The organism is Pseudoalteromonas sp. PB2-1 (assembly GCF_045040605.1).
Lineage (GTDB): Bacteria > Pseudomonadota > Gammaproteobacteria > Enterobacterales > Alteromonadaceae > Pseudoalteromonas > Pseudoalteromonas arabiensis.
In genome coordinates, this window is sequence record NZ_CP090667.1 from 1,599,730 (window position 1) to 1,715,072 (window position 115,343).

A 115,343-nucleotide genomic window follows, 5' to 3' on the forward strand; every position below is an offset into this window, starting at 1 on the left:
AAATCATCAACAATATCAACATGCAAACGATGTTTTTGTAGCTCGACTAAATGCGAACTACTTAACCCAGTTGCGCAAAGTGCTAATTCAGCCTGGTTCATGTTAGTAGTTGCTCTAAAATCGCTTCGTAGATATCTGCAAGTTGAATTAAATCATCTGTACTGACACACTCATCTACTTTATGAATCGTTTCGTTACGCGGGCCAAGCTCAATGACTTTGGCACCTGTTTGGGCGATAAAGCGGCCGTCAGATGTTCCACCTGTGGTTTCAAGCGCTGTGTCGCGCCCAGTTACCTGCTTAATAGCGCTTACTGTTGCATCAACCAGTGGACCATGATCGGTTAAAAACGGTAGTCCATTTACTATCCAATTGAGTTCGCAATTAAGGTCATGCTTTTCAACAATATCAACTACTCGTTGCTGAAGTTGCTGATGGGTAACTTCAGTGCTAAAGCGGAAGTTAAATTGAATTTCAAGCTCACCAGGGATCACATTACCAGCACCTGTGCCGCCATTAATATTTGAAACCTGAAAGCTTGTTGCAGGGAAAAACTCATTCCCCTGATCCCACTCGGTTTGACTCAACTCAGTTAAAGCAGGGGCAGCTAGGTGAATTGGGTTTTGCGCTAGGTGCGGGTAAGCAACATGGCCTTGCACACCTTTAACGGTTAAAAAGCCAGTTAAAGAACCACGACGACCATTTTTAACCACATCACCCAGCTCATCTCGTGACGATGGCTCGCCAACAAGGCACATATCAATTTTTTCTCCACGTGCTTCTAGGGTGTCGATCACACGCGTCGTGCCGTTGATAAATGGGCCTTCTTCATCAGAGGTAATTAAAAACGAAATTGAGCCTTTATGGTCTGGGTGCTTAGCCACAAAGCGTTCAGTAGCAATAACCATAGCGGCTAAAGAGCCTTTCATGTCGGCGGCACCACGACCATGTAGTATGCCGTCTTTTACCAGTGCTGAAAAAGGCGGGTGCTGCCAATTTTTTGCAGGGCCTGTGGGGACAACATCTGTGTGACCTGCAAAACAAAAGTGTGGTGATTCTTTACCTTTACGTGCCCATGTATTTAATGTGTCAGTGAAAAACAGCGACTCAATATTAAAGCCCAGCTTTTCAAGGCGCTCGTTCATTAACGCTTGGCAACCGGCATCTTCAGGCGTCACTGATTCACGCTGAATAAGTGCTTGAGCAAGTTCAATAACAGGGTGAGTCATTAGGCAAAAATCTCATCATATTGAGCTGCTTTAAAACCTAAATGGTATTGGCCGTTATGAACCAGTACAGGTCGCTTGATCATCGCAGGTTGTTCCACAAGCAATGCTAACGCAGATTCTTTATCTAAATTTTGTTTTTGTTCATCAGATAATTGACGGTATGTTGTACCACGTTTATTTACTAAATCCTGCCAATCAATATGCTGTGCAAATTCATTAATAAGCTCAGCAGTGATACCGTCTTTACGGTAGTCATGGAAAGTGAACTCCTGATTGTTATCAGATAAATATTTTTTCGCTTTTTTAATTGTATCGCAATTGCTGATACCGTACATGATAGTCATAAAATCTACTTTTTTGTCACAGTGAGTAATGTATCTACCCCAGCACTAACCTGAGATAGAGAGTAATATAAAGGGCCAAGCTGCTGGCTGTTAAGTACGCATAAGGTGGCAATCATAGGTGATGAAAGCTCACGTAAATCGAAATAAGCGAGCCGTTGACCTTGGCTTATCTTGCTGTCATTAAGCTTGGCAATTCTTGTGTGGTTGATATGTTCGCTCAACGATGAAAAATGTAAATTGATTAATATTTTCAGCCCATTTTTTGCCTGTAATATATATTCTTTTCCGGCATTTTTTACTTGCAGTAGGGTGCCATCAAAGGGAGCGACTATATTATGGCTGGTTAATTCAACGCTGATACTTGGCCCTAGAGTCGAAAATCTAAAAAAAGCCTCAGGGTGTTCGCTTATAGGTTTAACTCGGCCCGTGAATGGGCTTTTTATAGCCATCACTTGGTTTTTACGCAAGGCGCGTTGACTCTGATAGGTTACTTCTTTATTCATAAGACTATTTAGTATTTCCTAACACATGATAACCATCTTTTTTCAGTGCCGAAATTGCTTTTTCAATGCTGTGCTTTTTAACTAAAACATAATCTGTATCATAAGTTGAAAGAGCGAAAATAGAGATAGATGCTTTAGCAAGTACGCCAGAAATATTAGCCATTATACCTGTTAGAGAAAAGCCCAGCGGGCCAATGACTTCCAGTGCTTGCCAGTCGGTTTCAGCATCTAGGCTATCAATTGTAAAGCTGCTAGGGCAGACAATAGATAATTCATCAGCGGTCTTTGCAATAAAAAATATGCTTTCTTTAAGCAATGCAGGAGGGATAGTGGCATCGACATCAAGGCTATGAATGGTGAGCTCTGTACTATGAAGTTGCAGCGTTTGCTTTGACATCTGTGATCCTATCTATGAAGCCGATAATTAATAGTATACCCAAATCACTTAAAAATACGAGCTATCAACAAGAGATTAAATGTAATTAGGAAGCACGGGATTACGCCATTTAGATTTCCATTAATCTTGTCCACAGAATCTGTGGATAAATATGGGAATAGGTCAGTATAAAGAAGGTAATAGGCTAATTTATAACGATTTTATAAATCAGCCTAATTTTTGATGGGTTAGTTTTCTATGCTTTCAACTTGCTTAGCTTGAATCGCAGTAAGAGCAATGGTGTAAACGATATCGTCTACTAATGCACCACGGCTCAAGTCATTTACCGGCTTACGCATACCTTGCAGCATTGGGCCAATACTAATTAAATCGGCACTACGTTGAACGGCTTTATAAGTTGTATTACCGGTATTTAAATCAGGGAATACAAACACTGTTGCTTTACCTGCAACTGGGCTGTCAGGTGCTTTTTTGATTGCTACGTTTTCCATGATAGCGGCGTCGTATTGAAGTGGGCCGTCAATCACTAAGTCAGGGCGTTTTTGCTGGGCAAGTTTCGTGGCTTCACGCACTTTTTCCACATCCGCACCTGAGCCCGAAGTACCCGTACTATAGCTGATCATCGCTACGCGAGGCTCTATACCAAATGCGGCGGCTGAATCAGCTGATTGAATTGCAATATCGGCCAGTTGCTCTGCTGTTGGGTCTGGATTGATAGCACAGTCACCATAAACTAAAACTTGGTCAGGTAACAGCATAAAGAAGACTGACGATACTAACGACGAGCCCGGTGCCGTTTTAATTAACTGTAGCGGTGGGCGAATCGTATTTGCTGTAGTGTTAACAGCACCTGATACCAACCCATCTACTTTACCTTGTTCTAGCATCATGGTGCCGAGTACAACGTTATCAAGCAGTTGTTCTTGGGCAACCACTTCAGTTAAGCCTTTGTTTTTACGGATTTCGACCATAGGCGCGACGTAATCGTTGATGACATCACTAGGCTCAACAATGGTTACATTATCGTTAAGCTCAACACCTTGTTGTTCAGCAATACGTAAAATTTCTTCTTTGTCACCAAGTAGAATTGTTTTTGCAATACCACGTTGACCACAAATTGCCGCAGCTTTAATCGTGCGCGGCTCATTTCCTTCGGGTAATACTACAGTTTTATTCGCTTGACGGGCTTTATCGGTTAGTAAATAACGGAACGCGGGTGGTGACATTTTACGAGTACGGCCAACACTTTGTGCAAGGCTATCTAACCAGTCTGAATCAATGTGACTGGCGTTGTGATCTTTTACTTTATCGATACGTTGATCATCATCACAGGGTACTTCCATATTGAAATTATGCAGTAATAATGATGTGCGCCACGTATCTTCTTTTGTTGCAAGAATAGGCAGGCCCGTATCCATAGCTTGTTCGCATAATTTCATGATGCGATCTTCAGGCTTAAAGCCACCGGTTAATAAAATAGCCCCAATTTTTGTACCATTCATAGCAGATAAACAAGCGGCAACTAGAACATCAGAACGATCCCCTGGAGTTACTAGCAAGGCTCCTGGGGTAAAGTGACTTAAAATATTGGATACTGTACGGGCGCAGAAAGTCACGCGGCGCAAACGACGGTGAGCCATGTCGCCTTCGTTAATAACTTCGGCCTTTAAGTATTCACACAAATCACGGACACGCGGTGCAACGAGATCGAAATCCCATGGGATTGACCCTAATAACTTAAATGGGTGCTTTCTGAAAATAGGCAGTGATGCTAAACGGTTTAATTCGTTTTCAAGTTGTTCAGGCTCATGGGCTTCAACAAGGTCAGCACGGGCTCGACCTTCGTCATCGAGAGGTGCATTCACTTTATTGAAAATACAACCTAACACACGAGGGTGATTAACACCGCCATAATTACCTGCAGCAATTTCTAAACGGTCTTCAATTTGGTCATTGCTATCGTTACTTGGTGTTAGAACAAAAACAATATCAGCACCGAGTGTTTGCGCGATCTCACGGTTTACACGTCCCGCATAAGGCTGGCGACGTGTTGGCACCATACCTTCGATAATAGCAATTTCGTCTTCTTTGATGGTGTTTTCAAAGCGCTCTACGATTTCTTCTAGTAAGTCGTCGCCTTTACCGTCACCAATCATTTGTTCAGCATAGCCAAGATCGAATGGTGTAGGTGGATTAATTGGCGAGCCATGGGTGACAATTTGCGTTGATTTCTCGGGGCCTGTATCGCCAGAGCGCGGCTGCGCAATAGGTTTGAAAAAGTTTACTTTAAGTGCTTTTTGCTCAAGCGCACGCACTAAACCAACAGAAACAGATGTTAAACCAACCCCAGTTGAAATAGGGATCAACATAATTCTACGTGCCATTACTTAAGCCTCCTTCGCAATACGGGCCGCATCATTGGCAATTACCCATTCTTCGTTAGTAGGGATCACAAACGCTTTAGCATGCGCTTGTCCTTTTGAGATTAAGCCTTCTTTACCAAAGCGCGCAGCTAAGTTCGCAGTTTCATCACACTCAAGACCTAAAAAGCCTAAATGAGTGATTACTTTGTCGCGAATGATATCTGAGTTTTCACCGATGCCACCAGTAAAAATAAGCGCATCAAGGCGTTGTAGAGGCACCAAGAATGCAGCAATTTGTTTTGCTAAGCGGTAGCAGAAAATATCGAGGGCAAGATTTGCCTGTGGATGGCCTTCAACAGCGGCTTCTTCGATAGTGCGACAGTCATTTGATAATTCACTAATGCCTAACAAGCCACTTTGCTTATTAAGTAAGTCATCAATTTCTTGCACTGAATAATTAAGTTGCTGAGTTAAGAAGGTGAATAAGCCAGGGTCGATGCTACCGCTTCGGGTACCCATCACTAAGCCTTCAAGCGGTGTAAGGCCCATACTGGTATCAACGCTTTTACCATCTTTAATCGCACACACTGAACAACCATTACCTAAATGCGCACTGATCACATTGGTTTGCTCGCGTTCTTTGCCAAGTAATTTTGCTGCTTCGCCGGCAACATAATAATGGCTTGTACCATGAAAACCATAGCGCCTTACGCCATGCTCTTTATAAAGCGCGTAAGGTAGGGCGTATAAGTAAGCAATATTTGGCATGGTTTGATGAAACGCCGTATCAAATACGGCAATTTGCGGCAGCGATGAAAAGGCTTGCATTGCAGTACGAATACCTAATAAATTAGCTGGATTATGAAGTGGCGCGAGGGTCGCTGTTTTTTCAATCTCTGTTAATACGTTATCATCAATTAATACTGACTCAGTAAAATGTTCACCGCCATGCACAACCCGATGCCCCACGGCAACTAAGTTATCTTCAAGGCCCAAGCTTTTGACTAAGTTAACAAGTTTATTTATTGCAGCATCATGGGCTTGACCCTTTGCCAATTCAACATGTTGTTTTTCACCTTTATATTTATATTTGATTGAAGGCGTGTCAGAACCAAGGCGTTCAGCTAAACCTGAAATAACTTCGTCAGAAGTGGTGGCATCTAAAATGGCAAATTTTAAACTTGAACTACCACAGTTCAGTACTAAAACATGTTGTGGTGAGCAAAGGGGCGTTGGCATAGCTAGGTCCTAAAAGTACGATATCAGTCAGTGTGTATTAAGGCTTGATAATTAGAATTCTTTGCCAGTATAGTAAATAAGTATTTTGTTGCTACACTTAACAAAGCTAGGCTGTAATTATACTAAAGTCTGGTTGACTTAAGCCGATAACATTTTATCTCATTTAGACTTTAAACGTTAGTCCGATTAACATTAATTTGGTATAAAAACGAGGACAGGTTTTGCAGGGATTGTATCCGGGAGTGTGTTACACTCGGTTGTGAAACAAGATGAAAACCCTAGGAGTGATGATGCAAAAGAGTGTCATGTCACAAGTGCAAACAGGTCGTCAATACGCTAAAAAATGGCCAATGCGACAAGAGCTCGCCCCCATGTTTGCTGAATTTAGAGTGATCAAAGCCACAGATCTGGCAATTACAGTGATGCCAATTTTGGCTATGCTGACTGTTTTTATGCAAGTTAACTATTTAGGTAGTGATTATTTCCCGCAAGCAATTACTATCGCGCTATTCTTTTTGTCACTACCGTTTCAAGGTTTATTGTGGCTAGGCCGCCGTGCAGAAACCCGATTAGAGCCAGCGATGCTAAGTTGGTACACCGAGCTGCACAGTAAAATGAAAGCACATGGTTATCAGTCACAATTAACGACTGAAAAACCACGCTATTCAGATTTAGCTCAACTATTAAAAGATATGTTCGAAAAAATGGATAAAGCCTTCACAAAAGAACATTTCTAATCGCGAATATACTGGCTCACATAAAAAGATAACGTTATTTTTTGTGGGCCTTGTTGCTCTATTTGCTGCCAATGCTCTGGGCGAAATTTCCAGGCAAACGGCGTCATCATAATTAAATGTTTAATCTCTTCGACAGACAACAGCACCTGTTGCTCTAATAATGTTGTCGATTCTTTGCTGAAGCCAGCTGGTGGTTCTATCTCTGTATGTGGTTTTACATCAGCATAAATAAATGCTTTTAATTCTTTAAGGTGCCAAGGGCCAGGGCTTGCAACAATTAAGCTTGCTTGCGGTTTGGCAAGGCGGGCAAGTTCTTGTGCAAATAAAGGGGCAAACACACTAACCAGCACGTCTGCTTTGGCATCTGCAAAAGGGGCTTGGCTAATCGACGCGACACTAAAATGCGCACTTTCATACCACTTAGCGGCGTATTTTACCGCAGGTTTCGAAATATCAACACCATACACTTCGGCACTCGATTGCGCTGCAATTGCTTGGGTATAGAAGCCTTCACCACAGCCTAAATCAATCACTGAATTTGGTGTCAGTGATGCCACGAGTTCAGCTAAAGCTTGCTGTAAAAAACCATAATGCCCCGCATTTAAAAACTCGCGTCGCGCTTGCACCATTTCAAGGTTATCGCCCGGTTGTTTCGACTTTTTATTTTGTACGGGCAGTAAATTGACATAACCCTCTTTGGCGATATCAAAGCTGTGGTTATTGTTACAGCGGTAAGTTTTATCCTTGAGTGTAAGCTCAAGTTTGCAAAGCGGGCAGTGATAGTGAAGACTCATGAGTCTAAATAGTCCTTATCATAAAAGGTTTTAACCCAATGAGGGCGATAGGTAATCATTAAGGTAATAGCCATGCCATTGAGCATTGCTTCAGGAAACCAAATTATCGCACATAGAATGAGGTAGTTTTCTGAAATCTCAATAAAACTGTAATCACCAAGCAAGTAATAAAGCACACCACTGGTGAGTATTTTAATACAGGCGATAACAGCAGCGGTTAAAAACGCGCATAAAAAGATATAAATAAAAAAATGTCTTGGTAAGTAGGTATAACAAAGCACAAAACACAAATAGCTCAACGTAATTGGTAAAAAAGCAGTAAACAGTAAATGCACGGGCAATAAAGCCATAGGCAACTGAGCAACTAGTACCAACAGTAAACTTGCAAGGGCACTTGCAAAAATGGCTAATCGCCAACCTAAAATCAGGGTCACAGCAGTAACCCCTAAAATATGCAATTCAAGGCCTGGCAATATCCCCGCTTTAATGCGCCACAGTACTGCAAGTACCAAAGCACAGGCGAGCACACCAACTTGTCTTATTGGCGTTGCCAATAATTGCGATGCGCTTTGTTTATCAAAACTTAGCCAAAGTATTAAAGCCACACAGCTCCATAAAGGGAGCTGCCATTGCATAGTGTCTATCATGCGTTAAATGTTGACCATATTGGCGCATGATCAGAAGGTTTTTCGATACCACGTAATTCGTAATCGATACCAGACTCAACACAACGCTCAGCAAGGGCTGGAGTTGCTAAAATTACATCGATACGTAGGCCTCGGTTGTCATCAAAACCTTTTGAGCGGTAATCAAACCACGAGTATTGTTCAACTTTTTCAGGGTAAAGTTCACGGAAGGTATCTTTAAAGCCCCAGTTTAATAATGTACTTAACCATTCACGCTCTTCTGGTTGAAAAGAGCACTTACCAGTCTTTAACCAGCGTTTGCGGTTTGGTTCACCAATACCAATGTCGAGATCAGTAGGTGAAATATTAATGTCGCCCATCACAATAACATCTTCCTCAGGCGTGTGATTGACTTCTAAGTGGGTCATTAAATCTTTATAGAACTGACGTTTGTAAGGGAATTTAATTTCGTGAGCAATATTATCGCCCTGTGGAAAGTAACCATTCATAACAGTTAAGTCACGGCCATTCTGTTGGGTTACAGTCACGCTGATCATACGACGTTGCGACTCGTCTGTATCAGTTGCAAAGCCTTTCATTACCGATTTAGGTTCTTGTTTACATAACATTGCCACGCCGTAATGGGCTTTTTGACCGTGAAAATAAACGTGATAACCCATTTTTTGCACGTCTTCGAGTGGGAAAGCTTCATCATGAACTTTGATTTCTTGTAAGCCAATGATATCTGGTTGATGTTTATCTATCACCGCTTGTAGTTGATGTAAGCGAGCGCGAAGTCCATTTATGTTGAACGAGATAACCTTCATCATGCACCTTAGTTTATTTTTCTTTAAAGGAAGTAACGTAATTCTACCATCAAATGTGGCGCTATTCATGAGCAAAGAAAGAAAAATGCACTGTTTAAATGTTGATCAATTGAGGGTTTAGTTAAACGCATTGTTAACTCGATATTAATTAAAATATTAAATAATATATTTAATTGATTTGTTCTTTTTTGTTTATATAATGCGCGCAGATTAACCGTTCAAATTATGTACACTTAAAAGGTAAACCATGAAAAAACAATTAGTGATGCTTTCACTTGCATGTATCTCATTTGGCTCATTGGCAAGCAATCCACAATATTTCTCAGCTGATAATCGTATTGAATCTAAGTTATGTAGTCTGAGTGCAAACGAAGGGTTTACCGCTGCACGTAAAGAAGCGACAAAGCATGGTATTGCGATGTCGCGTTTTTCTAAAAGTATTGAGTGTAATGGTGTCGACATTCGTGACATTGCTAAAAAAGCAGAGTCACAAAAAGCGACTTCGAAAGTATCAGTTGAAGTTTTTGCTAAAAATGAGCAAAAAGAAACGCAACTTTGCATCACAGCACTTAAGCAAGGTTTGACACCTGTACGTGAAAAAATTGGTAACTTAAATACCTTAAAATGTAACGGTGAAGCAGTAACAGAGTTCGTTAAGCGTTACCAAAACGCGGCTATTTAATCGGTATGTTAAACTTATTTGTAAAAAGCGCTCTTTGGAGCGCTTTTTTTATGAAAAAATTACAGTAAGTATGAAAAGCTTGCTAAATCATAGTCTTAACCACAACTTAACTGCTTTCTAAGTGCTTGATTTTAGGCTGTAAGGTGTTTTGGCATTCAACTTGTATTAGTCCAAGCGAATCTAATCGACTACAAGGAAATGTCTTATGAACAAGTTAACTCTAGCATCAACAATTTTAGCGGCTCTTAGTCTTTCAGCATGCTCTGCAAGCAACTCTTTAGCAAAAATAGACAGCGATTTTGGCAGTTTAGATAATGATAACGATGGTTACATCTCTAAAACAGAAGCAGATGATGATGCAATTTGGGCACATTTTTCAAATATCGATACTAATATGGATGAACAAATCAGCCGAAGTGAGTTTAATGCTTACATGCAGCTTAATACGGGTAAAGTTGCGGAAGATAGCGAAGTCTCTGAGTCGGCGTTTAAAGCTGAAATAGCTCAATTTGATCCTATCGAAAATGATTTTAAATCCTTAGATAACGATAAAAATGGTTATATCTCGGTTGAAGAGGCTGATGATGACGATATTGCCAACCATTTTGGGTATATGGATACTAATAAGGACAAGCGCGTAAGCCGTAATGAGTTTATTAGCTACATCACTGAACATGGTAGTGATGTTGCTGAAGATGACGCATTAGACATGGTTAAAAAAAGCTCGTAATTTAGCTCAAATATAAACATTGTTTGGAGCCAGTGTATTACACTGGCTTTTTTTGTAATAATTTTTCCAACCTAGCAAGACTTCTGTCATAATAGAGCGTTAGTGATTTAAATGACCTATAGTAACCCATGGCCGCAAAACGTATTAATGATGAACAGTTAGTCGAAATCATAGAAGCCGCGATTTTTGTAGCAGGTAAACCTTTATCTAAACGTCATTTAAAAGAGACAGTATTGGCTGATTTAAGCGTTTCTATGGCACGCATTAATAATGCAATTGAAAACATTCAAACCCATTATCAAACACGCGGCATAAAATTGGTTGAAGTTGGCAGCGGTTATCGATTTCAGGCCTGCGCAAGCTTAGCACCATGGCTTGCAAATCTTTGGCAAGAGCGCGCACCTAAATACTCAAGAGCACTATTAGAAACATTATCTTTGATTGCCTACAGGCAACCCATTACGCGTGGTGAAATCGAACAAGTACGAGGGGTTACTGTCGGCTCAGGGATTATTAAAACCTTATTAGAAAGAGAGTGGATAAGGGTTGTAGGCCACAAAGAGGTACCAGGACGTCCGGCTTTGTATGCTACAACATCCGCTTTCTTAGACTATTTTTCATTAGCTGGTTTAGATGAATTACCACCCTTACCTGAATTACAGGAAAGTAAAATTAACCAGCTTTTGAGCGATCCTTCTGTGAGAGAACTATCTGAATGAGTAATGTAGAAACTGAAAAGTTACAAAAAGTATTGGCCCGTGCTGGTGTGGGCTCACGTCGTGAGATGGAAAAATACATTGATGCAAATCGAGTAAGTGTCAATGGCAAAGTGGCTCGTTTGGGCGATCGTGTTGAAGCAACTGATGTAATTCGTGTTGATGGACATGTAGTAAAAGTTGAAGATAAAGCTGACCGGATTTGTCGTGTGCTTATGTATAACAAGCCAGAAGGCGAGTTATGTACTCGCAAAGATCCTGAAGGTCGCCGTACTGTGTTCGATCGTCTCCCTAAAGTAGATGGTGAGCGTTGGATTGCTGTAGGTCGACTGGATATTAATACCGCTGGATTAATGTTGTTTACCAATGATGGTGAGCTTGCTAATCGCCTTATGCATCCCAGCTATGAAGTAGAGCGCGAATATTCTGCACGGGTATTTGGTGAAGTAACGAATGAGACCTTACGTAACTTAACCAAAGGGGTTGAACTGGATGATGGACCTGCGAAATTTTTAAATATTAAACCATTAGGTGGTGAAGGAATAAATCGTTGGTTTAATGTTACCTTAACCGAGGGACGCAACCGCGAAGTTCGTCGTTTATGGCAATCACAAGATGTGGAAGTATCTCGTCTTATTCGTATTCGTTACGGTAAGTTAGAGCTAGATAAACGCTTGCCTCAAGGTGGGTGGGCAGAGCTTGATTTGGATACAGTTAACTATTTGCGTAAAACTGTTCAATTGGGTCGTGAAACGCAAACAAAATTATCAGTTATACCTGAAAAGCGTAAAGAAAAACGGGCCAAGATAAACCAAATTCGTAAAGCTGTTAAAAAGCATAATCAACGCGTTAAGCAGCCTAAGCGTCGTTAGATACTAGAAAATAAAAAACCTTACTCGAGAGTAAGGTTTTTTATTGGTTAATCATTCGTCAACAGCACAAAAGTTATTTTTGTTGCGCATCTAAAGATTGACCATTGATATCTTTTGAGTCATCACTCATTAGATAAAGGTAAGTAGGCATAAGATCCTCAGGGGTTGCTAACTTATCTTTATCTTCTCCTGGATAGGCTGATGCACGCATAGACGTACGCGTCGCGCCTGGGTTAATGCAGTTAATGCGGATATTTGTTTTTTCTACTTCACAAGCCCATGTTTGCATCATGCCTTCTACTGCAAACTTTGAAATAGCATATGCACCCCAAAATTCGCGACCTTGGCGACCTACACCTGAAGAGGTAAAAATAACCGATGCGCTAGGTGATTTTCTTAAAATAGGGAACATGTACTTAGTGATAAGTGCCTGTGCGGTAACATTAACCTTCATGATGTTTTCAAATGTTGACACGCAGAAGTGCTCAAGCGGACCAAGCGAACCTAGAATACCTGCATTGTTTACTAAGCCATCAAGTTTGCCGAATTGCTGTTCGATTGTTGCAGCAAGGTCACGATAGTTTTGTTTTGTAGCACCTTTAAGATCCATTGGAACAATCGCTGGCTGAGGGCCGCCTGCATTAACGATTTCATCGTAAACAGCTTCTAGTTTGCTGGTTGTTTTACCAAGCAAAATGATCGTAGCACCATGTTTTGCATAGGTTAAGGCTGCTACGCGACCAATGCCATCACCAGCACCAGTAATTAAAATAACTTTGTCTTTTAGCGCGTTTTCTGCGGCTTTGTAATTGTGCATAAAAGTACCATCGGTTAAATTTTTCCATATTTTACCATAGCAAAAAGCCAAGTTATCGAATTTATTGCAAATTAAGGTGGCGAAAATTAAAACTTTACGTTAACTTTAACTGGTCTAATGTCTTATTAATAACCTAATTACATTAAATTAACTTAACTAAAGGTATCTTTTTAGCTACTTTTAAATATGAACACACAATAACAATAAGATTTTCGCGGAGCGATATTATGAAAAAAATGCTACTTTCACTGGCCGTTGCAACAGCCATTACAGGTTGCGGTGGAGGAGAAACATTAGAAGATGTAAAAAATGACAATCCCCCCATTGTGCCAACCGCGACAGTTAAGTTTGACCCTGCTAATGGTGTTATCTCTGTACCCAACGATTTACTCATGAGTGGCACACTTGATGGCACGCTTAATATTCCTGGTGAACTTGATGAGAATAATGTGAGCGTAGAGCGTGCTGCCTATGCCGATCCACAGTTAGCATTAGGTGCACTAGATGGTTGGTCTACACAAACTCCGTTTAAAATCGATCTTACTTTTCCTGCGGGTGTTAGCTTAGATGCTACATCTGCTGCCTCACCTGGCGCAGTGCGCATTTTTGAAGTCGTTATGGGAGCCAGCCAAACGGATGAAGCATGCTCACAAGTACCTGCAGGTATTGCCTGTAAATTAGTGTCAGAGCTCACATTTGGTGTCGATTTTATTACCCAAGGCTCTGGTGATGCTGTGGCTGTTATACCATTGAAACCGTTTAAAGCAGGTAGTAGCTACATCAATGTTTTAACAACCTCGCTAATGGACTCAGAAGGTCGCTCAATTGAGCCATCATCTACTTATGCGTTGGTTAGTGAAGAAACAACCCTTATTACAGACGCACAAAAATCGTTACAAGCGGTCATCAATAGTTATGAAAACGCTGTAACATCAGGTGGTGCAATTTCTAAAGATGAAATCATTTTTAGTGCGGCTATGACCATGCAGTCGGCAGGTCAAGTACTTGGTACAGTCAAACAATTACTAGCAGCAAGTTTAACGCAAGCGGCTTTACCAAGACCAACGGTACAAATTCCTGAGCAACCAGTGATTACTGTTGAACAAGTATTTGCATCACAAGGGGTAACAGGTTTATCACCTGCTTTTGCTGGGGTTCAGTATCAAAAAGGCAGTGTAATGCTACCTATGTACCTTGCAACACCAACAGGCACTGAGGTAAGTGATTTAGCTGCGACATACTGGCAAGGTATGTGTGACAGCGGTGTAGCGGTACTTGGCTACGCCTCTTCAGCAGGTGCATCGTTCCCGACAGATCCAATTAGTGAAAATGATGCATTATGTATGGCGCTCAGTGGCGGTAAGTTACGTGACCTAGGCCTTGACCAAACTAAGCACTTAACTAAATACAATACAATCCCTAAAACGCAAAGCATTGCGAATGTACCGGTGCAAATTACTAAGCCTATTTTACCCGTCATTAACTTTGTTCGAAGCCAAATTGGTCTAGATGCTTTGGTAATGCCTGAAGGTGGCTGGCCGGTAGTGATTCTTCAGCACGGTATTACGTCTAAGAAAGAAGATATGTTAGCAATCACTGCTCAGCTTTCTATCCAAGGTTTTGCAACGGCTGCTATCGACCACCCAATGCATGGTGAGCGTGGTGTTGATGTAAATGGAGATGGTGTTGACGACTTCAACGCATCAACGGGTTCCGTACTCAGTTACATGAATTTGCAGTCTTTACTTGTAGCACGTGACAGCTTACGTCAATCAGTTGCTGATTTATTGGGTTTACGCTTAGGTTTAAACTTTTCTGGTGCGACTGATTTAAACACTCAAGATGTGTCATTCGTAGGACATTCACTAGGTTCAGTTGTTGCGCCTGCTTTTGTTGCAGTGACGAATAATCCTCTTGATCCTCAGGTTGACCCACTTTTCAATGTGAAGAGTGTTGCACTTGCCAGTGGCGGTGGTGGTATTGCAAGTTTCTTAATTGATTCGGCAACGTTTGGCCCATTCGTGCAAGGTTCGGTGTTACTTGCTGCTGGCATTAGTGAGTCTGCAGAATTTAGCTCGTACTTACAAAATGAAGCTGTGTCTAACTGTGGCACGCTAGCAGCAGATCAAACCGCTTATGTCAGTTGTGGTTACAAAGAGTACATTGGCTCGTTAACAATGGCAGGGGAAACAGCAAAACTAGCAAATATTCAAGGGGTAGTAACACAGTTTGCTTTTGCGGCACAGACAGCCCTTGATAGTGGTGATCCTTCTAATTACGCAGCATCAGTTGCGGCACTTGGCACGCCAACATATATGAGTGTCGTTGTTGGTGATGGCGCTAACAATAAGCCTGACCAAGTTATTCCACCTATGGTAGCTTCTAACCCTATCGCAGGCAGTTTACCACTTGCTAACTTGATGGGCTTAGCAACAGTGGCTCAATCTCAGGGGCCAACAGCGGAGCCTATGAGCTATGTTGTGAAATTTACTAAGGGTCATCACAGTTCGGTATTAACGCCTGTGGCTACGCCTGATTCAGGCGCTACTGCACAGGAAAGTGCAGCTGCAACGTCTGAAATGCAATTGCAAATAGCCACTTTCTTAGCGAGCCGTGGTCAGTACTTGCAAGTCACTAATACCGATGTAGTCACTGACTAAAAACTAAATTAACCAATTAAGTAAAAAGCCACATCATGTGGCTTTTTTTTATGAAAAAGCATGTTAAATTGTGGCGAACTAACATTAAGTGGAGAATTTGTTTGGAATTTTTATACGAATATGGGCTGTTTTTCGCCAAAACCATCACCTTTGTTATTGCCATAGCAATCATTGTCGCAATTGCAGTTGGCGCAGCAGCAAAGCCAAAATCGAAAAAGGGCGAAATACAAATAGATGACTTGAGTGAGCAGCTTGAAGATCTAAAACAGAGCTTTATTGAGAACACTCTTTCAAAAAAGGAGCTCAAAGCGCATTTAAAACAGCAAAAAGCGAAGAGCAAAAAAACCTCAAGTGATGAGAAAAAAGCTCGGCTGTATGTCATCGACTTCAATGGCAGTGTTGATGCCCATGAGGTAGACAGCTTACGTGAAGAAATTACAGCAATTCTTACTATTGCTGACAAAGAAAAAGATAAAGTACTCGTTCGCTTAGAAAGCGGTGGTGGGGTTGTTCATGGTTATGGCTTGGCTGCGTCGCAATTACAACGCCTTCGTAATGCAGGAATTCACCTAACGATAGCCATAGATAAAGTTGCTGCCAGTGGTGGTTATATGATGGCATGTGTGGCGAATGAAATTGTTGCAGCTCCTTTTGCTATTGTTGGCTCTATTGGAGTGATAGCCCAAATACCTAACTTTAATAAAATACTGAAAAAGAATGATGTTGAGTTCGAACAAATTACTGCGGGTGAATATAAGCGCACACTAACATTATTTGGCGAAAACACAGACAAAGGGCGCGAAAAGTTTAAAGAGGAAATAGAGCAAACTCATGGCTTATTCAAAACTTTTGTTAGCGAGCAACGACCTTCACTTGACATAGATACAGTTGCAACAGGCGAACATTGGTTTGCTACTCAAGCCTTTGATAAAGGGCTTGTTGATAGAATAGATACCAGTGATGATATCCTCTTAAGTCAGGCGAGTGAGCGTCAGATTTACAAAGTGAAATACACAATCAAAAAGAACTTAAGTGATAAGCTGGCGATCGGTTTGAGTACAAGTATCAGTAAGGCTGGAGTTAATTTAGTATCGCGTTTTAAAGGAATGAACCCTTAACGAAAAACGATAAAAAACCCGCATTAATATGCGGGTTTTTCAATGGTGAATCTAGTTTATAGACTTATGATAATCTTCTAAGTCTTTAGCCGCATCAGGGTCATTAAATACATCTTCGTCTAATTGCCCTTCAGACTTTGCAACAACACATGTCACCATACAGTCACCTGTCACGTTAACCGCGGTGCGTGTCATATCAAGTAAACGGTCCACACCAATAATGATTGCAATCCCTTCAACAGGAAGTCCAACTTGGTTTAATACCATGGCTAACATAATCAAACCAACGCCTGGTACACCTGCAGTGCCCACTGACGCAAGTGTTGCCGTTAGAATAACCATTAAGTAATCAGAAATAGATAAGTCGACAGCGAAAACTTGAGAGATGAACACAGTCGCAACACCTTGCATGATAGCCGTACCATCCATGTTGATGGTTGCACCTAATGGGATTGTGAAAGATGCAACTGAGTTATGTGCGCCTAGTTTTTTATTCGCTGTCTCTAAAGTGATAGGCATTGTCGCACTTGAACTTGAGGTACTGAAAGCAAATAAACATGCATTTTTCATTTTCTTCAAGAAAGTTACAGGGCTAAGGCCCGTTAATACTTTGAGAAGGATACTGTAGTTAACTAAGCCATGGATAAATAAGGCTAACACAACAATACTAAAGTAAAGAGCGAGGCTTTTAATTAGTTTCAAATCAATAGTGGTGAATAGTTTCGCCATTAAGAAGAAAACACCATACGGTGCAATATTCATTAATAAAGTCACTAGTTTCAAGATAACGGTATTTAAGTCTTCAAATACGCTCGCGACACGTTTTCCTGCTTTCCCACTAAGAGCCATTGCAATACCAAATAATAATGCAAATACAATAACTTGGAGCATGTTGCCACTGGCCATCGCATCAATAGGGTTAGTCGGAAACATGCCAATGATCACTTGAGCCAGTGTTGGCGCTTCTTTTGCACTGTAATTAGCATCCGATGGTAGGTTAATACCTTCACCTGGGTTAAATATCAATGCCAGTGTAATTGCGACAGTAATAGCGATAGCAGTGGTAAATAAATACAGCAAGATTGATTTTCCACCTAAGCGGCCAAGCTTTTTAGGGTCACTTAAGCTACATGTACCACATACAAGTGAGACAAATACTAAAGGCACAACGAGCATCTTTAAACTAGCAATGAATATTTGCCCACCAACGTGAAAAATACCATCGACAAAAAATGCTTTAATAGGCAAAGAGAATAACCCTAATGGGATAAGGAAATCGTCTTCACCCGCTAAAATTGCCTGAAAAATAAAACCTACTACTACACCTAGCACCATACCAATCATGATGCGAGATGTGAGACTCAATGAACGGACTTTTGACATACACCTAATCTATATTTTTATAAATTTTGCCATAGCCTACCAGCATGTAAATTTTTATACAGAAAAAATCGCTAAATATTGAAATTAATTCGTCCTGAATTGAATAAAAAATTATGATATTCGTTCAGGTTTTAGGTTAATATTAGGTAAACAACAAATTAAGTATAGAAATAGCTAACTAGGGAGAGGTCGATGCCTTTAATGCGATGGCTGAGTATTATAGTTTTTAGCTCATTATTAGCCGCTTGTGGCGGTGGTGGTTCACTAGAAAAAGACGGCGGGTCTTTAGATGGTTCAGAAACGGTAGAGCCAGGGGTTGTAGAAAACGTAACCTTGAGCTTATCAATCCGTGATGTTAACGGTTTGGAATTCACAGCCGACAACCCTGTTAGTAAAGAAAACAAAGGGACTGTAACGGCAACCTTACTTGACTCAGGTACACCTCTAAATGGTCAACTAATTTCATTTACAACGAATTTTACAGGCAGAATAACGCCTGTTCTTGGTACAGCTCTAACAAACAGTAGTGGTGAAGCGTCTGTTACATTGAGCAGTGGTGATTCAAAAGGGGCTGGACAAGTGCTTGCCAGCTATATGGATGACAATGGTGAAACAATCACGCAAGTTGCTGGTTTTATATCAAATGGTGATGATGCATCAACTGAATTGGCTCAGTATTCAGTCTCGGTTTCATTGCTAACCGGCTGTAACCCTTCATGGGATGAAAATAGAAACAACGTTAGGTTAGACCCAACTTCACAAGCATCTGGTTGTACTGTCTCTAATTCTATTTCTTCTGCTGAGCTAGGTGATTTATTCGTTGCAGTCACGGACGAGCAAAGTGGTGATGGCGTTGCGAACGCACTTGTTGATGTAACGACTGATCTAGGTTCAGTTCTTCCTTCATCTGGCAGAGCATTAACAGATAACTTTGGTATTGCACTGCTTAAATTACAACCGGGTAATACTGGCGGAGCAGGAACTATTTCAGTGTCGTCTTTGGATGAATCAGCGAATATTAACTTTGCTGTTGGTATTGCTGATCTTACTTTGGATGTAGATAACGGCTTAAACTTTGATGGCAATGGTAACGTAATACCGTTAAAAGCAGGGGGGAGTACTGTTATAGAAGTAACTCTTCGTGATGAAGAAGGAAACTTATACACCACACCAACAGATGTAGAGTTTAGTTCTACGTGCGTTGCGAGCAACGACTCAACGATAGATGCTTCAGTAAAATCATCTGGGGGTATTGCTAGTTCTACTTATAGAGCAAATGGTTGTTCAATTGATGATGTGGTAAATATCACCGTTGAAACAGGCGGTAAAAACTTTACGGCCTCAACGACGATTCCTGTTGAGGTATCTGCTGTGCAATCGATTCAATTTATTGATGTATCTGAACCCGTCATTGCACTTCCTCCGGGTGAAGGCGGTTTACCAACTCAATCTGTGGTGCGTTTTCGCTTACTTGATGCCGATGGCATTGTATCACCGCAGCAGCGTATTGATTTTAAATTAACTGACTCAGTTGGCTTAGCAAAGCTTACACAGCGCAGTGCTAACACAGATAATAATGGTGTAGTACAAACTACGATTACATCGGGTATTGTGCCAGGGCCGCTTGTTGTTAAAGCATGTTTTGTATCAAAAGAGGATGTTGCCGCTTTACCAGAAGGCGATGATTTATCATGTTGGACTGATGAAGTAGAACTTTGTAGCACAGAGCCTAGTAACGAAATCTGCCCTGATGGAACGCTTCATTTAGTTCCACTGGCTGAGCAAATTAATGCTGTTTCATCACAACTCGCATTGTACTCAGGGGTGACTGATCAAAATAGCTTTGACCTTAGCCCGACTGTATTTAACCCTAACGCACTTAACTATAATGGTATAACAATTCCATTAACCGTGTATTTTGGTGACCAATTTAATCAGTTTAATAGTGACGGAGTTGAAGCAACGGTACTCACAGAGTCAGGTGTTATCGGTCCGCAAAATCGTGAAGCTGTTTGTCGCACCAATAATGCTTTGTGTGAAATTACATGGCGCTCGCAAGGTGAAAGACCTTTTTATGATTATAAATGGGGCAATCGCATTGGTGAAATCGACGGCAACTCTGCAACGAGAGAGGGTTTTAACCCGAAAACAAACGAAATTAACTGCGACCCTTACTTTGGTAATGCAGCGCCATGTATCGGTACTTTATTGCGAGCTAAAAATGATCCTGAAGGGGTTGTGCGCGGAGGCCGAACAAGTATTCTTGCTGTCGCAAAAGGGCAAGAAAACTTTGAGGACGAAGAAACGACAGCTGATGTAACTCGTCGTAATGGTTTGTTTGATATTGGTGAATATTACGCTTTATATGATTTACCAGAAGCTTTCAACGACCATAACGAAAACAACAGCTTCGATAAGGCCAATTGTAGCGATGCTAATCGTGAAGACTATGACGCTGATTCAGACCCATGTTCAGAGAAAAACTCGCGCGGTGGGCATAACGAAACATGGCGCGATCTTAACAACAATGGTGTTTACGACAATGCGGACGGTAAGTACAATGGTTTGCTATGTAGCGAAGCTGCATTTAACGCAGGGCAGTGTACGCGCGAGTTAATAGAGGTTCGCCGACAAATCGAACTTGTCATGTCAGGTGATGAACCGTATGTACGTTTTGCAGTTTTAAAATCGGATGATGTTGTGTCACCGCCTTTTGAAGTTTTAGTCCCTGCTGACTGTTCAGATTCTTTGGCTGGTCAGTTTGAAGTCTCTGATGCACCACAGTGGTGTGATGTTGCAGAGCTTGATTTATCTGTTGCTGCGCGTCCGAATCCAGACTTTGATGCGAACGACCCTAATGAAACTGACCCTGAAACGCTCGATATTGGCTTAGCTGGTATTAATATTCGTATCTATTATAGTGATGAATTTGGCAATCCGTTACCTGCAGGCACACGCGTTTCGATTTCTGCTAATAATGGTGACTTTTCTATTATTCAGCATCAAGAGTCGATTCCTAGCACTAATCGCGATACAACTATGTATTCGGATGTCAGAATTGCGCGAGAAACGGATGGTAACCAAGATCAAGATGGCGTTCTAACGATAACGTTTGAGTTTGAAAACCAGCTTGGTGGAAGCAAAACTGTCAGTAAATCAATTGCAATTTTTGATGACAGATAATCTTTCGTTTTAAGATAATTTTTAAAAAATGCCAGCCATAAGGTTGGCATTTTTGTTGCTGTTCTATATATTCCCCATAAAAATACCGCAAAATGCTAATTTGTCTAAAATAGCAACAAAAATTGTTTAATTATTCAGTCAATATCGAAAAGTTTCGATTAAAAGCTTGTAACAATTGGTGTTTGTAGATATACCTATAAATATTCGTGCTCTAATGTTAATAAATCATACTTATTTAGATAATGTGATGGATATACATTTATAGGAGCAAAAAACTTTAAAATTCTTGGTCAGAAATAGGCAGCTATGGGAAAATCACTTGTAATTGTAGAGTCTCCAGCAAAGGCTAAAACAATTAATAAATACTTAGGTAATGATTTTATCGTTAAGTCCAGTGTTGGGCATGTACGTGATCTACCGACTTCAGGTTCAGGCAAAGCAAAAACGGCAGCAACAAAAACACCTGCTGAAGTTCGCAAAATGTCACCAGAAGACAAAGCTGCCTATAAAAAGCAACGCGATTATAAGAACTTGGTTGCCCGCATGGGAATCGACCCTGAAAAGGGCTGGGAACCACACTACGAAGTGCTACCAGGCAAAGAAAAGGTCGTTCAAGAATTAAAAAAACTGGCAGAGAACGCTGATCAAATTTATCTCGCAACCGATTTGGATAGAGAGGGGGAAGCCATTGCGTGGCACCTCGAGCAAATTATTGGTGGTGAGCCAGAAAAATACAAGCGTGTTGTTTTTAACGAAATTACCAAGAATGCAATTCAACAAGCTTTCGAAACACCAGGTGAACTTAACACTGACATGGTGTATGCACAACAAGCTCGCCGTTTCTTAGACCGTGTTGTTGGTTTTATGGTTTCGCCACTACTTTGGGCGAAAGTAGCCCGAGGGTTATCAGCTGGTCGCGTGCAATCTGTTGCAGTTCGATTACTGGTTGAACGTGAACGCGAAATCAAAGCCTTCGTACCTGAAGAGTTCTGGGATATTCATGCTGATGTCAAAAATACCGAATCAGCATTACGATTAGAAGTTACAAAACACGCTGATAAAGCATTTAAGCCCGTTAATGAAGAGCAGGCGATGTCTGCTGTTAGTGAACTTGAAAAAGCTGACTACAAAGTCATTAGCGTTGAAGAAAAGCCAAGTAAGAGTAAACCGAGCGCACCGTTTATTACTTCAACCATGCAACAGGCTGCCAGTACACGCTTAGGTTATGGTGTTAAGAAGACCATGATGTTGGCACAGCGTCTGTATGAAGCGGGTCATATTACCTATATGCGTACCGATTCAACTAACTTGTCAAAAGATGCGGTTGAAATGTGTCGTGATTACGTTTCAGAGCAATTCGGTGATAAATACTTACCAAAGGCACCTATCAGCTATAGCTCAAAGGGCAATGCACAAGAAGCGCACGAAGCAATTCGTCCTTCAAGTGTAACGGTGCTGTCTGGACATTTAGATGGTGTTGAAGCAGACGCTAAAAAGCTGTACGAGTTAATCTGGCGTCAATTTGTGGCATGTCAAATGGTGCCTGCAGAGTACGATTTAACAACTCTGACAGTGGCTGCTGGTGATTATCAATTGAAAGCGAAAGGTCGTGTACTTCGCTTTGACGGTTGGACAAAAGTTCAGCCTGCTGTGCGCAAGAAAAATGAAGAAGATCAATCCTTACCTGCGGTGAAAGAGGGTGAAGTTCTTACTCTTGTTGAGCTTGATCCTAAACAGCATTTCACTAAACCACCAGCTCGCTTTAGCGAAGCAAGTTTAGTTAAAGAACTTGAAAAGCGTGGTATTGGTCGCCCATCAACATACGCATCCATTATCTCAACGATTCAAGACCGTGGTTACGTACGTGTTGAAAACCGTCGTTTCTTTGCCGAGAAAATGGGAGAGATTGTTACTGACCGCTTAGTAGAGAACTTTGAAGATCTCATGAATTTCGACTTCACCGCTAAAATGGAGGGTCGATTAGATGATATTGCTGAAGGCGAACGTGTTTGGACACAGGTGCTTGATAAATTCTACGCAGACTTTTCTAAGCAGTTAGAAATAGCCTCTGGAGATGAAGAGCAAGGCGGAATGCGCCAAAACCAGATGGTTGAAACAGATATTGATTGCCCAACATGTGGCCGTAAGATGGGTATTCGTACCGCATCAACGGGTGTGTTTTTAGGCTGTACAGGTTACAACCTACCACCGAAAGAACGTTGTACAACAACCATGAATTTGGTGCCAGGTGATGAAGCGATTGCTGCTGATGTAGAAGATGTTGAAACAGAAACATTAATGCAAATGAAGCGTTGCCCTATTTGTGAAACGGCGATGGATTCATACTTAATTGATGAAACTCGCAAGTTGCATGTGTGTGGTAACAACCCTGCATGTAAGGGTTATATTGTTGAGCAAGGCACTTTCAAAATTAAAGGTTACGACGGCCCCATTATCGAATGTGATAAATGTGGTGCAGACATGCAGTTAAAGTCAGGTCGTTTTGGTAAATACTTCGGCTGTAGTAATGAAGAGTGTAAGAATACACGTAAGTTACTTAAAAATGGCGAAGCCGCACCACCAAAAGAAGATCCGGTTCATTTACCTGAGCTTGAGTGTGAAAAGTCAGAAGCTTATTTTGTCCTAAGGGACGGAGCATCCGGTATTTTCTTAGCTGCAAATACTTTTCCGAAATCACGGGAAACACGTGCGCCAAAAGTTGAAGAGCTTAAGCGTTTTAAAGATCGTATTTCAGAGAAGTTTTATTACCTTGCTGAAGCACCGACGCAAGACCCTGATGGTAACCTTGCTGTAGTACGTTACAGTCGTAAAAACAAAGAGCAGTATGTTATGAGTGAAGTCGACGGTAAAGCCACAGGCTGGACAGCACACTACCAAAATGGCAAATGGGTAGAAGAGAGCAAAAAGAAAGCTCCCGCGAAGAAAAAAGCGGCCAGCAAAGCTAAAAAGTAACGTGTCTTTTTATATTAATTCGCTTAATTAAGTGAATTAATATTAGTAAAATAAAAAACCGGAGTGCACCTCTTTGTGTCAGCTCCGGTTTTTTTAATCTGAATTATAAACGCTAGATTTGTACGTCGTTTACTTTTTTGTAGCCTTCAGCTTCAAGCTCATCATTCACGCATTTTAAAACGTAAGGTTTAAGCTCGTCATTGCTGATGTCATCATCTTTAGCCCAGTTTAAACACATTTCAGTGTATTCTTTGATCATTTCAGCTGATGCTTCAGGTGCTTCGTTAGCGATTGCATTTGATGCAGACATAGTCAATACCGGCGCCAAAATCAGTGCTAGCAATGCTTTTTTCATTTAATTATTCCTAATCAACAAAATTAATTATTACTGGCTTATCACACAGTAATGGTGCGCAATGTGTAAACCACTTTGCTTGAATGAAGTTATAAACTAAATTTCTAAAAAAGATAACGAAATTTTTTTATCGTAAAGATAAACAAGAAACAACCAATATTTTTGGCTGCAATACTAGCTATACGCCCCTAATTCCACGTATTATCTTCCTAATTTTAAAAGGAAAGTGAATCTAGTTATGTCTGAGCAAGTGACAAATTCAAAAGTAAAGAAAGTACCGACCAAGGTAGAGCAAGTTGTTGAGAGTTTTATTTTTCGGTCGCGTTGGTTATTAGCGCCGTTCTTTATTGGCTTATTAGTCGCTGTTGTTTTGTTACTACTGAAGTTCTTTAAATATTTGTACAGCATGGCCTTAAATACGTTTACTGCCTCAAATCAAGAGTTGCTAGTTGGTATTTTAACCTTAGTAGACACTGCTTTATTAGCAGGGTTGCTACTTATTATCATCTTCAGTGGTTATGAAAACTTTGTTTCAAAGTTGAATATCGAAAACCATGAAGACCGCCCTGTGTGGATGGGAAAAGTTGGTTTCTCTGGCCTGAAAATGAAATTGATCAGTGCTATCGTGGCCATATCCGCTGTTGAGCTCTTAAAGGTGTTTATCAGCTCGAATAATCACTCCACTGATGAACTACTTTGGAAAGTATTAATTCACGTCACATTTGTGGTCTCTGGGGTGTTATTTGCTTTAACGGATTATATTAACAGTAAGACGATGAATCATTGATAGCGCTACAATCATGAAAAAGCCCTGCAATTGCAGGGCTTGGCTTTAACAACTGATGTTTAATTCAGGGTTGCATAAAAGCAACCGAACCCGGGCAGAGTGACTTTATTATTGTTTAATTCAGCTGTGTGATGAGAGAGCTCAGTATGCTGTGAAGATATAGTATCTGCGATAACAAGCTCGCTACTTTGTGCACCTAAGTTGAATGCACAAAGCATTTTAACGCCGTCCAAAGCACGATAGAAAGCAAGTACAGGTTCTTCTGTATTAATAAATTCAATATCACCTTCTAATAGTACGTTTTTATCTTTACGCCATGCCATAAATTCACGGTAAGCGTTTAAAATCGAATCTTTATCTTGGTCTTGTGTACTTACCGCTGCGACCTTATGGGCATCGCCCACTGGCAACCATGGTTTTGTTGTAGAAAAGCCTGCTTGTTCTGCATCACTTGCATCCCATGGCATAGGCGTACGACAGCCATCGCGACCTTTAAAGTTTGGCCAGAATGTAATGCCATATGGGTCTTGTAAGTCTTCAAACGCGACTTCGGCTTCACCCAAACCTAGCTCTTCACCTTGATACATACATACGCTACCACGTAACGAAGCAAGTAGGGCAGTTAACATTTTACATTGCTGTGGCTCAATTTTTTCACCTTGACTCCAGCGACTAGCGACACGCTCTACGTCATGGTTGCTAAATGCCCAACAAGGCCAGCCTTCTGTCATGCGTTGCTCTAACGTGTTGACGGTTGTGCGAATATATTCTGCGCTGTAGTCATTAGTTAGTAGCTCAAAACTATAGCCCATATGCAGCTTGTCACCGCCTGATGTGTATTCAGCCATGGTTGCTAATGAGTCTTCAGATGAAATCTCACCTAATGCAACAGTACCTGGGTATTTATTCAAAAGGGCACGAATGTCTTGCATAAAGCTCAGGTTTTCGGGTTGCGTATTGTTGTAATAGTGATACTGAAACGCATACGGGTTGTCTTCGCTAAAACCACGGCCTTGACGTTTTTCAGGTGGCTTTGCAGGGTTATCACGTAATTGAGCGTCATGATAACAGAAGTTTATGGCATCTAAACGGAAGCCATCAACGCCTTTTTTCAGCCAAAACTCAACATTGTCTAATACCGCTTTGCGTACTTCAGGATTATGGAAGTTTAGATCTGGTTGCTCAGCAAAAAAGTTATGCAAGTAATATTGGCCACGGCGAGGCTCCCACTGCCATGCAGGACCACCAAAGATTGATAACCAGTTATTTGGTTGTGTACCATCAGGCTTTGCATCCGCCCAAACATACCAATCAGATTTGTCGTTAGTCTTATCTTCACGGCTATCAAGAAACCATTGATGTTGATCTGATGTATGGCTTAATACTTGATCAATAATAATTTTAATATCACGTTGGTGTGCTTGTGCAATTAACTCATCAAAGTCATCGAGGTTACCAAAGATAGGGTCTATGTCACGGTAGTCACTGATGTCGTAACCAAAATCTTTCATTGGTGATTTAAAAAAAGGTGAGACCCAAATTGCATCCACGCCAAGGCTCTTAATGTAATCGATACGATCAATGATGCCTTTGATATCGCCAATGCCATCGCCATTAGTGTCTTGGAAGCTACGCGGATAAACTTGGTAAATAACCGCACCTTTATACCACTGCTTTTGAGTCATGTTTTTCTCCATCGTGACATTCAGTGTCTGTAAACTGAGAGGTAACCTCACAAGGATTACCAGAATGTCAAAAGCATACGTGAAGGGGGGTAGGCTGTAAAAACTCTGCATACGTATGCACGTTAAATTAACGTTTTAACTCAGCATAATTTATTAACGCTAGTCGTGTGTGTTGAATTAATTTTTAATGTGAAATTCTTTACCAATTTTTTACTGTCCTAAAAAACACAACTAAAAATCCACTGTGGTGCATAAAATAGCTGGCTTGTCACAAAGTGGTGCAACAAGTTTTTTGGTATGACCAATTAACATTCGCTGTGTTGAATTAGAAGTAATAATTTTTCTATCCTCTTTGATCACTAGTAAGTATTAGCTTTTACAGTCAGGTCCCAGTTTGGGTGCTTAAAGTAAGACAATTTTGTTTCATTCACATTTCCTTACTTGGCTTTGAAAATAAATAAATAATAATCAGTAACTTAACTATTTCACCTGTAAAATATTTGTTAAATTTAAATTGCATGAACTAGGCTGAATACGTATGCATAAATTTGTTAAGAAAATAAGCTGAGCGTTAATATTCATCTCGACAACAAAATCAGTCAGCGAATAACAGCTTTTCTGAAACAGATAACTGCATCACGTTGGCATTACAATTTGGGTAATGGGAAAACATTATGTCTATGTTCAAACCAAGTATATTAACTCTGGCTCTTACAGCCGCAGGTTTAAATAGTTTTGTAGCGTATGCTGCTGAAGAAGACCAAAAAGCAAAAAATGATAACGTTGAGGTTATCGAAGTAAAAGGTTTTCGTGGCAGTGTTGTAGAGTCTATTAATACGAAACGCTTCACACCTGAAGTCGTTGAGTCAATCTCAGCAGAAGATATCGGTAAATTACCTGATTCATCAATCGCTGAATCGATCGCGCGTCTTCCTGGTTTAACAGCCCAGCGTCTAGATGGACGTGCAAGTCGGGTTAGTGTTCGTGGTTTTAGCGAAAACGAAAGTGCCACAACTTTCAATGGTCGTGAACAGGTGTCAATTGGTGACAACCGTGGCGTTGAATTTGACCTTTACCCATCAGAAATCATGAGCGGTGTAACTGTATATAAAACACCGAGTGCAGGTATTGAAGCCGAAGGTATTGCTGGCGTAATTGACATGCAAACTGTAAAACCTTTAAGCAAAGGTGAGCAAGTTATCATGTTCAATGGTCAATATGAGCAAACAGGCTTTGATAAATTAAACCCAGACGGCGACGATAAAGGGTTTCGTGGCACAATTTCTTATATCGATCAGTTTGCTGATGACACCATCGGCGTTGCATTTGCCTACAATACGATGAGCTCTCCAAATCAAGAGAAGCGTTGGAACTCATGGGGCTACCCAGAATTTACCGGCGAAGATGGTAATACCTATTCTATCTTAGGTGGCGCTAAGCCGTTTGTACGCTCATCGACACTTGAACGTGATACAGCCATGTTCGTGTTAGAAGCAGCACCGAATGACCGTTTAAATATGACATTCGATGCTTTGTATGTGGATTTTTCAGATGAAAAAATCCTACGTGGTATCGAAGTTCCATTTGCATGGGGTCAAGGTTCAATCGACCCTAGTTCAGCCGTTGTTGATGCAGACTCAGGTTTTATAACCAGTGCTGTTACACAAGGTCAACGTGTTGTAGTGCGTAATGACTATGAAGAGCGTAATGCAGAGCTAACTCAATTTGGTTTTAACACTAAGTACGATATCAGTGATGACTGGTCAGTAGAGTTTGACGCTAGTCGCTCTGAAGTTGAACGTCAAATCTGGAGTATCGAAAGCTACTCAGGTACAGGTCGTGGCGATGCAAATGGCATTGCAGATGATATTGGTTATGTATTTGACGGTGGTAACACAGGGGCACAATTCAGCCATAACCTTGATTACAGTGATTATGATTTAATTCAACTAGGTGGTCCATTATCCTGGGGTGCAAGTGCTGCTCTGAATGATAAATATGGTTTAACTGGTACTGAATACGAGAATACCGCACAAGATGGCTTTATCAATGCGCCAGAAATCAATGATGAACTAAGCACATTGAAGCTTGCTGCAAGCAAAGTCCTTGATAACGCTTATATCAGCCGCGTGTCATTCGGTGTGTCATATCGTGACCGTGAGAAGAGTAAACTGTCTGAAGGTTACTTCATGACGTTAAAAGACTTCTCACTTTCAAACCCTGGTATGTTATCAATCCCAGAGCAATACCGCTTAGGTACGGCGAGCCTTGATTTCATTGGTATGGGCAATATGGTTGCTTATGATACCAATGCTTTAGTGAATGATGGCTACTACAGCTTACTTCAAGAAAGCTTAACTGATTCAAAGCACAAGACACAATCGTGGACAGTACAAGAAGAAGTGACAGCGTTCTTTGCTCAAGCAGACATTAATGCAGAGCTAGGTTCAATCCCAGTAACAGGTAACATTGGTGTTCGCTATGTTAAAACTGAACAGTCTTCACAAGGCTTCGCTGCTAACACAGTTGACGGTCTAGTCGTTGTATCTCCAACAGATGTAAGTCACGATTACAGCCATTTCTTACCAAGCTTAAACTTATCATTTGCAATCGATGAAGAGCAAACCGTACGTTTCGGCGCAGCGAAAACAATTTCTCGTGCCCGCTTAGACGAAATGAACTCATCAGTTAATGCATCTTATAATCAACAACCAGATGAAAACGGTAATTACTGGAGTGTATCAGGTGGTAACCCTGAGCTGGAGCCTAAAGAAGCAACTGGCTTTGACTTAAGCTACGAAAACTACTTCCATGAAGAAGGTTATTTTGCCGCTGCATTTTTCTATAAAGATATTACGCAGTGGATCTTTGATGGTACTTACGAAATTGATATGAGCGGTGTTGCTGACCCATCAACAGGTGAGATTCCAGCAACTTCAACGGGTACCGGCTCTGGTAAAGTAAATGGTGGCTCTGGTGACCTTTGGGGTTATGAGCTTTCATTAACACTGCCGTTCACCATGTTTAGTGATTCACTTGATGGCTTTGGTTTAATCGCAAGTCACACAGGTGTTGAGCAAGATATTACAGACCAAAACGGTAATGAGTATGAGCTACCTGGTTTATCTGACCAAATCGATAGCTTAACAGTGTACTTTGAGCGTAACGGTTTCCAAGCGCGTACTAGCATGCGTAAGCGCAGCGATTTTAAAGGTGATGTATACGGTTTAGGTTTTGCGACTACACAAGTTGATATTAAAGGCGAAACAATTTGGGATGCGCAAATTGGTTACGACTTTAGTGAAGGCGGCGTAGAGAGCCTTGACGGTTTATCTGTAACATTCCAAGTTCAGAACATCACTGAAGAGCCGTTTACATCACTACAAGGTGATAACTCACTACAAGTGCGTGATTACCAAGACTACGGTCGTACATTCCTGTTAGGCTTCAGCTACAAGCTGTAATAAGCTAATGTAGTGATAGAAATTGCCCTTGTGATTTGTTTTACAAGGGCTTTTTTGTATCAGTGAGCTACACTCAATAAATTGAAATTGGTGTTAGGTGTACTATGGGTTCAAAAAAGATAACGAAGGTTGTAATTGCCGGTGGTGGTACTGCAGGATGGATCACTGCCGCATTACTCAATAAAGTACTGGGTAAAGTGCTCGAAATTACACTTGTTGAGTCAGCTGAAATTGGCACCGTTGGGGTAGGTGAAGCAAGTATTCCGCCTATTTTACATCTTAATGGTGCACTTGGCATTTCAGAAAAAGAATTTATAGAGGCCACTGGCGCAACGATTAAGCTCGGTATCGAGTTTGAGAATTGGCGCAGCCAAGGTCACGGCTATATGCACGCCTTTGGTGAGATAGGTAAAGATTTTCCGTTTTGTGAGTTTTATCATTTTTGGTTAAAAGCACATCACGCTAATAATGTACCTGATTTTTGGGATTTTTCACTTAATTATCAAGCTGCCAAAGCTCATAAATTTGCCCACCTTAAACATATTCCTAACACCCAGTTAGCGGGCTTACACTATGCTTACCATTTTGATGCCACTCGATATGGCGAATTCTTAAAAGAATTAGCGCAATCACAGGGCGTTAAACGCATTGAAGGCAAAATTGAATCGGTTAATCAATGCCATGAAAGCGGACTTATTCGCTCTTTGCAGCTTAAAAATGGCGAGCAAATAGATGGCGATTTATTTATTGATTGCACAGGCCTTCGCGCTTTATTGATAGAACAGACACTAAATACTGGTTTTGAAGATTGGTCGCACTGGTTGCCTTGCGATAGTGCTGTTGCAGTACAAAGTGAATCAGCAACGGATGCAATTCCTTATACACGCTCGATTGCAAAAGACTCAGGCTGGCAATGGCAAATTCCATTACAGCATCGTGTAGGCAACGGCCTTGTATATTCTTCTCGTTTCTTATCAGACGAAGCGGCAAAACAACAGCTGTTGGACAACTTACCTGCAAAACAACTCACAGAGCCGCGATTTATTAAATTTAAAACAGGGCGGCGCTTAAAACAGTGGCATAAAAATGTGGTATCGATTGGCTTATCGAGCGGTTTTTTAGAGCCATTAGAATCGACCAGTATTCATTTAATTCAAAGTGCAGCGATTCGTTTGATTAAGTTTTTTCCTCATCAAGGTATTAAGCAATGCCTTGTGGATGAATTTAATCAACAAAGTAAAACAGAATTTGAGCGAATTCGTGACTTTATCATTCTTCATTACAAACTAACTGAGCGTGATGACACTGCATTTTGGCGTTTTTGTAAAAATATGGATATTCCAAGCAGTCTTAAAAAGAAAATTGAGCTATTTAAAACCAGCGGCAAGCTCGTAAGAGAAGACGATGAATTATTTGCCGAAGTGGCATGGCAGCAAGTGATGATAGGGCAAGGACTCATTGCAGAGGATCATCACCCATTGGCTGATGCATTATCCGATGAGCAATTAAATGAGCTATTTAGTAGTTTAAAAACCTTGATTAATAGTGCCGTTGAGCAACTGCCGAGCCACCGTCAATTTTTAGAAAAAGTACAAAATTAATTATGAAAAAAACACAGACATTTTTAGCGTTAACCACCGCATTCACGCTTTTCAACTCGACTGCAAGTTATGCAATTACCGCATCACCAGAAAATTGGTGGGTAGGGATGCAAAACAACTCACTGCAAGTCATGCTTTACGATAACAATATTGCTAACAAAACCTGGCAAATGATGCCTTATAAAGGCGTTGAGTTTAAAGGGGTGACAACAACAAATAACCCTAACTACGCTTTTTTAGATTTAAACATCAGCGATAATACAAAGCCGGGAAAACTGACTTTTAAAGCTGAAGATGGCACAACGTTTACTTACCCATTAAATGCTCGAGATAAGCAAAGTGCCAACCGCGATGGCTTTACAAACAAAGATACGCTGTATTTAATCAATCCTGATCGCTTTGTAAATGGTGACCCAAGTAACGACAGCGTTGCAGGTATGCAGGAGGCTGCAAATCCGAGCTTCAAAGGAGGTCGTCATGGCGGTGATATTCAAGGTGTTATTAATAGCCTAGATTATCTTGAGGACTTAGGTGTAACGCAACTTTGGTTAACACCTGTGCTTGAAAATGACATGCCAAGTTATTCTTATCATGGTTATGCCATTACTGACTTCTACAAGGTTGATCCGCGTATGGGCAGTAATGCACTTTACAAAACCTTATCCGCAGAAGCGAAAGAGCATGGCATCGGCTTAGTGATGGACATGGTACTTAACCACTTTGGTTCATCGCATCAGTGGATGGTTGATATGCCAACAGCAGATTGGGTTAACTTTGATGGCAAGTTTGAAAACGGTAAAAATGCCACAAGCCACGCCAGACAAACAATTCAAGACCCTCATGCCAGCCAATACGATAAACGTCAATTTAATGATGGGTGGTTTGTTGAGTCGATGCCTGATTTAAATCAGCGCCAGCCGTTACTCTCAACTTATTTGATTCAAAATGCCATTTGGTGGATTGAATACGCCAACTTAAGCGGCATTCGTGTTGATACCTATTCATACTCAGATAAAGCGTTTTTAGCCGATTGGACTAAAGCGATTATGACCGAGTATCCAAACTTTAATATTGTTGGCGAAGAGTGGACAACCAACCCAGCAATTGCTTCTTATTGGCAGCGCGGCAAAGTCAATCAAGATGGCTATACCTCTGATTTACCAAGTGTGATGGATTTTTCATTACAAGAAGCACTGATCCAAGCACTTAATGAAGAGGAAAGTTGGAATACAGGTTGGATAAAAGTGTATCAATCGCTAGCGAATGACTTTTTATATGCAGATACCGATAACATTTTAGTGTTTGCAGATAACCATGACATGAGTCGTGTTTACACTGAGCTTGGGCAAGACTTAGCAAAAACGAAATTGGCCATGACGCTACTGTTAACAACTCGCGGTATTCCACAAATTTATTACGGCACTGAGCTGTTGCTTGATAACACGCCAAGTAATGATCACGGTGATATTCGTATTGACTTCCCAGGTGGCTTTAAAGGTCAAAAAGCAAATGCTTTCACAGGCAAAGGGCTTTCAGCTGATCAGCAAGAGATGTTAGCTAGCATGAAAAAACTGCTTAAGCTGCGCCAAGAAAAGCCAGCGCTAAGCGAGGGCCGTTTAATGCATTTTTCGCCAAAGCAAGGCGTTTACAGCTATGTGAGAGAGCATAATGGCCAAACTGTATTGGTTGTTCTGAACAAAAACCAACAAGCCATTGATTGGGACTTAAGCTACATGCAAGAAGTGCTAAAAGGCACTAACAAAGGGCGCGATTTAATCAGCGAAAAGCGCGTTGATCTTGCTACGCCAATCCGCTTAAAAGCGATGCAAGCACGCTTAATCGAGCTTGAATAATTGCAACTAATAGGCTGAATACGTATGCATTTACTGTCCGTATGCAGCCCTTAACATTAGTATGAACTGATATTTACAGAAAAATGAAGTAATGATGACAACATATAAAATAACCGCGTTAGTCGTGGCATCGGTACTAGGTTTAACTGCCTGTGGTCGCGATGCACCAGCAGAGCAGAACACACAAAAAACGCAATCTGAATCTAGCCAAGCCGCTATCTCCAAGCCTGTGGTATACCAAGTATTCACTCGATTATTTGGTAATACAAACACCACCAATAAACCTTGGGGCACATTAGAAGAAAATGGGGTAGGCAAATTCGCTGATTTTAATGATGCAGCATTACAAGGCATTAAAGAGCTAGGTACAACGCATGTTTGGTATACAGGTGTGCCGCGTCATGCTTTAGTAACTGATTATACAGAATACGGTTTGTCGCAAGATGACCCTGATGTTGTAAAAGGGCGTGCAGGCTCACCGTATGCGGTGAAAGATTATTACGATGTTAATCCTGATTTAGCAATTAATCCTGAGCGCCGCTTAGAGGAGTTTGTAGAGCTAATCAATCGTACTCATGAGCACGGTATGAAAGTTGTTATTGATATTGTGCCAAACCACGTAGCGCGTAACTATGAGTCAGTCGCCAAGCCTGAAGGCGTAAAGGATTTTGGTGCTGATGATGACACGACAAAAACGTATGCGCGCGATAACAACTTTTACTATGTAACAGGGCAGTCATTTCAAGTTCCTACCAGCGATAGCTACCAAGTGTTAGGTGGCAACCCGCATCCACTTGCTGATAATCAATTTGCCGAAAGCCCAGCAAAATGGACGGGTAATGGGGCACGTGCCGCTAAACCAGACATCAATGATTGGTACGAAACCGTTAAAATCAATTACGGTGTGAAACCAGATGGCAGCTACGATTTCCCAACACTACCTGCTGATTACGCTGATAAAGATTACCGCGCCCACTACGCATTTTGGCAAGATAAAGAGCTGCCAAATAGCTGGTATAAATTCCGTGATATCGCGCTTTATTGGTTAGATAAAGGTGTCGATGGTTTCCGTTATGATATGGCCGAGATGGTGCCTGTTGAGTTTTGGAGCTTTTTAAATTCATCAATCAAGATGCAAAAAAGTGATGCCTTTATTCTAGCCGAAGTTTATAACCCAACGCTTTACCGGCCATATATCCAGCAAGGTAAGATGGATTATCTGTACGACAAAGTCGGTTTTTACGACACGGTTAAAGCTGTGATGCAAGGTAAGCAACCAGCGGATACTATTTTCGATATTCAAAGCCAAGTGGCTGATATTGAAGAGCACATGCTGCACTTTTTAGAAAACCATGATGAGCAACGTATTGCTAGCCCAGATTTCGCGGGCAGCAGTGAAAAAGGTAAGCCAGCAATGGTGGTGTCTACCTTAATGTCGCGCTCGCCAACCTTACTTTATTTTGGTCAAGCTGTCGGTGAAGATGGCTCTGAAAATGGTGGCTTTGGTGACCCAACGCGTACCAGTATCTTCGATTATATGGGTGTACCTGCGCATCAAGCGTGGATGAATAATGGTAAATTCGATGGAGGTGCACTTTCAAAAGAGCAAGCTAACCTTCGCGCTTACTACACTAAGTTAATGTCATTAAACTCACTTCCTGCCATTGTCGGCGGTGACATGCAAGCGGTTGAATTGACCGGCTCAGAACAAGTCATTGCCTTTACGCGCAAGCTAGGTCAACAGCTGGTGCTTGTGGTAAGTAACTTTTCAGAAAACCCACAAAATGTTGAGCTTACTCTTAACCAAGCGTTGTTACCTAAGCTTAACCACAGTGGTTTAACATTAACTGATAACCTAGAGAATCATGCTGACATTGTGATTTCTGAGGCAACAACAAATGCGCCAATTCAATTACAACTGAATGGCTTGAGCAGTGCAGTATTTACCTTAAAGGCTGACAATGAATAATAACAAACCAACGCTAAGCTTTTGGCAAATATGGAATATGTGCTTTGGGTTCCTTGGCATCCAATTTGGCTTTGCATTACAAAATGGTAATGTGAGCCGTATTTTTCAAACCCTAGGTGCGAATGTTGATGACATTCCAATCCTTTGGGTTGCTGCGCCACTAACAGGCCTTATTGTGCAGCCGATCATCGGTTATTGGAGCGATAAAACATGGAATAAGTTAGGTCGCCGCCGTCCATTCTTTTTCTATGGGGCTATTTTAACGACGTTATCGTTATTCATTATGCCTAACTCACCAAGCCTCTGGATTGCAGCGGGTATGTTATGGATCATGGATGCGTCAATTAACGTGACTATGGAGCCTTTCCGTGCCCTTGTGAGCGATAACCTGCCAAAAAAACAACGTGCAACAGGGTATGCGATGCAAAGCTTCTTCATTGGTGTTGGCGCGGTTGTAGCCTCTGCACTCCCTTGGATGATGACTAACTGGTTCGATATTGCCAATACAGCACCTGCAGGGCAAATTCCTGACTCTGTGAAATTTTCGTTTTACTTTGGTGCCGTTGTGTTACTCGTCGCCGTTTTTTGGACCGTATTTACCACCAAAGAATATTCACCTCAAGAGCTTGAAAGCTTTCATGAACAAGAGCAGAGCGATGACTCAAACGATCTTCAAAGTGATGTAAACTTTAACAAAGGCGCTGCAATTTTTACGGTTCTTGGCCTTGTCGTTCTGGGTATTGTTACAGGCCTATCGCTTGAAAAAGAGCTTTATTTGCTTGCTGGTGGTTTGATTAGCTTTGGTGTTATTCAATTTATTGCTGGTGCTTTAAAAGCTAAAAACGCAACCAGTGGTGGCTTTTATCAAGTTGTGAATGATGTATTCACAATGCCTGAGGCAATGAAGCAATTGGCTTGGGTGCAATTTTTTAGCTGGTTCTCATTGTTTGCAATGTGGATTTATACCACCTCAGCGGTAACCAGTTTCCACTACGGCAGCAGTGATACAAGCTCACTTGCTTACAATAACGGTGCGGACTGGGTTGGCGTATTATTTGCCGCTTACAATGGTTTTGCTGCCATTGCTGCAATTTGTATCCCGATCATCGTAAAAAAAGTGGGGCTTAAAATGGCCCATGCTATCAATCTTGTGTTAGGTGCATTAGGGCTGGTCAGCTTTATTATTATCAAAGATCCGAGTTTACTTATCTGGCCGATGATTGGTGTCGGTTTCGCTTGGGCATCAATTCTCTCTTTACCGTACGCAATGTTAAGTACCTCAGTACCGAGTAAGAAAATGGGTGTGTACATGGGTATCTTTAACTTCTTTATTGTTATCCCGCAGCTTTTGGCGGCAAGCGTATTAGGCCTAATTTTACGCCACTTTTTTGATAATCAACCGATTTATGCGTTAGTGCTAGGTGCAGTGTCATTCGTACTAGCAGCAATTGCTGTACTGCGCGTTAAGCAACAATACTAAGGACACACAATGAAAAAAATTAATCTCATTACAGCAAGTTTGTTAGCGTTAGGTTTAACAGCTTGTAGTTCAGAGCAATCAGTTAATACAGCAGTAAAGCAGGTTTCTGCGCCTGGTGCGCCAGGTGTTGAGCCTTTTTGGGCTTACTCAGGTAAAACAGGTATTGGTACATCGTATGAGCAATACCAAGACGGCCATTACAGCGACTCTGCCGCTACAGGCAAAGTATCAAAAGTTTGGTTTTCAATCGCGAAAGGCATGATCACAGAAACCATGTTTGGTTTAATTCACCAAGCACAAATCAAAGATATGCAGTTTGTTGTAGTCGGTAAAGACTTTACCGTAACAGAAAGTGATGATCTGGATGTAAGCATTGATTATTTATACAAAGACGACGCGGGTCGCCCATTATCGCTTGCTTATAAAGTAGTCAGTAAAGATAAACAAGGCCGTTTCACCCTAGAAAAACATATCTTCACTGATCCTAACGGTCAAACATTGTTTGTTCGTAGCGTATTTAATACAGATCTTGATGGTGTGAAAGCCTACGTTAATGTAAACCCTTATATTGATAACAATGGCTTAGATGACTTTGCAAAAGTGACCGACAAGGGTCTGGTTGCTTGGCAGGATGATAACTTTTTATCTTTACAAGCAGCTCAACCATTTAAGCAAGCAAGCGTTGGCTTTACGGGTGTAAGTGATGGCTTAAAAGAGTTAAAAGCATCGCAATCATTATCAACGACTTACCAAAATACGGGTGATAAGTCGGGCAATGTAAGCTTACTTGCAGAGCTTGGCGAAGTATCAAAGAACACCACTTTTGATTTAGCTTTAAGTTTTGGTAACTCTGAAGCTGCAAGTTTAAAAGAAGGTCAAGCAAGTTTAAACCAAGGCTACCAAAAAGTGCTTGCTGCCTATAACGGTGAGGGTGCTGCAATTGGTTGGGAAGACTACTTATCAAGCCTTGCGCCTTTGAGCACATTATCTAATAGCACCGCTGATAATGGTAAGTTGCTCTACACCAGTGCCATGGTGTTAAAAGCGCAAGAAGATAAAACCCATGCCGGTGCTTTAATTGCGTCACTTTCTAACCCTTGGGGTGAAACAGTATCAGCTAAAACAGGTTCTACCGGTTATAAAGCGGTTTGGGTTCGTGACTTCTATCAAGTAGCAATGGCATTTATGGCCATGGGTGATACACGTACCGCCAAGACAGCGTTTGAATATCTAGAAAAAGTACAAGTAACAGATAATACACCAGGTAATGGTGGTGACACTGGGTGGTTCTTACAAAAGACGCACGTTGATGGTGAGCTTGAGTGGGTAGGTGTACAGCTTGACCAAACAGCAATGCCAATTATGCTTGCATGGAAACTACATCAAGCAGGCGTACTTAACGATCAAGAGCTGACAGATTGGTATGGCAAAATGTTAAAGCCAGCTGCTGATTTCTTGGTTGATGGTGGCCTTGCGAAAATTCTTTGGAACGACACGCAAGTTATACCACCCGCAACACAACAAGAGCGTTGGGAAGAACAAAATGGCTTCTCACCTTCAACAACTGCTGCGGTTGTTGCAGGCTTAGTGACAGCTGCTGATATTGCTAAAAAAGCAGGCGACACCAAAAATGCAGAGCGTTACCTAGCAACGGCTAAAACCTACAACAGTGAAATTGAAAGCACGATGTTTACGACTCAAGGTAACCTTAAGTCTGAAAACAGCGATGGCGAATATTTCATTCGTATTGGTCAAGACAAAGATCCAAACTCATCAACTACACTTAACGCTAATAATGGTCGTGAAGGCTTTGATAAAAAGCAAATCCTTGATGGTGGTTTCTTAGAGCTTGTACGTTATGGTGTTCGTGATGCACTTGCGCCAAGTATTGTAAAAACATTACCAGAGTATGATGACGAAACCTTAGTTGATAACCTGCAAGTACGTTACACCTTTAACTTTGCTGATGGCTCAGGTTCATACCCAGGCTACCGTCGCTATGGTAACGATGGTTACGGTGAAGATGAAGTGACAGGTAACAACTATGCTGAAGGTGGTAACAACACCCCTGGTCAACGAGGGCGTGTATGGCCGTTTTTCACAGGTGAGCGTGGTCACTATGAAATCGCCGCGGCAAACGCAACTAATAGCCTTGATGCAATAAAACAACAAGCAATTAAAGACACCTATGTAAAAGGCATGGAAGCATTTGCTAATGAAGGGATGATGTTACCTGAACAAGTTTGGGATGGTGTAGGTAACAATAAAGCAGGCTATCAGCTAGGTGAGGGTACAAACTCAGCCACACCGCTTGCTTGGACTCATGCTGAATACATCAAGTTACTTCGCTCAGTGAGCGACAAACAAGTATGGGATCACTACCCAGTTATTGAAGATGCGTTAAAGTAGTTTTGCTAACGCAGTAACACAAAAGCCACGGCACTCGCCGTGGCTTTTGTTTTTTAACATTGTTAACCTCTAAGGGGGAGTATGAAGCATTTTATTGTTGTATGTTAAAGCTGAAATATTCCACTTGGCTCTAAAATAGGTAAAAATAATTTGGATTACATAAGGTTAAAAGGATAATGACTGTACTCGATTTACTCGTTTTTGCTTTGAGCTTTATTTTCATTGTGGGAATGTTCTTAATCATCCTGCCAATGCTTTTTTTATTAAATCTAAAAAGTTGCCTATGGTAGAGGAAATTCTCGATGACGGTAAAACTTTTTATCTAATGAATAGTTTTACTGCTGGCGTAGGAATATTACATTATGCAACCGTCTTCTTTTGGGGCTGGCATGCAAAGCGTTATGGCCTCTATGAAAAAAGAGAAAAGGTGCCTAAGAAAGTGCGGTGCTGGTTTGTCGCTTATTACATTTTTTTATGATTGTTTTTATTGCGTTTGTGCTACTTTGTTTTGTGATGCATTTTGGCTTTGGAGATAAATAAGGTTTTGGGTTGAGGCTCGTTTGGAGAAGCACCTAACTCAAAAAATATATGGAGCTACTATAAATAAATGGAATTATTAGAACTCACATTTGTCATCCTCACACTGTTTTGGGTTGGTGGGATTTTCATTATAATATTCCCTATGTTATTTTTTCTGAAAGGTAAACGAATTTCAGAAGTCGAGGCTATATTAGAAGATGGGGTTCGATTTTATTCATTAAATATCTTTATGACAGGTTGGGGAGCATTGCATTATGCAACGATATTTTTTTCTGACTGGCATGCTAAACGTTATAAAATGTTAGATAAAAGAAATTTAGTCCCTAAACACTTAAAAGTCTGGTTTATAGTTTACTATGCCATATTCATGGCCTTATTTGCTGCATTTATGTCTAGTGCATTCATCTTTTATTTTTATTTAGAAAAAGATTAAATTTAGAGTGTTTAATTTTATTATAAAACAACTAAATTTAGATATTTATGTGCTAGCTTAACTTATGGGTATTCTACTTATAACCAACTTAGCGCATTAACTCCTAAAATTAACTATGCTCGAACTTTTAAGGGATTAAATAAATGATTAGAACAGCATTGTTATTACCTACATTACTTGTATTTAACGTCAAAGCAGATGACTTTTATAGTCAACTTGTTCAAGCCGCTAAGGAGCGAACAAATCACTCCGTTATTTATGACGGAAGCTATAAAAGAATTGCTTATCCAAATGGTGATGTACCTGCCACTATTGGTGTGTGTACTGATGTCATAATTCGCAGTTATAGGGCACTCGGAACCGATTTACAAGTACTCGTTCATGAGGATATGCGTGATAACTTTACTTTATATCCATCAAACAGAATATGGGGTTTAACAAAGCCTGATTCAAATATTGATCACCGGCGTGTTCCTAACTTACAGCATTTCTTTAAACGACATGGGCATAGTTTGAATATAAGTGAAGACGCGAGCAATTATAGGGGGGAGATATTGTCACTTGGATGCTGCCTGGCAACTTACCTCATATTGGAATAGTGACTGATGAACTGTCAAGAGATAAAAAAAGGCCACTGATTGTGCACAACATAGGGGCAGGGCCTGTACTCGAAGATATGTTATTTAGTTATAAAATAACAGGGCATTATCGTTATAAACCTTAACCGTTATAAATCTTAAACCCTAACATTTACACTGGGCTTCAATTACTTACAATTTTAATATACATTTAAGGTAACTGTTTGGACCTGTAATAGGTAGGTCTAATTTTAACTTCAAAGGGATTTATATGAAAACTGTTAGTATATTCATTGCCAGCTTTTTAGTGCTCTTTACGACGACTGCTTTTGCTTCACAGGAAGTTGTGATTGAGAAGTCTGATAAATTTACTGAACTGTCAAACGGCTTTAAGGTAAGTGTTAGAACTGGCCCTACAAAAAACGCCAAAATTTATGACTTTTCGACAAATAAAATAACAATCGCTGATGAGCATGGTGCGCCTTTTCAACGTTACTATTTGCAACTTGCCACAGCCGATAGAGAGTGGGCTAAGGAAATCGTTACGTTTGATGAAAAAACGAATGTAATTGACTTAAATGCACTACTTTTTGGTCAATTGATAGATACGTCGAAACTGAAAAAATTAGACTCAGCGCATGCTTTTTCTTTTTATAATCGCCTTGAACGTATTCTGTCGCAAGAATATGGCACATTTGAACAGGTGTACAAAGGTGGCCTTGCTGACTATCTCAATTATATGTCGATAGAGGCAGGTTTTGATAATTACATAGCAAGAACAGGTATAGCGGGAGATAAACTCACACAAGCACTCAAAGAAGTAAAAATGCCGCCTTTGGTTGAACATCAACAATTAATGACTGAGTTTATTAAAGCTGTAAATCAAAAGGACAAAACCTGGTTGTTGGCTCAACAAAGACCTAATTCTTCACAGCGAGACTCGGGAATTTATGCGCGCGGTCTAAACGTGCTGTTTGAGTACTTTGATAGTATTGGTAATCCTACAAAGTTTAATATTACACGAGAAACACAAGGCCGTTCTTTTGATCTTAATTCGAATAAATACTTTATTATTGAATTGCTTGAACATAAAGGCCGACGAGAAAAAATAGAGATGGAGTTTATGTTTGTGGATACTTATGGTGGTCGCTTTATTGCTGAGTATGATATTACAGGTGTGCATTTTCGTTAAGTAACGTTTTTAAGTAAAGCAGAAAAGCCGCAGGTTACGAAAACGTGCGGCTTTGATATTTACTTACAGCCCCGCTTTTTTAGCGCGAGCAGCGTGTAGCTTTTTATAACTATCAATTAAACGCTGATGCCTATCCAAGCCTTCAAGCTTCATGCTGGTTTCTGTTAAGCCATAAAACACTACATCGCCGTTGATTGAGCCAACAACTGCATCCATCGTTTCTTGACCAAACATACGAGTGAAGCTATGAATGTAATCTTCAATCTCTAGATCATCGCTTAGTGCTACTTCTAATGTGGCGTGCATTGCTTGATAGAATAAACCACGTTCAACAATGGTGTTGTCGTTGTATTGTAAGAAGGCTTCAACTAGCTCCATCGCTGCTTCTAAATCACCAAGTGCTAGGTATATAAGTAGTTTTAGCTCAAGGATTGTTAATTGGCCCCACACTGTGTTTTCATCAAATTCAATACCGATTAAGGTGATGATATCAATGTAGTTATCAAGCTCACTTTGTTCTAGACGCTCAACGAGATCAGCAAGTTGATCTTCTGATAAGCGATGCAGATTTAAAATATCTTCGCGGAAGTTAAGCGCTTTATTAGTATTGTCCCAAATTAAGTCTTCTACAGGGTACACTTCTGAGTAATCAGGCACTAAAATGCGACACGCTGTACCAAGATCTGAGAACTCAGCAATGTAAGCTTCTTTGCCTAAGCTTTCTAAGATACCGAATAAGCTAGCTGTTTCTTCTTCATTGCTGCCAGAGAAATCCCATTCAACAAAATCATAATCGTGTTTAGCGCTGAAAAAGCGCCATGAGATAACACCTGTTGAATCAATAAAGTGCTCTACAAAGTTTTCAGGCTCAGAGACCGCCATGCTATTGAACGTTGGCTTAGGTACATCGTTTAAACCTTCAAAGCTTCTGCCTTGCAACAGTTCAGTTAGGCTGCGCTCTAAGGCAACTTCAAAACTTGGGTGCGCACCAAAAGAGGCAAATACACCGCCTGTTTTAGGGTTCATGAGTGTTACGCACATCACAGGGAACTGACCACCTAGCGAGGCATCTTTTACAACAATAGGGAAGCCTTGCTCTTCAAGCCCTCTAATACCCGCTACAATGCTTGGGTACTTGTTTAATACCGCTTCAGGTACATCTGGTAAAACAATTTCTTGCTCGATAATTTGGCGCTTAACGGCACGTTCAAAAATTTCAGATAAACATTGTACTTTTGCCTCGGCAAAGTTGTTACCTGCACTCATCCCATTACTTAAGAATAAGTTTTCGATAAGGTTTGAAGGGAAATAAACCGTTTCACCGTCTGACTGGCGTACATAAGGAATCGAACAAATACCACGCTCTTTATTACCAGAGTTGGTATCGATTAGGTGCGAGCCACAAAGCTCACCATCTGGATTGTAAATTTCACGGGTATAGTCATCTAAAATACCCTCAGGTAGTGAGTCATCGTCGGTGAGTGCAAACCATTTTTCATTTGGGTAATGAACAAACTCGCTATTAGCAATGTCTTCGCCTAAGAACTGGTCGTTATAGAAGAAGTTACAGTTTAAGCGCTCAATAAACTCGCCTAAAGCCGAACATAGCGCGCTTTCTTTCGTTGCACCTTTACCATTGGTAAAACACATTGGTGACGCTGCATCACGAATATGTAATGACCATACATTTGGTACAATATTTCGCCAAGAAGAGATCTCGATTTTCATCCCTAACTCTTCAAGGATAGCCGTCATATTAGCGATGGTTTTTTCAAGTGGTAAATCTTTACCTAAAATAAAGGTATTGTTTTCATCATCTGGTTTTGCCATCAGCATCGCTTGCGCGTCAGCTTCAATGCTTTCAACGGTATCGATCTTAAACTCAGGGCCTGTTTGAATGACGCGTTTTACTGTACAGCGTTCTACTGAGCGTAAAATACCCGTACGATCTTTCTCCGATAAGCTTTCTGGTAATTCAACCTGAATTTGAAAAATTTGGTTATAGCGGTCTTCAGGGTCAACAATGTTATTTTGTGCAACGCGAATACCATCAGTCGGGATATCACGTGAATTACAATACACTTTAATAAAGTAAGCCGCACACAACGCAGAAGACGCTAAGAAATAATCAAATGGGCTTGGCGCTGAGCCATCACCTTTGTAGCGAATAGGTTGGTCTGCAATGACAGAGAAGTCATCAAACTTGGCTTCAAGTCTGAGGTTGTCGAGAAAATTAACTTTAATTTCCATTAAAAAATTCCACCTTTGTGCGCGTTGCAGGCAAAAGCCGTAAACGGCCTTGCACTGCGTTTTCATCATAATAGGTGCAATTATCTGCTTTTTCGAAGTAATAGTCTTGGGTAAATCGAAAAAAAAGCCATTTTATTAGTTTATTGCTTTTAAAGGCTTCAATTTAGAGTGTAAATGCAGAGGAGCTATCGCTACATACTAACTTATACACTCGAGCCACGAATGATTAATCTTGGTGGGAGTAGGGTGCTCTCCACTTGTTCTCCGCGAATTAATTTAAGCAAGTTATCAACTAACATTTGCCCTGCTAAGGTCGTATCTTGCTGAATTGTGGTCAACGGAGGATTGACGAAATTAGCGATGGAAATGTTATCAAAGCCAACCACGTGAACATCATCAGGCACTTTAATTTTTGCTTCTTTTAAAGCGCGAATAGCACCAATGGCAATCAGGTCACTGGCGGCAAATAGTGAGTTAAAGCGAATGTTATTTGCTATAAGTGAACGGGTAGCATGATAGCCAGATTCTTCTGTAGAAATAGCATTCGCCATTTTTCGTTCGTTTAGCTTGATACCTTTATCCATAAAAGCATCTTTGAAACCTTGGTAGCGAGCAAAAAATTCAGGGCTGTGATCAGAGGCATCACCGATAAACGCACAATCGGTTCTGCCTGTTGCAAGCAGATGCTCTGCGGCAAGTTTACCGCCACCATAATTATCACAGCTCACAGTTAAGTCTGGGCGGTTATCAACACTGGCACCCCAGCATACGAACTTAGTATTTTGTTCAATAAGGGTTCTGAACTTAGGCTGGTAATCTAAGTAGTCACCATAGCCTAATAAGATCAGACCATCTGCACGGTGGCTATCTTCGTAGTCAGCTTGCCAATCTGAGCTACTTGATTGAAAAGACACAAGCAAATCATAGCCTTCTTTTGCACAGGCCCGGGTAATACTACCAAGCATTGCTAAAAAGAATGGGTTTATTTGTGATTCGTCTGATGTGGGGTCTTCAAATAACAAAAGCGCGAGGGTACTACTTTGCTGTGTTCTGAGGTTACTAGCGTTTTTATCTACTTTGTAATTAAGTTGTTTGGCGACTTCATGAACACGTCGGCGCGTTTCTTCATTAACCAAAGGGCTATTTCGAAGTGCTCGTGACACAGTTGACTGAGAAACACCTGCATAATGTGCGATGTCAAAAGATGTCGCTTTACCTTTCATAGGGTATTAATTCCAAAGCAATAGTGATGATTTGTAACGGCCATTTTCGGCTATTTAATATTTTTTTCAAGCTATTTATGATAAGTCGTTTTTATCTATAAATGGTAAAGTTACAGAGTCATTTTTGATGTAGCATCACAACCCTAAACGGGCTCAATAAGCAAGTGCTTCGTCGTAAAATACGTATGCAAAGGCAAATATTTAAAATTTTTATTGATTCAATGCTGACACCGGTGTCATAATGTCGATGTTTTATCATTTTGTTGTCAAAACGTATTTGGCTGCCCATTTATTTGGGCAGCACTTTTTTAATACTAAAGATAGTTGCTTTGAGTTAATAACTCAAAGGTTATCTTGAACAGTGGCTTTGCCATTGAAAACTATAAAAATAAGCGGCAAACAGCTTAGACACATAGAGAAAACATAATGAACACACAGTCTAACACCGATTTTGATCCTATCCTTGTTGCCGATATTGGCGGCACAAATGCGCGCTTTGCTTTAATCACTGATTTTAACGAACATACAAATCAATTTGTCATTGAGCATAACCTTAAATTTCCAAGTGCAGATTTTGGTTCCCTAGAAAGTGCCATTGAGCACTATTTCAGTCAAATATCATATGCAAAGCCAAACAGAGCGTGTTTAGCTGTTGCAGGCCCAATTAAAGCAGGCCAAGTTCATTTAACTAATTTAGGTTGGCATTTTAGCGTTGAAAATCTAAAAGCTAAATTTGCATTCACTCAGCTAGAAGTTATTAATGATTTTGCTGCATTTGCCTATGCAGCGCCTTATTTAGATGATTCACAAAACGTAGCTGTTAAAGCAGGGCAAGCAGACAACAATGCCAATATTGCCGTGATGGGGCCTGGCACAGGCTTTGGTGCTGCATGCTTGGTGCGTACTTCGCAAGGCAGTGCAGTGCTTAGCTGCGAAGCGGGGCATATTACCCTTGCAGCGGTTACAGAGTTAGATCGCCAGTTAATCACCGAGCTTAAAAAGCAATTAAATCATGTGTCAGTAGAAACTGTTTTTTCTGGCCCAGGTATAGCGCATTTATATAAAGCGATGGCAGCCGTTAAAGGCGTTGCAGCAAAAAACCTTGATGCAGCACAAATCAGTGAGCTTGCAACGACAGGACAATGTGATATCTGCGATGCAACCCTTAATCAATTTTGTGATTGGATTGGTAGTGTAGCTGGTGATTTATCCCTAACATTTGGTGCTCTAGGTGGTGTATTTATTGGCGGTGGTATTTTACCTCGTATGCAACAACGTTTACTATCTAGCCGATTTGTTGAACGCTTTGCAGACAAAGGCATTATGTCGCAATATACTTCACAGATACCTGTAACCTTGGTAACACAAGATAATATTCCGCTGGTAGGTGCTGCTGCGTGTTTACACGTTAGTAGTCGAGCTTAATTGGAGCGGACTGGATGATTATGGTATGAAAAAAGTAACCATTAATAGCGTCGCAAGCTACGCCGGTGTATCTAAAAAAACAGTGTCTCGCGTGCTCAACAATGAGCCTAACGTGAGTGATGCTACCCGAGAAAAAGTACTAAAAGTATTTAAAGAGCTAGATTACACACCAAACCCAATCGCCCGTGGCTTAGCGCAAAACCGCAGTTTTATTATTGGTTGTTTGTATGATAACCCAAGTAAAAGCTATATCACTCGCGTACAAACTGGTGCGCTGGCAGCATGCCATGACCATAATTACAATTTATTGATCCACCCATGTGAACTTCGTGGGCAAGACCTAATTAACAATATTGAACAACTTCTTCAAACATCGCGCTTAGATGGCATTGTATTAACGCCGCCATTTTCTGATTTTCCAGAGCTTGTCACTTTCTTAAAATCGAAAAAAATCCCATATGCGCGCGTTGCATCTGCAGTTCTTGAAGATGATTCTATTTCAGTTCGCAGTAATGATGAGCAAGGTGCGTTTGAAATAACAGAGCATTTAATTAAATTAGGTCACAAAGAAATCGCTTTCATTAAAGGTCACCCAGATCACAGTGCGACAGAGCAGCGCTTTAAAGGTTATCGCCGTGCGCTTGCTTCTAATGGTATTGAATTTAATGAACGTTTAGTAGAAGAGGGTAACTTTAGTTATCACTCAGGTGTTGATAGTGCTCGTACAATTCTTGATTTAGAGCCGCGCCCAACGGCAGTCTTTGCATCAAACGACTATATGGCGGCTGCAGTACTTAAACTAGCAACACAAATGCAACTAAAAGTGCCTGATGATATCTCAATTGCCGGTTTTGATAACGCACCCATTGCACGTCATATTTGGCCTGGACTAACAACTATTGCGCAGCCAGTTGAAGAAATGACCCACCAAGCGGTTACACAACTAATCAGTCATATTAGTGATCCACAAGAAACACCTTATCAGGTAACGCTTGAAGCAAAACTAATTACTCGCGAGTCAACAGCTGCAATTAAATAAAATTCAATTTGTTTTTTTCACAGTAGCCCGAGATTGAGTGACGCTTTCTCGGGCTTTTTTTATGTAAATTCCTTCCTCGATTTTTTTATATAACCACCTGAACTTAAAGAGTTATATTCTTGGTATTCAAAGTTAAAGTGGAACTTTAAACATAACTTGAGCATGAATTTTACTCATAGTTAGCTAAAATAGTGTTGTTCATTATTTGGTCATTTAAAAAAATTAAACTAAATTTAACAGATAAGGTTGACACCGGTGTCACAGTCATGAGTTAATACAGTGACACCGGTGTCAGGTTGGTTGTGAGAGACAGCCTGTCAGCGTACCTTTGAACGGGTAAATCAAAGATGCTCAGTGCAATTATTTTCGTGGAGTCTGTAATTGTCACTGAGCCTTTATCCTCTAACTATAGAGATGAGTCGAATTTATATGTTGCATCCTCGTATCCAAGAAGTCACCGAACGCGTTATTGAACGTAGTAAAGAGACCCGCCAAGCTTATTTAGATCGTATCGCGCACGCAAAAAAACAAACAAGAGTACGTGCCGGCTTAGGTTGCGGTAATATTGCACACGTTATGGCTGCTTGTAGCAGCGATGACAAAGCTCGTTTAAAAGCAGATGAGCAACCAAATTTAGCGATTATTAATGCTTATAACGACATGCTTTCTGCGCATGTGCCTTACAAAGAATATCCTGATTTAATAAAAACTATTGCTACCAAGTACGATGCAACAGCACAAGTTGCTGGTGGCGTGCCAGCTATGTGTGACGGTGTTACTCAAGGCCGTGACGGTATGGAGCTTTCGTTGTTCTCACGAGATGTGATTGCAATGTCTACTGCGGTTTCTTTATCACACGACGTGTTCGACGGTGTTTTTTGTTTAGGTGTGTGTGACAAGATTGTCCCTGGACTGTTAATTGGTGCCTTATCATTTGGTCATTTACCAACGTATTTCTTACCAGCAGGTCCAATGCAATCGGGTATCCCAAATAAAGAAAAAGCCCGTGTTCGTCAAAAGTTTGCACAAGGCTTAGTAAGTCGTGAAGAGTTATTAGAAGCTGAAAGCGCCTCTTACCACAGTGCTGGTACTTGTACTTTCTACGGCACGGCAAACTCGAATCAAATGTTAATGGAAATCATGGGTCTACATTTACCAGGTAGCTCTTTCATTAACCCATACACAGAACTACGTGATGGTTTAACAGGTCATGCTGTCGAAACCATGTTAAAGCAGTTAATTGATACAAAAGATGCTAATTGCCTTGCTGATGTAGTGAGTGAGAAAACAATTATTAATGGCTTAGTTGGCTTGTTATCAACAGGCGGCTCAACGAATCACGCAATCCACTTAGTCGCAATCGCGAAAGCAGCGGGTGTAATCCTTACTTGGAAAGACATGGCTGACTTATCAGAAGTTGTGCCACTTCTTACGCGTATCTACCCGAATGGCTCAGCAGATGTGAACCACTTCCAAGCTGCCGGCGGTATGGGCTTCTTAATGAAGCAACTACTTAGCAAAGGTTATTTACATAACGATGTGAAAACCATTGTGGGTGATGGCCTAGAAGCATACACCACAGAGCCAATGCTAGATAAAGATTCATCAGTGATAATGACAAACAGCACAGGCCCGAGCAAAGTCAAATGGGTGGCGTGCCCTGAAAAGTCTCACGACGAAGATGTTTTACGCCCAATTGATAACCCGTTCAGCAAGCAGGGTGGTTTACAGCTTCTAACAGGTAACCTTGGTAAAGCCGTTATTAAAGTTTCTGCAGTGGCTGAGTCACATCAAATTGTATCTGCACCGGCTAAAGTATTTAGCTCACAAGGTGAGTTACAAGAAGCGTATAGCCGCGGTGAATTAAACACAGACTTTATTGCTGTAATTAAAGAGCAAGGTCCAAAAGCGAAAGGCATGCCTGAGCTTCATAAGTTGACGCCAGTAATGGCAACACTGCAAGACCAAGGCTACAAAGTGGCGATTGTCACAGACGGTCGTATGTCGGGCGCATCAGGTAAAGTGCCTGCTGCTATCCACTTAGCACCAGAAGCGGTTGAAGGTGGTGTAATCGCAAAAATCCACGAAGGTGATTTAGTGACCCTTGATGCACCAGCGGGTGTATTAAAAGTACATGTAAGCGATGAAGAATTAGCAAAACGTGAATTACAACTTAGCCAGCCAAGCCAAACATACGGTACAGGCCGAGAGTTATTTGCAGGTTTCAGAAATATAGTAAGTAGTGCAGACCTTGGCGCGAGCGCCTTTGGTTTAGAATAATAATACGCCGTTACTGGGCTATGAGGAACATACAATGAGCATTGAGAAAATTTTATCATCGGCACCTGTGGTACCGGTTGTTGTTATCGAAAAACTTGAAGATGCAGCACCCCTTGCACGTGCGCTTTATAACGGTGGCTTAAAAGCATTAGAAATTACTTTACGTACGCCGATTGCGGCAGAAGCTGTAAAGCTGATGAAAGAAGCCGTACCAGAAGCATACGTTGGCACAGGTACCGTTGTTGATAAAGCGACATTTAATGCATCTGTTGAAGCCGGCGCTGACTTCATGGTTAGCCCAGGTGTAAACGACGAATTATTAGCACTGGCTAAAGACACTGATATTCCATTTTTACCAGGTGCAGCTACACCAAGTGAAGTAATGAAATTAGCAAGCCACGGCTTTAAGTTCTTAAAGTTCTTCCCTGCAGAAGCGGCAGGTGGCACGGCAATGCTTAAATCAATTGGTGGTCCTTTACCACAGGTGACTTTTTGCCCAACAGGTGGCATTAGCCTTGAAACCGCACCTAACTACCTCGCACTTAAAAACGTTATCTGCGTAGGTGGTACTTGGATGCTAGATAAACAACTTATTGAAAACAAAGACTGGCAAGCCATTGAAGCGCTTGCTCGCCAAGCAAGTGAAGTAAAATAATTAACGGGAGATATTAGAATGATTAATGTTGCAATTAATGGCTATGGACGTATCGGTCGTAACGTATTACGTGCTCTTTACGAGTCAGCCCAAAACAACGAAATCAAAATCGTTGCAATCAACGATTTAGCACCAGCAAATGTTAACGCGCATTTAACTCAATTTGACTCAGTACACGGTCAATTTTCTCAAAAAGTAACACTTGCTGAAAACACCATGCTAATTGGTAATGATGAAATTACGCTTACGCAAGAGCGTGATCCTGCAAACCTACCTTGGAAAGCACTAAACGTAGATATCGTTTTAGAATGTACAGGTTTATTCACTTCACGTGAAGCAGCGGCTAAACACATTGAAGCGGGTGCTAAAAAAGTAATCGTTTCTGCACCAGGTACTGATATGGATGCAACCGTTGTTCATGGTGTTAACAGCGACGTATTAAACGCTGACAGCAACATCATTTCAAACGCATCGTGTACAACAAACTGTTTAGCGCCGATTGCAAAAGCAATCAACGACACAGTGGGTATTGAGCAAGGTAGCATGACGACAATTCATGCTTACACAAACGATCAAAACTTATCTGATGTTTATCACCCAGACTTATACCGTGCACGTAGCGCAACTCAATCAATGATCCCAACGAAAACAGGTGCTGCTAAAGCAGTTGGCTTAGTGCTTCCTGAACTTGCGGGTAAACTTGACGGCATGGCAGTACGTGTACCAACAATCAACGTTTCTTTAGTAGACTTAACGTTCGTTGCTAAGCGTGAAACAACTGCAGCAGAAATCAACGAAGTAGTAAAAGCAGCATCTGAAGGTGCAATGCAAGGTATTCTTGAATACAACGAGCTACCGCTTGTTTCTATCGACTTTAACCACAACCCAGCGTCTTCAATCTTTGATTCTACACAAACTAAAGTAGATGGTAAGCTTGTTAAAGTGATGGCTTGGTACGATAACGAATGGGGTTTCTCAAACCGCATGTTAGACCAAGTTAAAGCGCTAGGTCAGTTCTTATAAGATTAGGTTCTTATATAGATCAGTAAAAGTTTAAGCTTTATCCAACAAAGCCACGTTCATCGTGGCTTTTTTGGTTTTTACTGGATAAAAGCATTTATTCACAGTATCTTGTCTCTTAAATTTTTTAGGGACAGATAATGAATAAATTTTTAATACTCGTATGCTTATTTTTAGTGGCCTGCTCATCAACAGAACAAAGTAACTTACCAAACTTTACTATTCCCAAAGACGTGATATCACAAGCAAAAGACGAATTTAGACGGTCAGATAATAAAATCTTATTCATGATGATGGTTAATCAAGCGGGTGATGTTGTGAAAGTCAGCGTGTTGGATAACAAATTACAAAACAAGCAATTCTTAAATATGTTTAAAAAGAATATGTACCAGCTTAAATATCCAAAGGCACAAAAAGGCGACCCAGAATTTAGAGAATTTATTTTACCATTCGGTGTACAAACTGAAGTGGAATTTTATGGCTAATTTCAATGGCAAAGGAAATACAATGAAGAATATCTTGTGAGTAGCTTTACTCATTACCGCGGCGATACTTTTTACTTATGTGTTCTCGGTTCTAGGTAGTCTAAACAATTGTGATTCCTTCTAGTTATGTGTAATTTAATTTTTTAAAGTCGTATTTTGATAATTTTGTGCCTGGCTTCGTACTAAGCTAATGTATAAAAAAGCTGAGGCTAACACCATCTGAGAGCTATTTTGTCTAAACATACAAGGAGAGTTTCGTGAAAAAATCTATATTGGTGTTAATTTGTTTTCTTCTGTCATTTTCTGGTAGTGCAAAAGATAAATTCACCTCAGAGCAATTAATTGAGAAAGCTAAAACATTTGTAGCAGCAAAAAATGCGCGTCAACAGCCCAACACGACAATTAAAGAAATAGACTACTTTATCTCGTTGCTAGCCGATGATTTTATTGATGAACACGTCAAATTCAAATTTGTTTATACAGATAAATTAAAACTCCGAGAGGATATGATTAGTAAGTTAAATGATGAAGTTATCTTTAGTTCAATAGAAATAAATGAGGTAATGGTTGGCGCTAATGTCGTTTTTGTAAAAATGACTGAATTAGGTAAAGTTAAGCCTGCTCATTTAGACAAAACTATCGAGTACAATAAAATCAATATTGTTTCACTTGAGTTTGATCAATTAGGCTTAATTAAACACATTCGCCGCCATCACGGCTAATGTTTACCTATCAAAATGGATGTCTAAATGTTGGGTAGATGTTCGTTACTAATCGATTCTAGCTACATTTGAGTAGATATAACAAGTTGCTGCACTTGAGAAAATTACTCGCTTTGCTTCCAATTTTTTCGGTAAGCAAGGCATTATATCTGTGTATAGTAAGTAGGTCAGATGGAAAAAATTGTTGTAGGTTTAGTCGGTGTTTTACTTGGTGTTCTATTAAACGAATATTTCCGTAGAAATGCCAGAATAGAGAAATACTCAGAAAAGGTTTTTGAAAAACGCTTAGAAATTTACGAGCGTTTTTCAAAAGAAATTAGCTCAGCTGCATCACTAATTTCAAATTTAGTCGACTCAGAAGATTTTGATACTGAGCAAAAACAAGAACTGGCTTTTCAAGCGGGTTTAAAAGTGATGGAGTTCACTGATGAGCACAACTTCTACCTTAATGAAGAGATTACGGTGCACTGTGGAATGGTTTTTGTTGAGGCTCGTAACATTTTTAGAGACGATATTGATTCTGAAAAGTTGAAAGGTTTCCGCAAAGGTATTAAAGAAGCTCAGTTAATGATTCGTAGTGAATCTGGGCTATGTGAGATGGACAATTTTTTCTCAAAATTGACTAAATCTACCCCTGGTGGCAAATTGATTGAGGGGTATAGAGTGATTAAAAAACAGTATGAAAAATCAGAGGTATAACAAAATCTTTAAGGGTTATTGTCAACGCGTGGCATTTTCATCATGCATTGGCTTTAGTGTTTAATGTGGTATGCGTCAGTATCGGTATTGCGTCGCTCAAACCTTAACAGGGCGTTAGTGTGCCAAGACAGCATTGATATTCATAAACGTAATTAAGAGGAAAAGATGAAATTTAATATGTCTGTTGATGATAACTTTGCTTCATTCTTTGATGAAGAGAGTGAGAACTATATTTTTGTTGATAGTTTTGATAATGAAAATTTTGATGTGAGGCTTGGAAATGTAAGTGAATCAGAGGAGGTTGGTTCAATTTCTGCGAAAAGTGACTCTGAATTGAACGCGAAGCTTGAAGAGCTTTATCTTAGCATTATGGAAAAGCGAACATGATTTCACAAGCTCAAATAGCTGCGCTTGAAAGCTCAGTAAATGAAATTTTACGTCTCCATAAAATGTCATTTAAGTTATCTAAGCACTTTGTTAAAGATAGAATGAATGATACACGTAATAATCCGTTGATAATGATTGCTGAGCTTAACTCTATATTTAATAGGTTAACAACATTACACGTAGGGGCGCTTAAAAAATTAAATCACAATGATACTTTTAATATCAGGTGTACAGTCTCACACATAAATATGCCTTGCGCTGTAAATAAGATTAAGGTTGATGGTGATGATCATCAAGAAAATATAGTTATCACGGTAATGAGAAAAAAGGACTGGAAATCAAAGGACTCCAAAGAGTTTCTTGTTTAGTTTAAGAGCATGTTAGCAAGCCATTCAATAATGACGCACAAAGCAAGTATTCAACACAACTCAACGTTGCCCCTTAATTAGTTAGTAGCTAAGGTTGCTACATTAAAGCCAATGTAGAGCAGTACATAAATGGTCAATCAGACACAAACCTAACTTTTTAACGCATGCACTAAAACTGATTTTAATAGATTATCTCAAGCCTGAAACCGTACTCTATGACAAAACACTGAGTGATTTGGTTTATTGATTGCAAAAGAAATCGTTCATATGGTTACTCGTAAGGCTTCTAAAGTGCCAAATGTTATCTTAAAATTAAGCTGAGGATGAAAAGCGGTAGGTTTATGCTTCTTTGTCCTTTATTGCAGTTTAATAATTTTGCTGTTTATTAAGGCGTCAGCTATACAAAAGGATTTTAATGAAATATTCAATTTTAACGTCACTATCATTCGTTTTATTTATGGGGTGTTCATCAACACCACAGCCAGAAAGGCCTCATGCAGTTCTGCAAAAAACAGCAAATCCAACTTATCCAATTCATGCTGTACGTAATAGAATTGAAGGCTATGTTCAAATGAGTTTCGATATTAGTGAACATGGTGAACCAGTTAATATTCACGTTTTAAAATCTGTGCCTGAGCACATCTTTGATAAAGCAGCGATTAAGGCCCTATCTAATTGGAAATATGCGCCTAAAGTTGAAAACGGTGTTGCAGTAATGCAAAAAAATCTTCAAGTGCAGTTAGATTTTAAATTAGGTTAATTGATTAAGCATTGTATCACTAAAAACCAATTTTTTAGGCTTTATGACATTAATATCAATGAGTTGTGTACATATAATTACGCAGGGTTAGCTGATATTTTTTTCCTAAAAGCTTCTGTGCTATGCTGCGATAAATTTTTAAATGGATTTTTGTGTTATGTCTCGTCTTTCGCAACGAGTGTTCCGCGCTGAACAATTCCAGATCGGTGAAGGCAATATTAGTGGCTATATTGCGTGCTTTTTGGCTATTTTATCCTGTTTAGGGGTATTAGCGTTTCATTTCCCCGAGTACTTAACGACGCCAGAGCTCAGACAAAATTACAGTGTTGAGTTTTTACGTCAGCTAATGTTTGTGGCATTAATTATTTCGGGCAGTTTAGGGCTCTTGAATTTTGTTCGTAATACTAATAAACGGCTAGGTGCAACGGCTTGGTTTTTTATAGTTGTGGCAATTGCGTTTGGCGGGCCGAATGTTGAAGTGGGCGACTTCAGAGATAACACGCCGTATTTAGGGCTTGATTGGTTTATTCTTGATTTACTTGGCTCTACACTCATTTTTATCTTAATAGAAAAGCTTTTACCGCATCGTAAGGAGCAAAAGATCCTCCGCGCTGAGTGGCAAGGTGATTTGAACCATTTCTTTGTAAATCATTTAATTATCGGTTTTGTACTGCTTGCTACTAACCAGTTTGTGCATCATGCATTTGGTTGGGCGGTATCAGAGACTGTGCAAGGCTTTATTGTACAAATGCCGTTTCTTTTACAACTGTTTTTGATTATTTTAGTAGCCGATTTAATGCAGTATTTTGTACATCGTGCTTATCATGAAGTACCACTGCTTTGGCGTTTTCATGCTGTACATCACAGTGCAAAAGAAATGGATTGGTTGGCAGGCTCTCGACAGCATATTTTAGAAATTTTAGTCACCCGAAGTTTAGTGCTCACACCGATTTTTGTGTTAGGTTTTCCATCTGAAGTGATTAGCCTTTATGTGATTATTGTCGGTTTTCAGGCTGTGTTTAACCATGCTAACGTAAGAGTGAAGTTTGGCTGGTTAAGGTATGTGATTGTTACACCACAATTTCATCATTGGCACCATTCTTCAGATAAAGCAGCCATCGACAGAAACTATGCCGCGCACTTTTCGTTTTTAGATTATTTGTTAGGTACCGCTGTAAAAGGCCAAGCTGAATGGCCTGATAAATACGGGGTGGTTGGTGACTACATGCCTGAAGGCATGCTTAGGCAGCAGCTATTTCCTTTTAAAAAACAAAAGTAATCGCTAGGCTATTTAACGGCTAAATTATTAGCCGTTAAATAATATGACATTAAAATTGTGCGTTGTGATAAACGTTTTGTACGTCGTCACAATCTTCTAGCATGGCTAAAAAGCGCTCCATGACTTCAACGTCTTCACCTTCAATCGGTGCTTCTACTTGCGGCACAAAAGCAATTAGATCTTCGTGGAAATCAGTTATTCCCATTTCTTCAAGTGCTGTGCGGGTGTTGTTGTATTCTGTGTGTGGCGCGAATACGGTGACTTTACCGTCTTCAACTTCTACATCTGTTACATCAACATCGGCCATCATTAGTGCTTCTAAAACAGCTTCGTCATCATCACCATCAAATACAAAGATAGCTAGGTGATCAAATAAGTGTGATACTGAGTTTTGCGCACCAATTTTTGCATTTGCTTTAGTAAAACAAACACGTACGTCAGCGAAGGTACGTTTGTTGTTGTCGGTTAAGCAGTCAACAATAATCATACAGTTGCCCGGGCCGTAACCTTCGTAGCGTGTTGCTACGTAATCTTCGCCGCCACCGCCTTTGGCTTTATCGATTGCACGCTCGATTACGTGCGTAGGTACTTGGTCTTTTTTAGCACGCTCAATTAAGCGACGAAGCGCTAAGTTGCCATCGGGATCAACACCACCATTCTTAGCGCAGATATAAATTTCTTTTCCGTACTTTGAATAAACTTTGGTTTTTGCACCCGCAGTTTTTGCCATTGAGTCTTTTTTGTTTTGATAAGCTCTGCCCATCTGCGTGTTGCCTTTTTGTTATAGATAAAAATAAAGCGGTTATTCTAATCATTTAACCTAGTAGTTAACAGTGTTTATTCATCGCTTTGCTGTAACTGCCACATTCGTGCGTATTCACCATTCGCTGCAAGTAGTTGCTGATGCTGACCTTGTTCAACAACCTGTCCTTGTTTCATCACAATAATTTTGTCTGCGTCAGTAATTGTTGATAAACGATGGGCAATGACTATGCTGGTGTGCTTTTGTGCGACTTCACGCATCGCACTTAAAATAGCTTGCTCTGAATGCGAATCTAGTGCCGACGTTGCCTCATCAAATAATAAAATCGGTGAACCTTTTAAAATGGCTCTGGCAATTGCAATGCGCTGTTTTTCACCACCCGATACTTTTAAACCGCGCTCACCAACAAGGGTTTTATCGCCTTTATCTAGACTTGCAATAAATCCATCTAAGTGGGCAAGGCTTATGGCTTTATCAATTTCCTCTTCGCTTGCTTTTGGGTTTCCGTAGGCTATGTTTTCGCGAATGCTGGTATTAAATAGCACGGTATCTTGCGGTACGATGGCAATTGCTTGGCGCAAACTTTCAAGTGTCACAGTGTTGATTGCTTGCTCATCGATATAAATTTTACCCGCATCGACATCATAAAATCGGTAGAGCAGGCGGCTAAGGGTGCTTTTACCTGCACCACTGGCACCCACAATCGCCACTTTGCTGCCTGAAGTAACCTCAAAGCTTAAGTTATTTATAACTGGCCTTTGTTTGTCGTAACTAAACGACACATTTTCAAATCGAATGGCTGCTTTTGTTGTATTTAATAGTTTTGCATCTTTGTCATCACTAATGGCGGCTTTTCGATTTAACAGCCCCAGCATATTTTCAAGATCAGTCAGTGCACGGCGTATCTCACGATAAACAAAGCCTAAAAAGTTAAGCGGCAAAAATAGCTGGATCATGTAAGCATTGATCATCACAAGCTCACCTATGGTCAGCTCTTTATTGACCACGGAACTGGCACCTAGCCACATTAGTGCTGTAATAGCCGCGGCGATAATAAGAGCTTGCCCAGAATTAAGCGCCAGTAATGATAAACGGTTTTTTAGCCTCGCTTGTTCCCACTTAGCTAAAAAGCCGTCGTAAGTGCTCGCTTCATAGTGTTCATTATTAAAGTATTTAACGGTTTCGTAATTTAGTAAGCTGTCGATAGCACGGGTGTTAGAGTTGTTATCGGCAGCATTTGCTTCACGAATAAATCGGTTACGCCACTGAGTTACAATTACAGTAAAAGCAATGTAAATAGCGACCGCGATAACGGTGACGAGTGCAAACCAAGGTGAAAACAAGGTCGCAAAAATAATAGCTACTGTGATTATTTCAAATAGCGTTGGTACGATGTTAAACATCAAAAAGCGCATTAAAAAACTAAGACCACTTGTACCACGCTCTATATCGCGACTAATTCCACCTGTTTGCCTATCAAGGTGAAAGGCAAGTTCTAAACTATGTAAGTGTTTAAATACTTTTAAGCCAATATGGCGCATCGCATGCTCTGTGACACGGCCAAATAATGCATCGCGAACTTCACCAAAAAACACACTGGCAAAGCGCAGTAAACCATACGCGATGAGCAAGGCAATAGGAACGCTTAATAGCGGGTTGATACTCGCATCAACCGCGTCAATTATTTCCTTTAATGCCCAAGGCATCAGCAATGTGGCGCCTTTTGCTGCAATAAGCGCCAGTACGGCTAAAATAACGCGGCCTTTAAAGGTCATTAAATAGGGCCAGAGTGTTTTGATGCTTTGTGATAGGTTCATTGCATCAGGCGACTTCGTCACCTGTTCTTTGCGGCTCATTCCACGCATGGGGGTCTCTTAAAATCAATTTGATAAAAATAGGCAAAAGCTTTCGTGTTTTAGGCAAGTGTAGTTTGCAGATTTACCTCTATACTGAATGCATTATACACCAATGCATTAGCAAATTAGTTAATGTATGAGTTAAACACGAAGAAAATTAAGGAGTAAGCATGAAAACTGTCGGTTATGCAGCACATGATTCTGAAAAACCATTAGAGCCGTATCATTTTGAACGCCGTGCACTTCGTGATGAAGATGTATCCATTGAAATTCTTTATTGCGGTGTGTGCCATTCAGACTTACACACAGCAGAAAACGATTGGGGCTGGACTCAATACCCAGTGGTGCCTGGCCATGAAATTGTCGGCCGCGTTCTTGAAGTCGGCAGCGGCGTTACTAAATACAAAGTGGGCGATAATGTTGCAGTAGGGTGTATGGTTGATAGCTGTTTAAGCTGTGACCAATGTCATCACGGTGAAGAACAGTTTTGTCGCGAAGGCATGGTAGGAACCTATTCAGGCCAAGACCGCATCAGTGGTGAACTCACTCAAGGTGGTTATTCAAAACACATTGTGGTGCGTGAAGAGTTTGTATTAAGCGTACCAGAAGGTTTAGACCTTGCTAAATGTGCGCCAATTCTATGTGCGGGTATCACAACCTATTCGCCATTACGGACATGGAATGTGGGGCCTGGTAGCCGTGTTGGTGTGATTGGTTTAGGTGGTTTAGGTCATATGGCGATTAAAATCGCAGCTGCAATGGGCGCACATGTTACGGCAATTAGCCGTAGTGATAAGAAAAAACAGCAGGTTTTATCTTATGGCGCAAAAGATTTATTGGTATCGAGCGATGAAGCAGCCATGCAAGCACATGCTAATCAATTTGATGTGATCATTAACACTATTCCGGTAAAACACGACTTTACGCCGTATATTCCGCTTTTAGATATTGATGGAACTCAAGTATTAGTTGGTCAAGTAGGTGAGCTTGCTGAGTCTAACTCAGTGCCGTTATTAATGGGGCGTCGCCGTGTTGCTGGCTCATTGATTGGCGGTATTGCGCAAACCCAAGAGATTCTCGATTTCTGTGCGTTACATAATATTTTGCCTGAAGTTGAAATGATCAAAATGGAAGAGATTAATGACGCTTTCGATAAATTAAAGCAAGGTGATATGGCCTCACGCTTTGTTATCGACATGTCATCATTAGAAGTTTAACTTGTTTAACAAAGTTAAATTAATCAGCGGGTCTAATTAGGCTCGCTTTATTTTAGTTACTTTTATTTAAGTAATACCTTGTGTTTTATTTTTTTACCCTCATTATAGTCATGTTATCCGCTTAATTTATTGGTCAGTTCTTGTTACGGTTTTTCTCAGTCATTATCTTGCTATTTACTGTGTTCTTTAGTGCACAGAGCATGGCTATGCCTGACACTCAGTCACACTTTGCTGCGACTAAATTGTTCCAAGTTGAGTTGACTAAACCCCCAGTTATTTCCCAAACTCATGCAGTCGAACATCCTAAGCCGGTAAAACCATCGGGGTTTGATACCCTAGTGCCGCGTTTAACTGCCAGTAATTCATCATTGTTTCTTTATCATAGTCAGGTTGATCCTGATTACGAGCTATTAATTGAATTCTTTGCTGAAGATTGGGGGAAAGAGCACTTTTTAGCGCCGCCAGGTGCTGTGCGTGAGATCCCATGGTTTGCGTTAGCCACTCAACGTAAATCCCGCATTAGTGGCTGGAAAGACGCTAATCTCTTGTACAAAGCGAATACGACCTACCATAGCTAAACGACTTCCTTCGTTACTTTTTTATATTTGGAATTAATTTTTACCGGCTGACAATGCCGGAAGGAAGTCATGTATGTCACATAAATCAAAGCCGGCGCTATGGCGTCGTCTAAAAATGAGTTATGTCGCTATGATAGCGGCGTGTATTTTATTAGCGGTTAGCGCACTACCTAACCTTTACCCTAATAAGTCTTGGTTGCACATTAGCTTGCCAGATCAAACTGTGACGCTGCAAAGTGTGACATCTTCACTCAATCAACATGGTTTTGAAGTGACTGAAGCCAAAGATAGCCAAGATCAACTGGTTATTTTATTAACTGAGTCGACTCAAAGTGCTAATGCACTGAGCTTTATCAAAACACAATACCCACAGCTGGAAGCTAAAATTGTTGAGCATGCAACAAGCCCGCAGTGGCTTCAGCAGCTTGGCCTTTCACCGATTAAGTTGGGGCTCGACTTAAATGGTGGGGTGCTATTTGTGCTTGATGTTGACCTAGATAAAGCAATGCAAGAGCACTTAAACAGTGTGTATCAACAAACTAAATTGACGCTTCGTAAAGATAAAATTCGTGGTATTCGGGCAAGTGTTGTAAAAGAAGGGGTTGAGCTACAAATATTACCAAGCGGTGAAGAGCAACTTGCAGGACTCATTTCAACGTTACAAGGTCAATTCAAAGGCCTGATGCAAACTAAATCAACGACTAATAACCTAACCACGGTATTACTGCATTTTAATGAGCAAAGCCAAAGCGAATTCAATAAACAAGTCATGGCGCAAAGCTTAACAACCCTGCGCGGTCGTATTGAAGAGCTTGGTATTACAGAAGCGGTAACGCAAAGACAAGGTAAACAGCGCATTCGCATCGAGTTACCTGGTGTGCAAGACCCATCAGAAGCTAAACGCATTATTGGTGCAACTGCGACCCTTGATTTTTATCAAGTTGTCGAAGTAGGTGGTAAAGCGTTTAATGTGCAAGGCGGTGGCGTTGTTAATTTAAACCCTGTTGCGATTTTTTCAGGTGATCACATTAATAACGCCAGTGTTGGTAAAGATGAATGGGGCAAGCCTTTAGTTCAGCTTAGTTTAGATTCGCAAGGTGGTGATGCGATGTCTGCTTTTTCGAAGCACAACATAGGTAAGCCAATGGCCACGGTGTATTCTGAATACTCACGGGATGCAAATGGCGAAGTTGTGAAAAAAAGCGAAGTGATCAATGTTGCAAACATTGCACAGCACTTAAGCTCACGTTTTAGCATTACTAATATGAAAAGCCCACAAGCAGCCTACGATTTAGCGCTTTTACTGCGCGCAGGGTCGCTCACAGCGCCAGTGACAATCGTTCAAGAACAAACCATAGGCCCAAGCTTAGGCAGTGAAAATATTGAACATGGCTTAGCTGCGTTAATGCTGGGTATCGGTATTACCCTTGCCTTTATGGCGCTTTGGTATCGTCGCTTAGGACTGATTGCCAATATTGCTTTACTGCTTAATTTAACGGCTTTAGTTGGTTTAATGTCGCTATTACCGGGTGTTGTGCTGACCTTACCGGGTATTGCAGGGTTAGTACTGACAATAGGTATGGCCGTTGATACAAATGTGATTATCTTTGAGCGAATAAAAGAAGAGAAGCGTAAAGGACGGCCTACTTATCAAGCAATTGAACAAGGTTATAACCAAGCATTTACGACCATTTTTGATGCTAATGTGACTACGATGATCACGGCAATTATTTTATACGCCATTGGTTATGGGCCGGTGAAAGGCTTTGCAATCACGTTAGCGCTTGGGCTATTAACCAGTGTCTTTACTGGCGTTTATATTTCAAAAGCGCTTAGCCAAACACTCTACATTAAACTAACCAATCTAACGGGGGCTAAAGCATGAGTTGGTCAACATTAACTGCGGCGAGTAAAGCGCGCGTTTTAGGGTTATTGCTAAGTTGTGTGTTAGTCATTGCAAGCTTAGCTGTTTTATCTGTCAAAGGGCTAAACTTTGGCCTTGATTTTACAGGTGGCTACATCACTGAAATTAACACAACGTCAGTCACGGCAATCTCTGATTTAAAAGCAAAGTTAAGCCCTGAGGTTGCAAGCAAATTAACCATCAGTAAAGCGGGCGAATATCACTTTGTTTTAAGAGAAGCGCCAGAGGTGAGCAAAGCCAGTACTTGGCAAGCAGAGCTGAATGAGCAAGGCGTAGAATATACAGTACTTTCGAGCTCATTTTTAGGCTCACAAGTGGGTGATGAGCTTTTTGAACAAGGTTGTTTAGCATTATTTTCGGCGCTGATTGCCATTATGGTTTATTTAGCTGTGCGCTTTGAATGGCGACTCGCAGTAGGTTCAGTGGTTGCACTATTACATGATTTAATTTTAGTGCTTGGCTTGTTTTCTTTATTAGGGCTTGAATTTAATTTAACCGTGCTGGCAAGTTTATTGGCGATTATTGGTTATTCATTAAATGACTCAATTATTGTTGGCGACAGAGTCAGAGAGCTTTTACGTATTCAGCCAGACAATCAACGCATTAACACCCATGTTGTGATTAACGATGCAATTGGTTCTACCTTAACGCGTACATTGATCACCTCGGGCACAACACTTGCCACCATTGCCTGTATTTGGCTACTTGCAGGGGCTGCATTAACGGGCTTTGCCATCGCGTTATTTGCTGGCATTGTGGTGGGAACCTTCTCATCGATTTGTATCGCCGCCACCTTGCCGCAGTTATTGGGGTTAAGTTCAGAAAATTACACCCAAACACTGGATGATAAAACTAAAGCTTATATGGATATGCCGTAAGCCAGTTTTATAACTTACTTTCATCAGCCGCTATTTTTCCATAGAATAGCGGCTTTTCTGTTTTAACTGCTTTGATATGAATAAAACACATGTAATTGAACATTTACGCTTTGCGCTCGAGGCACAACTGCAAAATGCCAAAGAAGCGGCAAAAGCGGCCCATGATGCGGCAACTCACGCAGAGAGTGTTGCTGAAACCCAATACGATACGTTGGGTTTAGAAGCGGCGTACTTAGCCCAAGGGCAAGCTGAGCGAGTCAATGAGTGCTACCGTGACATTCAAGCATTCAATACGGTGTTTAAAGAAAGCGAATTTAATAAGGTTCGTGAAGGTGCATTAGTGTGTCTTATCGATGAGCAAAATAATTCAAAGTGGTTTTTTATGGGCCCAAGTGCAGGTGGCTTAGTTGTGACCATAAAAGAGCAACCTATTTTTGTTGTAACCCGAGAAGCACCGTTAGGTAAACAACTGATTGGCAAGCAAATTGATGATGAAGTAACACTGACTATTGCAGGAAATACACAGTGTTACAGCATTACAGAAATAGTTTGATGTAGAAAATTTATTAATCAATAAATTTCATCTTAAGGTAAAAAATATCTCGTTGGTAACAAAGCAAAAAAACCTCTATAAATCACTTCAAGCATAATGCTTATAAGCACCCATCTAGTTAAGTGAAGTTTAGCCTCATGCGTTCACTTAATTGGTTGGGTGTTTTTCATTTTATCTATGGCTTAATTTAGGAAAAGTCGTGTTTAAAACCTTGATTGTGGTTGATAACAATGAGCAACGTATTGCTCAAAATTTCGAAAATGTCATTACCTTTGACACTTACTTACGTGATTACCCAAAACATAATGAGCCAAAAACACGCATTTTAAACTTGTGTGATACAGGGCAGTATTTAAGTAAAGGTTATTATTGCTCTTTACTTGCTGAAGCAAGAAAGCATCAGGTATTACCGAGTGTAAAAACAATTAATGCGCTGCGTAGCGATGAGCACAGCACGCGTCATAAAGAGCTTGCTGGTGGCACAGTATTTTTTGGTCACACAGATCAAGAGCAGCAAAGCAAAGCAACCAAAGCGCTATTCTCGCAATACCCTGCGCCTATTTTAGTGTGCGATGAGCAAGGGGTTGTAAAGCAAGGTACGATTGCCTCATTAAACGACACCGCCTTTACAGAGTTTGTGGAACAACTCAGTAGCTTTACAGAATCCGTGTGGCGTATAAACGATAAAAAACGTCGTTATCGTTGGGATATGGCTATTTTGGTTGATCACCAAGAAAAAGTGCCGCCAAGTGATAAAGATGCTATTGCTAAATTTATTAAAGCAGCTGCTAAACATGGTATTTATGCCCAAGCACTGACATTTGATGAAATTACCAGCATCGGACAGTTTGATGCGTTATTTATTCGCCAAACAACGGCTATCGACCATCCAACCTATCGCTTAGCAAGTAAAGCACAAAGTTTAGGCTTAGTGGTAATTGATGATGCAGAATCAATACTGCGCTGTTGTAATAAAGTGTATTTGCACGATGCCTTTAATTATCAAAAAGTGCCGAGTTTAAAAACTCACGTTGTGGCTGATACAAGTGAAGAGACAATTGAAAGTTTAGAAGCAAACTTCAGCTACCCACTGGTATTAAAAATGCCAGAAGGGTCTTTTTCGAAAGGCGTATTTAAAGTCGCTAACCGAGATGAATTAGTTGCTAAGTTAACTGAGCTGTTTGAGTTCAGTGCGCTTGTGCTTGCACAAGAGTACATGTACACCGAATACGATTGGCGAGTAGGGGTGTTGAATGGCCGTGCAATTTACGCGTGTCGTTATTTAATGGCGCGTAATCACTGGCAAATTTACAACCATGATGCAAAACGTTTCTTCTCAGGTGGCTTTGAAACCTTGCCAACATTTGAACTACCAAAAGTGGTACTTGATGCCGCGTTAAAAGCCTGTAAGACGGTGGGTAAAGGTTTGTATGGTGTTGATGTTAAAGAACACCAAGGCAAGGCATACGTGTTAGAAGTGAATGACAACCCTAGTATTGATCATAAAGTCGAAGATGCCTATTTAGGTGATGAGCTTTATATGATCATTATGGATGAGTTCAAACAACGCCTTGAAGCGCGAGGCCGTGGTTAATGAATGCATCTGTTTGTCAAATCCGTTTTGCACAGGCCACGGATTTGGCGGCCCTTGTTGCCATTGAAGAGCAAAGCTTTAGCCAAGATAGGTTAAGTAGCCGTAGTTTAAAGCGTTGGATCAGCGCAGCGCACGGCTTACTGATGGTGGCTGAGGTAGATAATCAACTAGTGGGTTATGGTTTAGTGTGGTGTCACAAAGGTACACGCCTTGCTCGGCTATATTCACTGGCAGTTTTGCAATCTCTGCAAGGCAAAGGTATTGCTTCAAAGCTACTGCTTGCGCTTGAAAATGAAACGGCGAAACGCGGCCGTTTATACATGCGATTAGAAGTTGCGGTGAATAACCAATCGGCAATTCGCTTGTATGAGAAGCAAGGTTACCAGGTGTTTGGTCATTACAGTGACTATTATGACGACCATAGTGATGCACATCGAATGCAAAAAAATATTCGTCGTAATACCGAATTTAATGCCGATAAGCACACACCTTGGTACCAGCAAACAACCGAGTTTACCTGTGGCCCCGCGGCATTATTAATGGCGATGTCGTCATTAAACGACACACCTATGAGCCAACTAAAAGAGCTGGATATTTGGCGGGAAGCGACCACTATTTTTATGACATCAGGGCATGGTGGCTGCCATCCATTAGGTCTGGCACTAGCGGCAATGAAACGTGGTTTTAAAGCTGATGTTGTTTTAAATACTCGAGATTCGTTGTTTATCGATGGCGTAAGAAGCGAAAAGAAGAAAGCAATTTTGCATACAGTACACAATCAGTTCGTGGCTGAAGCAATAGCTGCAAAACTGCCGGTGCGGTATCAAGAGTTAACCTTGGCATCTATTGAAGATTGGCTTGCTGAGGGTAAAGCGGTGGTGTTATTGATCAGCACCTATCGATTTGATGGTAAAAAGTCACCGCATTGGGTGTGTGTAACCCATATTGATGAGCATTGTTTATATGTGCACGACCCGTTTTGTGAAAATGAAAAGCAATTGGCAATTGATTGTCAGCATGTACCGATAGCGAAAGCTGATTTTACTAAAATGGCCAGCTTTGGTTCATCAAGACTCAGCACTGCGATGGCCTTTTATTTATAATTTGAATTGTTAATTTGATTTGGAAATACAGTGACACTGAGTAGTTTATTTGATATTGCCCCTTATTCTTGGTCAGCAATTGGTAGTGCCGCATTTTGCGGCGCAATTATTGGTATGGAGCGTCAATTACGCGGTAAGCCGGTGGGTATTCGAACCTCCGCATTAATTGTATTAGGGACTTATTTGTTTTTAGCAACGGCTTTTATGTTACATGGTGATGTGATTGATCATTCCCGTGTGGTTGGGCAAATAATTACCGGCATTGGCTTTCTAGGTGCCGGTGTTATGTTAGCGAAAGATGGCGCAGTGGTTGGTGTTACGTCTGCGGCGACCATTTGGGTACTGGCATCTATTGGCGTTGTGATTGCCACTGATAACTTACTCGCCGCGATAAAGCTCTCAGTGTTAGTCGTTGTTATTTTATATGGTGTTGATGTGCTTGAAGCCAAGTTTAAAAGCTTAGGGCGTGGAGTGCACGCACAGGTAAAACGCTATTCAAAGTTGTATTATCGTAAAGAAAAATGATCAAAAGTTAGCCATAAAACAACACTAAATGGGAAATAAAATTAATGGCACCTTGTTACGCAATAAAGTTTACAAGGTTTATTGCTGGTTGATTACCAAATTCCTGAGTTTGATAGCCGGAATAGCTTCGATAAATTACAAGCACAGTTAGTTAATTGTGAACACCTTAGTTAGGTGCCTACAAATAATAAGCCTGAGGCCTATAAGCTTGGTTACAGATTAGAGAATAAAATTTCTATAGCTGGCTTGGTGCAGTGGTGCCAAAATTGCTAGGGAAGGGGATTGCACAGGCATTATTGAAAGCGCAAGAAGCGTGAGGTAAAGAACATGATTATGATGCTATTAATGTGAAATTAATGAACCGTTTTCCTGCAATGCTGAGTATGCTGATAAAAAACGGCTATATCATTGCGGGTTATGAACAGAAGGGTAACCCGCACATTAGTAAAACTTTATTTAGCAAAGAGATTGCATCTAATTAAGTTATTTTGGCAAGCTAATTACAAAATGTGCACCTACATCACTTTCTTGTACACAAATATCACCTTGCAATTGTTGGCTCACTATTTTTTTCGCGATACTCAGACCAAGTCCCATACCCGATTGATTATTTTTGCCTTTATAAAACGGGGTAAAAATGGAGTGTTTTTCGCTGCTGTTAATGCCGATGCCGTTATCTATATAGTGAATTTTTAATACTTCATCAAAATCAAAAATATCAATCTCAATTGCTGGGTTATCGATTGTGCTAAATGCATGTTCAATGGAGTTTTGCAGCAATATAAACAGTATTTGTTTAAGTAAATCAGTCGCTACTTCACATTCGCTATGTGGATCCTGATATTTCACTGTAAGTTTAATATTCTGATGCTTTATTTTTTCTTCTAAATGCTCAGTGAGTGATTCAGCAAGTTCAGCTAAGGACATAATCGCTTTGTTTGATTGTGGATTAGGGTAAAGCAAGTCCTGCAAAATGCGGATTTTGTACGCACACGTTGATAAGTTTCGATTTAACAATTCACTGGTGTTTATTATTGTGCTTAATGTGTTTTGTAATGCGAGTTCACTTAATCTTTTATGCAGCAGTTTGGTTTGAGTCTCTTTTACAGCCAGCTCTGTTACGTCTACTGCAGTGATGCAATTACCAAGTGGGGTATTAACTTCATGAGCAATCCCTCTAATTAAGGTAGCAAGTTCTGCAAATTGCTGTTGTGCAAACGCTTGTTTTTGCTGATACAGCAACTTGAGCTGTGTTTCAAAACTTTGCTTTATTGTTTCAAGAAGCTTGATCACAGGCTCGTTATATTCGTGTGGTTTGCTATCGAGAATACAAATAGTGCCAAATGGAGTCGTATCTCCAGCACTAATTGGCAAGCCTAAATATGAAATCATATTAAGTTTTATGTCAGGATTTTCCTTCCAGTCATCATCAATCAGTGCATTTGGAATATTAAGCAGTGTTTGGGTCTTTATAACATGTTCGCAATAAAGGCCTGAATCTTCTAATTCTTCGCTGTCACCAATCTTATAGGGATTATCTTGATAGTCATTTTTCGAAAATACGCTAATAATGTTGTTTTCGACTTTCATTACTAACGCAACAGGAACATTGGCAAACAGGGCTAAAACTTCAAGCGTTTTATTCCAACTCTGCACTAACTCATCATAATCAGGTTGATACATTTATTGGCTCAAAATAGTGAGATACAACTATTTAAAAGCTTAGTAATAATTTCTAAATCAGCAACTTAAAAAGGCAGTATTGGTGTTAATTTTTCAATTAATTAACACAGGCACTTTAGCCAAAGAGTTTTCGTCTCACCACAGTACGGTACTCACTGGGCGTTTGTGATAACACTTTTTTAAAAACTCGGGTTAAATGACCTTGGTCATTATAGCCAACTTCCAGTGCCACTTCTTGAATCGATAAGTTTGATGAAGCAAGTAATTCTTTAGCTGCTTGTACGCGTAGCTGCTGCCAATACTCAACGGGCGTTTGGCTGGTGGCTTGGCGAAATCGCCGAGTGAAGGTGCGATAACTTAAGCTAAATTGTGCCGCAACTTCATGCAGAGTTAGCTCAGAGGTTAAATTGTTTTTTAGCCAAAACTGGATCTGCGCGATAAGTTCATCAGGGTGTTTATCAACTGCGCCTTCTAGATAACGTTGATCTTCATAGGGCTTACGAATTTCATGGGAAAAGTTGCGCTCAACATGTTGTGCCGCTTCTCGGCCATAATATTGGCTGATAATATGAACTATCACGTCTGCAAGGGCATTTAAACTAGCAACTGTATACATGCGCTCAGATTGTGTGATGAAAAAGTCAGGTTTAAGCTGCACATTTGGGTAATCCCGCTTAAATTGCTCTGCATAATGCCAATGAGTCGTCGCAGGGTGACCGTCCAATAACCCAGCCTCAGCAACTAAGCAGTTGCCGGTCCCCACACCAACAATATGGCTTCCTTGCTGCCAAGAATCACTAAGCCAGTGTATTAATCTCTGTTGTTTGCTCACTACTGGACGCGGGTTACGCCAAATACCAGGCACAATAATCAAGTCACTGGTGGGGGCTGTGACAGCTTCGCAGTCAGGCACAATAGCAAGGCCTGTACGATTGGGGATGGCATTTAAGTTACTTGCTACCAAGTTAATGTTTAACGGCCTAAATTCTTCTGATTGCGAATGGCTTTTAGCAAAAGCTTCGCCCGCTCTGAGCATTTCGATAGGCAGAGTTAAACTGGTTATTAGCAAGTGAGGATAAACCAATATACTAATTTCTATCGCTTTTGCTTGTTGAAGACTCGTCACTCAAATTGCTCCGACCAGTTGATTTTGGCTCATTATGCAGGTTATTTGGCTATTTAAGCATAAACTGTGCGGGTTAATCCATTTAAACTTGACTTAATTCTCGTAACACGTTTTCTCAAGGTTAATTATGACAGCATTACCCGTTATTGTTGGTATGGGTGGTATTAATGCCGCTGGCCGCACTTCTTTTCATCAAGGTTATCGTCGTATCGTGTTAGACAGCTTGGACGCTAAAGCCCGCCAAGAAACATTTTTAGGTTTAGCGACACTCATGAATTTAGTCACGCTGACTGACGGTGTTTTAAAAGATGCAGATGGAAACACTGTTAATGAAGCTGATATTGAAGCTCGATTTGGTGAGCTGGTTTTAGCTGGTACGCTTATTCGTAAAATTGAAAAAAATCATTTTGACGTTGACGCCACACCTTGGCAACAAAAAATGACGCTAACCGCATCAGATGAGCAACAGATTGTATTTGAAACGCGTCGTCGTGATTTACCAACGCCAGTACCTGAAAGTTGGTTAGTTGAAGACCTTAGCGACAAAAAGGTAAAAGTAACAATTAGTGCTGATATTGCAGTTAAACATGACAGCACTCGTGATAATCCTATTAAAGCAGCTGGTCAGTTACCAACAGGTTTTGAACCTGCAAATATGTACAACAGTCGTTATCAACCTAGAGGCCTTCAAGCAACTATTTTTGCCGCAACAGATGCAATTCGCTCAACAGGGCTTGATTGGCGGCATGTTATGAATAGCGTTGAACCTGATCAAATTGGCACTTATTCAGCCTCTGTTGTTGGACAAGTAGATGACGAAGGGTTAGGTGGTTTAATCCGCTCACGTCAGCAGGGCGACCGTGTAAGTACTAAGCAATTAGCACTTGGCTTAAATACTATGTCGACTGACTTCATTAACGCGTATGTGACGGGTAATGTCGGTACAACGTTTACCACATCAGGTGCGTGTGCGACATTTTTATATAACCTACGTGCTGCGGTAAATGATATTCAAGCGGGTCGTACTCGTGTCGCGATTGTGGCATCGGTTGAGTGTGCAATTACACCTGAAATTGTTGAAGGTTTTGGCAATATGAGTGCGCTTGCTAATGAAGAAGGACTCAAGCGTTTAGATAACACAGAGGTGGTTGATCACCGCCGTACAAGCCGTCCATTTGGCGAGAACTGTGGCTTCACAATTGGTGAGGGAGCACAGGTTGTTATTTTGATGGATGATGCCCTTGCTTTAGAACTCGGTGCAGACATTCAAGGTTCCGTTGCTGATGTATTTGTTAATGCAGATGGTATTAAAAAATCAATCACCGCACCAGGTCCTGGTAATTATATTACGATGGCTAAATCCGTCGCGCTGGCTAGTAGTATTGTTGGCCAAGAAGCGGTGCAAAAACGTAGCTTTATTTTGGCGCATGGCTCAAGTACGCCACAAAACCGAGTTACAGAATCACTTATCTATCATAAGGTCGCAGAGACTTTCGCAATAGATAACTGGAAGGTTGCTGCGCCTAAAGCCTATGTTGGCCATACGATTGCTCCTGCTAGTGGTGACCAGTTGGCTATGGCATTGGGCGTGTTTAGTCACAATATTATGCCAGGTATCACGACAATTGATAAAGTCGCTGATGATGTGTATAGCGATCATTTAGATATCCGCACTGAGCATTACCAGTGTGGTGCAATGGATGTCGCCTTTATTAACTCAAAAGGGTTTGGTGGTAATAATGCGACAGCGACAGTGCTTTCACCTGCGGTTACATTAAAAATGTTAGCAAAGCGTCATGGTGATGCGGCCATGGCACAATATCAAGACCGTCATACTCAGGTTGCACAAGCACAAGCTGACTATCAACAACAAGCTGATTTAGGTCATTATGAGCTAATTTACCGTTTTGGTGATGGTTTGATTGATGAAAACGAGATTGTAATGAGTGCTGACTCAATGACAATCCCAGGTTTTGATAAATCAATTGCGTTATCAAAATCGAACCCGTATCAGGATATGTTTTAAGATCAAGACATGTTTAAGCACATTCTTGACAGCAAGGCGCTTCTATAGCGCCTTTTTTCTTATTTAAAGCGTTTAACATATCGTAAGGTTACAAAATTGATCAACGCCATTAAAAAAGCTATTTCATAGCGGCTAAACGCAACGGCAATGCCAATTAAACCCATGTTCCAAATACTGGCTGCAGTAGCCGTACCATAGGTTGAATTTTTATTCTTTAGAATTGCGCCACCACCAATAAAGCCTATACCGGTGATAATTCCTTCAAGTACTTTTGATTCAGCCTCTGAGCTTGTTAAAACTGACATGCCAACTAATGCATAGCCACAGGATGCCACTGCAACCAGTGGAAAAGTTCTTAAGCCAGCTCCGTTACTGGTCTTTTCTCGATCAAAGGCCATAGGTAAGGCAAGTAAATAGGCAATACCTAGGTGAATTAAATTATCAATGACTTCTTGCCAGTCTAAATTAAAGTCCATTTATCAATTCCTTAAATATACACTCTGTTTACATAGCAAGTTTAATACCTAGTCAATATTTATAGAAAAATAAGGTAATTAGGACATCTAGCCGAGTTTTAGCGGATCTTAATTGCTATAATTTTGCGAATTTTACCCAGTAACGTGTCAAATTTTCAGACTGAGTTTATTTGCACACCGTCATGCACTTTTTAAAAGTGTTTAATATGTAGGCTATAATTTGAAACATTCAATCACCATGCTAGAAAAAACAGCACTGACTATTTGTATTTTTATCGCACTCATTGCTGCGGCACAGCCTGAGCTGATGACGTTACATATACAGCCTATGGTTCAACACGTCCTCTGCGTTCTAGGAAGTGGCTTTTTCCTGTTCGTGAACTTGTTATTATTTGCCGTTATCATTCTTTCATTTAGCCCCTTGGGGGGCCGAAAAATAGGCGGTGAGCATGCAAAAATTGAATATTCCAACTTTGGCTGGTTTGCCATGTTATTCGCAGCCGGAATGGGGTCAGGGCTGATCTTTTGGGGAGTTGCAGAGCCTGCAATGCATTTTATGAACCCTCCTTTAAAGCAAAGTCTATACCCTGACAGGTTAGCAAGTAGCCTTGCATTAACCCTTGTTAATTGGGGAGCTCATGCTTGGGCCTTGTATGCCGTTTTTGGCTTAGTGCTAGGTGGGTTGACGCAATACAGTGGTAACTCTGGCGATATATGTGCACCTGTTATGAGTGCGTTCGGAAATAAACTTAGCCTGCATAAAAAACGAGCAATGGCCTTTGCGATTAAACTAATTGCTGTTTTTGCTGTGTTCTTCGGCGTTGTTGGAACAATAGCAAACTCAACGTTACTTATTAGTAAGGGCGTTGAGGTTGAACTGGGTATTACATCACCTTTATTGATAGGCACAGTAATCGTAAGTGTATTATTTGTTATTTATACTTTATCAGCGAGGCTAGGCCTCAGAAGAGGGGTGCAATCGTTAAGTATCTTTAATGTCCTTTTAGCATTTTCATTATTGATTTGGCTGTTATTTATCGTGCCTGTCGCACCTATTGTGAAGATTGCACTAGATGGAACTGGTTATTATTTACAATTACTAGCTACAGGAACATGGCAGTTTGATAGTCAATTAAACACATCCACTTGGGCAACGCACTGGACATATAACTATTATTTTTGGTGGTTAGCTTGGGGGCCATTTGTAGGCGTATTTCTTGCCAACATTAGTCAAGGTAGAAAGGTATGGCAATTTATTTTGGCGGTTGTCGGTATTCCTACATGTGTCACGATTATATGGTTTTCTGTATTCTCTGGTGCTGCAATTGAGTGGGACAAACTAAACCAAGCCGGCATTTTATCAGCGATTAAGTATGACTACACTCAAGGGCTGTTTGTATTTTTTAATCAGTTAGGCTGGCAAGGAGGCGTTTTGATATGGAGTAGCTTGTTATTGCTTTTGGTGTTTGTTGCGACCTCGGCGGACTCCGCTATTTTAGTGATTAGGCAGCTTGTTCAAAATCAGTTTAAAAATGAGAGCACACTATATGCATGGTGTTTGGCGTTATTTATGTGCAGTTTTGCATTGCTTTTACAACAAGATGAGCCTTTAAATCGAAGTATAGCGATTTTAGGGGCTTTGCCATTTTTAGCTGTATTTATTTTGCAATTAGCAGGGTTTTTAAAAGAGTTTGTTCGTGACTTGTGTGCATAATACGAACATTTTTTACAGTAAAATATAAGCAGAGCAATATACTTAAAGCATCATTATGAGTGTGGGGAAATTGAATCCCCACACTCACCAAAGAGCAATTAAAGATATTGCTTATGGAACACTAAGTGCTCATCGATAAAGCTACTAATAAAAAAGTAACTGTGATCATAGCCTGCGTGCATATTTATCTCAGCGGGGTAATCTTTTTCATTTACTACTGCAAATAAGTTTTCTGTTTTAAGCTGCTCTGTTAAAAAGTTATCAGCTTCGCCTTGATCAACGCGTATTGGCAGGTAATTATCAGCTTCTGCCTGCTTCATTAGTTCACAGGTATCGTATTTAAGCCAACTGCTTTTGTTACTACCTAAATAGTTAGTAAACGCCTTTTCACCCCATAGGCAGTTAATAGGGTTTACAATAGGGCTAAAGGCACTGGCACTCACATATTGCTCAGGGTTTCTAAGGGCAATCATCAATGCGCCGTGACCACCCATTGAGTGACCTGCAATGGCTTTTTTATCACTGACGGGGAAGTGCGCCTCAATAAGTGCTGGTAACTCAGAAACAACATAATCGTACATATTGTAATGCACGTTATAAGGGGCCTCTGTAGCGTTCACATAAAAACCTGCGCCTTGGCCAAAGTCGTAGTTTTCATCATCAGGCACATTATCACCACGAGGGCTCGTATCTGGTGCAACGATTGCAATACCTAGCTCAGCCGCTTTTTTGAAGGCACCTGCTTTTTGCATAAAGTTTTCATCAGTACAGGTTAAACCTGATAACCAATACATGACGGGTACTTTGTTAGTTTCACTGGCACCAGGCGGTAAAAATATTGCAAAACGCATAGCACAATGGGTACTGCTTGCTTGGTGTGTGTATTGTTTATGCCAGCCACCGCTGACTTTTGTTGAGCTTATGTTTTCTAGCATAACCACATCCTTGAAACGAAGACGCTTGAGGTTAACCAAGCGTCAGGTTTATAGATTAATAATGAATGACTGAGCGGATGCTCTTACCTTCGTGCATTAAGTCAAAGGCTTCATTGATATCTTCAAGTTTCATGGTGTGAGTGATGAAGTCGTTTAACGCAAACTCACCATTCATATAACGCTCAACAATTTCAGGTAACTCAGAACGGCCTTTAACGCCCCCAAATGCGCTACCACGCCATACACGGCCTGTTACAAGTTGGAATGGACGCGTTGAGATTTCTTGGCCAGCACCAGCTACACCAATGATGACTGATTCGCCCCAGCCTTTGTGACAACATTCAAGTGCAGAACGCATAACATCAACGTTACCAATACACTCAAATGAGAAATCAACACCACCGTCAGTCATTTCAACAATGACTTCTTGAATTGGTTTGTCGAAATCTTTCGGGTTTACTAGGTCTGTTGCCCCCAGTTTTGTTGCCAAATCAAATTTGCTAGTATTGATATCGATACCAATAATACGGCTTGCGCCAGCCATTTTCGCACCAATAATCGCTGATAAACCAATACCACCTAGGCCAAAAATAGCCACAGTGTCGCCTTTTTGTACTTTAGCTGTTTTCGTGACAGCACCCATGCCTGTGGTAACACCACAGCCAAGTAAACAAATCTCTTCAAGTGGCGCTTCTTTGCTTACTTTAGCAAGTGAAATCTCAGGTAATACTGTGTACTCAGAGAAGGTAGAACAACCCATATAATGATAAATCGGTTGACCATCTTTATAGAAACGAGTGGTGCCGTCTGGCATTAAACCTTTACCTTGTGTTTCACGCACTGCAGAGCATAGGTTGGTTTTACCTGATTTACACATCTTACATTCACCACACTCGGCAGTGTAAAGAGGAATTACGTGATCGCCTACTTCTACATGTGTCACACCTTCACCCACAGCTTCAACAATACCGCCACCTTCATGGCCAAGGATTGCTGGGAAAATACCTTCAGGGTCTTCACCAGATAAAGTAAATGCATCTGTATGGCAAACACCAGTAGCAACAATCTTTACAAGCACTTCGCCTTTTTTTGGCATCATTACATCCACTTCTTCGATTGATAGTGGTTGATTTGGACCCCAAGCGATAGCCGCTTTTGATTTAATAAAATCAGTCATAACGTTCCCTTATAGTTGTTGGAAGTAAGTAATAAACCTAGTCTATTTTATTTATTTCTCAATGAATGATAATCTCAGTTTTATTAAAACACTTTTACAATATGGTAATAATGAATCGTTGGCATGGAATCGATGAGTTTTTAGCGGTAGCAGAAACGGGTAGTTTTACTAGGGCAAGTAAAATGCTCGGTATGTCGGTAGCACACGTGAGTCGGTATGTAAGTCAATTAGAGGAGCGTTTAAATACACAGCTGTTGACGAGAACGACCCGCAAAGTTGTGTTAACCAAAGAAGGTGAAATATTTGCTCACCAAACAAAACAACTTCAGCATGCAATGGATGATGCGACGGCACTGCTTGCTGAGCAGCAATTGACACCTAAAGGCACTATAAAGCTCACTGCTCCTGTAATGTATGGAGAAAGCTATATTATGCCTGCGGTGCATTCGTTTATGCAAAAGCACCCTGATATTGAAGTTATCAGCCATTTAAGTAATGAGCAAGTGAATCTACTCGAAGAGGGGTATGATCTCGCTATTCGGCTTGGTCATTTAAAAGATTCATCACTAAAAGCAAGGCGCATTAATCAGCGCAGGCTAGTTATTTGCTGTAGCCCTGAATATATAAACAACTATGGGCAACCACACAGTGTGAGTGAGTTACATCATCATCATTGTTTAATTGGTAATAACAGCTATTGGCGGGTAAAAGAACAAAACCAAGATAAACACATAAAAGTAGCAGGGCGCTTACAATGTAACAGTGGTTGGGCATTGGTCGATGCTGCAATTAAAGGGTTAGGTATTGTGCAACTGCCAGACTATTATGTAAATGAGCACTTAAATACGGGGAACCTAGTTGCTGTGTTATCGAATGTTGCGCCTGCACCTGAAGGTGTATGGGGAGTGTATCCACCAAGACAATTTATTGCAACGAATGTAAAAGCATTACTTGATCATCTTGTTGAGAGTGTTCAAGTATCGGATTTATAATTATTTTTTACAATTTCTCGCATCCCATCATGGCTAAATATATGCTAACATGAGCGCATATTTAGCCCTTGGATTACCCATAAATTATTATGTTTCAACCTGTTAGCCTTTTTATAGGGCTGAGATATAGTCGCTCTTCAAAGGGTAATGCCTTTATCTCATTTATTTCATTTTTTTCTATTGCAGGCATCGCTATTGGCCTGATGGCTCTTTTTACCGTTAGCTCGGTAATGAATGGTTTCGAGAATAATCTAAAAACCAATATGCTAGGGCTAATTCCTCATATTGAAGTCGAAGGGGATTCGCATTCAAAAGAGGCAATGGCGACCCTTAAAACTCAGCTAACAAACTCTCAAGATGTAAAACAAGTCAACCTATACCGTCATGGTGAAGCCATTTTACAAACAAATAAAGACTTACATGGTGTGTTGTTACAAGGGCTTTATGATGATGGAAACTCACTTTATCAGATTAAAGATAAAATTGTCGTGGGTGATTGGTCATTGGTTATGGATAAACAGTACCATATTGCTATAAGTCGTTATTTAAGTCGCAAGCTGGGTATCTCCATTGGTGATAAAGTACGAGTTATTATGCCAAATGCAAGCGCGTATACCCCCTTGGGCAGGGTGCCAAGTCAACGCTTATTTACGGTCGCAGCTTTATACGAAACGCAATCTGAAATAGATACCTCTTTAGCCTTCACCAGTGGTTACTCATTACAACGAGTTTTAAAAATAGCATCATCAGCAGCACCTAATTTAAGTGTATCCTTGTATGAGCCTTTTGCTGTTGAGGATGTTTTACAATCACACGGTCAGATGTTAGCTGGGTTTAAGTATTCAGATTGGCGAGACACACAAGGAACCCTTTTTGCCGCTGTTGCAATGGAAAAAAGAATCATGTCAATGCTATTGGGACTGATTGTTTTAGTTGCCGTATTTAATATTGTCTCAGCGTTGACCATGATGGTGAGCGAAAAGCAAAGTGAAGTCGCAATTTTACAAACACTCGGTTTAACGCCCAAGCAAGTACAACATGTATTTATGATACAAGGCTTGTATAACGGTTTTATCGGTACCAGTATCGGTGCTTTACTTGGGGTGTTGTTAAGTAGCAATATCAATGAGTTATTGAATATGTTAGGCATCAATTTATTAGCCGGTGTAAGCTTACCCGTTAAATTTGATGTTATGAGTTTGAGCCTAATTGCCGCAGGGAGTATTGCGATGAGCTTTTTAGCCACTTTGTATCCTGCCCGAAAAGCTGCAAAAGTGAATCCAGCAGAGGTATTACGTTATGAGTGATTTAGTCATCAATTGTCAGCAGCTGAACAAAGTTTATCAAGATGGCGATAACCAAGTCGAGGTATTAAAAGGGGTTGAGCTGGAGCTTAAACAGGGTGAAATGTTGGCCATTGTTGGCAGCTCTGGCTCTGGTAAAAGTACTTTATTGCACATTTTAGGAACCCTCGATAATGCAACAAACGGCACAGTCGAAATCAAAGGAAAGCAAGTTGGAAAGCTAAACCGTAAACAACAAGCTAACTTTCGCAACGAAAATCTTGGCTTTATTTACCAATTCCATCATTTGCTAATGGAATTCACTGCGATTGAAAATGTTGCTATGCCATTGCTTATAAAAGGCTTAAGTGCAGTTGAAGCGAACAAAAAAGCATTAATTATGCTTGATAAAGTAGGCCTTTCTCACCGCAGTGAACATAAACCTTCAGCGTTATCAGGCGGTGAGCGTCAACGTGTTGCCATTGCAAGAGCCTTAGTTACTGAGCCTGCTTTGGTACTTGCTGATGAACCAACGGGTAACTTAGACAAACAAAATGCAATTAAGATTTACGACTTAATTAAAGAGTTAAATAGCAGTCTCAAAACAAGCTTTGTCGTGGTAACTCATGATTTAGAGCTTGCAGATAAACTCGGAAAAATTGCTTATTTAGATGATGGTAAGCTTGCAATTAAAGAGTCTCATGATGTTGCTTAGTGCCTTTATTTCAAAACGTTTTCGCGCACACAGTGGTCGAAAGGATGGCCAAAATGGTTTTGTAAGTTTTATAGCAAAGGCTTCGACTATAGGTATTCTATTAGGGGTTGCTGTGCTTATTGTTGCGCTATCGGTTATTAATGGCTTTGAGCAGCAATTAGTGCACAGATTGTTGTCTGTTGTGCCACAAGTTGAATATGTCGCTCCTAATAAACCGATCAATGATTGGCAAAATAAAGTCAAATTACTTCATGAACAAAATGGCGTTGCTGGCGCAGCGCCTTTTATTAGTGTAAGTGGTATGGCACAGTTTAAAAATGAACTGAAAGCGGTTGAGGTACGCGGCGTTGAAGCCGATTTAGAGAACCAAGTTTCTGCGCTTAATCAGTTTACTCATGGCCGTTTAGTAAGCCAACTACAGCAAGAAGATGTCATCTTAGGTCAACAAATCGTCAATAAGCTTGGTCTAGAAATTGGCGACCCCGTTACGTTATTGATCCCACAAATAAATCAACAAACGAGTAAGTTACTCTCACCAAAGCGGGTGAGTTTAAAGCTTGTGGGTATTGTTAACATGGGCGGGCCTATTGATGAAACAGCTGCTTATATAAGATTAGATAAAGCACAAGCTGTGCTGGGTTTTACTAAAAACCAAGTAACAGGGCTTAGGTTAAAAGTGGATGATGTTTTTGCAGCACATCAAACGGCGATGCGGGTCGGGCAAGTTATCCCCGACTATGTGTATGTGTCTAGTTGGTTTAGAACACAAGGCAGTTTGTATCAGGATATTCAAATGGTTCGCACGATTGTTTATATCGTGGTGTTTTTAATTATTGCTGTTGCCAGCTTTAATATTGTTTCATCCTTGGTGATGGAAGTACGCGAAAAACAGGCAAACATTGCTATCTTAAAAACCATGGGGGCACAAGATAGTACAATTTTGGCCACTTTTGTTATGCAAGGCTTTACTCAAGCCTTAATTGGAGTGCTGTTAGGTACTGTTATTGGTGTTATGGTGGCCCTTAATATAAGTGAGCTGTTTACTTGGTTAAGCAACCTAGCAGATGATAACCCGTTACAAGGTGTTTATTTTGTTGAGTTTCTACCGAGTAAGTTAGTTTGGCAAGATATTGTTGTTACAGTTTTTGTTACTTTTATTTTGGCTATACTAGCAACACTTTATCCAGCATGGCAGGCAACGAGAATTGACCCTGCAAAGGTGTTAGGTAACTAAAAGTGTGAATCAAGCTTAAATGCTCGCAAACACTTGCACCCCAGTATATTAAGCCTTAAAGTGTCCTAAATGTAGTAAAAGAGTAACCAATATGGAACAAAAACAAGCTAAGCCACTGACAGAAGAAGAGCAAGCACAAGCACACAAGCAAAGTATTATGTGGCAACGAGAATGTTTCCAGAACGCGCAAAAGCATTTAGCTGAAAAAGGTGTGATCCCGCAAACAGTCATTGAAAAAGAAAGCCGCTTTATTGCGCCACTAGTTGCTGTTTGGAAATTCAAAGCTCAAAATGGTAAAAGCTACTGGGTGGTGACGGGTCGTTTACCAACGGATCACGCCGAAGCGAGCGCAGCGAAAGATGCACGTGAAGCTTTACGCTTTTTTTCGATGCAATGGCAGCTTAAAGCAGACCAACTTATGCAATCAGGCGCAGTTGATAAAACAAAAGTTGATTTTGCAAACCTGTTGATAAATCGTGCACACGGTTTGTATGAATTATTTGAAAAAGATGATATGTGGCAAAATGAGCCAGCATAAACTGAGTTTACTGTAAAAAGCTGAATATAATTATTCAGCTTTTTATTTTGTATCGTTAATGCACCAAGGTGAATGGCCGCGTATCAAATTGTTTGATAGGGCAAAGCATTCGCTGTCTTGGAATACCAGCTTCCATGAACACTAAGCCATCTGCAGCAAAACCATTTTGTTTAAACCTGTCTACTTCGTTCAAAATGCAATTGATACTGACACAGTCGCACCCTTGTTTTTCAGCCATTTTAACTAAGTAAGTTAATAGTGATTTATAGACAGAACGATTACGATGCTCAGGCAAGACAGCAATACGGCCTATGAGACCATCGTTACATAAACGCCCTGTAGCAACAGGGCATTTACCATCTTTTGTAACCAATACGTGGTGTGCTGTTTGATCAAGATGATCAAACTCTATGTGTTTCGGAATGTGTAATTCATATACAAACACACGTTCCCTGATTTGTTGTAAGAGTTCCTTGTCGATACTCCATTCAACTTCATCGATATGATAGCCCATAAACACACGCTCCTAACAAAACCAAATACCCTCATTTAAAAGTGTAGTAAAGGTTTTCAAGAAAATGTGATTATTTTTTGAACTATTTATGTCAGTAGCTGTCAGGCAAGTGTGATCGGTAAGCTTTTTGATAAGTTCAAGTTCTTCTATATCATGCATATAGTTAACACCATTGATGCTTAATAGAACTTGTTCATCAATTATTTGGTAAATTGCACGAGTGCCGCCTAAACGCTCAAAAATAACGTCGTCATCACTTAGAAGCGTAAGTACATCATCTAATGTATAAGGCTCCTCTAATGGTGCTAAATCCATTTCATGCTTTGGCTGGCTCATACTGTTGCCAAGCCAGGTCTTAAATACTGCGTCATCATTAATCGCAGCAATCATTAATTGCTTTACTTTTTCAGCTTCAGTTTGGTCAAGTTCACCTTTTGATGAGCGTAATTTAAGCTCTGCATCACCGTATCGTTGATTGCCAAGTTCAGTGTCAATCAAGTGATCAGCAAATTGTGATAATAAATCACGCTGATTAGGTGCTCTAAAACCAACAGAGTAATTAAGTGCATTATCAACTGCATAGCCTTCATGTGGGCAACCCGGCGGGATATACAGAATATCACCGGGCTCTAACACGCAATCGATAACCGCAGGAAATTGCTCAACTTGCAACAGACTTTTATTTTGCGCAAATTGTTTTAAATTCGCATCAGGCATACCAACTCGCCAGTGGCGTTTACCTTCACCCTGTATAATAAACACATCGTATTGATCTAAATGTGGGCCTACACCACCACCTGGGGTTGAGTAGCTGATCATCAAGTCATCGATACGCCAATTTGGAATAAAGCGAAATGGTTCCAGTAGCTGCGCAGCATCGTTATGCCAGTGGTCAACTGCTTGCACGAGTAATGTTGAGTGCTTTTCAGTTAGCAAGCTAAAGTCTTCGAATGGGCCATGATATGCTTGCCAATCATCTGAGTGATTGGTCACAATACGTGATTCAATGCTTTCTTCCATGGCTAGACCGGCCAATTCTTCGGGCTCTATAGGATCAGCAAAATCTTTGAAGCCTTGCTTAATAAGTAATGGTTTTTTTTGCCAATACTCAGCTAAAAATTGCTCTTGGGTTAATGAATTGATGGTTAATTGATACATAACATGACCTAAGCGAATTGATATAAAAAAAGCGAAAGGAAGGCCTTTCGCTTTTTTAACTCTTAATTTGAATTTAAGCTAAGTTGTCGATGAACTCAACAGCACGACCAATGTAATTAGCCGGTGTTAATTTTTTCATTTCTACTTTTGCTTCTTCAGGTAACTCAAGACCATCGATGAAATCAGCCATGATTTCTTGGTTTACGCGTTTACCACGAGTAAGGTCTTTAAGTTTTTCATATGGCTTTTCGATACCATATTTACGCATTACCGTTTGGATAGGCTCTGCGAGTAATTCCCAGTTTTGATCTAGCTCTTCTAGTAAACGCGCTTCGTTTACTTCAAGCTTGCTCACACCTTTTAATGTCGCTTGGTAAGCGATAAGTGTGTAGCCCATACCCACACCTAGGTTACGTAACACTGTTGAGTCAGTTAAGTCACGCTGCCAGCGAGATACCGGTAGTTTTTGCGCAAGATGAGTAAAGATAGCGTTAGCAATACCTAAGTTACCTTCAGAGTTTTCAAAATCAATCGGGTTTACTTTGTGAGGCATGGTTGATGAACCAATCTCACCTGCGATTGTTTTTTGTTTGAAGTGGTTAAGTGCAATATAGCCCCAAACGTCACGGTCAAAATCAAGTAATACAGTATTAAAACGTGCAACTGCATCGAATAACTCTGCAATGTAATCGTGTGGCTCGATTTGTGTTGTGAACGGGTTAAATGTTAAACCTAGGCTTGTTACGAATTGCTCAGCGTGGCTGTGCCAATCGTAATCTGGGTACGCGCTAAGGTGAGCGTTGTAGTTACCTACAGCACCGTTGATTTTACCTAACATTTCTACATTAGCAATTTGGTCACGTTGACGCTTTAAGCGCATGTAGACGTTTGCAAACTCTTTACCCATTGTAGAAGGAGTAGCTGGCTGACCATGTGTGCGAGTCATCATTGCAACTGACTTGTATTCAACCGCTTTTTCTTTTAGTGCATTTAGAAGTTGGTCACAGTATGGAAGTAATACTTTGTCACGCGCTTCTGTCAGCATTAAACCGTGAGACAGGTTATTGATATCTTCTGAAGTACATGCAAAGTGAATGAATTCGTTTACTGCGTTAAGCTCTGCGTTGTCTGCTACTTTTTCTTTAAGTAGGTATTCAACCGCTTTTACGTCATGGTTCGTTGTGCGCTCGATCTCTTTAACGCGTGCTGCATCAGCTTCACTAAAGTTATCAACAATGGCATTAAGTAAAGCATTAGCCTCGTCGCTAAATGCCGGTACTTCTTTGATTGCGCTAGCTGCAGATAAAGCTTGTAACCAACGAACTTCAACAGTTACACGGTATTTGATTAAACCAAATTCGCTGAAAATGCTGCGTAGTTCCGTGGTCTTGCTGCCGTAGCGACCATCTACCGGAGAGATAGCGGTTAACGCTGAAAGCTCCATAATGACTCCTAAATTGTTTAGTTTGAACGATAATTAAATATACTGTTTAGCAATAGCGAGAATTTTTCTCTTCGAAAAGAAAAAGTGACGGCGTTTACCGCCCATTTGTCGCCATAACACGGCACTACGAATTCCGGCTAAAAGTAAAGCGCGGATTTTGTTTTGCGTGAGTTGCTGCTTTAATAACTCTGGCTTGCCGTACACTTGAATACGATGCCCAAGGGGGCTTAGCACCGATGAGTAAATATCGGCAAGCGCTGCGACCACAGTATCATCTGTGATAGCAAAATGGTCGAGGCGACGCTTAACATCATCAATGCGACGACCTAATTCATTTAAACTGTTTTGTTTTGAACTTAATGCGCGCTCTAACTGCATTAAGCCACCTACATATTTTACGATTTCAACGTCTTTGTCAGAGCCAGCTGAAAGCTGGGCGATTAAAACACGGTAACCGTCACGTAAATTATGTTTACCCTGATATACATCTTCAGGGCTATTAGGTGATGTCTCAACAATACAGTTTAGTAATTTTTCTAATTCGTGATCACTGCCTTGGCCATATTGCGCAACTTTTTGTACTTGTTTGGCAACTTGGCACATGGCGGCTAAAGCCATGACTTGGTGTTCTGTCATTATTTGATCACCGAATCAATGATACCACCACCTAAACAGACCTCGTCAGCGTAAAATACGGCTGATTGACCTGGTGTAACTGCTTTTTGTGGCTCATCAAATAATACGCGTGCCATACCATCTTCACCAACGAGTAAAGTACAGTTGATGTCTTCTTGGCGATAACGGGTTTTAACAGTACAGCGTGTGGTGCCTTTAGGGCCTTCGCGGTCGACCCAGTGAAGTTGATTTGCATTTAAGCCATTGCTGTATAGGCGAGGGTGGTCTTTACCTTGACCAACCACTAATACGTTACGATCAACGTCTTTATCAACCACGTACCAAGGTTCACCCGAACCTTCTTTCATGCCGCCAATTAATAGACCTTTACGTTGACCAAGGGTGTGGTACATCAAGCCTTCGTGATCACCCACTTCATTGCCATCGGTATCTTCAATTTTACCTGGCTGTGCTGGTAAGAATTTTTGTAAGAAGTCTTTAAACTTACGCTCACCGATAAAACAAATACCGGTACTGTCTTTTTTATCGTGCGTAATTAAATCTTGTTCTTCAGCTATGCGGCGAACTTCAGGTTTGGCAATATCGCCAACAGGGAACAGTGTTTGCGCAATATGTTCATGGCTTAACGTGTATAAGAAATAACTTTGATCTTTGTTGTCATCAAGACCACGACACATGACATATTTATCGTCACGTTTTTCGCGGCGTACATAGTGACCTGTGGCAATGTAATCAGCACCCAAAGCCTCTGCTGCAAATTCTAAGAAAGCTTTGAATTTGATTTCTTTATTACACATGATGTCTGGGTTTGGCGTACGGCCTGCTTTATACTCTGCTAAAAAGTACTCAAATACATTGTCCCAGTATTCGGCTGCAAAATTTACAGTGTGAAGCTCAATATCAAGCTTGTCGCACACAGCTTGTGCGTCTTTAAGGTCTTCAGCCGCAGCGCAATATTCATCATTATCGTCTTCTTCCCAGTTTTTCATGAACAGGCCTTCAACTTGATAGCCTTGTTGCTTTAATAAATATGCTGATACAGAAGAATCCACACCGCCGGACATACCCACGATGACTTTAATGTGACTATTTTCGCTCATAATATTCGCTGTCATTTTTTAACTGCTATGGAAAGGCCGGCATTATAGCATGCTTTTAGACGCCCAAACCAGCCAAAATCACAGCCGTTATTGGTAAATCAAACTCAGTGGGTAGGCGTTGCCAGCTAAATGATCTTCTATGCATTTTAAAACAAGCGGGCTTCTAAGCGGTAGGCTTTTAATTTGTTCAATGCTAAACCAATCTGCGCTGATGATGTCATCATCTTGGGGGGAGGGTACAAATAGCTCTGGGCAAATAAAAGCAAAGCTAAAACGCATATAGTGAACGCCATTAGCGGCATGTAAATTATATATCCCAACAAGGTGGCTGGCATTAAGGTTAATGCCCGTTTCTTCAATAAGTTCACGACGAGCAGCTTCAGCTAGGGTTTCATTAGCCTCTAAATGACCAGCAGGTTGGTTATAACAAATTTGGCCGGTGTATTTATCACGTTCTTTAACAAGTAAAAATTTGTCTTGGTAAGTCACGATAGCCGCAACAGTGACATTTGGTTTATGCATCAGGGTTGTTCACTACTTTAAACTGGCCCGTATCTAAATTATCAAGGGTATATTTACCTATGCTGTAACGAATTAATCGCAAAGTGGGGAAGCCAACATGCGCAGTCATCCGGCGAACTTGGCGATTACGTCCTTCAGTGATAGAGATTTCTAACCAACTGGTTGGAATATTTTTGCGCTCGCGAACGGGTGGTGTACGCGGCCAAATTGACGGCTCGTCAATACGTTTGACCTTGGCGGGCTTGGTCATGCCATCTTTAAGTTCTACGCCTTTGTTAAGGGCAAAGAGTGCCTCATCACTCACATCACCTTCTACTTGCACCCAATATGTTTTAGCTGTTTTTTTATTGGGTTCAGTAAGTGTGTGTTGTAACTTACCGCAGTTAGTAAGAAGTAAGAGTCCTTCGCTGTCTCTGTCTAGGCGTCCTGCTGCATACACGTCTTTAATATTAATAAAGTCGGCAAGTGTTTTGCGGTTTTGGTCATCAGTAAATTGGCAAAGTACATCAAATGGTTTGTTAAACAGCACCACTTTGCGTTGCTCTGGGCTAATTGCTTTTTTTACTTCTCGTTTTTGTGTAGGTCTCGAGTATGTTCGGCCACTGCTGCGACGCGGTTTATTTTTTGGTTTATTTACCATTAAATGCACCTAGCCGGTTTAGGTAAACCTGCAATTTTAGTTGCTTGCTTTGCAGGGCCTTTTGGAAACAGTTTGTATAAATACATACTGTTACCTTTTTCTTCACCTAGCTTTTGAGCCATTGCTTTTACCAGCATACGAATAGCGGGGCTGGTGTTGTATTCCAGATAAAAATCACGCACAAAATGCACCACTTCCCAGTGCTGTTCACTTAAAGTAATGTTTTCTTGCTCGGCAATAATAGGCGCAAGTTCTTCGCTCCAATCATTTGTATCAAGCAAATAACCTTGTTTATCCGTTTCTATTTGTTTGTTATTAAATTCAAGCATGATTTACCAAGTAATCGTGTTTTGAGCTGATAATGTGAGTTCTACAAATTCAGCATAGCTAATGTGAATATCACTTTCGTTTAGTGAGATGGCGCGTGCAATGGCATCTTCTTCCAATAAGTGCAGGGTAGCAGAAAATTGTTTAAATTGGTTGATGTTATAACAAGCATCACCAACCAAAAGTACAGCGTGGTTGCTATCAATCAAATTCTCAAGTGTATTAATGCAGTAATGCGATAAAGGTTTTGAAAAAATATGTAAGGTACTCATAGAGTCACCACTTGATGCTGTTGAGCTATTAGAGCACGCTGCTGTTCAAAGTTAGCAACTTTAACGTCAATAATGAGATTTTCCTTAGTTAAATTAAAATCCATAAGCGACTTCTCGCACACATATATGTTTTCAACATCATATAATTCAAGCGTTTTTATCATTTTAAAATAATTTTTAATACCTAACAGTTCAGGTTGTTGGTTTTTTTTAAGTGCCAGCACAGCATCCGCACTCAATAGCCAACTGATATTCTGATCAATAGCGGCGAAGATAAGTGCCATGTCGAGCGATTCCCGAATGTGTTGGTCGTCAAATGGAGCATGTTGACTTATAACTAAAACATTTTTCATTTAAATTGCACCCATTTATCTGCTTCACTGGCTAGCATTGCAAACTCAGCAAGCCCCGCAACGGTAAAAACACCCGTGTTTTGTGTGTCTAAACCGCGTTTTTCGGCTGCTGTAACGCATAACAATAGAGGAATTTCTTTTGCCGATAACTCTTGCCAAAGTTGCTTTACAGGTAGTTCATCGCTGGCAAGCTCTAAATGATTGCTCGCATGGAAAATCCCTGCTTGATATAAGAAAATAGCTGAAATGGTGTGGCCGCCTGCAATACAAGCTTCAGCAAACTTAATTAAGCGCTGTGTTGTATCATGATCAGTCGGTGCGGTATGAAGAGATAGTACAAATTGTGCCAAAACGCATCCAATAAAAAAGCCCCTAGAAAGGGGCTATTTTATCAGATAAATATCTATTTAGTCATCACTTGCGCCAAGTAGGTGTAGAAGTGATGTAAATAAGTTATATACATTTAAGTAAAGGGCAACAGTTGCGCGAATGTAGTTAGTCTCGCCACCGTTAATAATGCGGCTTGTGTCAAAGAGGATTAAGCCAGACATAATTAATACCACAGCAGCATTGATAACCATAAAGGTAACAGAGCTACCGATGAATAGGTTTACTAAACTGGCAATGATAACAACGATTAGACCAACTGTTAAAAAGCCACCCATGAATGAGAAGTCTTTTTTAGTCGTCAGTGCATAGGCTGATAGACCAAAGAAAATCAACGCGGTTGAACCAAGAGCCTGCATAATAAGTAATGGGCCGTTTGGCATTGCAGCATAGTAATTTAAAATAGGACCAAGGCCTGCGCCCATAAGCCCTGTAAATACGAATACCCAAGCGACACCAGAGGCTGAGTCAGCTTTTTTGTTGACTACAAAAAGTACACCAAATGCAATAAGGCTGAATACCAGACCCATGAAGTAAGGTAAATTCATCGCCATTGAAATACCGGCTGTCACTGCACTGAATGCTAATGTCATGGCCAGTAAGAAATAAGTATTTTTAAGTACTTTGTTAGTTTCAATGGTCGACATAACCGGTTTAGCGGTATTGTACGAGTGATTAAACGCCATTGTAGAGCTCCTTTAAATGAACTATTTAGTTCGTTAGTTCCAATTATTAAACTAAAACTAAGACTACCAAGAGTTATATATTTGGGCAAACCTTTGTAGTTCAATAGACACGATAAATAATTGAAAAGTTCAATGTTGTGCATAATCTAAACGTTGCTGTACTAATGCTGAGCAAATTAATTGTTTTTTAATCACTTAAGCATTTTTTTTGAAAAAAAGCTTCACAAAGCGCATTGGCTTATCTATTATGCACGCCGTCGGAGAGATGGCAGAGTGGTCGAATGCACCGGTCTTGAAAACCGGCAGGGGTTTGTAGCCCCTCTAGGGTTCAAATCCCTATCTCTCCACCATTATTACTAAGTTACTTGCATTAGCGAGTAGCTATTTCGCATTCGGAGAGATGGCAGAGTGGTCGAATGCACCGGTCTTGAAAACCGGCAGGGGTTTGTAGCCCCTCTAGGGTTCAAATCCCTATCTCTCCACCATCATTAAAGCCGCTGAATATTTCAGCGGCTTTTTTGTGTCTAATCCTTTCTCATCTTTAGTACGACTATTGTCGATATTTCGGATTTTCTCTAGTTAGTCCATGCTTATTACTTCTCGTATTATCTTTGTTAAAGTAGGAAATTTAATGAAACATCGTATAGCAAAGAGTGTAGGACTATCTTTATTATCGCCTGTGATCATTGGTTGTATTTTAGGCCTGTATTATGCGTTTACCTTAGAAGGAAATGGCTTGAGTATTTTCCTGAACCTTTTAGTGAGCGCCATCTCCAATGCCCACATTGTTGGCTTAACAATGGCGGCTTTTGTCGTACCCGGTTACTTACTTATGTATAAGTACGCGAAAGTGAACTATTCAGGTGTTTTAACTCTGGGTTTATTGGGAGGTGCTATTTTTAGTTACTTGCTTAGTGCCACCGCTGGCACGGCATTTATTGTGAATGCTCTTATGTCTGCATTAGCTGCAGGTTTATTCTTATTTGGATTAAGACAGGGCTTAGCAGTTCAAACTCCCCATCAATAGCAGAATATTTAATCAAGCTGACTGAAATTGAGGGCAAAATGTTTTTTTTTGCCTTTAAAAGGTTTCATTTATTGCCCACAAAGAGTACCTTTAGCTACTGTATGTTTAATAAGAAGTAGTTTGGTATGTCGAAGCAAAAATTTTACCAGTCGTTAGTTAAACAAACTGAATCGCTAATTAATGGTGAGTCGAATGTTATAGCGAATATGGCAAATATTAGTGCGCTTTTATTTACCTCGTTAGAGGATATAAACTGGGCGGGTTTCTATTTAATGGATTCGCCAGATGAGTTAGTACTTGGTCCGTTTCAAGGCAATCCAGCCTGTATTCGTATTCCTGTAGGCAAAGGGGTATGTGGTACGGCTGCTAAGACACAAGAAACACAATTAGTGGAAGATGTTCATGCATTTGCCGGTCATATAGCTTGTGATGCTGCATCTAACTCTGAAATTGTGGTGCCCATTTTCAAAGATGGTAAAGTTTTTGCTGTACTTGATATTGATAGTCCAAGTGTTGGGCGTTTCGATATAGAAGACCGCACAGGCCTAGAAGCACTTGTAAAATGCTTTGAGGCAAACCTGTAATGAAAGATCTGCTAAACGTGCAAGATTACCTTTTTTCCATTCAAGATGTTGGTGATTGGGAAGGAGAAGAAGAAGTTGTAGCCGAAAGGCTCAATGAGTTGATTCATATTGCTTGGGATCGTCTCCCTGACGACCTCGACTGCGAATCGATTGATGAAATTATAAATGGTATTTGGGAACACCTTCGAGGGGAGCTTGCACTTTTAGAGGCCGAATTCGAAGAGTTGACCGACTGGGTAACACACTATGTCGATTCATCACTTGATGAAAAGATGTAATAAAAGGTTCTAACATGGAAACCACAAACAAGCTAAAAGATATTAATGAAGTACTGGATTTCTTATACCAAGAATTTCCGCAATGTTTTAAACAAAAAGACGGCATTCAGCCGCTTAAAGTCGGTATCTTTAAAGATATCGCTGAGCGCATTGAAGGTTCTGAGAAAGTAAGTAAAACTCAGGTTCGTCAAGCACTTAGAAAGTATACCTCAAATTGGCGCTATTTAGAGGCAGTGACTAAGTCTGAGTTTCGTATCGATCTTGATGGTAATCAAGATGAAAAAGTGGAACAAGAACACATTGAGCACGCCCAAAAAGCACTTGAAGAAAGCCGCGCCAAAATGGCCAAGCGTAAAAAGCAGCAACGCCCTCGTAAAGATTCTGACACAAAATCTTACAAAAAGAACGCTGCTCAAAATGCCAAATCTGCTGATAAAGGCGCTAGAGTAGGTAATAAGCCTGCAAAAGCTGCACCTGCTAAACGTTCAGGAAAAGTTGAACCTTTACCTGCCTCTGAGGTCAAGGTTAATAGCAAAGTGAAAGTTAAACTTGGCCAAGCCCTTGTAAATGCTGTTATAACAGAAGTGAACAAAGATGAAGTTCATGTTGAGTTAGTAACAGGGATGCAAGTTAAGACCAAAGCAGACAGCCTGTATATCATTTAATAGCTGTAAAAAGAAAGGAGTTGTGTATGAGTAAAAAGTTTACGCTCATTCCGTTAGTCGCTGCCCTGTTTTCAGGCTCATTATTGGCCGCTGCAGATAATTTAACTGAAGATGATTTGCCAGTACTCAAGCAAGAAAGTCAGCATAGTACAGCAAGCAAACGGGTGACAAACTTATTTACTCGTGCACACTATAAACCAATACGTTTTAACGATAGCTTATCTGAAAAAGTTTTCGAACGTTATATTGAGTCTCTTGACTATAATAAGAGTGTCTTTTTAGCCTCAGATATTGCTTCTTTTGAGCAATACAAAGATCAGTTTGATAATGCATTGTCGACAGGCAAACTTGGTTTTGCATTTGATATTTTTAACCTGAGCCTCAAACGTCGTTTTGAACGTTACGACTATTCTTTATCGCTTCTAGAAAAGGAAATGAAGTTTGATAAAGAAGATGAGTACGTGTTTGACCGTGAAGATGCTAATTGGGCTACAAGCCAAGCTGAACTTGATGAACTTTGGCGTCAACGCGTTAAATATGATGCGTTACGTTTAAAAATGACGGGTAAAGATTGGCAAGGAATTAAAGACGTTCTTACCAAGCGTTACCACAATGCGCAAAAACGCTTAGTGCAAACAAATAGTGAAGATGCTTTCCAAATCGTGATGAATTCATTTGCACGTAGCATCGAAGCACATACTTCTTACTTATCTCCACGTCGTGCTGAACAGTTTAAGATGGATATGGACCTTGAACTGGAAGGTATAGGTGCCGTTCTTAGCTATGATGAAGATTACACGGTTATTCGTAGTTTAGTGCCGGGAGGCCCTGCGGATAAATCAGAACAAATCAAAGCCGATGACCGAATTATTGGTGTAGCTCAAGATGGCGAAGAGTTTGTTGATGTGATTGGTTGGCGTCTTGATGACGTGGTTGACTTAATCAAAGGCCCTAAAGGGACTAAAGTTCGTTTGCAATATTTAAAAGGTGCAGACGCCCACGGCACACCTAAAGTTGTTGAGATTACGCGTGATAAAATTCGCCTTGAAGACCGCGCAGCTAAATCAGAAGTATTTGAAGCTAAATATTCAGATTTAACCAGTAAAATTGGTGTGATTGAAATACCAGGTTTCTACAATAACTTATCGCAAGACGTTAAAGTTGAAATAGCTAAGTTAAAAGAAGCTAAGGTTGATGGTATTATCATCGATTTGCGTCAAAACGGTGGTGGTTCTTTATACGAAGCAACTCAGTTGTCAGGTTTATTTATTGATCAAGGACCTGTGGTACAAATCCACACTTTAAATAATCGAATTGAAGAGCAAAAAGACCGCGATGGTGTCACTTTCTATGATGGTCCATTAACCGTTTTAGTTGACCGTTACAGCGCTTCAGCATCTGAAATATTCGCAGCTGCAATGCAAGACTACGGTCGTGCAATTGTCATTGGTGAGCAAACCTTTGGTAAAGGTACAGTACAACAGCACAAACCACTTGGTCGTGCTTATGACTTATATGATCACCCATTAGGTAGCGTACAGTACACAATTGCTAAATTCTATCGTATTAATGGTGGTAGTACTCAGCATAAAGGTGTGATACCCGATGTATCATTCCCATCGGCAATCGACCCAGCTGATTGGGGCGAAAGCCAGCAAGACAACGCGTTACCGTGGGATAGTATCATTCGTGCTAAATACAACTCTGTTGATAACCTAGAGCCTGCAATTGCGTATGTGAATAAGTTACATGATACACGTATTGCAAGCGAGCCAGAGTTTGGTTACGTATTTGATGACATTAAGCGTTACCAACAAGAGAAAGATCGTAAAACAATTTCACTTGTTGAAGCCGCGCGTATTAAAGAGAAAGATGAAGGTGAAGAGCGAGCACTTGAGCGTGCTAATGAACGTTTAGTTCGTCTAGGTGAAAAGCCGGTAGAAAACTTAGACGATTTACCTGACATCTTAGATGATCTTGACCCATTTTTGGAAGAAGCGGCATTAATCACGCAAGATTACATCAAGTACGGCCGTATCGCGAAAAAATAAATACTTACTTATGATTAATAAAAAGGCGCTTAGGCGCCTTTTTTGCTACCTAAAACAGGTCAGCTTGTTATAATTGGCCAATCTGGCTGTCAAAAAAACCACTGAAGTTTTGCGTCAAGCTTACAATAATAATTAAACACGCCACATAAGACGTGTAGGAGACTATCTTTTGAATTCTATTGAAGAAAAGCCGATCAAGCAGGCTAGTTTTTTAGATGCTTTGATCCCAATTACTGTGCTTGTGTGCCTTTTAGGTGCTGCTGTTTATTTGTTTGGTGATAATTCGTCATCAGGTCCTAACCAAATTGCGTTATTGTTTGCTACTTTTACAGCGGCGTTAATTGGTTTAAAAAATGGCTATACATGGAAAAAACTTGAACAAGCCATGATCGAAGGGATCACTTTGTCCCTTGGTGCAATCATTATCTTGCTTATGGTTGGTGCCTTAATTGGTACTTGGTTATTATCTGGTACTGTACCCACCCTTATTTATTATGGTCTTCAGATCATTAATCCAAGTTGGTTTTATGCTGCCAGTTGTTTAATTTGTGGCATTGTCGCGATGAGTATTGGTAGTTCATGGACCACTGCTGCGACCATTGGTGTGGCGTTATTAGGTGTTGCAACTGGTCTTGGTCTTGAACAAGTTGTCACGGCGGGTGCGGTTATCTCAGGTGCCTATTTTGGTGATAAGTTAAGCCCGCTTTCAGAAACCACAAACTTAGCACCTGCAGTAGCCGGTGCCGATTTATTCGACCATATTCACCATATGCTTTGGACAACGGTGCCAAGCTTTATTATCGCTTTAATTATTTTTATCTTTATGGGCTTCAATGCCGGTGGCTCAGCTGAGGCGGGGCGTATTGAAGAAATAGTCAACTTGCTGGAACAAAACTTCAACATAGGTTTTGAAATGTTAGTGCCCTTGGTGGTGCTATTATTTTTAGCTATTCGAAAAATGCCAGCTTTCCCTGCTATATCAATCGGTGCTGTGCTTGGTGCTGTTTGGGCCATGCTATTTCAGTCAGATTTAATTAGCAGCCAAATTGATGCATCACAAGGGCAAATTATTGGCTACTTTAAATTAGTATGGACCACTTTTTTCGATGGCTTTAGTATCGATACTGGTGATGAAAAAATGGATTCATTGCTCAGTGGTGGTGGTATGGCTGGCATGTTAACGACTACGTGGTTAATTATGACTGCGCTTATGTTTGGTGCCATTATGGAAAAAACGGGCTTACTAGATATGTTCGTAAAGAGCATTTTAAAAATTGCGAAGAGTACTGGTTCGCTTATTACCGCAACGATTGCTACGTGTATTGGTACAAATGCGGTAGCGGCTGATCAATACATTGCCATTGTTGTGCCTGGCCGTATGTTTAAAGAAGAGTATGAAAAACGTGGCTTAAAGCCGGTTAACTTATCACGCACATTAGAAGATGGCGGAACGATAACTAGTCCATTGATCCCTTGGAATACTTGTGGTGCGTATATGCAAAGTGTTTTATTAATCAATCCATTTGATTATGCTCTGTATGCTTTCTTTAATTTAATTAATCCGTTACTAGCGGTCATTTATGCTTATTTGGGAATTAAGATTTTACGCATTACCCCAAAACATGCAAAACCTAGCACTGTTGAATAATAACGTAAGGCCCTACATTAGTAGGGCCATTTGGAGCCTTTTATGTCTGTAACGAATAAACCTCAAGCTCAATATCTAAAAGATTACCAAGCCCCACAATTTTCAATTCACCATATCGATTTACGCTTCGAATTAGCACCATTAAAAACCACAGTGCAATCGACAATGACGATGAGTCGTACGGATAATACCGAGGCCGATCTAATATTAGATGGTGTGGATTTGGTGCTTATTTCATTATCTGTAAATAACGAAAAATACGATGATTATACACTTGAAGATGAAAAGCTGATTATCCATCATTTACCTGACAACTTTACGCTTGAAATAGAAAATCATATTGATCCACAAACAAATACATCACTTGAAGGGTTGTATTTATCCGGCGGTGCGTATTGCACGCAATGTGAAGCACAAGGATTCAGAAAAATCACGTATTACATGGATCGCCCTGATATTTTAGCAAGCTTCGATGTCACAATTATCGCTGACCAGAAATACACTCATTTATTATCAAATGGCAATCAGATTGACGCTGGCACATTGGATGACGGCCGTCATTTTGTAAAATGGCAAGACCCATTCAAAAAACCAAGTTACTTGTTCGCGTTAGTAGCAGGGGACTTTGATGTATTACGTGACCACTACACAACTAAGTCTGGTCGTAACGTAGAGCTGGCATTATTTGTCGATAAAGGAAATTTAGCTAAAACCCCGCATGCAATGTCTTCACTTAAAAAGTCAATGCAGTGGGATGAAGAGCGTTTTAATCTTGAGTATGACCTAGATATTTACATGATTGTTGCTGTCGACTTTTTTAATATGGGTGCGATGGAAAATAAAGGTTTAAATATCTTTAATAGCAAATGCGTACTAGCCAACCAAGAGACGGCAACAGATAAAGATTACCATACCATTGAGTCTATCGTTGGCCATGAGTATTTTCATAACTGGACCGGTAATCGTGTAACGTGTCGAGATTGGTTCCAGCTATCATTAAAAGAAGGCTTAACGGTCTTTCGTGACCAAGAATTTAGTAGTGATTTAGGCTCACGAGCACTTAACCGAATTGACGCGGTTAAGGTTATGCGTACTCATCAGTTCAGCGAAGATGCAGGGCCTATGGCGCACCCAATTCGTCCTGAAAAAGTGATTGAAATGAATAATTTCTACACTGTCACCGTTTATGACAAAGGCGCTGAAGTAATTCGCATGATGCACACCCTATTGGGCGAAGAGAAGTTCCAGCAAGGCATGTCACTTTATTTCGAGCGTCATGACGGACAAGCTGTGACCTGTGATGACTTTGTCGCTGCAATGAGTAATGCGTCAGACATTGATTTAAGCCAATTTAAACGTTGGTACAGCCAAGCTGGCACTCCAAAACTGAATGTTGAGCAACAGTACAATAGCGAAAAACAAACGTTTACTCTAACCATTGAGCAATTCGCACCAGACAATCAACCTGAGAATGAGCTGTTGCATATTCCATTTGCTATTGAATTATTGAATCCTGCGGGGGAGTCATTACCGCTGGTAGTTAATGATCAAGCTCATGATTCAGTATTGAATGTCACTAAACAGAAGCAACAATTTGTTTTTGAAGGAGTAGCTGAACAACCTGTAGCTGTTCTATTGGAAGACTTCTCGGCCCCTTGTATTGTCAATCAATCAAGCTCGGCTGAGGATTTACTGCATATAATGCGGTTTGCTCGTAGTGACTTCTCTCGCTGGGATGCGCAACAACGTCTTTTGACCAATGAAATTAAAACAGCGATTTCGTCGGGTAATAACGAGTTATCGCCGTCGGTTATTAATACATTCGATACGCTTATTACTAAGCGTGAAGGTGATTTAGCCTTGATTGCTGAATTACTTAAATTACCAAGCTACGATACCTTGGCTGCTGAATACAAAGTTATTCCGGTTGATAACATTATTAATGTATTAAATGCCTTTGAAAAACAAATTGCATCGAGTCTTTCAGAGTCTTTTAAGATTTGTTATCAATCACTTGAAGATGATGGGTCAACCTCTGCAGACGCTGTTGCGGTGCGAGCATTGAAACAAGTTTGTTTGCATTACTTAGCTAAAACACCTGATTCAGCTATCAATGAGCTAATCATTGAAGCTGCAAATAGCGCGAATATGACAAATGTGCTTACGTCACTCGGTGCTGTGGTGAAAGCAAATCATTCTCTTGGCGAGCGTTTATTGAGTGAATTTGATGCCAAGTGGCGTCATGATGTACTGGTAATGGATAAGTGGTTTGCCTTACAGGCGATGAATGATACTGATGCCTGTATCGATAAAATTAAAGGCTTATATGAGCATCTAAGTTTTGATTTTGGCAACCCTAACCGTGTTCGAGCATTAGTGGGTAGTTTTAGTCATTTTAATATTACGCAATTTCATCGTGCAGATGGCAAGGGCTATCAGTTATTGGGTGATCTATTGGTTAAGCTTAATGAAATTAATCCGCAGAATGCGTCAAGAATGTTGACTCCTTTCATGTCATGGCGTCGCTATGACGACAATCGTTCAACGGCGATGAAGGCACAACTTACTCGGCTAGCGTCATTGGATGGTTTAAGTGACGACTTATATGAAAAAGTAGAGAAGGCACTTGCTAGTTAATGAACGAATACTATTTTTCGCTCTACCTGAGTTACTCTAAATGTTTAGATTATTATCATGGTAAATATAAATCAGTCCAAGTGACGGAAGATGGTGGTAAAACAGTTCGTTTTGATGCTGAGCATTTGCGTCCTTTTATTTCTTCGATAGGAATAAGAGGGCGCTTTAGGCTGATACTCACTGAGCAAAACAGATTCCTTAAACTTGAGAAAGTCAGCTGAAAGCATGAAATCTAATTTATAACTCTTCTTTAAAGTACGGTGTTTTGTTCTAAAATTAACCGTACTTTGCTGTCCCCAATTAACTAAATTTATTATATTTTTGTTAATTCGGTTTGTTCTATTGTTAATTTACGTGTATAAATTATCTGGTATGACGTCTTACCAATACGTAAACGTCACATAATTAAATAAATATTAACCGATTGAACGCGTTCTATATTGTATTTTTACTATTTCGCTTCTATCGTTAGAAAGATACTAAAAACAACAATTTGATCACAAAACAACCCGTTACAGGGGGATGAACACAATGATAAAACGCTCGCTTTTTGTTAAAAACAAAATAGCTTTGGGGCTTGCGGCAGCAACCCTTGGGCTTTCAAGCACTGCTTTGCACGCGGCAACTTTTGAGTTAGGGGATTTTGACGTCCGTTTTGACTCTAGTTTTTCTTATGGACAGAGCATTCGTGTTGAAGATCGCGACTTTCAACATATAGGTAAAAGTAATAACCCGTCATTTGATTGGACCGGTTATCACTCAGCTTTAAATCCTATCTACTCGTCTGCAGATGTTTGGAACCAGCCAGGTGCATATTCAAATAATGGTGATGCTGGTAACTTAAACTTCGATAGTGGCGATTCGTTTTCAAAGCTATTAAAAGGCAACCATGAGTTATCAATTAGCAAAGATAACTATGGCTTCTTCACACGCTTCATGTATTTCTATGATTTTGCTTTGATGGATGGCGACTTCGCCTACAACAATCCAACTTCTGGGCAAAAAGTTGATCCATGTGATGATGACGATACTAAAGAACAAGTGTGTGCTGACCTACGACTTTTAGATGCCTACGTTTGGGCTAACTTCGATTTAAATGAAGGGCGTAACCCGCTATCTATCCGTTTAGGTCAACAAGTCGTAAACTGGGGTGAAAGTACACTGATCTCTCATGGTATTAATGTCAACCCGGTTGATATTGACCGCCTTAAAGCACCAGGTGCTGAGCTTAAAGAAGCGTTCATCCCTGTGGGTATGCTTTGGGCATCACTCGGTATTACCGATAATCTTACTTTAGAAGGGTTTTATCAGTACGAGTGGCACGAGACACGTCTTCCTGCTGCGGGTACTTACTTCTCAACCAATGATTTTGCATCAGAGAATGGTTACCAACAAAATATCCAACTCGGTTTCACCTCAAACCCTGACATTGATTTAGCATTCTTAACAGAAAGCTTGAATAGTTTGGATGACATTGTGCGCTCGCAAGGAATCGATCCTACATCAGCGCAAGGCCAAGCGATGATGGCACAGCTGTACTTAGCTTACCCAACTAAAGTGGCGTTAAAAGGTAAGGGCAACGCAGGTAAGAGTGAGCCTGATGATGGTGGTCAATATGGTTTACGTTTAGGTATGTTTTTACCTGAGCTAAATGATACTGAAGTTGCGTTATATCACATCAACTATCATAGCCGTCGTCCGGTAATATCAGGTCAAGTTTCTAATTTTACAAGCGCAGCAATCGCGTCTGATATTGGTATGTTACTTAGCACTGAAATTACTGAAGATAATGTAACAGGCTTACAAGCATTTACTAAGGGTCAATTAGAATACCCTGAAGATATTAAGCTTTACGGTTTAAGCTTTAATACTTCGTTAGGCGAAACCGCATTTGCGGGTGAGTTTGCCTTCCGTCAAGATGAGCCTTTGCAAATTGATGACGTAGAATTACTTTATGCCGGTATGCCTGAGCAATTAGCTGTTGCAGGTATCCGCCCTGATTTTGCTGGTATTTCACAAATGAGCCCAGGTGATGCGACAAGCGTTGTAGGCCCTGGCGAATTAGCACAAGGCTTTATTTTACGTAATACTGCGCAATTGCAATTCACGGCGACTCATTTATTTGGTCCATCTTTAGGTGCTGATAGCTGGGCTGTGGTCGGTGAAATTGGTGGTGTACGAATTAATAATATGCCGGAATATGATGAGCTTCGTTTAAACGTGGCAGGTACAGGGCGTAGTGGCGTTATCCAAGGTCCATTGGCTGACGATTATTCTACATTGCACTTAGGTCTTTCTAATGGCCCTGAGACAAACCCTTTCCCAACTGCATCAGCATGGGGCTACCGTTTAATCGCAAAGGGTGATTATTTCAATATCTTTAACGGTGTGAACTTTTCCCCTCGTTTTGTATTTTCACATGACGTGAATGGTATTACACCAGACCCAATGTTCTTATTTGTTGAAGACCGTAAATCACTCGGTGTAACTATGAACTTCAACTATCAAAATGCGTGGTCGTTCGACTTTAGCTACAACTCATTCTGGGGTGGTGGCGCGACGAATACATTCTCTGACCGCGATTATGTTTCTTTCAATATCAAATATTCAATTTAAGGGTAAATTATGATTATTAGAAAACCTACCCTCATTGCTGCAGCTTTTTGCAGTGTTTTCGCAAGCTCAAGTGTACTTGCAAAAATTACCGCTGATGAAGCAGCACGTTTAGGTAATGATTTAACACCAATCGGTGCAGAGAAAGCGGCAAATAAAGATGGTTCTATTCCAGCTTGGACTGGCGGAATTACAACTCCTCCTGCTAGTTATAAAGCGGGAATGCACCACCCAGACCCATACGCTGAAGATAAAGTTTTATTTACCATTGATAAGTCAAATGTAGATAAATACAAAGAATACCTAAGCCCTGGTCAAATTGAACTATTCAAAACATACCCTGATACGTTCAAAATGAATATTTATCAAACTCGCCGTAGCGCTTCTTATCCTCAGTTTGTTTATGATGCAACTAAAAAATATGCAACGACAGCTGAGTTGGTTGAAGGTGGTAATGGTATTAAAAACACGGCGGTTGGTGTTCCGTTTCCTATTCCTAAGGACGGCTTAGAGGCTATCTGGAATCATCTATTACGTTTTAGAGGTTTATCAATTGAACGTTTTGGTGGACAAGCTGCACCAACAGCATCAGGTTCATATAATTATGTTGGCTTTGATGAGCAACTATTAGTTGAGTATTCAGATCCAAAAGCGACACCTGAAAAACTTCAAGAATCAAACATCCTATTCAAGTTTAAGCAAAAAGTAACAGAACCTGCGCGTCTTGCTGGTACTGCATTACTTGTTCATGAAACCATGGACCAAATTTTAACACCTCGTCAAGCGTGGACTTATAACTCTGGTCAGCGTCGTGTTCGTCGTGCGCCAAACGTGGCATATGATGCACCAGGTACTGCAGCAGATAGTTTACGTACTACCGATGATTTTGATATGTTTAATGGTTCACCAAACCGTTATAACTGGACGTTAAAAGGTAAGCAGGAGCTTTATATTCCATATAACAGCTACAAACTGCACAGCGATAAGCTTGAATACGATGATATCTTGCAAGCAGGTCATATTAACCCTGAATATGTTCGCTATGAGAAGCACCGTGTTTGGGTTGTCGAAGCTAACTTAAAAGAGGGTACACGCCACATTTATAAAAAACGTGTGTTCTATATTGATGAAGACAGCTGGCAAGTTCACGTAGCAGATATATATGATAATCGTGACCAAATGTATCGTGTGGCAATGGCCCATGGCCTAAACTACTATGAAGTACCAACTCACTGGAGTACCTTAGAAGTTTACCATGATCTTAATTCACGTCGTTATTTGGCAATTGGTTTAGATAACCAAGAGAAGATGTATGACTTCTCACAATCATTTAACGATAACGAATTTACGTCAAGCGCACTTCGCCGCGAAGGCCGTTAATCCAAATAGGCACCTGTTTTGTCAGGTGCCTTTTGCAATTCATATTAGTCAACTAGGCACAATTGGTTTATCACGTGACTTATGGCTTACTCATTTATCTTTTCGAAGGCGATTTACCTTTATGAAGTATTTGCTTTATGCTTGTCTTGCTTATAGTGCTTCATGTTTTTCTCAGGACATGCCCCAACTAGAACATGCTATTAGTGCTGTTAATGCAGACAAAACACTCCTCACAGATATTGAACTAATTGATGATCAATTAGTGGCTGTTGGAAAGCACGGTGTGGTAATCACCAGTACCGATGCACAATCATGGCAGCAAGCCAGTGTTCCAACGCAAGTTTTACTCACCGCTGTCGACTTCTATAATAACAACCTAGGATGGGCATGTGGTCATGATGCTACTATTATTAACACCACGGATGCGGGCAAAACATGGCAACTCCAGCAAGCACTTCCGGATATGGATAAACCTTGCTTAGATATACTTTTTACCTCTGAAAAGCATGGCTATGCGGTGGGTGCATACGGCATGTTTTTTGAGACTCATGATGGTGGCCAGAAATGGCAAAAACGATTTTTAGATAGCTTACTTTTTGAAGAAGACCGTGCATATCTCAATGAACTAAAAAAGAGTGACCCAGAAGGCTACGAGTATGAGACAGCTTCGATTCTTCCACATTTTAACCGTATTGTGAAAACCAATAACCGTTTAATATTGGTTGGTGAAATGGGGTTAATGGCTGAAAGTTTTGATAACGGTGGCACCTGGCAACGCCTAGAAGAAATATATATGGGGTCTTTCTTTACGTTTGCGTCAACTGCAGATCAATCTCAAGGAGAAGACTTAGTTGCAGGTTTGAGAGGGAATATTTTTACGCGTCAAACAGGCTCTGAGCAGTGGCAACAAATCCACACAGACAACTTCGCAACAGTAAACAGCGCAATTAACTACAATAACGAATGGCTGCTGTTTGCCAATAGCGGTGTCATTTTTCATGTTAAAAATGATGAACTAACTGAAGAACAAATGGATGATGGCAAGTCTTTACTTGATGGTGTTGTATTTCAAAATAAACTCATTATGGCTTCAGAAGATGGTATTAAAGTGAAGGAGTTGAATCCGTAATGCGTGGTTTTTTAGATTTTTTAGAAAAGGCGGTATTCCGTCATCGTTTATTTGCGATTATCTCTTTTGCATTAATCACTTGTTTTTTACTTTTTAAAGCAACGCAGATTCAATTAGATGCGTCATTTAATAAAAATATTCCTCTTAATCATGACTACATGAAAGTCTACACCAAGCATGAAAAACAATTTGGTGGGGCAAACAGTATTTTAATTTCTGTTTGTGATGCGGATGGTGATATTTTTAATGAGGAATTTTTTACTCAGTTAAAAGCTGTTCATGATCAACTTTATTTTATTCCTGGCGTAAACCGCCCATTAGTCAATTCAATTTTTGCCCCCAGTGCCCGTTTTGTTGAAGTCGTTGAAGATGGTTTTGCCGGGGGGCCAATTATTCCGGCTAATTTTACTGCGGATAAACGTGGACTTGCCGTTGTAAAAGAGAACATTGAAAAAGCCAAAGTCGTTGGTCGTATGATTGCCAGCGACTATTCATGCGCGATGGTAACAGCTCAATTGTTGGAAACTGATCCACAAACACAAGAAAAGCTCGACACCTTAGCGTTTGCTAAAAAGTTAGAAACGCAAGTACGTGAACCACTGAGCACGGATAAAGTCAGTATTCATATTATTGGTTTTGCGAAAATGGCGGGAGATGTCGCAGAGGGTGCCAAAGGCGTACTGTTATTTTTCGCTATTGCAATAGTCTTTACGTTCGTAATGGTTTGGCTATTCTGCCATAGCCTAAAACTCACTATTTTACCGATTGCTTGCTCTATTATTGCGGTGATTTGGCAGCTTGGCTTATTGTCATCGCTTGGTTTTGGTTTAGATCCTATGTCTATTCTGGTGCCGTTTTTAGTGTTTGCAATTGGTGTGAGCCATGGTGTGCAAATGATTAACGATATTGGCAAGAAAGTATGCGGTGGCAGCAGCACGCGAGTTTGTTGCCAAGCAAGTTTTAGGGCTCTATTAATTCCTGGTGGTATTGCACTATTATCAGATACAGTTGGTTTCTTAACGTTACTCACTATTGATATCGGTATTATTCGTGAACTTGCGATCACAGCGAGCTTAGGTGTGGCGGTAATTATTTTCACGAACTTAATTTTGCTTCCTGTCTGGGCATCATACATGAAGTTTGAGGGTTCAGTGCGTATCCAATCTGGTACACACTCAGATAAGCCAAATATTTTAGATAATTTACGTGAGATACTGGTTAAAGCAACAGACCCTAAAACGGCACGGTTAATTATCGTACTTACAGTGATACTTTTTGCTTTTGGTTACTGGCAAGCAGATAAAATGCGTATTGGTGATTTACACGCTGGTGCGCCATCGCTTCATCAAGATGCGCGATACAACCAAGATACTTTCTTGATTTCAGATAAATACACCATTTCATCCGATATTTTAAAAGTCATTGTTGAAGCATATCCTGCTGCGTGTACAGAACATGATGTGATGGAACGTATCAGCCGTTTCCAATGGCAAATGGAAAATGTGCCTGGTGTGCAATCGGCAGTGAGTTTAAGTTCTGTCGCGCAGTCAGTGAACGCAGGTTTTAATGAAGGTAATTTAAAGTGGCAAAGCTTACCGCGTAATACAGCAAGCTTAGTACAATCAACTGCAAGAGTTGAAACAAGCTCAGGCTTACTTGATGGTAACTGCTCTGTTATGCCTGTGATTTTCTTCTTAGAAGATCACAAAGCCGAAACGATTGACCATGTGGTTGCTAAAGTAAAAGAGTTTGCGGCTAAAGAGGAAACCGATAAATTGAAGTTTAAGCTCGCCTCAGGTCCAGTGGGTGTGATGGCAGCAACTAATGAATCAGTTTCAGCGGCACAACTTCCCATGATGCTTTACGTTTACGGTGCCGTCATCTTGCTATGCTTAATTAGCTTTAGGAGTGTGAAAGCCACTGTTGCTGTGGTACTACCTTTGTATATCGTATCGACCCTAGCCCAAGCGTTGATGGTGCAGCTTGAAATTGGTTTAACAGTGTCAACATTGCCAGTTATTGCTTTAGGTGTAGGTATTGGTGTTGACTACGGCATTTATATTCTTTCATCAATGATGGGGCAGCTTAAACAAGGCGTTGCACTTGAGGTTGCTTATCGTAATGCGTTGGTAGAGCGAGGCAGTGCGGTGTTATTCACAGGTATCACCTTAGCCATTGGTGTGAGTACATGGATTTTTTCTGATCTGAAGTTCCAAGTTGATATGGGGATCCTACTTACCTTTATGTTCTTAGTGAATATGTTGGGTGCCGTATTACTTTTACCCGCGATAGGTAGTTTCCTCTGGACTGACCAGAAAAAATAATGTGAATAATTGTGCTCCAATATGGCCAGTAATGGCCATTTATATCTATATTTTGTGAATAGATGACCAAATAGCTGAAAAGCTTAAAATGATTTCATCGAAAAGGCTGTTTATTAGCTGTAAAAGAGTTAGAATTTACCTGACTCCACGCTAATAAATGGCTGTACAAATATTCTACTAATCAATAAGTAGTATAGATTAAGGAACATACAATGACACGAAATGAAGGGCAAGCCTCGGTTATCTTAGATAATGTCTGTAAGCTGATCCAGAAAAAAGTTCACGCTGATAATGTGTTACTCGTTGAGAAATTCGCCAAAGCCTTGTACAGCAATATGTCTAAAGAGGATTTGGCACATCGCAACGATAGTGACTTATATGGCGCTGCACTAAGCCTATGGAACTCGCTAGAAAAAAATAATTCTGATGACGCGGTTGTCCGTGTCTTCAATCCTGAAGTTGCAAAAGATGGCTGGCAGTCATCGCACACAATTGTCGAAATTATCGCTAAAGATATGCCTTTCTTAGTTGATTCTGTGCGTATGGCGATGACTCGCGAAAATATCGCTTCTCACCTGCTACTTCACTCTCCGCTTAAAATTCAACGTGATAAGAATGAAAAAATCACGGGTATTTCTAGTTTAAAAGCTGAGCAGGAATCAACCTCGACGAAAACGGTTTTCTTCATTGAAATAGACCGCCAAACTGATGCTAAAGTAATCGAGTCTTTCAAAAAAGAGCTTGAGTCTGTCCTTGTTGATGTATCTATTGCTGTTGAAGACTGGCAGCCAATTCGCGAAAAGCTAGTTGCTGTAACTAAGGACTTACCAAACCGTCACCATAATAATAACAAAGACGAAGTTGCTGAAACGGTTGAGTTTCTAGACTGGTTAGCAAAAGATAACTTTACATTAATGGGCTACCGTGAATATGAGCTTTCTCCTGTTCAAGGTGACTATCAGTTAAAAGGTAAAAAAGGCACAAGCCTTGGCCTAATGAAAAACACCGATGAAGAGCACAGTCGCCTTTTATCTGAATTACCTGAAGTTGCTCGCCAAGAAGCACGCAGCAGTAATTTACTTATTTTGACTAAAACAAACTCTGTTTCTCGTGTTCATCGTCCAGCATACATTGATTATGTAGGTATAAAACGTTTTGATGATGAAGGTAATGTGATTGGTGAAGACCGTTTCCTTGGTTTATTCTCATCTAGCTTTTATAACAACAGCGCGACTGATGTGCCTGTTCTTAAAAGCAAAATCAATCGCATTATGGAAATGTGTGACTTTGCAAAAGGCACCCATGCCTACAAAGCGGTATTAAATATTTTAGAGACCTACCCACGTGATGAACTTGTTCAAGCACGTGAAACAGAGCTACTCGAAGTAGCTATGGGTGTTTTACAAGTACAAGAGCGCGATATGTGTCGTATTTTTGTGCGTAAGGACGCCTATGGTCGTTTCTTCTCATGTATGGTGTATGTGCCACGTGAGCGTTATAACACCGCACTACGTCGTGAAACACAACGTATTTTAGCAAACGCATTTAATTCTGACGATAAAGTCGAATTTACCACTTTCTTCTCTGAGTCAACATTAGCCCGTACACATTACACGGTGCGTGTGACTGACAATAATATTGAATATAACGTGAAAGACATCGAAAACAACCTAATTGAAGCTGCCCGTACTTGGGAAGATAGACTACAATCTGCGTTACTTGAAAGTGCAGGTGAAGCACGCGGTAAAGAGCTTAACCGTAAATATGCACAAGCTTTTGCCAGCTCGTATAAAGATCAAGTTCTGCCAAGCGCTGCGGTTGTTGATATTGAAAAGCTTGAACTTCTTAACGACGAAAACAAATTAGAAATGTTGTTCTACCGTCCACAAGAAGAAGCGAATACAAATGTTGTTCGTTTAAGCTTATTCCACAAAGATGAGCCAATCCACTTATCTGACGTTATGCCAATGCTTGAAAATTTTGGTTTACGTGTAGTGGGTGAAACACCTTACTCAGTTAAAACGACAGATGGCAAGGTTAATTGGATCATGGATTTCACCATGCTAATTGACAACAAAGGTATTGCTGACTTTGATAAAGTGTCTGCGCGTTTCCGTGCTGCACTAACAAATGTGTGGAATAACCGCTTAGAGAACGATGGTTTTAACCGATTAGTATTAATGGGTGGTTTAACAGGTCGTGAAGCGTCTATACTGCGTGCTTATGCTAAATACATGCGTCAAATTGGTGTGACTTTCTCGCAAACTTATATTGAAAGCACATTTGCAAATTATCCACATATCGCATCGCAAATCGTTAACTTATTCACTAAAAAGTTCTCAGTTAAGAGCCCAGGTAGTGAAAAGGCGCTTGAGAAGCTTGTAAGCCAAGTTTACCTAGAGCTTGAAAACGTAGCGAACCTTGATGATGACCGTATCATCCGTTTATACGTTGATATGATCAATGCAACCTTAAGAACGAACTTCTTCCAAAAAGAAGCTGATGGCCAATTTAAGTCATATGTATCGTTTAAAGTTCAGCCTTCAATGATCCCAGAAATGCCATTACCACTGCCAGCGTTCGAGATTTTCGTATACTCGCCGCGCGTTGAAGGTGTGCATTTACGTGGTGGTAAAGTAGCACGTGGTGGCTTACGTTGGTCTGACCGTCGTGAAGACTTCCGTACTGAGGTACTGGGTCTTGTTAAAGCACAACAAGTTAAAAATACCGTGATTGTACCAGTGGGTTCAAAAGGTGGTTTCGTATGTAAACAACTACCGACTGAGCGTGAAGCGTTCTTCAAAGAAGGCCAAGAGTGTTACAAAATTTTCATCCGTGGTTTATTAGATATCACAGATAACATTGAACGCGGTGAGATTGTTCCACCAGTTGATGTTGTTCGTCACGATGAAGATGACCCATATTTAGTTGTTGCTGCCGATAAAGGGACTGCAACCTTCTCTGATATCGCAAATGGTATCGCAAATGAATATAACTTCTGGCTAGGTGATGCATTCGCATCAGGTGGTTCAGTAGGTTATGACCATAAGAAAATGGGTATCACGGCTAAAGGTGCCTGGGAATCTGTTAAACGTCACTTCCGTGAGATGGATATTGACTGTCAAACAACTGATTTCACTGTTGTTGCTATCGGTGACATGGCGGGTGACGTATTTGGTAATGGTATGTTGCTTTCTAAGCATATTCGCTTACAAGTGGCATTCAACCACATGCACATCTTCGTTGATCCGAATCCAGATGCGGCAACATCTTACCCAGAGCGTGAGCGTTTATTTAACTTACCGCGTTCTTCATGGGAAGATTACAATAAAGACCTAATTTCGCAAGGTGGTGGCGTATTCTCTCGTGCGGCTAAATCAATTAGCTTAAGCCCAGAAATGAAGAAAATGCTTGGCACTAAGAAAGCGAGCATGACACCTAACGAGTTAATCAAAGCTGCGCTAATGATGGAGTTCGATTTACTGTGGAACGGTGGTATCGGTACTTACATCAAGAACTCTAAAGAAACGGATGCAGACGTGGGTGACCGCGCAAATGATGCACTTCGTATCAATGGCGCAGAGCTTGGTGCGAAGATCTTAGGTGAGGGCGGTAACTTAGGTGCAACTCAATTAGGTCGTATCGAATTTGCGGCTAAAGGCGGTCGTGTTAACACTGACTTCATCGATAACGTAGGCGGTGTTGCGTGTTCAGATAACGAAGTAAATATTAAGATCTTACTAAACGGCTTAGTGGCTGAAGGTGACTTAACACGTAAACAACGTGATGAACTGCTTTATTCAATGACAGATGAAGTATCGCAATTGGTATTGAAAGATTGTTACCGTCAAACACATACTTTGTCGATTACACAATCTAAAGGTGCATCAACGCTTAAAGAGAAAGTACGCTTTATTCACGCTCTTGAAAAAGAAGGTAAACTAAACCGTGCAATCGAGTTTATCCCAACAGATGAAGAGCTTGCAGAGCGCGCAGCGGCGGGTAAAGATTTAACTCGTCCAGAGCTATCGGTACTTGTTTCTTATGCGAAGATGGTTCTTAAAGAGTCGCTTGTTGTTGATGAAATTACTGAGAACTCATATTACCGTCAGCTGTTGGTTAACTCGTTCCCAGTACCACTTCGTGAGAAGTTCAACGATGCGATGGATAACCACCCACTTCGTAAAGAAATTATCGCAACGAAACTTGCTAATAATATCGTTAATGATATGGGCCTTAACTTCATGGTTCGTATGCACGAAGAGACAGGGGCAAACGAAGCTGAAATCGCACTTTGTTACTCAATTGCGAAAGAAGTGTTCCAAATGCCAGAAACGTGGTCATCAATTGTCGCGTTAGATAATAAGATTCCAGCAGCTGTACAAACAGAAATGCTTTATCAGCTTCGCCGTACGGTTCGTCGTGCAACACGTTGGTTCTTACGTCATCGCAATAAAGCACAAACAATTGAGCAAGCAATTGAATTCTTTGCACCAACATTTGCTGATTTAAGTGATAACTTAAACAACTACATGGTTGACAAAGAGAGTGAGCGTCTAGTTAAAGCTGCTGATAAATTAATTGAAAGCGGTGTTCCAAAAGCGCTTGCAACTCGTGTAGTGTCACTTTCTAGCTTATTCTCCGTAATGGATTTAGCAGAAATTGCCAATAACTCAAATCGCGATATTGATATGGTATCTAATACCTACTTCAAGCTTGGTGCGCGTATGGGCTTACATTGGTTCTTGGATCAAATTACTAATCAACCGGTTGCGAACCATTGGCAAGCACTTGCCCGTGCGTCATACCGTGAAGAGCTTGATTGGCAACAACGTACATTATCAGCTGTAGTACTTAATAGCTTTGCAGCAGACAGCAAAGATATTGATGCACAAATCGATGAGTGGATGGACAACCAAGATCTACTATTACAACGTTGGAAACAAATGTTATCTGAGTTTAAAACATCACAAAGTCACGATTTTGCGAAGTTCTCAGTCGCACTTCGTGAACTAATGTTGTTAAGCCACAACTGTGACACTTCCAAATAAATGAAAAGTCGTTAAAATACATACCCCAGCTCGCTGGGGTATTTTTTTGCCCTTAATTTGCAATGGTCCGTGTTAAGCGGCTACCTTGTTTATTTTTACCTAAGGAACAACAAGCCATGTTTTATGATTTAGCTCGCCGTTTTATGTTTACCCGTGATGCGGAGTGGGCTCATGAATTTGCACTTAATAACTTACGCCGATTTGCTGATACGCCATTGAGTGCCATGTGGTCACAAACTGTCCCTAATAAACCCGTTAACTTCTTAGGGCTGGAGTTTAAAAATCCAGTAGGTTTAGCCGCGGGCTTAGATAAAAATGCAGAGTGTATTGATGCCTTTGCGCAAATGGGCTTTGGTTTTGTCGAAGTTGGTACTGTTACACCACGCCCGCAAGCAGGTAATGACAAGCCACGTATTTTCCGTTTACCTGACTCAAATGCGATTATTAATCGTATGGGTTTTAACAATAAGGGCGTTGATAATCTCGTTAACAACGTTAAAGCGGCGAAATATGACGGCATTCTAGGTATCAATATTGGTAAAAATAAAGACACACCAAACGAGCAGGGTAAAGATGATTATATTCACTGTATGCGTAAAGTATTTGAGCATGCATCGTACATCACAGTAAATATTTCATCACCGAATACCCCAGGTCTTCGTGACTTACAATATGGTGAAGCACTTGATGATTTATTGCAAAGTTTAAAAAATGAGCAGCTTGATTTAGTTGCTAAGCATAACAAGCAAGTGCCAATGCTTGTTAAGATCGCTCCAGATCTGGATGAAGTTCAAATTGCGCAAGTAAGTGAGTCTTTGATCAATAATAAGATCGATGGTGTTATTGCGACAAACACAACACTTGAGCGCGCTCTGGTACAAGGTCAACAATACGCAAATGAAGCGGGCGGCCTCTCTGGTCAGCCAGTACGAGAGCGCTCAACCCACGTGGTTAGTGAGCTTAAGCGCTTGACCGAAGGCAAGCTACCTATTATCGGTGTGGGTGGTATCGATGATGCTGACTCTGCAAAAGAAAAGTTTGCAGCAGGAGCAGACCTTGTTCAAGTTTATACTGGCTTTATTTATAAAGGCCCAGAATTGGTAAAAACGATCCTTAACGGCTTATAAGGATCGGTTATCTAAGCAATTGATCATTAATAAAATGTTCTAAAAAATCATTTTATTAATGGTCTACTTTCGTTATAATAGTGTGCTAAGTAGAGAGGAATTTTTAGTTTAAGGAGGAGTCATGTTACAAGCATCAAAGCAATGGAAGTGGCTTGCTTGTTCTAAAAATAATCGCCTTTTGGTCGACCTTGACCAAAATATGCAACTCTGCACGCCCTATAAACTTCGTCAGCTTACTGATGCTGTTCTTGAAGAGCCTAATTTCAGCCTTGAAGATGCTGCATTTTATCAGCAAGTCTATCAGTATCTTGAAACCTTCTCGTTATGGAATCCAGCAGAGCTTTGTCAAATTTCACTCAATGCGACAGCTGTTAAGTTTCATTTAAAGCCTGTGCTAGCTAAAAGTTGGTTTTTCCATGAATATATCGGGAGCGAGCCAAGTGTTGAGGCTGTAGTAAAATTGTGCTCGCAAGCACAAGAAGGCGAGTTTCTTATTGTTGATCATTCAGCAGATGCGTCTGTATGTATCAACTTAAGTGAGCACTTTCAGTTAGATGAAAACTTGTCATTGCAACAGTTTGAAGCTATTAAAGTTCTTAACAATCGTATCCATCCTGTTTATATCCAGCAAAAACACTTCAAAACAGCATAATATCCCTTTAATTGATGGCGTTTTTGTTCGCTAAGCTATGCTATAATCCTGCGCAATTAGCATTTAAGGGTTTTTACTTTGCAATTTATCGCACTTACTTCTATCGGAATTGAAAATTTACTTGTTGATGAACTTACCGAACTCGGTGCCGAAGTCTCTAAACAAACCGTGGGCTCTGTACGTTTCGAAGCAGATAGTTTATTAGCACAAAAGATCTGTTTATCGAGTCGTTTTGCGACGCGTATCATGATGCTGATAGAAGAGAAAGAAGGTGTTAAGGACAAAGAAAGCCTTTACAATTTTGCGCGCTTACAACCTTGGCAAGAATGGTTTGGTCCAAAGCAAACATTCGCAGTGGATTTTACAGGTACGAATCATGATCTGAAAAACACGCAGTTTTCTGGGCTGGTTGTTAAAGATGCTATCGTTGATTATTTTGCAGATCTTTACGAGCAACGTCCAAACGTCGATAAATTTAATGCAAACGTTAGAGTAGTCGCACGGCTAAATCGTCACGGTGTTGCCCTTTATATTGATTATTCAGGCCCACGTTTATCGGAGCGTGGCTATCGTCAAGATCAAGGTAAAGCACCAATCAAAGAACATTTGGCTGCTGCTCTAGTAAAACGAAGTGGTTGGCTTGAGAACGTACAACAACCATTATTTGACCCATGTTGCGGTTCAGGCACTATTTTGATTGAAGCGGCCAGCATGGCACGCAATGAAGCGCCAGGGCTATTCCGTGAGGGGTTTGCATTTGAGCGCTTACCGAGTTTCCGCTTACAAAAATACAAAGAATTAAAAGCGGAGTTAACGGCTCAAATTACTGATCCTAAATTATGGCTTATTGGTCATGACATTGATGGCAGTGTAATCGCAAAGGCGCAAGAAAATGCTGAGCGTGCAGACCTTGGCACTACTATTAAGTTTAAGCAAAGTGATGCGAGTAAGCTAACATCCGTGGCTAAACTACCAGGCGTGGTGATTTCTAACTTACCTTATGGTGAACGTTTAGGCTCAATGGCAGAGCTAGTTAACTTACACCGAGGTTTAGGTGTTGGTTTCAAAAAGCACTTTAATCATTGGAAGCTAGCCTTGCTAGGTACTGACGAAAGCCTATTTAAATTGTTAAAGTTGGTAAAACTTAAACGTTATAAATTTAAAAATGGTCCGTTAGATGTTGTTCTAAATCTCTATCAACTTGACGACAAACAAGTCGAGTTAAGTAAAGAAGACAAGCCAGCGCTCAATTATGAAGGCTCAACAGCATTTGCAAACCGCTTAAAGAAAAATAAACAAAATCTAAAAAACTGGCTAAAGCAAAAGGAAGTGAGTTGTTATCGTGTTTACGATGCAGACATTCCAGAATATAACGTAGCTGTTGATGTTTACGATGATTCAGCAGTTATTTTTGAATATGCTGCTCCAAAAGAGATTGATGACAATACAGCACAAAAACGTCTGCAAGATGTGATTAGCCTAACGGCTGAGCAGCTAGACATTGTACCTGAAAATATCGCTGTTAAAGTGCGTAAAAAACAAAAAGGCGAAGAGCAATATACCAAGGTATCAAAACAAAACCGTACGCAAGTGGTTGAAGAGTTTGGTGCTAAGTTCAAAGTTAACCTATTTGATTATCTAGATACAGGATTGTTTTTAGATCACCGTTTGGCACGACGTTACATTCAACAAAATGCACACGGTAAACGTTTTTTAAACTTGTTTGCGTATACTGGCAGTGCATCGGTTCACGCAGCTCTTGGCGGTGCAAAAGCGATTACTACGGTAGATATGTCTAAAACCTACTTAAAGTGGGCGCAAGAAAACTTTGACCTCAATGGTATTAGCAATACGCGTTACCGTTTTGAACAAGCCGATTGTTTAAAATGGTTAGAGCATGCACAGGGCCAATACGATCTTATCTTTTTAGACCCTCCGACGTTTTCGAATTCAAAACGTATGAAAGATGCCTTTGATGTACAGCGCGATCATATCAAGTTACTCACATGGGTTAAGAAAATTTTAAGTCCGAATGGCACGTTGATTTTTTCTAACAATAAACGAGGCTTTAACTTAGACGAGGTCGGGCTGATGGGCTTAGGTTTAAAAGCTGAAAAT

Annotated in this window: 97 protein-coding genes, 2 tRNA genes and 1 pseudogene (2 of these 100 only partly in view); 65 read left to right on the top strand and 35 right to left on the bottom strand. The window is 40.6% G+C overall.

The annotated features are described in order from the left end of the window. From L0Z67_RS07415 to L0Z67_RS07445, 7 genes are all read right to left on the bottom strand, one after another. Positions 1-101, bottom strand: the 5' end (the start) of a protein-coding gene (locus L0Z67_RS07415) for a M15 family metallopeptidase (protein ID WP_237115144.1). It extends 592 nt beyond the left edge of the window; the window shows 101 of its 693 coding nt (coding positions 1-101); the start codon lies at positions 99-101; its stop codon lies beyond the left edge, outside the window. After that, complete coding sequence (gene dapE / locus L0Z67_RS07420) at positions 98-1,228, bottom strand: succinyl-diaminopimelate desuccinylase (RefSeq protein ID WP_237115145.1); 1,131 nt, start codon at positions 1,226-1,228, stop codon at positions 98-100. Before dapE ends, L0Z67_RS07415 begins: the two co-directional genes overlap by 4 nt. Further along, positions 1,228-1,572, bottom strand: a complete 345-nt coding sequence (locus tag L0Z67_RS07425) for an ArsC family reductase (protein ID WP_193988706.1) — start codon at positions 1,570-1,572, stop codon at positions 1,228-1,230. Before L0Z67_RS07425 ends, dapE begins: the two co-directional genes overlap by 1 nt. A gap of 5 nt (positions 1,573-1,577) precedes the next feature. Beyond that, positions 1,578-2,075 carry a PTS glucose transporter subunit IIA gene (locus L0Z67_RS07430; RefSeq protein ID WP_193988707.1) on the bottom strand — a complete coding sequence of 166 codons (498 nt, stop codon included), beginning with the start codon at positions 2,073-2,075 and terminating at the stop codon, positions 1,578-1,580. A gap of 4 nt (positions 2,076-2,079) precedes the next feature. After that, a complete protein-coding gene (locus tag L0Z67_RS07435) occupies positions 2,080-2,472 on the bottom strand; it encodes an ACT domain-containing protein (protein WP_062568902.1) in 393 nt (130 codons plus the stop codon). Between the two features lie 227 nt (positions 2,473-2,699). Continuing rightward, positions 2,700-4,856, bottom strand: a complete 2,157-nt coding sequence (gene pta, locus L0Z67_RS07440) for a phosphate acetyltransferase (RefSeq protein ID WP_062568903.1) — start codon at positions 4,854-4,856, stop codon at positions 2,700-2,702. A gap of 3 nt (positions 4,857-4,859) precedes the next feature. After that, positions 4,860-6,074 (bottom strand): acetate kinase, encoded by a 1,215-nt coding sequence (locus L0Z67_RS07445; protein WP_062568904.1) that lies wholly within the window; start codon positions 6,072-6,074, stop codon positions 4,860-4,862. A 290-nt stretch (positions 6,075-6,364) separates the two neighbouring features. Between L0Z67_RS07445 and yfbV the strand changes: the two genes are divergently transcribed. Continuing rightward, complete coding sequence (gene yfbV / locus L0Z67_RS07450) at positions 6,365-6,811, top strand: terminus macrodomain insulation protein YfbV (protein ID WP_062568905.1); 447 nt, start codon at positions 6,365-6,367, stop codon at positions 6,809-6,811. Here yfbV and L0Z67_RS07455 read toward each other — a convergent pair. Genes L0Z67_RS07455 through xthA form a run of 3 tightly spaced genes read right to left on the bottom strand, consistent with a single transcriptional unit; the run spans position 6,808 to position 9,058 of the window. Beyond that, positions 6,808-7,605 carry a putative RNA methyltransferase gene (locus L0Z67_RS07455; protein WP_237115146.1) on the bottom strand — a complete coding sequence of 266 codons (798 nt, stop codon included), beginning with the start codon at positions 7,603-7,605 and terminating at the stop codon, positions 6,808-6,810. The two genes, yfbV and L0Z67_RS07455, sit on opposite strands and share 4 nt — an antisense overlap. Beyond that, the gene (locus tag L0Z67_RS07460; RefSeq protein ID WP_193988710.1) at positions 7,602-8,252 is read right to left on the bottom strand and encodes an energy-coupling factor ABC transporter permease; all 651 of its coding nucleotides are present in this window, start codon (positions 8,250-8,252) and stop codon (positions 7,602-7,604) included. Before L0Z67_RS07460 ends, L0Z67_RS07455 begins: the two co-directional genes overlap by 4 nt. Beyond that, positions 8,249-9,058, bottom strand: a complete 810-nt coding sequence (gene xthA, locus L0Z67_RS07465) for an exodeoxyribonuclease III (protein ID WP_237115249.1) — start codon at positions 9,056-9,058, stop codon at positions 8,249-8,251. Before xthA ends, L0Z67_RS07460 begins: the two co-directional genes overlap by 4 nt. Positions 9,059-9,305: 247 nt before the next feature. Between xthA and L0Z67_RS07470 the strand changes: the two genes are divergently transcribed. From L0Z67_RS07470 to rluB, 4 genes are all read left to right on the top strand, one after another. Further along, positions 9,306-9,740, top strand: a complete 435-nt coding sequence (locus L0Z67_RS07470; RefSeq protein WP_193988711.1) for an exonuclease III — start codon at positions 9,306-9,308, stop codon at positions 9,738-9,740. Positions 9,741-9,945: 205 nt separating this feature from the next. Continuing rightward, the gene (locus L0Z67_RS07475; RefSeq protein ID WP_062568910.1) at positions 9,946-10,470 is read left to right on the top strand and encodes an EF-hand domain-containing protein; all 525 of its coding nucleotides are present in this window, start codon (positions 9,946-9,948) and stop codon (positions 10,468-10,470) included. Positions 10,471-10,598: 128 nt separating this feature from the next. After that, complete coding sequence (scpB, locus tag L0Z67_RS07480; RefSeq protein ID WP_237115147.1) at positions 10,599-11,189, top strand: SMC-Scp complex subunit ScpB; 591 nt, start codon at positions 10,599-10,601, stop codon at positions 11,187-11,189. After that, positions 11,186-12,058 carry a 23S rRNA pseudouridine(2605) synthase RluB gene (rluB, locus tag L0Z67_RS07485; RefSeq protein WP_062568912.1) on the top strand — a complete coding sequence of 291 codons (873 nt, stop codon included), beginning with the start codon at positions 11,186-11,188 and terminating at the stop codon, positions 12,056-12,058. The genes scpB and rluB overlap by 4 nt, the downstream gene beginning before the upstream one ends. 73 nt (positions 12,059-12,131) lie before the next feature. On the opposite strand, the gene L0Z67_RS07490 is transcribed toward rluB, so the two are convergent. Continuing rightward, positions 12,132-12,875: a YciK family oxidoreductase gene (locus tag L0Z67_RS07490; RefSeq protein WP_062568913.1), complete on the bottom strand. Its 744-nt coding sequence runs from the start codon at positions 12,873-12,875 to the stop codon at positions 12,132-12,134. Between the two features lie 227 nt (positions 12,876-13,102). Between L0Z67_RS07490 and L0Z67_RS07495 the strand changes: the two genes are divergently transcribed. Beyond that, positions 13,103-15,535: a VolA/Pla-1 family phospholipase gene (locus L0Z67_RS07495; RefSeq protein ID WP_237115148.1), complete on the top strand. Its 2,433-nt coding sequence runs from the start codon at positions 13,103-13,105 to the stop codon at positions 15,533-15,535. Positions 15,536-15,636: 101 nt separating this feature from the next. Beyond that, positions 15,637-16,653: a protease SohB gene (gene sohB / locus L0Z67_RS07500; protein ID WP_062569396.1), complete on the top strand. Its 1,017-nt coding sequence runs from the start codon at positions 15,637-15,639 to the stop codon at positions 16,651-16,653. Positions 16,654-16,704: 51 nt separating this feature from the next. Here sohB and L0Z67_RS07505 read toward each other — a convergent pair whose 3' ends face one another. Continuing rightward, positions 16,705-18,036 (bottom strand): dicarboxylate/amino acid:cation symporter, encoded by a 1,332-nt coding sequence (locus tag L0Z67_RS07505; RefSeq protein WP_062568915.1) that lies wholly within the window; start codon positions 18,034-18,036, stop codon positions 16,705-16,707. Positions 18,037-18,228: 192 nt separating this feature from the next. Here L0Z67_RS07505 and L0Z67_RS07510 point away from each other — a divergent pair, with 192 nt between their 5' ends. Both L0Z67_RS07510 and topA read left to right on the top strand, forming a co-directional pair. Further along, positions 18,229-21,219, top strand: coding sequence for a hypothetical protein (locus tag L0Z67_RS07510; RefSeq protein ID WP_237115149.1), 2,991 nt, complete (start codon positions 18,229-18,231; stop codon positions 21,217-21,219). A 306-nt stretch (positions 21,220-21,525) separates the two neighbouring features. Beyond that, a complete protein-coding gene (topA, locus tag L0Z67_RS07515) occupies positions 21,526-24,192 on the top strand; it encodes a type I DNA topoisomerase (RefSeq protein WP_062568917.1) in 2,667 nt (888 codons plus the stop codon). 112 nt (positions 24,193-24,304) lie between these two features. Here the strand turns inward: topA and L0Z67_RS07520 are convergent, their stop codons facing one another. Continuing rightward, positions 24,305-24,547, bottom strand: a complete 243-nt coding sequence (locus L0Z67_RS07520; protein ID WP_062568918.1) for a hypothetical protein — start codon at positions 24,545-24,547, stop codon at positions 24,305-24,307. 238 nt (positions 24,548-24,785) lie between these two features. Here L0Z67_RS07520 and L0Z67_RS07525 point away from each other — a divergent pair, with 238 nt between their 5' ends. Next, entirely contained in the window at positions 24,786-25,334 is a 549-nt protein-coding gene (locus L0Z67_RS07525; RefSeq protein ID WP_062568919.1) for a TIGR00645 family protein, read from the top strand. A gap of 59 nt (positions 25,335-25,393) precedes the next feature. Here L0Z67_RS07525 and L0Z67_RS07530 read toward each other — a convergent pair whose 3' ends face one another. Further along, a complete protein-coding gene (locus L0Z67_RS07530) occupies positions 25,394-27,019 on the bottom strand; it encodes an alpha-glucosidase (RefSeq protein WP_405128644.1) in 1,626 nt (541 codons plus the stop codon). A 674-nt stretch (positions 27,020-27,693) separates the two neighbouring features. Between L0Z67_RS07530 and L0Z67_RS07535 the strand changes: the two genes are divergently transcribed. The 9 genes and pseudogenes from L0Z67_RS07535 to L0Z67_RS07575 all read left to right on the top strand — a co-directional run bounded on the left by L0Z67_RS07535 (position 27,694) and on the right by L0Z67_RS07575 (position 42,538). Continuing rightward, a complete protein-coding gene (locus L0Z67_RS07535) occupies positions 27,694-30,483 on the top strand; it encodes a TonB-dependent receptor (protein WP_062568921.1) in 2,790 nt (929 codons plus the stop codon). A 104-nt stretch (positions 30,484-30,587) separates the two neighbouring features. Then, a complete protein-coding gene (locus L0Z67_RS07540) occupies positions 30,588-32,084 on the top strand; it encodes a tryptophan halogenase family protein (RefSeq protein WP_237115152.1) in 1,497 nt (498 codons plus the stop codon). Positions 32,085-32,086: 2 nt separating this feature from the next. Beyond that, positions 32,087-33,937 (top strand): glycoside hydrolase family 13 protein, encoded by a 1,851-nt coding sequence (locus L0Z67_RS07545; RefSeq protein WP_405128645.1) that lies wholly within the window; start codon positions 32,087-32,089, stop codon positions 33,935-33,937. 94 nt (positions 33,938-34,031) lie between these two features. Beyond that, on the top strand, positions 34,032-35,906 hold the full coding sequence (locus L0Z67_RS07550; protein ID WP_405128711.1) for an alpha-amylase family glycosyl hydrolase: 1,875 nt from the start codon (positions 34,032-34,034) through the stop codon (positions 35,904-35,906). Continuing rightward, positions 35,899-37,386 carry an MFS transporter gene (locus L0Z67_RS07555; RefSeq protein WP_405128646.1) on the top strand — a complete coding sequence of 496 codons (1,488 nt, stop codon included), beginning with the start codon at positions 35,899-35,901 and terminating at the stop codon, positions 37,384-37,386. Before L0Z67_RS07550 ends, L0Z67_RS07555 begins: the two co-directional genes overlap by 8 nt. Positions 37,387-37,395: 9 nt before the next feature. Continuing rightward, positions 37,396-39,795 (top strand): glucan 1,4-alpha-glucosidase, encoded by a 2,400-nt coding sequence (locus L0Z67_RS07560; protein WP_405128647.1) that lies wholly within the window; start codon positions 37,396-37,398, stop codon positions 39,793-39,795. 607 nt (positions 39,796-40,402) lie between these two features. Further along, on the top strand, positions 40,403-40,768 hold the full coding sequence (locus tag L0Z67_RS07565; protein WP_405128648.1) for a hypothetical protein: 366 nt from the start codon (positions 40,403-40,405) through the stop codon (positions 40,766-40,768). 143 nt (positions 40,769-40,911) lie between these two features. After that, positions 40,912-41,492, top strand: a pseudogene (locus L0Z67_RS07570) (DUF1287 domain-containing protein). 125 nt (positions 41,493-41,617) lie between these two features. Further along, positions 41,618-42,538, top strand: a complete 921-nt coding sequence (locus L0Z67_RS07575; protein ID WP_405128649.1) for a hypothetical protein — start codon at positions 41,618-41,620, stop codon at positions 42,536-42,538. 63 nt (positions 42,539-42,601) lie between these two features. On the opposite strand, the gene L0Z67_RS07580 is transcribed toward L0Z67_RS07575, so the two are convergent. Both L0Z67_RS07580 and L0Z67_RS07585 read right to left on the bottom strand, forming a co-directional pair. Then, positions 42,602-44,788, bottom strand: coding sequence for an OsmC domain/YcaO domain-containing protein (locus L0Z67_RS07580; RefSeq protein WP_405128650.1), 2,187 nt, complete (start codon positions 44,786-44,788; stop codon positions 42,602-42,604). A 203-nt stretch (positions 44,789-44,991) separates the two neighbouring features. Further along, positions 44,992-46,011, bottom strand: coding sequence for a LacI family DNA-binding transcriptional regulator (locus L0Z67_RS07585; RefSeq protein ID WP_062568930.1), 1,020 nt, complete (start codon positions 46,009-46,011; stop codon positions 44,992-44,994). Positions 46,012-46,437: 426 nt separating this feature from the next. Between L0Z67_RS07585 and glk the strand changes: the two genes are divergently transcribed. The 12 genes from glk (at position 46,438) to L0Z67_RS07645 (ending at position 57,130) form a co-directional block, all read left to right on the top strand. Beyond that, positions 46,438-47,436, top strand: a complete 999-nt coding sequence (gene glk / locus L0Z67_RS07590) for a glucokinase (RefSeq protein ID WP_193988726.1) — start codon at positions 46,438-46,440, stop codon at positions 47,434-47,436. Positions 47,437-47,461: 25 nt separating this feature from the next. Continuing rightward, the gene (locus L0Z67_RS07595; RefSeq protein WP_193988727.1) at positions 47,462-48,475 is read left to right on the top strand and encodes a LacI family DNA-binding transcriptional regulator; all 1,014 of its coding nucleotides are present in this window, start codon (positions 47,462-47,464) and stop codon (positions 48,473-48,475) included. 429 nt (positions 48,476-48,904) lie between these two features. Beyond that, a complete protein-coding gene (edd, locus tag L0Z67_RS07600; protein WP_237127949.1) occupies positions 48,905-50,755 on the top strand; it encodes a phosphogluconate dehydratase in 1,851 nt (616 codons plus the stop codon). A 34-nt stretch (positions 50,756-50,789) separates the two neighbouring features. Continuing rightward, entirely contained in the window at positions 50,790-51,410 is a 621-nt protein-coding gene (locus tag L0Z67_RS07605) for a bifunctional 4-hydroxy-2-oxoglutarate aldolase/2-dehydro-3-deoxy-phosphogluconate aldolase (protein ID WP_054551439.1), read from the top strand. 18 nt (positions 51,411-51,428) lie between these two features. Then, positions 51,429-52,433 (top strand): type I glyceraldehyde-3-phosphate dehydrogenase, encoded by a 1,005-nt coding sequence (gap, locus tag L0Z67_RS07610; protein ID WP_193988728.1) that lies wholly within the window; start codon positions 51,429-51,431, stop codon positions 52,431-52,433. 137 nt (positions 52,434-52,570) lie between these two features. Further along, on the top strand, positions 52,571-52,915 hold the full coding sequence (locus tag L0Z67_RS07615; RefSeq protein ID WP_062568937.1) for a hypothetical protein: 345 nt from the start codon (positions 52,571-52,573) through the stop codon (positions 52,913-52,915). 257 nt (positions 52,916-53,172) lie between these two features. Beyond that, complete coding sequence (locus tag L0Z67_RS07620; protein ID WP_405128651.1) at positions 53,173-53,637, top strand: nuclear transport factor 2 family protein; 465 nt, start codon at positions 53,173-53,175, stop codon at positions 53,635-53,637. Positions 53,638-53,808: 171 nt separating this feature from the next. Next, positions 53,809-54,336 (top strand): hypothetical protein, encoded by a 528-nt coding sequence (locus tag L0Z67_RS07625; protein WP_237118660.1) that lies wholly within the window; start codon positions 53,809-53,811, stop codon positions 54,334-54,336. A 165-nt stretch (positions 54,337-54,501) separates the two neighbouring features. Beyond that, a complete protein-coding gene (locus L0Z67_RS07630; protein WP_193988732.1) occupies positions 54,502-54,723 on the top strand; it encodes a hypothetical protein in 222 nt (73 codons plus the stop codon). Continuing rightward, positions 54,720-55,091, top strand: a complete 372-nt coding sequence (locus L0Z67_RS07635) for a hypothetical protein (protein WP_405128652.1) — start codon at positions 54,720-54,722, stop codon at positions 55,089-55,091. Before L0Z67_RS07630 ends, L0Z67_RS07635 begins: the two co-directional genes overlap by 4 nt. A gap of 415 nt (positions 55,092-55,506) precedes the next feature. Then, on the top strand, positions 55,507-55,851 hold the full coding sequence (locus L0Z67_RS07640; RefSeq protein ID WP_062568940.1) for an energy transducer TonB: 345 nt from the start codon (positions 55,507-55,509) through the stop codon (positions 55,849-55,851). A gap of 157 nt (positions 55,852-56,008) precedes the next feature. Then, positions 56,009-57,130 (top strand): sterol desaturase family protein, encoded by a 1,122-nt coding sequence (locus tag L0Z67_RS07645; protein ID WP_237115162.1) that lies wholly within the window; start codon positions 56,009-56,011, stop codon positions 57,128-57,130. A gap of 49 nt (positions 57,131-57,179) precedes the next feature. On the opposite strand, the gene L0Z67_RS07650 is transcribed toward L0Z67_RS07645, so the two are convergent. Both L0Z67_RS07650 and L0Z67_RS07655 read right to left on the bottom strand, forming a co-directional pair. After that, positions 57,180-57,893 (bottom strand): YebC/PmpR family DNA-binding transcriptional regulator, encoded by a 714-nt coding sequence (locus L0Z67_RS07650; RefSeq protein ID WP_054561631.1) that lies wholly within the window; start codon positions 57,891-57,893, stop codon positions 57,180-57,182. Positions 57,894-57,967: 74 nt separating this feature from the next. Further along, positions 57,968-59,710: an ABCB family ABC transporter ATP-binding protein/permease gene (locus L0Z67_RS07655; RefSeq protein WP_405128712.1), complete on the bottom strand. Its 1,743-nt coding sequence runs from the start codon at positions 59,708-59,710 to the stop codon at positions 57,968-57,970. Positions 59,711-59,919: 209 nt separating this feature from the next. Here L0Z67_RS07655 and L0Z67_RS07660 point away from each other — a divergent pair, with 209 nt between their 5' ends. The 9 genes from L0Z67_RS07660 to L0Z67_RS07700 all read left to right on the top strand — a co-directional run bounded on the left by L0Z67_RS07660 (position 59,920) and on the right by L0Z67_RS07700 (position 68,603). Further along, positions 59,920-60,966, top strand: a complete 1,047-nt coding sequence (locus L0Z67_RS07660) for an NAD(P)-dependent alcohol dehydrogenase (protein ID WP_193988737.1) — start codon at positions 59,920-59,922, stop codon at positions 60,964-60,966. A 140-nt stretch (positions 60,967-61,106) separates the two neighbouring features. After that, positions 61,107-61,544: a hypothetical protein gene (locus tag L0Z67_RS07665; protein WP_405128653.1), complete on the top strand. Its 438-nt coding sequence runs from the start codon at positions 61,107-61,109 to the stop codon at positions 61,542-61,544. Between the two features lie 73 nt (positions 61,545-61,617). Continuing rightward, a complete protein-coding gene (secD, locus tag L0Z67_RS07670; RefSeq protein WP_405128654.1) occupies positions 61,618-63,429 on the top strand; it encodes a protein translocase subunit SecD in 1,812 nt (603 codons plus the stop codon). Continuing rightward, the gene (secF, locus tag L0Z67_RS07675; protein WP_237115166.1) at positions 63,426-64,346 is read left to right on the top strand and encodes a protein translocase subunit SecF; all 921 of its coding nucleotides are present in this window, start codon (positions 63,426-63,428) and stop codon (positions 64,344-64,346) included. The genes secD and secF overlap by 4 nt, the downstream gene beginning before the upstream one ends. Before the next feature lie 76 nt (positions 64,347-64,422). Further along, the gene (locus L0Z67_RS07680) at positions 64,423-64,899 is read left to right on the top strand and encodes a GreA/GreB family elongation factor (RefSeq protein ID WP_237127943.1); all 477 of its coding nucleotides are present in this window, start codon (positions 64,423-64,425) and stop codon (positions 64,897-64,899) included. Positions 64,900-65,098: 199 nt separating this feature from the next. Next, positions 65,099-66,493: a RimK family protein gene (locus L0Z67_RS07685; RefSeq protein ID WP_405128655.1), complete on the top strand. Its 1,395-nt coding sequence runs from the start codon at positions 65,099-65,101 to the stop codon at positions 66,491-66,493. Beyond that, positions 66,493-67,596, top strand: a complete 1,104-nt coding sequence (locus L0Z67_RS07690) for a GNAT family N-acetyltransferase/peptidase C39 family protein (protein ID WP_062568950.1) — start codon at positions 66,493-66,495, stop codon at positions 67,594-67,596. Before L0Z67_RS07685 ends, L0Z67_RS07690 begins: the two co-directional genes overlap by 1 nt. 30 nt (positions 67,597-67,626) lie before the next feature. After that, entirely contained in the window at positions 67,627-68,121 is a 495-nt protein-coding gene (locus L0Z67_RS07695) for an MgtC/SapB family protein (RefSeq protein ID WP_062568951.1), read from the top strand. A 356-nt stretch (positions 68,122-68,477) separates the two neighbouring features. Beyond that, the gene (locus L0Z67_RS07700) at positions 68,478-68,603 is read left to right on the top strand and encodes a hypothetical protein (protein WP_267135624.1); all 126 of its coding nucleotides are present in this window, start codon (positions 68,478-68,480) and stop codon (positions 68,601-68,603) included. A gap of 1 nt (position 68,604) precedes the next feature. Here the strand turns inward: L0Z67_RS07700 and L0Z67_RS07705 are convergent, their stop codons facing one another. After that, on the bottom strand, positions 68,605-69,804 hold the full coding sequence (locus L0Z67_RS07705; RefSeq protein WP_193988744.1) for an ATP-binding protein: 1,200 nt from the start codon (positions 69,802-69,804) through the stop codon (positions 68,605-68,607). 115 nt (positions 69,805-69,919) lie between these two features. Next, the gene (locus tag L0Z67_RS07710) at positions 69,920-70,930 is read right to left on the bottom strand and encodes a GlxA family transcriptional regulator (protein WP_405128656.1); all 1,011 of its coding nucleotides are present in this window, start codon (positions 70,928-70,930) and stop codon (positions 69,920-69,922) included. A gap of 127 nt (positions 70,931-71,057) precedes the next feature. Between L0Z67_RS07710 and L0Z67_RS07715 the strand changes: the two genes are divergently transcribed. Next, on the top strand, positions 71,058-72,956 hold the full coding sequence (locus L0Z67_RS07715; protein ID WP_405128657.1) for a beta-ketoacyl synthase: 1,899 nt from the start codon (positions 71,058-71,060) through the stop codon (positions 72,954-72,956). Between the two features lie 59 nt (positions 72,957-73,015). Here the strand turns inward: L0Z67_RS07715 and L0Z67_RS07720 are convergent, their stop codons facing one another. Next, positions 73,016-73,432: an MgtC/SapB family protein gene (locus L0Z67_RS07720; RefSeq protein WP_062568955.1), complete on the bottom strand. Its 417-nt coding sequence runs from the start codon at positions 73,430-73,432 to the stop codon at positions 73,016-73,018. 220 nt (positions 73,433-73,652) lie between these two features. Between L0Z67_RS07720 and L0Z67_RS07725 the strand changes: the two genes are divergently transcribed. After that, a complete protein-coding gene (locus L0Z67_RS07725; protein WP_405128658.1) occupies positions 73,653-75,146 on the top strand; it encodes a BCCT family transporter in 1,494 nt (497 codons plus the stop codon). A gap of 98 nt (positions 75,147-75,244) precedes the next feature. Here L0Z67_RS07725 and fghA read toward each other — a convergent pair whose 3' ends face one another. Together fghA and L0Z67_RS07735 are read right to left on the bottom strand one after the other, a co-directional pair. Beyond that, positions 75,245-76,081, bottom strand: coding sequence for an S-formylglutathione hydrolase (fghA, locus tag L0Z67_RS07730; RefSeq protein ID WP_237115173.1), 837 nt, complete (start codon positions 76,079-76,081; stop codon positions 75,245-75,247). Between the two features lie 55 nt (positions 76,082-76,136). Next, entirely contained in the window at positions 76,137-77,258 is a 1,122-nt protein-coding gene (locus L0Z67_RS07735) for an S-(hydroxymethyl)glutathione dehydrogenase/class III alcohol dehydrogenase (protein ID WP_062568960.1), read from the bottom strand. 110 nt (positions 77,259-77,368) lie between these two features. On the opposite strand from L0Z67_RS07735, the gene L0Z67_RS07740 reads away from it, so the two are divergent. The 5 genes from L0Z67_RS07740 to L0Z67_RS07760 all read left to right on the top strand — a co-directional run bounded on the left by L0Z67_RS07740 (position 77,369) and on the right by L0Z67_RS07760 (position 82,020). After that, complete coding sequence (locus tag L0Z67_RS07740; protein ID WP_083515300.1) at positions 77,369-78,250, top strand: LysR family transcriptional regulator; 882 nt, start codon at positions 77,369-77,371, stop codon at positions 78,248-78,250. 89 nt (positions 78,251-78,339) lie between these two features. Next, entirely contained in the window at positions 78,340-79,557 is a 1,218-nt protein-coding gene (locus tag L0Z67_RS07745) for a lipoprotein-releasing ABC transporter permease subunit (RefSeq protein WP_062568962.1), read from the top strand. After that, positions 79,550-80,248 (top strand): lipoprotein-releasing ABC transporter ATP-binding protein LolD, encoded by a 699-nt coding sequence (gene lolD, locus L0Z67_RS07750; RefSeq protein WP_405128659.1) that lies wholly within the window; start codon positions 79,550-79,552, stop codon positions 80,246-80,248. Before L0Z67_RS07745 ends, lolD begins: the two co-directional genes overlap by 8 nt. Next, complete coding sequence (locus tag L0Z67_RS07755; RefSeq protein ID WP_193988956.1) at positions 80,238-81,482, top strand: lipoprotein-releasing ABC transporter permease subunit; 1,245 nt, start codon at positions 80,238-80,240, stop codon at positions 81,480-81,482. The genes lolD and L0Z67_RS07755 overlap by 11 nt, the downstream gene beginning before the upstream one ends. 91 nt (positions 81,483-81,573) lie before the next feature. Beyond that, complete coding sequence (locus L0Z67_RS07760) at positions 81,574-82,020, top strand: DUF4826 family protein (protein ID WP_062568965.1); 447 nt, start codon at positions 81,574-81,576, stop codon at positions 82,018-82,020. Positions 82,021-82,075: 55 nt separating this feature from the next. On the opposite strand, the gene L0Z67_RS07765 is transcribed toward L0Z67_RS07760, so the two are convergent. The 12 genes from L0Z67_RS07765 to L0Z67_RS07820 all read right to left on the bottom strand — a co-directional run bounded on the left by L0Z67_RS07765 (position 82,076) and on the right by L0Z67_RS07820 (position 90,059). Further along, on the bottom strand, positions 82,076-82,534 hold the full coding sequence (locus L0Z67_RS07765; RefSeq protein WP_062568966.1) for a GNAT family N-acetyltransferase: 459 nt from the start codon (positions 82,532-82,534) through the stop codon (positions 82,076-82,078). A 12-nt stretch (positions 82,535-82,546) separates the two neighbouring features. Beyond that, positions 82,547-83,692 (bottom strand): cupin domain-containing protein, encoded by a 1,146-nt coding sequence (locus L0Z67_RS07770; protein ID WP_062568967.1) that lies wholly within the window; start codon positions 83,690-83,692, stop codon positions 82,547-82,549. A 73-nt stretch (positions 83,693-83,765) separates the two neighbouring features. Then, the gene (purB, locus tag L0Z67_RS07775; protein ID WP_193988751.1) at positions 83,766-85,136 is read right to left on the bottom strand and encodes an adenylosuccinate lyase; all 1,371 of its coding nucleotides are present in this window, start codon (positions 85,134-85,136) and stop codon (positions 83,766-83,768) included. A gap of 33 nt (positions 85,137-85,169) precedes the next feature. After that, on the bottom strand, positions 85,170-85,772 hold the full coding sequence (gene hflD / locus L0Z67_RS07780) for a high frequency lysogenization protein HflD (protein ID WP_062568969.1): 603 nt from the start codon (positions 85,770-85,772) through the stop codon (positions 85,170-85,172). Continuing rightward, complete coding sequence (mnmA, locus tag L0Z67_RS07785) at positions 85,772-86,872, bottom strand: tRNA 2-thiouridine(34) synthase MnmA (protein WP_062569399.1); 1,101 nt, start codon at positions 86,870-86,872, stop codon at positions 85,772-85,774. Before mnmA ends, hflD begins: the two co-directional genes overlap by 1 nt. An 87-nt stretch (positions 86,873-86,959) precedes the next feature. Next, positions 86,960-87,394 (bottom strand): NUDIX hydrolase, encoded by a 435-nt coding sequence (locus L0Z67_RS07790; RefSeq protein ID WP_193988753.1) that lies wholly within the window; start codon positions 87,392-87,394, stop codon positions 86,960-86,962. Next, positions 87,387-88,034: an rRNA large subunit pseudouridine synthase E gene (locus tag L0Z67_RS07795; RefSeq protein ID WP_062568971.1), complete on the bottom strand. Its 648-nt coding sequence runs from the start codon at positions 88,032-88,034 to the stop codon at positions 87,387-87,389. Before L0Z67_RS07795 ends, L0Z67_RS07790 begins: the two co-directional genes overlap by 8 nt. Continuing rightward, positions 88,034-88,363, bottom strand: coding sequence for a sulfurtransferase TusE (gene tusE / locus L0Z67_RS07800; protein ID WP_062568972.1), 330 nt, complete (start codon positions 88,361-88,363; stop codon positions 88,034-88,036). Before tusE ends, L0Z67_RS07795 begins: the two co-directional genes overlap by 1 nt. 3 nt (positions 88,364-88,366) lie before the next feature. Beyond that, positions 88,367-88,633 (bottom strand): DsrH/TusB family sulfur relay protein, encoded by a 267-nt coding sequence (locus L0Z67_RS07805; RefSeq protein ID WP_193988756.1) that lies wholly within the window; start codon positions 88,631-88,633, stop codon positions 88,367-88,369. Next, positions 88,630-88,986 (bottom strand): sulfurtransferase complex subunit TusC, encoded by a 357-nt coding sequence (tusC, locus tag L0Z67_RS07810; RefSeq protein ID WP_062568974.1) that lies wholly within the window; start codon positions 88,984-88,986, stop codon positions 88,630-88,632. The genes L0Z67_RS07805 and tusC overlap by 4 nt, the downstream gene beginning before the upstream one ends. Next, on the bottom strand, positions 88,983-89,336 hold the full coding sequence (tusD, locus tag L0Z67_RS07815) for a sulfurtransferase complex subunit TusD (protein WP_405128660.1): 354 nt from the start codon (positions 89,334-89,336) through the stop codon (positions 88,983-88,985). The genes tusC and tusD overlap by 4 nt, the downstream gene beginning before the upstream one ends. Positions 89,337-89,393: 57 nt before the next feature. Beyond that, positions 89,394-90,059, bottom strand: coding sequence for a Bax inhibitor-1/YccA family protein (locus L0Z67_RS07820; RefSeq protein WP_062568976.1), 666 nt, complete (start codon positions 90,057-90,059; stop codon positions 89,394-89,396). Positions 90,060-90,318: 259 nt separating this feature from the next. Here L0Z67_RS07820 and L0Z67_RS07825 point away from each other — a divergent pair. The 18 genes from L0Z67_RS07825 to rlmKL form a co-directional block, all read left to right on the top strand. After that, a tRNA-Ser gene (locus L0Z67_RS07825) sits at positions 90,319-90,409 on the top strand. 44 nt (positions 90,410-90,453) lie between these two features. After that, positions 90,454-90,544 (top strand) — tRNA-Ser (locus L0Z67_RS07830). Positions 90,545-90,690: 146 nt separating this feature from the next. Beyond that, on the top strand, positions 90,691-91,086 hold the full coding sequence (locus tag L0Z67_RS07835; RefSeq protein ID WP_062568977.1) for a hypothetical protein: 396 nt from the start codon (positions 90,691-90,693) through the stop codon (positions 91,084-91,086). A 125-nt stretch (positions 91,087-91,211) separates the two neighbouring features. Further along, positions 91,212-91,670, top strand: a complete 459-nt coding sequence (locus L0Z67_RS07840; protein ID WP_062568978.1) for a GAF domain-containing protein — start codon at positions 91,212-91,214, stop codon at positions 91,668-91,670. After that, positions 91,670-91,948, top strand: coding sequence for a hypothetical protein (locus tag L0Z67_RS07845; RefSeq protein WP_062568979.1), 279 nt, complete (start codon positions 91,670-91,672; stop codon positions 91,946-91,948). The genes L0Z67_RS07840 and L0Z67_RS07845 overlap by 1 nt, the downstream gene beginning before the upstream one ends. 14 nt (positions 91,949-91,962) lie before the next feature. Beyond that, the gene (gene proQ / locus L0Z67_RS07850; protein ID WP_062568980.1) at positions 91,963-92,613 is read left to right on the top strand and encodes an RNA chaperone ProQ; all 651 of its coding nucleotides are present in this window, start codon (positions 91,963-91,965) and stop codon (positions 92,611-92,613) included. 26 nt (positions 92,614-92,639) lie between these two features. Further along, a complete protein-coding gene (gene prc / locus L0Z67_RS07855) occupies positions 92,640-94,664 on the top strand; it encodes a carboxy terminal-processing peptidase (protein WP_062568981.1) in 2,025 nt (674 codons plus the stop codon). A 169-nt stretch (positions 94,665-94,833) separates the two neighbouring features. Continuing rightward, positions 94,834-96,312, top strand: coding sequence for a Na+/H+ antiporter NhaC (nhaC, locus tag L0Z67_RS07860; RefSeq protein ID WP_062568982.1), 1,479 nt, complete (start codon positions 94,834-94,836; stop codon positions 96,310-96,312). Between the two features lie 42 nt (positions 96,313-96,354). Continuing rightward, a complete protein-coding gene (pepN, locus tag L0Z67_RS07865) occupies positions 96,355-98,949 on the top strand; it encodes an aminopeptidase N (protein ID WP_405128661.1) in 2,595 nt (864 codons plus the stop codon). Beyond that, positions 98,949-99,170, top strand: a complete 222-nt coding sequence (locus L0Z67_RS07870) for a DUF2835 domain-containing protein (protein ID WP_062568984.1) — start codon at positions 98,949-98,951, stop codon at positions 99,168-99,170. The genes pepN and L0Z67_RS07870 overlap by 1 nt, the downstream gene beginning before the upstream one ends. Before the next feature lie 310 nt (positions 99,171-99,480). Beyond that, positions 99,481-101,565 (top strand): DUF1302 domain-containing protein, encoded by a 2,085-nt coding sequence (locus tag L0Z67_RS07875; RefSeq protein ID WP_062568985.1) that lies wholly within the window; start codon positions 99,481-99,483, stop codon positions 101,563-101,565. 12 nt (positions 101,566-101,577) lie between these two features. Beyond that, positions 101,578-102,942 (top strand): DUF1329 domain-containing protein, encoded by a 1,365-nt coding sequence (locus L0Z67_RS07880; protein ID WP_193988957.1) that lies wholly within the window; start codon positions 101,578-101,580, stop codon positions 102,940-102,942. Between the two features lie 121 nt (positions 102,943-103,063). Continuing rightward, on the top strand, positions 103,064-104,071 hold the full coding sequence (locus L0Z67_RS07885) for a YCF48-related protein (protein ID WP_062568986.1): 1,008 nt from the start codon (positions 103,064-103,066) through the stop codon (positions 104,069-104,071). Further along, positions 104,071-106,395, top strand: coding sequence for an RND family transporter (locus L0Z67_RS07890; RefSeq protein WP_062568987.1), 2,325 nt, complete (start codon positions 104,071-104,073; stop codon positions 106,393-106,395). The genes L0Z67_RS07885 and L0Z67_RS07890 overlap by 1 nt, the downstream gene beginning before the upstream one ends. Before the next feature lie 212 nt (positions 106,396-106,607). Then, positions 106,608-111,446, top strand: a complete 4,839-nt coding sequence (locus L0Z67_RS07895) for an NAD-glutamate dehydrogenase (protein WP_062568988.1) — start codon at positions 106,608-106,610, stop codon at positions 111,444-111,446. A 116-nt stretch (positions 111,447-111,562) separates the two neighbouring features. Continuing rightward, positions 111,563-112,573, top strand: coding sequence for a quinone-dependent dihydroorotate dehydrogenase (gene pyrD, locus L0Z67_RS07900; RefSeq protein ID WP_062568989.1), 1,011 nt, complete (start codon positions 111,563-111,565; stop codon positions 112,571-112,573). A 121-nt stretch (positions 112,574-112,694) separates the two neighbouring features. Next, positions 112,695-113,225 carry a cell division protein ZapC domain-containing protein gene (locus tag L0Z67_RS07905; protein ID WP_062568990.1) on the top strand — a complete coding sequence of 177 codons (531 nt, stop codon included), beginning with the start codon at positions 112,695-112,697 and terminating at the stop codon, positions 113,223-113,225. 78 nt (positions 113,226-113,303) lie between these two features. Then, a protein-coding gene (gene rlmKL / locus L0Z67_RS07910; protein WP_405128662.1) for a bifunctional 23S rRNA (guanine(2069)-N(7))-methyltransferase RlmK/23S rRNA (guanine(2445)-N(2))-methyltransferase RlmL crosses the window boundary here: on the top strand, positions 113,304-115,343 show its 5' portion. 78 nt of this gene lie beyond the right edge of the window; 2,040 of the gene's 2,118 nt are visible here — the first part of the coding sequence; it begins with the start codon at positions 113,304-113,306; its stop codon lies beyond the right edge, outside the window.

Coding starts and splice junctions, on each gene's coding strand:
- tusC (WP_062568974.1), bottom strand. CDS start 88,986: ATGAAAAATGTTTTAGTTATAAGTCAACATGCTCCATTTGACGACCAA.
- proQ (WP_062568980.1), top strand. CDS start 91,963: ATGGAAACCACAAACAAGCTAAAAGATATTAATGAAGTACTGGATTTC.
- edd (WP_237127949.1), top strand. CDS start 48,905: ATGTTGCATCCTCGTATCCAAGAAGTCACCGAACGCGTTATTGAACGT.
- L0Z67_RS07690 (WP_062568950.1), top strand. CDS start 66,493: ATGAATGCATCTGTTTGTCAAATCCGTTTTGCACAGGCCACGGATTTG.
- L0Z67_RS07650 (WP_054561631.1), bottom strand. CDS start 57,893: ATGGGCAGAGCTTATCAAAACAAAAAAGACTCAATGGCAAAAACTGCG.
- L0Z67_RS07895 (WP_062568988.1), top strand. CDS start 106,608: ATGACACGAAATGAAGGGCAAGCCTCGGTTATCTTAGATAATGTCTGT.
- L0Z67_RS07490 (WP_062568913.1), bottom strand. CDS start 12,875: ATGCACAATTACAAAGCCGCAGAAAACGCGCTAAAAGACAAAGTTATT.
- L0Z67_RS07530 (WP_405128644.1), bottom strand. CDS start 27,019: ATGACTCAAAAGCAGTGGTATAAAGGTGCGGTTATTTACCAAGTTTAT.
- xthA (WP_237115249.1), bottom strand. CDS start 9,058: ATGAAGGTTATCTCGTTCAACATAAATGGACTTCGCGCTCGCTTACAT.
- L0Z67_RS07645 (WP_237115162.1), top strand. CDS start 56,009: ATGTCTCGTCTTTCGCAACGAGTGTTCCGCGCTGAACAATTCCAGATC.
- L0Z67_RS07635 (WP_405128652.1), top strand. CDS start 54,720: ATGATTTCACAAGCTCAAATAGCTGCGCTTGAAAGCTCAGTAAATGAA.
- L0Z67_RS07870 (WP_062568984.1), top strand. CDS start 98,949: ATGAACGAATACTATTTTTCGCTCTACCTGAGTTACTCTAAATGTTTA.
- topA (WP_062568917.1), top strand. CDS start 21,526: ATGGGAAAATCACTTGTAATTGTAGAGTCTCCAGCAAAGGCTAAAACA.
- L0Z67_RS07640 (WP_062568940.1), top strand. CDS start 55,507: ATGAAATATTCAATTTTAACGTCACTATCATTCGTTTTATTTATGGGG.
- rluB (WP_062568912.1), top strand. CDS start 11,186: ATGAGTAATGTAGAAACTGAAAAGTTACAAAAAGTATTGGCCCGTGCT.
- L0Z67_RS07680 (WP_237127943.1), top strand. CDS start 64,423: ATGAATAAAACACATGTAATTGAACATTTACGCTTTGCGCTCGAGGCA.
- L0Z67_RS07770 (WP_062568967.1), bottom strand. CDS start 83,692: ATGTATCAATTAACCATCAATTCATTAACCCAAGAGCAATTTTTAGCT.
- L0Z67_RS07805 (WP_193988756.1), bottom strand. CDS start 88,633: ATGAGTACCTTACATATTTTTTCAAAACCTTTATCGCATTACTGCATT.
- L0Z67_RS07425 (WP_193988706.1), bottom strand. CDS start 1,572: ATGACTATCATGTACGGTATCAGCAATTGCGATACAATTAAAAAAGCG.
- L0Z67_RS07435 (WP_062568902.1), bottom strand. CDS start 2,472: ATGTCAAAGCAAACGCTGCAACTTCATAGTACAGAGCTCACCATTCAT.
- L0Z67_RS07655 (WP_405128712.1), bottom strand. CDS start 59,710: ATGAACCTATCACAAAGCATCAAAACACTCTGGCCCTATTTAATGACC.
- fghA (WP_237115173.1), bottom strand. CDS start 76,081: ATGCTAGAAAACATAAGCTCAACAAAAGTCAGCGGTGGCTGGCATAAA.
- dapE (WP_237115145.1), bottom strand. CDS start 1,228: ATGACTCACCCTGTTATTGAACTTGCTCAAGCACTTATTCAGCGTGAA.
- L0Z67_RS07840 (WP_062568978.1), top strand. CDS start 91,212: ATGTCGAAGCAAAAATTTTACCAGTCGTTAGTTAAACAAACTGAATCG.
- L0Z67_RS07735 (WP_062568960.1), bottom strand. CDS start 77,258: ATGACTGATTTTATTAAATCAAAAGCGGCTATCGCTTGGGGTCCAAAT.
- scpB (WP_237115147.1), top strand. CDS start 10,599: ATGGCCGCAAAACGTATTAATGATGAACAGTTAGTCGAAATCATAGAA.
- L0Z67_RS07510 (WP_237115149.1), top strand. CDS start 18,229: ATGCCTTTAATGCGATGGCTGAGTATTATAGTTTTTAGCTCATTATTA.
- L0Z67_RS07495 (WP_237115148.1), top strand. CDS start 13,103: ATGAAAAAAATGCTACTTTCACTGGCCGTTGCAACAGCCATTACAGGT.
- secD (WP_405128654.1), top strand. CDS start 61,618: ATGTCACATAAATCAAAGCCGGCGCTATGGCGTCGTCTAAAAATGAGT.
- L0Z67_RS07845 (WP_062568979.1), top strand. CDS start 91,670: ATGAAAGATCTGCTAAACGTGCAAGATTACCTTTTTTCCATTCAAGAT.
- L0Z67_RS07740 (WP_083515300.1), top strand. CDS start 77,369: ATGAATCGTTGGCATGGAATCGATGAGTTTTTAGCGGTAGCAGAAACG.
- L0Z67_RS07520 (WP_062568918.1), bottom strand. CDS start 24,547: ATGAAAAAAGCATTGCTAGCACTGATTTTGGCGCCGGTATTGACTATG.
- L0Z67_RS07660 (WP_193988737.1), top strand. CDS start 59,920: ATGAAAACTGTCGGTTATGCAGCACATGATTCTGAAAAACCATTAGAG.
- L0Z67_RS07630 (WP_193988732.1), top strand. CDS start 54,502: ATGAAATTTAATATGTCTGTTGATGATAACTTTGCTTCATTCTTTGAT.
- yfbV (WP_062568905.1), top strand. CDS start 6,365: ATGCAAAAGAGTGTCATGTCACAAGTGCAAACAGGTCGTCAATACGCT.
- L0Z67_RS07525 (WP_062568919.1), top strand. CDS start 24,786: ATGTCTGAGCAAGTGACAAATTCAAAAGTAAAGAAAGTACCGACCAAG.
- pyrD (WP_062568989.1), top strand. CDS start 111,563: ATGTTTTATGATTTAGCTCGCCGTTTTATGTTTACCCGTGATGCGGAG.
- L0Z67_RS07475 (WP_062568910.1), top strand. CDS start 9,946: ATGAACAAGTTAACTCTAGCATCAACAATTTTAGCGGCTCTTAGTCTT.
- L0Z67_RS07820 (WP_062568976.1), bottom strand. CDS start 90,059: ATGGCGTTTAATCACTCGTACAATACCGCTAAACCGGTTATGTCGACC.
- L0Z67_RS07535 (WP_062568921.1), top strand. CDS start 27,694: ATGTCTATGTTCAAACCAAGTATATTAACTCTGGCTCTTACAGCCGCA.
- L0Z67_RS07720 (WP_062568955.1), bottom strand. CDS start 73,432: ATGGACTTTAATTTAGACTGGCAAGAAGTCATTGATAATTTAATTCAC.
- pepN (WP_405128661.1), top strand. CDS start 96,355: ATGTCTGTAACGAATAAACCTCAAGCTCAATATCTAAAAGATTACCAA.
- L0Z67_RS07700 (WP_267135624.1), top strand. CDS start 68,478: ATGAACCGTTTTCCTGCAATGCTGAGTATGCTGATAAAAAACGGCTAT.
- L0Z67_RS07470 (WP_193988711.1), top strand. CDS start 9,306: ATGAAAAAACAATTAGTGATGCTTTCACTTGCATGTATCTCATTTGGC.
- L0Z67_RS07875 (WP_062568985.1), top strand. CDS start 99,481: ATGATAAAACGCTCGCTTTTTGTTAAAAACAAAATAGCTTTGGGGCTT.
- secF (WP_237115166.1), top strand. CDS start 63,426: ATGAGTTGGTCAACATTAACTGCGGCGAGTAAAGCGCGCGTTTTAGGG.
- lolD (WP_405128659.1), top strand. CDS start 79,550: ATGAGTGATTTAGTCATCAATTGTCAGCAGCTGAACAAAGTTTATCAA.
- purB (WP_193988751.1), bottom strand. CDS start 85,136: ATGGAGCTTTCAGCGTTAACCGCTATCTCTCCGGTAGATGGTCGCTAC.
- L0Z67_RS07890 (WP_062568987.1), top strand. CDS start 104,071: ATGCGTGGTTTTTTAGATTTTTTAGAAAAGGCGGTATTCCGTCATCGT.
- tusE (WP_062568972.1), bottom strand. CDS start 88,363: ATGCTTGAATTTAATAACAAACAAATAGAAACGGATAAACAAGGTTAT.
- L0Z67_RS07455 (WP_237115146.1), bottom strand. CDS start 7,605: ATGAGTCTTCACTATCACTGCCCGCTTTGCAAACTTGAGCTTACACTC.
- hflD (WP_062568969.1), bottom strand. CDS start 85,772: ATGACAGAACACCAAGTCATGGCTTTAGCCGCCATGTGCCAAGTTGCC.
- L0Z67_RS07445 (WP_062568904.1), bottom strand. CDS start 6,074: ATGCCAACGCCCCTTTGCTCACCACAACATGTTTTAGTACTGAACTGT.
- L0Z67_RS07560 (WP_405128647.1), top strand. CDS start 37,396: ATGAAAAAAATTAATCTCATTACAGCAAGTTTGTTAGCGTTAGGTTTA.
- L0Z67_RS07595 (WP_193988727.1), top strand. CDS start 47,462: ATGAAAAAAGTAACCATTAATAGCGTCGCAAGCTACGCCGGTGTATCT.
- L0Z67_RS07835 (WP_062568977.1), top strand. CDS start 90,691: ATGAAACATCGTATAGCAAAGAGTGTAGGACTATCTTTATTATCGCCT.
- L0Z67_RS07575 (WP_405128649.1), top strand. CDS start 41,618: ATGAAAACTGTTAGTATATTCATTGCCAGCTTTTTAGTGCTCTTTACG.
- L0Z67_RS07505 (WP_062568915.1), bottom strand. CDS start 18,036: ATGTCAAAAGTCCGTTCATTGAGTCTCACATCTCGCATCATGATTGGT.
- L0Z67_RS07765 (WP_062568966.1), bottom strand. CDS start 82,534: ATGGGCTATCATATCGATGAAGTTGAATGGAGTATCGACAAGGAACTC.
- L0Z67_RS07755 (WP_193988956.1), top strand. CDS start 80,238: ATGTTGCTTAGTGCCTTTATTTCAAAACGTTTTCGCGCACACAGTGGT.
- L0Z67_RS07905 (WP_062568990.1), top strand. CDS start 112,695: ATGTTACAAGCATCAAAGCAATGGAAGTGGCTTGCTTGTTCTAAAAAT.
- L0Z67_RS07605 (WP_054551439.1), top strand. CDS start 50,790: ATGAGCATTGAGAAAATTTTATCATCGGCACCTGTGGTACCGGTTGTT.
- L0Z67_RS07795 (WP_062568971.1), bottom strand. CDS start 88,034: ATGGTAAATAAACCAAAAAATAAACCGCGTCGCAGCAGTGGCCGAACA.
- L0Z67_RS07580 (WP_405128650.1), bottom strand. CDS start 44,788: ATGGAAATTAAAGTTAATTTTCTCGACAACCTCAGACTTGAAGCCAAG.
- L0Z67_RS07615 (WP_062568937.1), top strand. CDS start 52,571: ATGAATAAATTTTTAATACTCGTATGCTTATTTTTAGTGGCCTGCTCA.
- L0Z67_RS07715 (WP_405128657.1), top strand. CDS start 71,058: ATGACAGCATTACCCGTTATTGTTGGTATGGGTGGTATTAATGCCGCT.
- L0Z67_RS07705 (WP_193988744.1), bottom strand. CDS start 69,804: ATGTATCAACCTGATTATGATGAGTTAGTGCAGAGTTGGAATAAAACG.
- L0Z67_RS07565 (WP_405128648.1), top strand. CDS start 40,403: ATGGAATTATTAGAACTCACATTTGTCATCCTCACACTGTTTTGGGTT.
- L0Z67_RS07625 (WP_237118660.1), top strand. CDS start 53,809: ATGGAAAAAATTGTTGTAGGTTTAGTCGGTGTTTTACTTGGTGTTCTA.
- L0Z67_RS07885 (WP_062568986.1), top strand. CDS start 103,064: ATGAAGTATTTGCTTTATGCTTGTCTTGCTTATAGTGCTTCATGTTTT.
- L0Z67_RS07745 (WP_062568962.1), top strand. CDS start 78,340: ATGTTTCAACCTGTTAGCCTTTTTATAGGGCTGAGATATAGTCGCTCT.
- pta (WP_062568903.1), bottom strand. CDS start 4,856: ATGGCACGTAGAATTATGTTGATCCCTATTTCAACTGGGGTTGGTTTA.
- L0Z67_RS07585 (WP_062568930.1), bottom strand. CDS start 46,011: ATGAAAGGTAAAGCGACATCTTTTGACATCGCACATTATGCAGGTGTT.
- L0Z67_RS07760 (WP_062568965.1), top strand. CDS start 81,574: ATGGAACAAAAACAAGCTAAGCCACTGACAGAAGAAGAGCAAGCACAA.
- L0Z67_RS07545 (WP_405128645.1), top strand. CDS start 32,087: ATGAAAAAAACACAGACATTTTTAGCGTTAACCACCGCATTCACGCTT.
- L0Z67_RS07430 (WP_193988707.1), bottom strand. CDS start 2,075: ATGAATAAAGAAGTAACCTATCAGAGTCAACGCGCCTTGCGTAAAAAC.
- glk (WP_193988726.1), top strand. CDS start 46,438: ATGAACACACAGTCTAACACCGATTTTGATCCTATCCTTGTTGCCGAT.
- L0Z67_RS07550 (WP_405128711.1), top strand. CDS start 34,032: ATGACAACATATAAAATAACCGCGTTAGTCGTGGCATCGGTACTAGGT.
- L0Z67_RS07540 (WP_237115152.1), top strand. CDS start 30,588: ATGGGTTCAAAAAAGATAACGAAGGTTGTAATTGCCGGTGGTGGTACT.
- L0Z67_RS07555 (WP_405128646.1), top strand. CDS start 35,899: ATGAATAATAACAAACCAACGCTAAGCTTTTGGCAAATATGGAATATG.
- mnmA (WP_062569399.1), bottom strand. CDS start 86,872: ATGAGCGAAAATAGTCACATTAAAGTCATCGTGGGTATGTCCGGCGGT.
- L0Z67_RS07460 (WP_193988710.1), bottom strand. CDS start 8,252: ATGATAGACACTATGCAATGGCAGCTCCCTTTATGGAGCTGTGTGGCT.
- prc (WP_062568981.1), top strand. CDS start 92,640: ATGAGTAAAAAGTTTACGCTCATTCCGTTAGTCGCTGCCCTGTTTTCA.
- gap (WP_193988728.1), top strand. CDS start 51,429: ATGATTAATGTTGCAATTAATGGCTATGGACGTATCGGTCGTAACGTA.
- L0Z67_RS07790 (WP_193988753.1), bottom strand. CDS start 87,394: ATGCATAAACCAAATGTCACTGTTGCGGCTATCGTGACTTACCAAGAC.